Consider the following 115,343-nt stretch of genomic DNA (forward strand, 5'->3'; position numbering starts at 1 on the left):
CTCCGGTTATCTCCCCGTTTTCAGCTACCACTAAATCGGAAGCACCTTCAGGGATCATAATTGCCGGTTGAACCACATTTCCTTGCATATCCGCAAGCTGTCTGTTTGCATCTATCTGAAATGCTCCTACTCGCGTATAGCTCGTTTCCCCATTCGAAGTCTGAACCTGAAAAAAACCAGACCCGTCTATTCCTAAATCCCACACACGATCGGTATTACTTAAATTTCCTTGTTGAAGGTTTATACTGCTAGAGCCATAAAGCACTCCGGCACCTACATCGAAGGTAGCCACTGCATTTCCGTTTTGTTCGGTTACAGTATTTCCTGATCGCACCTCGGTGGATAATGCCTCACCAAAAGCCATTTGACTTGCCTTATACCCCTGAGTATTAGCATTTGCCAAGTTGTTTCCGATGGTATCTATCGCAGTTTGTTGGGCTAGAAGTCCAGACATGGCTGTCCCTACTAGGCGCATTAGGCAAACCTCCGTCTCATCAATATCAGTCTAAATCTTAACGTTTAAGATTTATAAGTTCTTCTAAGAGAGTGTCTGAAACAGTAATTACTCGGGAATTAGCCTGGAAACCACGTTGGGTTACAATCATATCCGTAAATTCCGTAGAAAGGTCGACATTAGACATTTCGACAGTATTAGAGACAATACTTGCTCGGCCATCTTCCCCGGCGGCACCAATGCTAGGTGCCCCAGAGTTGTTTGAAGTGGAGAGAAAATTCCCACCTATATTTGCCAGGCCAGCCTCGTTAGCAAAGGAGGCTACAGCGATTTGAGCAATTTTATGGGTCACTGAGTCTACCCCATTGCTATAGACACCGGTAATTACTCCACTTTGGTCGATGCTATAGTCTGTAAGAGTATGAGCTTTGTTGGTAAAATCATAGCTAATTAAGGCAGCTCCTGTAGCATCAGTCGCAGTAGCACCATCTTCTTGGTTAGCTCCGAGAGTAATTTGATATTTTCCGTTGACAGCTTTTACGACATATTCCCCATCACTTGGTGTATCAGATGTCGATAGGGTATATTTAAGATCATCTAAATAAATATTTGTGCCTGGTTCAGGCGGATAGTCCACTGTTATTTGAGTAGCACTGTCAGCCGTTATACTCGTTATGTTGTTTCCAGTAGCTGCAGGGGCAATATAATGGACATTTGCAGCAGAAGTGGTCACATCATAATTTGAGGCGAAGGTTACATAACCAGTCGCTGGGTCATAGGAGAATTGGCCTGCTGCAGGGGTTGTACCCGTTGGAACCCTCGTTAAACCATCGATCGTCAAGTTTTCAGCATTTGTGACACCCGTATCGTATTCAGGCGCAGTTGTTTCAGTAAGGTCACCAGATACACTAAGAACTGCTTCTTCAGATATCGGAAAAAAAGTATCTGTTGCTAATTTATCTCCAATCTTAAACCTAATATCTGCTGCTGCACCCCATACAACTGGAGTGGTGTCATCCGCACCCCAGCTAAACCCTTGCACTTTTGCTCCAGTTGCAGGATCAATAAGAGTACCTGCGCTATCTTGACCAAATCCGCCGGCCCGAGTATAAACTTGCTGCCCGTTATTATTCAAGACAAAGAATCCGCTTCCCTGCAACATCATATCTGTGGCATTTCCTGTTGATTGCGAACTTCCTTGTGTCATAATTTGGTCGATAGATCCCAGCATTACACCTAAACCAACTTGCACGGTGTTTGTTCCGCCTTGATTTTGAGTAGGGGCTGAAGCACCTTTCAAATTTTGACTTAACATCGTGGAAAAGGATACTCTACTCCGCTTATAGCCAGTTGTATTTACGTTAGAAATGTTATTTCCGATAACATCCATTTTGACCTGGTGATTTTTCAACCCGGAAATGGCTGAATATAATGAACGCATCATAAGACGTTTTTCCTCCTCATTGACTATTTATTTTTACCTAAGTTAGGCTTATAAAGACTTAAATAATTTCAGTATCAGTGCCAGAATCTGTATTGATAACATTATCGTTATTAATGCTAGTATCTGTTTCTGGGGCTGTGTTCTGATCTGTGCTTGTATCTGATACCGTATCCAGCTCTAGGTCTGTTTCATCCTCTGTATTTTCTGTCGGCTCCTCAACGTCCGGAGTAACTACAGGAGTAGGCTCCTTAATAAGTGTCAGCAGACCTAATTCGATATCTTTCAAAGATCCATCTGCCTTGCGAACTTGAAGCTTCGGATCTCCATCAAGCCACTTTACTGCTTCGACAGTACCCTCTATAACGGTGACTCCGTCAATATCTACTCCGCTTACCCATTTACCAATCATCGCCGCACCTTGGGTAAGGGCTGACTGTTGGGAAAAAAAGGTCATACTCTTTGACAAGGTTTCCATGGATGCTGCAATATTGTTCATCTGCTCTAAAGAGCTGAAGGAGGCCAATTGGGCAATAGACTCTTTGTTATCTACAGGATTCAAAGGATCCTGATTTTGTAGCTGAGCAACCAATAACTTGAGAAAATCGTCTTTTCCCAGCGAATCATTTGTTACGATTCCTTGGCTTCCACTTGTATTGCTGGTTGAAGAGGTTTTGTAAGTTGTCCCATTAATGTTACTCATAGCAGCCTCCTATGCCGTGACATTTATCCGATTATCTCCAACGCTATTATTGAAGACAGCATCTTGTTTCTCATCTTCACTAGTGAGTGGTTCATTCTGTTGAAATGTCCTGCGAGCCTCATCGCCCTGCTGTTGTTGTTGACGTTCTCCGTTTTGACCCATTTCCAGAGAGCCACAGTTCACACCTTGGTTTACTAAGTTGTGGCGCAGTTCAGAAAGCTGATTCTGAAGAAGCTGCCCAGTAGCCGCTTCATTAGCGTGTACCTGTAAATGTACTTGCCCGCCTTCCCATCGCAAAAGTATGCGAACCTTTCCTAATTCCTCCGGATGGAGTTGAATATCTAATTCTTTCAGAGTGTGTTGATTACTCATGACTTGCTCACGAACTACACCAGAGATCTGCTCCCATAGTGGTAATCCAGCTGTTTTAACGTCAGAAGAAGTAAAAGAAAGAATATTCGTAGGTGACCCAACTCCTAGACTCGAAGGTTGAGTTTGATCATCTTGTATACCAGATACGTCGGTTTTAGGGCGACTTGCTTTATTAATCTCTTCACTTAGAGAGTTAAAATGCTGTAAAAATCCTCGTTCCAAAAAACTTGTTCCTTCTGATCTTTGTTGAGTGTTCGTTGAAAAAGTCCCATCTTTACGTGTAAGTAGACTGCCTTCATGATTTTCTGCCTGACCCACTAGATTACTTAGTTGTCCTTCCTTGGAATTCTGAGGGGCTTTTTCTCCTCGAACCCTGTCCATTAACAATGGGAAAAGAGTTGCCAGAAGAGTAGCAGTCTTTGCGTTTAGTTCAGGGCCATTGCTATCACCACTGCTGTCAGCAAAGCTTTCAAGCAATTGGTTTATGTTATTTCGGCCTACGCTATTTTGGGAGTTCGAGGTATTGACATTATCCGACTCTTGAGTAATCTCATCAGACATGATCAATCCTTGAAGAAGCTTAGCTATTTCCAGGTTCAGGTTTTCTGCTTTAGCCGATTTAGGCACTGTCGAATTAACTAGATTATTAGTTAATTCTCCATCCTTCTCTAGTGCTGTCGTCCAACCTTGAATCAGCTTCGCCAATTCTTGGATTTCATTGTTTCTAGTGGTTTGTACCGCTGAGGCACTCTCCTGTGGAGTGATGTCAGTTATCGTACCAGATAGTGCTACTAAGAGATCGTTTATTACCTGTCTATATTTATCCAATTCCGCGTTCCCGGGGTTATCCCCCTGAGGGTATAGTGCCGACATCCGTTTCAACACAATACTCTCATCCGAGTTAAGTGATATTAGATTCATCAAATCAGCTTCAGCTAATGATGAATTGACAATTCCCTGACTCGTAATTTCTCCGGAATTGGCTTCCTTGCCTGCCGGAAGATCACTCTGAAGCATGGGCAGTGATTGAAATAACCAGGCAAAGTTGCCATATCCGAGCATCCCCGTCCCATTTGATTCTTCTAAGCTCTGAATAGGATCTCCTTCACTCTGTGCTTTTTCGCTATCCTGTCCTTCTTTAGAGTTCTGCCCTTTCGGATCTGAATTTGGTTGGATTAAATCGCCAAGAAACGATGCAAAGAGTGCTGCAGCATTTGCTGTGCTTTGTGAGCTAACTTTTCCTTCAGAGGAAGTTTCAAGATTTTTTCTGCTCCTGAAGGAATCCGAAAGGACATTTATATTCGACACCAGCCATCACCTCCCAATAAGACTCTAAGTCTTATATCGTCAAAATCTTGTTAAAACATTAGGATGATCCCTTATTTAAAACAAATTCTTCTTTTGTCGACTAAGTCTTCCTCTGAGCCTTAAGATCGCCTGAGAATGAAGCTGAGATATTCTGGATTCAGAAAGTTTCATAATTGCAGCAATTTCTTTTAGAGTTAATTCTTCCTGATAGTATAAGGCGATGACTAATTTCTCCTTTTCAGGTAACTTATCAATAGCAACAGCAAGAATCTGCTTTTGTTCGTCTTTCTCAACCGCTTGATAAGCATCTTGGGCCTCTGTATCTACAAGCAGATTCAGAGGTGTGCCACTGCTATCTCCATCATTATCCACGGTTGTTTCATCAAAGGAGGTCAAGGTTAAAATTTGGGCTTGAGCCAAGATGTTTTCAACTTCGACGACCTCTACTTGAAGTAAATCTGCGACTTCTTCCGCTGTAACCGCCCTGCCCAACCGATATTCTAACTCTGCAAAAGCGTCTTGAACTTTTTTTACCCTCTGCCTTGCCGAATGGGGAACCCAATCCATAGTTCGGAGTCCATCAATCATCGCACCCCGGATACGAATTGTGGCATAAGTTTCAAATTTAAACCCTCGCGCTGCTTCAAATCGTTCCAAGGCATCGAGTAAACCAAAGACACCATAACCGATGATATCATCCTCGTCGACATGAGGGGGCAGGGAAATTGCTAAACGCCCTGCAATTCGTTTAACTAACGGCAAATATCTCTCAATATGCTCTTGTTTCCAAGGTACTCGTGAAGCGGTTTCATAGGCATTCGGTATCAAATCTTACTCACCCCCAAATCGTGGTTCAAGGTTCGTAGTTCGTGGTTCGAACCTCATAATCCCCATTTACGATTTTTTTCAAAAGTTGCCGCGGATATCTAATCGTTGCCCTTCGAACACGAATATCAAATATCGAACTACGATTAATCCCAACCCATCCGTTTTACAATTTCAGCTTGACGCTCGCTATCCGGAAGCCCAGAACTTAGATTACGGTCAACCTGCCCAGGAAATCCCGCCTGTTGTCCCGATGGAGCTTGAAGCTCATCATCTCCAACTGAGAAATCAATATTTGCCCCACGTCCGTTATCAGGATCAATTTCGCCCTCTTCAGGTTTCTGAGGAGCAGTCCTTTCAAACAAAGTAAGTGTTCCTGTCATCAATAAGTACATAACCCCAAAGGAAATTGCTGCCCGAATCATTAAATCAAAGAGCTTAATCTCATTAAGCCAGCTTAGGACTAAGACAATAATCATAATACCTATAGAGAGGCGCATAGACCAAACCTGGTATAGTTCTCTGTTCTGGAGGTTCATTAAACCACCTTTTCTCCATGATTAATCGTTCTGATATGCAAGTCTCCTGTCCCCACATTGAAATGAATCGTGCGACCAAAACTTCCGCCCACATCCGCTACCAAAAGAGGAATACCATGCCTCTTAAGTTCCTGCTCAACTGCCTCAGCATTGCGATCCCCAATCTTAAGAACCGGTGGTTTTCCCGGAAATGAAAACATCTGGGCACCACCAGCCATTTTAGCCCGCAGACGAGACTTACTGGCTCCCATACTCATAATATCTCTAACTAATAACTCCAGTGCTGTATCTGCATATTTTGCAGGGTTGCCCCCCAGGCTTCCATTAGCCGTTGGCAGCATAATATGAGCCATCCCACCAACTTTTAGTAGCGGATCATGAACACAGATTCCGATACAAGACCCTAATCCAGCGGTTAATAATAGAATCGGAGCAACAGCCGTTTTAAAATCAGCCATCCCAACAGTAATTACATCATTCATACTCCCATGGCCCCCAACAATTTCTTCAATGACCCTTCTTCAGGTAAAAAGATAAATTGTCCTTCGATTTTAGGAATTCCCGTAAGCTGTGTATCAATAAATAAGACCGTGTCATCAAGTACCCCTTCTTCGAGGAAAATCGCATCTAAACTTGCTCCAATCATGTCCACTGCCAAAGCAGGTACCGAAGGTTGAAGAGGGATTCCTGAAAATTGGGTTAAGGCCATAATAAAAGAACTCACTAAGATATTTCCCACTTCTTTTAAAGCCGATTGGGCCATTTCTCCCATATAAAGATCCATCGGTTCGTTGGTTCCGAATAATAACTGCACCACGATTTCTGCGCTTTCTACCGGAAAGAAAAATACTGCTTTTCCGGGAGCATCTCCCTCAACTTTAACGTAGATCACTGCCTGAGGATCATCCAACTGTCCAACAATTGCTGAAAGCTCCTCAAAACGAACCGCCCAAACTTCAGGTACGGACATGTCAATACGACGTTGCAAAAGGGTTGATAATGCTGTCGCTGCATGGGCAGATCCTATGTTTCCGATTTCACGTAAAGCGTCCAATTGGAATTGTGTAATCTTCATTTACACCAAACCTTTCTTACGCATTGCCCTTTGAATATCAAAGACGCAGCGAATAATCTTATCTCGTTCACGTTCTGAGATTTCATGAAATTCAACTGAAACACTATATTTTTTAGTATCCTCGATCCTGACAACCCGACAGACACGTACGGGGGTCTGGATCTCCCCATTGGGTAAAGAAAATTGCGCATAGATCAAGGCTCTATTTTCTACGAGTTCTCTTGTAGAAAACCGCATTCCTCCACCGCTTAAATCAAGCATTATTGCTTTGTAAAGATCACTTAACCCCTCTCGTGTCACCATTCTAAAGGAAACAGGGAAAGAGGCTGGGACTCTGACAAAATGTCGTCGCTGAACTTTTTCTACAGTGTCAGGCAATACCAAAACCAATATAGGAACCGGTACTGCAATCCTTTGCATAATATTTCCTTCAAAGGAATAGACAGCTGTTTCATCACAAAAAGTTATCTTTACTTTAGTACCCTCGCGTACAGGAACCAACTCGCCATGTTCAAAGGGAACTCCTACAGAAAGGAGTCTTTCACCTACTTCTTCAATTTTTGTGCGGTAATTCCCTTGATACTCCCCTTCTAATACGGCAAGTTCTACCGCCAGTCCGTGTAAAAGCTTCTTTTTATATGACAAGTTGTCACCCCCTTTTCGTAGTTCGAGGTTCGATGTTCGTAGTTCGAATATAACCTGATTAATGGTTCACACATCTTTGTCTGTAGGGAGGACTAATTCAAAATGATCTTAACAACTTACTCAAAAACCCTCTTACCCCTCCGGCTTGACGAGGTGGATGGACATATATCCCGGCAACTTTACCGGCAATCCACTGAATGCACTTATAGGCTCCGCTGTCTGGATAACTAATTCCCAGAGGATCCTGCTGCATAACTGAACGACCTACAAAGGAATCATCGTAGATATATCCTAAATAGTTTAGAGAGCCATCTAAAAATTTCTGAACAGCAGTTTCCAGACGTTTGTACGTTGCCAAGGCATCTGCTTCTGAGCGCACTTTGTTAACGACTAAGTGAATCGGAACATCGCCGGCTTCCACTCGTAAAGATTTCAGCAAACCATAAGCATCTGTTAAGGCCGTCGGTTCCGGGGTTGTTACCAAAATCACATCATCAGCGGCCTGTAAAAAGTTAATAACGATGTGACCTAACCCCGCTCCTGTATCAATAATCAGCAGATCTGTCATCTTTTCTAAACGCCCTAGATTGGCAATGACATTTCTTAATTTATCCCTTTCTAAATCAGCTAACTTTTGCACCCCGGATCCCCCAGGTATTATGCCAATCCCGCGATGACCAATCAGCAATATCTCTTCTATAGTCTTTTCCCCGGATAACAAATGCTCGATTGTATAACGGGCTGATAGACCAAAGGCTATATCCACATTAGCAAGACCTAAATCTCCATCCAGGATAACAACACGTTGCCCATATTCGGCTAAGGCGAGAGCTAAATTTACAGTAAAACTAGTTTTACCGACCCCACCCTTGCCACTGGTTACTGCAATTACTCTCATTTTACTTTGTCTGGTATTTTCACGAGATGCCAAATCTCGCAATGCACTAGCCTGATCATGCATGAGGCATTTCCTCCCCAATTATATAGCGCGCCAAACGCTGAGGGGTCGCTGCCTCTATGTCATCAGGGACATTCTGTCCATTTGTCAGATAGGCAGTTGGCAGTGTCGTCTGCCCTATCAAATTTAGGATCGATCCCGCACTGCCTGTCTCATCCAATTTGGTAAAAATCAAATGTGTAGTCAAATCTTCAAATCGCTTATAGATCCGATACTGATCTGCCGATTGAGTGCTGGCACTCATAACAAGCATAGTAAAGTCAGGCTGGGCTTCATCTAAGAAAGAACGCAGTTCTGACATATGCAATTCATGGTGTGGGCTCCGCCCAGCAGTATCTATAAATATAAGTTCTTTATCTGAATGAAGTTGTAAGGCCTCACTTAAGCCTGAGGGAGTCATGACAACTTCAACCGGTACCCCAATAATTTCTCCGAAGGTTTTCAGTTGTTCCACAGCTGCAACCCGATAAGTATCAGCAGTAATCAAGGCAACTTTGCGTTTATCCACAATACTGAAACCGGCGGCAAGTTTACCGATGGTCGTTGTTTTCCCTACCCCGGTAGGCCCAATTAGGGCTACTATCCGTGGCCTCTCAATTCCAGGTTGAATAAGTCCAATTTGTCCGCATAGCTGACAGATATTAGTTTCCAGACGGGAGTAAACCTTGGCATCATCAGTCCATTCTTCTGAGGTCAAAGTATGTTGGACGTGACTAACCAAACGCTTCACCAGATTCTCACTTATTCCTCGCCCCAGCAAATAATCTACCCATCTCTGAAGAGCAGACGGCCAATCATTTTTTTCCTCTCTGAAGTCCGGTCGCTCTTTCATTTGTTTGTTCATTTGCTCAAGCAAGAGACGCATAGACTTAATTTCAGCTTGAAGATCGGGAGATTGTTCTTTTGTATCATGTACCTGTCTGGGCAAAGGCGGTTTTACTACTTCGGCATCATGCCCATGCCCAAAGTTAGAGGCTGAGGTTTTCTGAGCTATGACCGGTGCTTCTTCTATAGCAGCAGTAATCTCCACTTTCTTTTTGCCAAACAGGCCAAAGAACCCTCCATCGTTAAATTCACGGGTCTGAAGGATAACTGCATCAGATCCCAATTCCCTTTTTACTTTCCCCATTGTTTCCGACACATTATCTCCTACAAATCGTCTAACTCGCACGATCCATCCCCACCATTCCTACAGCTTGTACTTGTACTCCCTGGACCAATTCATTATATGAAAGCACCATGAGTTGCGGAAGCTGTCGCTCTGTGACCCTCTTTAAATTTATCCTTACCAGCGGAGCGCAGACAATCACCGGAGTTAAGCCTTTAAGAACGACCTTCTCCACCTCGTGAGTAAGATTTTTCATGAGCACATGCAAAATCTTGGGGTCAAGGGCTAAATAAGTCCCATAATCTGAAGGTTGAATGCTATCTAAAATTTGCTGCTCAATCTGTGGATCCAAGGTCATTACAGGTAAGCTTTTATCCTTCCCAAGTAACGGTTGCAAAATTTGCCGAGCCAAGCCCTGCCTGACATGTTCTGTCAAGCGGTCTATGTCCTTTGTACCTTGGGCATAGTCTGAGAGGGTTTCAAGGATAGAAACCATATCTCGGATAGAGACTCGTTCTCGAAGCAAATTGGCAAGAACCTTTTGAACCTGACCCAGACTGAGCAAGTCTGGAATTAATTCATCGACTACCGCCGGGGCTAATTCCTTAGCATGCTCGATAAGAGTTTTAACATCCTGACGGCTCAGGATTTCCCAGGCTTGAGTTTTGATCACTTCCGTAATATGGGTTGCCAAGACAGTAGGTGCATCAACAACCATCCAGCCATTAAGCTCTGCTTGCTCACGGTACATGGAGTTAATCCATTTAGCATCAAGTCCAAAGGCTGGTTCTTTCGTCGGAGTACCCGGGATCCCTTCGTCATCAAAGCCTCCGCTCATAGCCATGTAATGATCTGCCAAAATCTCTCCCGAGGCGATTTCTGCCCCGCGAATCTTAATGACATATTGATTGGGCTGTAAATTCATATTATCTCGAACCCTGATTACGGGAACTATAAAACCCAATTCACTGGCAATCTGACGGCGGATCAGAACAATTCGATCCAGCAGGTCACCACCTTGTTGGACATCAACCAAAGCGATGAGGGCATAACCTAATTCGAGTTCCATATGATCAACCTGTAAAAGGTTTAAGACATTCTCCGGTTTCTTGCTCTCTTCAATTTCCGTCTCCCGGGCTGCTGCCGATTCCTCAACCACAGATACCTTAGAGTTTCTCTGCAGCATCACTCCCACACCAATCAACGCTGCAGACACCATAAACAATGGAGGTTTGGGCAAACCCAGTAAGGCCAGCATACTTAACACTCCGGCTGTAATGAATAAGGCCTTCGGTTTTGTGAACAATTGTTTGAACAAATCGCTTCCCAGGTTACTTTCCGAGGCAGCCCTGGTAACTACTAAACCGGTAGCTGTAGAAATCAGGAGGGCTGGAATCTGAGAAACAAGGCCTTCACCAATCGTCAGCAAAGTGTATTTATGAAGTGCTTCCAACATGGGCATATCTTGCACCAGAACTCCGGTAACGAAACCCCCGATAATATTAATAAACAAAATAATGATTGCAGCAATAGCGTCCCCTTTAACAAACTTGGTGGAACCATCCATTGCACCATAAAAGTCCGCTTCCTGTTGAATCGCTTTACGCCGGTCACGAGCCTGCAGTTCATTGATCATCCCAGCATTCAGGTCTGCATCAATAGACATTTGTTTTCCCGGCATGGCATCTAAGGTAAAGCGGGCCGCCACTTCCGAGACACGTTCGGCTCCTTTGGTAATAACAATAAATTGGACAAGAACCAAAATAATAAAGATGATAAAACCAACGACAGCATCTCCCCGTATGACAAATTCACCAAATTGCTGAATAATCTCACCGGCATGGCCATCCAGGAGAATGAGACGAGTCGCCGAGATATTCAAAGATAGCCGAAACAAAGTCAACGTCAGCAATAGGGAAGGTAGTGAAGAAAACTCTAAGGGATCCTGAGCAAAAATCGCCAGCATTAGGGTCAAAACTGAGGCAGTAATATTTAAGGTAATCAGTATGTCTAACAGCACCGACGGCAAAGGAACAACCATCATGACCACGATACTTACCAGACCCAAGGCCGCAATAACATCTGTATTATCTAAAATCCGCTTCTTAACACTCGTAGCCATGATCCTTCCTCCTTTCTCCCAAATGAACCATCAAGCCAATCCCACATACCCACTTTTAGAAGCTTTAGTGAACGTACAATTTCATTCCATTCATGTCCCCAAATTGATTCATGCCCCGGATGCCCTCTTTTTCTTCTTCAACCGATAAACAAATGCCAAAACCTCAGCAACGGCCTTATAAAGATCCGCCGGTATGCCCTGCCCAATCTCAACCTGTGCATACAGAGCACGGGCCAGCGGCTTGTTTTCCATAATCACAATCCCATATTCCTTGGCCAATTCCCTCATTTTCAGGGCAACCTGGTCTTGACCTTTGGCCACAACGAAGGGGGCGCTCTGTACTTTAGCATCGTAACGAAGGGCAACTGCAAAGTGAGTTGGATTAGTTACCACTACATCTGCTTGTTTCATATCCTGCATCATCCTGCTCATGGATATTGCCCGTTGTCGTTTCTTTAGCTCACTTTTTAATTCTGGGTTTCCCTCAGTCTGTTTATACTCCTGCTTCAAGTCTTCGTGAGACATGCGCAGGTTCTTTTCGTATTCCCAGCGTTGATAGATATAATCAAAGGCTGCAATCCCTAAAAAAGACAGGGATATTTTCCAGGCAAGTTCCATCAAGGCTTCCCCCAGAAAAACTGCCCCTTGTCCCACGCTGAGTTGTTGCAGAGCAGGATAGATATGAAGACGATCACGAACACTGGCATATAGGAAATAACCTATTAGCAACACCTTCATCAACGATTTCGCAAGTTCAACCCAAGCCTTGACACCGAACATCCTTTTAGCACCACTAATCAGACTAAGACGAGAGATTTGTGGCTTCATAGACTCAAAGGTAAAAAGCACTCCAACCTGAATGTAGTTTGAGAACAAAGCAATCACAAGACCTGTGCCAAAAATCGGCCCCATTATCTGAATACCTAACCAAAGAATGTTTAGCATTAGGCTTGCCACAGAACCTTCGGTCCATTCTGACGAAAGACCCAGCACATAGGGAAATAAATGCTCCATACGAATCAGCATGGATGGAATCCAAAACTTAAGAAGAGCTACAAGACCGACAAGCATTAAGGCAGAAATAACTTCCTGGCTCTTAAAAACCTGTCCCTTTTTCCTCGCTTCCTCTTTGCGCCTTGGCGTGGCGGGATGTTTCTTTTCACTCACTGCTTCCACCCCTGGTAAAGTTTTAGAACCCAAGACATATTTATATTAAACAAATTGGCAACGGCTTCCCCAAAAAAGGGAAGAGAAAGGAATAAAATTAAAAGTCCAAAGACAATTTTAACCGGAAAAATAACTGAAAAAATGTTTAATTGGGGTACAGTCCTGGATAAAAGTCCTACGCCAACATCAGAGACCAAGAGTGCTCCAAAAATCGGCATTCCTAGTTGAACAGCTAATGAAAAAACTTCACCGACAATCTGGGCATAAAAAAGGTAATTACTTGGCAAATTTGTAGGGTTAATAGGAATATAGGCATAGCTCTTGACCATGGCGGCAATTAAATAGTGATGGGAATTAGTTGACAGTAAAAGCATGGTCGCCAAAATCATTTGGAAGTTACCCATCATAGGGCTTTGTACTCCATAGACCGGGTCAATCGCTGCCCCCATGGTAAAGCCCATTTGAAAATCAATTAACTGCCCTGCCCCTTGTAAAATTGCAGTTAGTAAATAAATTAAAAACCCAATGACTAATCCAACCAAAACTTCTTTAATCACCACTGCAACATAAGGAAACAACTCATTAGGAATTGATGGATTGGCAGCGTGTATGAGCGGATAAAGAATCAGAGTGATGCTTGCAGCCAACCCCAATCTCACCAACCCAGGGACACCTCTGGCCCCAAAGACGGGAGCTAACATGATCATGCCAGCCCAGCGAGATAAGATCAGTATAAATAAGGACAAATTCCATTGGAGCAACTGGGCCATACTCAAATTTTTCACCCCCCCAACTCGATATTCGTGGTTCGATGTTCGTGGTTCGAAGTCAAGAGGTAAGTTAGAGATTGGAGATTGGAAATCAGCAGTTCAAAGGTTCATAGTATCATTCGTACTAAACTAAGAACTACTAATCATGAACCACGAGTTCACATACCTCCGAAGGTTGCCAGTTGAGTGAGTAAATTCGTAGTGTAGACTGTTAAAACAGAAAGCATCCAGGGGCCCAATAAGAGCATTACGGCAGCTACTGCGATTACTTTAGGTATAAAGGAAAGTGTTTGCTCCTGAATTTGAGTCATAGATTGAAAGATGCTGACCAGAAGACCCACTAATAAGGCAACTCCCAGAATTGGGCCTCCTACAAGAAGTACCGCTCCTACCGCTTCTCTTGCCATATACAGCACCTGGTTTTGGCTCACTGTTTTGCCCCCTTTCTACTATTTAAAGCTGTTTACCAAAGACTCAACCACCAAATGCCAGCCATCTACTAAGACAAAGAGGAGTAGTTTAAACGGCAGAGAAATCATCATCGGAGGAAGCATCATCATACCGATTGACATTAAGGTACTGGACACAATCATATCGATAACAATAAAGGGAATAAATATGGCAAAACCCATTTGAAAAGCTGTTTTCAGTTCGCTGATCACAAAGGCCGGTATGAGAACATAAGTGGGAACTTCCCTATAGGTTTTTGGTCGCTCCATCTTAGATAGCCCTACAAAAAGTTCTAAATCCTTTTCCCGTGTCTGCTTAAACATAAACATCCTCAGAGGCTCTTCCGCCCTATCGATAGCTTCACTCTGAGTGATCTGATTCTGCATATAGGGCTGTATAGCATTGGCATTAATCTGGTTCCAAGTGGGGGCCATGATAAAGAAGGAGAGAAAAAGTGACAGACCCACCAGTACTTGGTTGGGAGGCAATTGCTGAGTTCCTAAGGCGTTTCTTACAAATGACAACACAATAATAATCCGGGTAAAAGAGGTCATCATCATGAGAATGGCCGGAGCTAAGGAAAGGACGGTTAGAAGCATCAGAATCTGTAAAGAGGTACCCGTTTGTTCCGTTGCTGAAGTTCCCAAATCTAAGGATAAGCCTGCAGCCCAGGCGATTTCGGGATTAGACAACACTCCCAGACCTATCAGGCCAAGAGATAGACCTAATGTGAATAGCTTAATTTTCCGGCCTGAAGAAGACACTATTTTTCGACCTCCTCAAGCAAGCGTTCCAATTCATCAGAGAATGGATCTTTTGATCGTGACCTTCTTTTCCAAAGGCTGTGAACCGTTTGAAACCACCCTTCCACTCTTTCAGTAGGACGTGTGGCAATCTCTTCCAAAATCTCAGCGGCAACCTGTGGATCATTGATTTCACTGATTTTCACCAAGTGGTGATCTGAGCCTCCGAGAACTTGCAGCTGACCAGCAATTTCTACGAGATACAAACTTTGTTGTCCACTTAACATCTGTCGATCCAGAACCCTGGCCCATGGCGCACTCATGGTTCGCAGGTTAGCCTTATTAAGACGCCTAAGAATCCAAAGAGATACAAACAAAATAATTAGAAAAACCACTAACGTGCCCAGAAGCCCCCACCATGAGAAAACAGACTGTGTAACCACCGGAGCGGTTTCATTTGAAGGAAACGGCAGGCCTTCGTTAAACATATTATTTCAGGGCCTTCGTAACAGCCTCGACAACGCGTTCCGCTTGAAAAGGCTTAACCACGAAGTCTTTAGCTCCGGATTGAATCGCTTCAATAACCATGGATTGCTGCCCCATTGCACTGCACATTATAATCCGTGCCTTGGCATCAAATTTACGAATTTCTTTAACTGCTTGAAGTCCATCCATTTCCGGCATCGTGATATCCATAATTGTAAGGTTCGGTTGCAGTTCCTTATACTTCTCTACCGCAACAGCTCCATTTTCAGCCTCACCAACTACATTAAACCCATTCTTCAGTAAAATGTCCTTAACCATCATTCTCATAAATGCAGCATCGTCAACGATCATAATTGTGGCACTCATTAGCATTTCCTCCTTTATCTTTTCCAATGCTCACTTTTATAAGTGGCACTATTTTAGAGAATTCATCCGTTCTAACGGATGTACAATGTCCGTAATTCTTATCCCGAAGGTCTCATTAATCACAACAACCTCGCATTTGGCTATTAACTTACCATTAACAATCATATCCACAGGCTCACCTGCTAAGCGATCCAGCTCTATGACTGATCCCGGTCCCATATCAAGGATTTCCTTAATGGTCTTTTTCGCTTTCCCCAATTCAACACTTATCTGCAAGGGCACATCTAAAATTAAACTTAGATTATCAGGGTGGGGCATCGGCGAACCTGGCTGAAGCGGTGCAAATTGAGCGGGTTGAACAGGCGTCTGAACTCTCGGCTGGTTACTATACTGACCATTAGGCTGACCACCCATTCCATAGGCGGGATAATCATTGGGTGACGGATAGGGTGACGTATCATAGGCCGGAGTTTGATAGACTGGCGGTGGAGATGCCTGAAGATTATCATAAGCAGCATAAGCAGGCGGTACAGGAGCTGGTGACGGTTGAGAAGTGGCAGCAGACTCTGCGGTTGAAGCCGTGGAGCTGCCCCCCCCCATTGCCCCCATCAGCTTATCGACCATCCCTTTGGCTACACTGACAGGAATCACTTGAACAAGAGTACTGTCAATAACATCTTCCACAACCATTCGGAAAGAAATCCGAACTAGAGGTTCTTCAAGAGGCAGGAAGTCATGTATGACATCTTTGCCATCCACCATATCGTTAAGGACTAAATTCGGCGGAGTAATATCTACCATGGCATTAAACATAGTTGACATTGAAGTAGCCGCAGAACCCATCATTTGGTTCATTGCCTCGGAAATACCGCTTATCTGAAGTTCGGAAAGCTCGGGGGAAGGACTTTTCCCGTCCCCTCCCATCATTAGGTCAACAATTACTGCCCCATCCCGTTGGGAAAGAATCAAGAGATTCGAGCCCTCAATTCCAACTTTATATTTGACATCACATATTACGGAAGGGATCGGATAATCCTGACGAATCTGTTCTGAGGTCGTCAAATCGACTTTCGGAGTTGTAATATCAACCTTTTTGCCTAAGAGCTGCGATAATGTGGTGGCTGCAGTACCCATGGAAATATTGGCGATTTCCCCCAGAGTATCTTGTTCCATCTCATTAAGAACGTCAAATGCTGCCGAAGCAGCTACTGATGCCGTTATAGGTATTACCGGTTCTGATTCAGCCGGTGTATCCAGGTCTGGTTCTAAGGTTCCCCGTAACAACGCGTCAATCTCTTCTTGGGTGAGAGATCCACTACCCATCTTGTTCCCCTCCTTCCTCAATAATTTCTGTAATCTGAACAGCCAGATGTTCTCCGTGTAACCCCGGAAGAGATTTGAATTTCATGAAATCTCCCACATAGATTGGCAACGGATCCTTTACGGATTGATTCAATGGTATGACATCCCCTTTAGCCAGCTCCAACAGGTCTCTGACTAGAATCTCTGAATGACCCAGGAAAGCGACCATATCCACCTTAGCCCATTCAATTTTTTTGCGAATCGCTTGTACTTGTTCGGGAGATGTGACTTTAGCCTCTGTAGAAAAGAGGAAAAAAGTACTTAATTTATCTAAGATAGGTTCCAGTACGAGATAGGGCATACAGATATTAATCATCCCTATTGCCTCACCAATCTTAACCTCTAGAGTAATCAGCACAACCATTTCATTGGGAGCAACAATTTGAGTGAACTGAGGATTTGACTCCATGGACAAAAACTGTGGTTTTAGCTCGTATACTTCTGCCCATGCCTCTTCAGTGATATTAATCATCTGAACTAAACGATTTTCAATAATAGTCTTTTCTATCTCCGTTAGGTCTCGATTCTTCTCAGTTCCTTCCCCTTGTCCCCCTAAAAGACGGTCCACCACCGCAAAGGTGAGAGATGGGCTAAGCTCTAATAATAGCGTACCTTCTAAAGGACTTAAGGAATACAAAGCTAAACAAGTGGGATTGGGCAAGGATCGAATAAACTCATCATAAGTGATTTGCTCAATTGATATAACTGAACTCTCAACAACCGAATGCAAGTTCCCAGAAAAGAAAGTTGTAAGCCCTCTGCAAAAATTCTCATGAATATTGTGCAGGGAGTGAATCTGATCTTTGGAAAACTTATTCGGACGCTTAAAATCATACACTCGAATCCTTTTTTGGGTCTTAGTTGTCTTCATTTCCTCAACGTCGACTTGTCCATCGGACAGCGCATTGAGCAAAGCATCAATTTCAGCTTGGGACAAGACGTCTCCCATCAAATCCCCCCCTTCAATTCGATTTTCAATATTCGCTAGTCGTGGTTGGAATTATATTCTCAGAAATGTGGTAAAACCACATACTCTTTTGATAATTAGGCACAATGATTCCCGTATTCCCGTTTTTTTCGACGCCGAACATCGAACCGCGTTATTGGTAGACCAAGGATAAAAACAGCACATCCGTTACATGATTTTCAGCGACCTCATTCAGCTTTTCCACTAAATCTTCACGTAACTTTTCTCGACCTGTGGAATTTTGTACATCTGCAAGAGTTTTATTCGCTAAAACAGTATTGACCCGGTCCTTTAAAAACGCGTCTTCCTCTTTCAACGTCTCCGCTACCTTATCATCAGTCACTTGGACGGTTATTGAAGCCTTGAGAAAGCCCCCGCCTTGCAAGTTCACTGTAAACTCCCCAATGGGAAGCAACGGTCCGGTCTTTTTAGTTTCCTTAACATGAGCCTTAGAACTTTCCTCCGAAGTCCCCAAGAAAAACTTTTGAACTCCGAGAGTTCCTCCGGTTCCAAGACCCACTCCTATGAATAAGGCAAGGATCACAAAAATTAAGGATTTTCGGTTCATAATCTTATTGCTCCTCCACTTTATAAGTCTGATAACAACGTCTGCGGAATTCGGCAATACGTTCGATGAGAACTTCGATTGCCTCTGATACCACGTATTTATTTCCTCCCGTTAAGGTAATGACCGTATCCGGGGTTTCTTCCATTAGTTCAATTAGGTCGGGATTCAAAGCAAATTGTTTTCCATTTAAACGAGTAACATAAATCATAACTTCATCCCTTCCGATCATCATAAATCACAAACTACTATAACTAGACAAGTTCACTGATAGCTTTTCTGCCAAGCCAATGAAGGACTTGTCCAGTCTCATCAAGTATCTTTTGTTCCTTCTGCAACTCAGCTTCTCGAAAGGCGGTTGCTTGTTTCTCTTTGAGACGCTCGTACTTTTCCACTTCACGATGTGCTTCCAATAAATAATTTCGGGATTTCTCTAAGATAATTTCTTGTTCTCGCTCTCTTGCTTCACATTGACGAAGCTTCCGTTTTTGTTCCAATGCATATACCTGGCAAATTCCCAGTTCTTCCGGGCGGTGCCGTCCGGCCTCCCGCTGGCCTTCTTGGGCTTCGTGATAACATGTTTGTTGATTCTTTAAGGCTTGAACGTAGTTCTGCCAACGCTGGAGTTCCGAAGCGTACTCTTGTTGGGCTGATTCGAAGACCTGTTGAGCTATCTGAAGGCTTGCATCTAAGCGAAACCGAAATCGCGCCATTGCTTTCACTCCTTTATCCGTTGCCCACCCTAACTAAAAATCCCTTGCAATTGTTTAAGCATCTCCTGATAGATAACATATTCGTCGACCATTTGCCGAGAAAATCCTTGAATACGATCCATATGTGCAATAGCAGCATCAATCTTTGGATTACTTCCCGGAGTATACGCCCCAATATCAATTAAATCCTTTGCATCACGATAAATTGCGATATATTCACGAACCTGACCGGCTAAAGCCTTTTGGTCAGGGCTGACAACATCATTCATAACCCGACTAACGGATTGTAAAATGTCAATTGCCGGAAACATGTTCTGCATAGCTAATTCTCGCGTTAAAACAATATGTCCATCCAGAATACCTCGCACCGAGTCGGCGATAGGCTCATTATGGTCATCTCCATCCACTAACACTGTGTAAATCCCGGTGATACTTCCTACCTCCGCCATGCCCGCTCTTTCCAGCAGCTTTGGCAAAAGTGCAAAGACAGAAGGTGGGTATCCGCGAGTCGCCGGGGGTTCTCCCACAGTCAGGCCTACTTCCCGTTGAGCCATAGCAAATCGTGTCACCGAGTCCATCATAAGGAGAACGTTTTTTCCTTGATCCCTGAAATACTCTGCAACAGCAGTAGCAGTTAGGGCTGCCTTTAAACGCACTAAGGCAGGTTGATCTGATGTAGCTACAATGATTACAGATCGGGCTAAGCCTTCCGGACCTAAATCCTTTTCAATAAAATCCCGTAATTCTCGACCACGCTCACCGATCAGGGCAATAACATTGATATCCGCAACAGTATTTCTAGCCATCATCCCCAGCAGAGTACTTTTCCCTACGCCTGACCCGGCGAAAATACCCATCCTCTGCCCTCGGCCGATTGTCAGGATTCCATCAATCGTTCTAACCCCAACACTTAGTGTATCTCGAATTCGAGGACGCAGGATAGCACTGGGTGGTTTGTTCTGCAGCGGGTATGCTGTTATCGTCTGAAGCGGGCGACCATCCAGAGGATGTCCCAAGCCATCAAGAATCCGACCGAGAAGCCCGGGACCTACAGGCACGGTCAACTTTTGCCGTTGAGAAAGAACACGATCTCCGGGAGCAATTCCTTCAAGCTCTCCCAGAGGCATCAACAGAGTTGTCGAATCTCGAAAACCTACTACTTCAGCCGGAAGTTCCAGGCCGCCTCGGGTAATAATATGGCAATATTCTCCCACACTAGCCCGAGGACCCGCTGATTCTACCATCAAACCGACAATCTTGGAAACCCTGCCTTGAGCAGAGAACGGCTCTAAGCGATCCACAGTCTCAGCTAACAGATTCCACGCCCCCATGTTCGAGCTCCTCTCGTAAGGTATGTTCTAATTTATCTAATTGAGCCTCAAGCCGCCCATCAAAGATTCCCTCTTGACATTCCAGGAAACAATCGCCTGAGTTTAACGACTCATCGACAACCCAAGGGCAAGGAAGGTTTCCCTCCAGCCAACGGGCATCATCTGGGGATACGTGGAGTCGCCAGCCTTCTCGTTCTAAAGGCATCAGAGTTAATGACTGAATAATAGCTACCAATCTTTGAGGTTCAACTGCTAAGGTGGAACGTACAATTCGCTCAGCAATTTTGACGGCCAAATGAAGCAACTCTCTATCAACTTTTGCGTATTCTTCCTGGACCGCCCTCTGGGCTAGCAGGAAAAACTGATTGGCACTTTCGGTGAGCCGCTTTCCCTCAGCTTCTCCCGCTTTTCTGCCCTCTTGATAGCCCTCTTCCTTCGCAATTGGATAGATCTCCGCTCTGGTGCTCTCTCTAACCTCCTGCTGCATGTGCTCCAGACCTGCTTGGGCTTGCTCCAGAAGTTCCTGTACATGGGCCTCAGCTTGGGCGAGCATTTTCTGGGCCTCAGCTTCAGCATCACTTATGATTTGGGCCGCCTTTACTTTAGCGTCTTCCAGAATCTGATTAGTTTGTTCTTTCGTCTCTGATGATTCTCTCCAATTAGGCAGATCAGGCTTTTCAGTAGCGTCAATCTCCTCGCCAACTGTAAGAACCGCTAAACAACTGCCTAACTGTTGGAACCCTTCATGATTTTCCACCATTCTCGGTGTTGATACCTCTACATCCCAGCTTTTGACGACACGACCATTAATAGATAATCTCATCACTGCCTCCTCTAGAGATAACGATAGCACCACTTTCTTCAAGCTTACGAATAACTTTTACGATACGCTGCTGTGCCTCTTCAACATCGCGTAGTCGTACTGGACCCATAAACTCCATATCGTCCTTGAGCATTTGACTGGCCCGAGAAGACATGTTGGCCATAATTTTCTGCGCCACCTCGGGATTTGATCCTTTCAGAGCCAAGCCGAGATCTTTAGTTTCAACATCACGCAGGACAAGTTGAATACCGCGGTCATCCAGCATAACGATGTCTTCGAAGACAAACATCTGCCGCTTAATCTGTTCGGCCAAATCAGGATCTTCAACTTCCAGGGAATCCATGACGACTTTAACCGTTCCCGGATCAGTCCTATTAAGAACATCAACAATACTTTGAATTCCGCCCGAGGCAGTATAATCCGTGGGAGCCAAGCTGGAAATTTTACGTTCTAATACTTTTTCAATTTCTTTGAGTACTTCCGGACTAGTTCGGCCCATTGTGGCTATACGCTTAGCCACATCTGCTTGCCGATCTGCACTCAAGCTGGCCAGTAAGGTGGCAGCTTTTTCCACGGGGAGGTGAGTCATGATCAAGGCAATCGTCTGAGGATGTTCCCCTTGAATAAAGGAAAAAAGCTGTTTGGGATCAGTTCGGCGCACAAGATCGAAAGGCCTCATTTTCAGTGAAGTCGATAAGCGGCTAATGATTTCAAACGCTTTAGATTCGCCGAGAGCCCGTTCCAACACTTCCCGCGCATACTCGATTCCTCCCTGGGAAATGTAATCATTAGCCATACACATTTGGTAAAATTCATCAATGACATGATCTCGTTGTTCGGGAGAAATTTTACCAACATTGGCCATTTCCAAGGTTAATTGTTCTATTTCCTGATCTCCCAAGTGCTTAACCACATTTGCTGAGTTTTCGGAACCCAAAGCAATCATGAGGATCGCTGCTTTTTGGATTCCGTTCAAAGCTTGCGCCATCTACTTCTCCTCCGATAGCCATGTTTTAACAAGACGGGCCGCCTCATCCGGGTTATTGCGGGAATAGAGTTCAACTGCCTCTTTAGTCTTCTGTCTCTGAAGCTCATCCGCCGACTTAGCATGTTTCTGAGATAATTGTAATTCCGCCTCTTCCTCCGCCTTCTGTTGAGCCATTAATAGTTCTGCGGTAGCAAGGGAAACCGGCTCTGAACTATTCAACTCCAACATTTTCTCAGCACGTTTCTTGCGAGCGCGCTTACGCAGAAAGGCGATCAACATAATTAAGCCAAGCAACGCTGCAGCACCAATTTCTGCATAGGTGATAAGCTGCTGGCGCTTTTTAGCCTCTTCCATTGCTGACAGCTCATTTTGCAAATCAGACTTATTGAAGGGTATAGCGGCTACTTGAATATCATCCCCACGGTTGGCGTCCACCCCCGCTGCCGAAGCTAAAATTGTCTTAATTTGCTCCAGTTGCTCCTGAGTGACAGTGTCTTCATCAGCCATTACCGAGACGGAAAGGCGTTTTACACTCCCCGGGCTTACCACTTGTTCTTCTTGGGTAGTGTCTACTTGGTAATTTTTGGTACTGGTAGCTTTGGTCGATGTGGAATTCTGTTCTGGGGTAGCCGGATAGGTTGGAGCACCGTTAGCATCCAAGCCCGGTGTTCCTCCTGCTGCCCCCGCAGCCCCATTTGTCGAACTTTCATTAGAGTTCTGCTCACTTACCACAGCACCCGGACCGTTAATCTGCTTAACGATCTTTTTCTGGTCAAAGTCTAATACCGCATTGATTCGGACAACTGTTTTACCTGAACCCAGGACACGATCCAGCATACTCTGTAATGATTTTCGAGTATCTTCTTCAACGGTTTGTTTAAGCTGATATTGAGTTCCCGTTAATTTCTGGGGATCAGTGCTTTCTTTCAAAACATCGGATAAAACATTTCCGCCAGTGTCCACAATCGTCACATTCTCGGGTTGCAGTCCTTCGATAGAGCCGGCTAACAAGTTAGCGATAGCACGCACCTGATCTTCGCCAAGTTTGGTGCTCGGGACAAGTTTCAAGGTCACTGCCGCAGTGGCTGCTTTTTGACTATCAACAAATAATGAAGGTTCAGGCATTACAATGTGTACACGGGCATCCTCCACACCGTTTAATGTCTTGAGAGTATTCTCCAATTCGTTCTGTAAGCCGAGAACATAACGCAACTTCCTATCAGCATCTGTTTCGCCAAGTCGCATGGTATCTAAACTGTCAAAACTAAATTTACTTTGTTGCGGAAGTCCGGCACTGGCAAGTTGTAATCGTAAATCCGCCGCAGACTGCTGAGGAACCATAATTGTCGATCCATTATCCTCCAGCTGATAATCCGCTTTTAAATCTTTTAACTTAGTAGTAATTGCTCCGGCTTCTGTATCACTCAGCTTAGTGAAAAGAGCTACATATTGTGGTCGTCCGGCCCATGTAATCAGATATATTAATGCTCCGGCAACTATAAGAGGAGCAAGCACAGTGATTATTTTCTGTGGGCTAGAAAGTCTATTCCAAAATGTCAGTACCGATTCTTTTATTCTTGCCCAAGAAAAATTCACCCTTGGCTCCTCCTTTCTTTTGATAAGTTATGTTCGAAAAGCGAGGTTTCAATTAAGACCTTCGCTTTTGAAGGTATGGCAGCTCGAATATGCCTTGATCGATACTCGAAGCTTATTATGAAAGCCTTCATGATGCTCCTCGCTCTTGTTCTATTAATTATTGTTCATTGAAATTATTGAACTTAAATAACCCCGGGAAAATCATTTGTAAAAACGTATCTATATATAAGAACATAACCTGAATTCTTTTCTATAGTGTTTTTAAAAAAATAATATCATGAAAAAATGCACATTGATTAAATTGTATTTTTTTAACACTTAATCAAATTTGCATACGCATTACTTGATTATAAGCATCTAATACCTTATCACGAGCTGCTACGGTCAAAGACAAAGACAAACTGGCTTTTTCTAAAGCTACCATTACTTCAGACAAATCCTGAACCTGACCCGTCGCTAAGGCCACTGAGGCTTTATCTCCTTCAGTTTGCAATGCATCGACTTGATTAAGGGCATCACTTAAGAATTTCGAGAAGTCTGCCCCAGCCTTTTGGGCACCGTCCCCGGAACTAACCTTAGGTGTTGTCTCAAGGCCGGATGGGTTAACGGCAGTTAGTGGCCCCAGCGGCATAATAGGTGCTATGGGAAGAACACTCATCTAAATTAACCCCTTCCAATTTCAAGTGCTTTGGTAGCCATTGACTTACTGACATTAAGAGCCGTAACGTTAGCTTCATAGGCCCTTGCTGCGGTCATCATATCAACCATTTCTGTCACAATGTTCACATTGGGCTGACGTACATACCCTACCGGCAATCCTGCCTCAGCCACTTGAGCCGCATCCGGTGAGTCAGGGTTATATTCTAAACGATAGGGTTCAGTTGCATCGTTTTGAATTCGGGATACTTGAACCCCATTGCCAACGTTTCTAACATCGTTGCCCATTGCTTCGCCAAGAACTTTTGAGAAATCAGTTTGCGGAGGACGAGGAACAAACACAGCAACTTGGCGGGTATAGGGGATCTGATTACCTGCGGCGGTCAGATCTCCGGTACGGGTAGTATTTATATTGGCGATATTATTGGCTGTCAGATCCATCCTTAAGCGCTGGGCAGTCAGCCCGGAAGCACTAATCTCCATCGCTCCAAAGAGCCCCATAGACTTATCCCCTCCTCATAACACATTCCACAATGGCTTTTCCAATCTCGCCAAGGGGCACAACCCGGTCGGCAAGCCCGGCTTCCACTATAGACCTGGGCATCCCATAGACTACACAGGTTTCTTCAGCCTCGGCAATGGCAAACCCCTCGAGTTTCTTAAGCTCTTTCATCCCCTTAGTACCATCACTTCCCATACCGGTCATAACCACTCCCAGAGTCCCTTTCCCCACTTCCTTTCCCAAGGAAAGGAACATCACATCAATGGAAGGATGATAAAGAGTAGGGATTGGAGCATCATCCCCAATATTAAGGGTCAACTGACCGGATCGGCGCTGAACTTGAAGTTGTTTCCCTGCCGGAGCCACATACACTGTTCCCGCTTTTAATACCTCTCCATTGATTGCTTCTCGTACATTTAGCTCACATAACCCATTTAAGCGTTGAGCCAGAGGGCCTGTAAAACCGGGAGGCATATGTTGGGCAACTAATACAGGAACCGGAAAATTTTTCGGAAGCACGGGCAATACCGCTTGCAGAGCAGAGGGGCCACCTGTTGAAGTGCCAATGGCCACAATTTCCACAGGATGTTTAGGCAGCACTCCACTCTTCCCCCCCGAAAATGTCCGAGAAGCATTTCCTGAGCTTACAACCGAAGGCGATGAGGGTGACTTGGTTGATGTAATCTTCGTAATGCCAGGCTGAACAGTTGCTGCAGTGCTTGAAGAGACTGCTGCTGTAGAGGGGTTCTGTTGGGAAGAAGCTATACCCTTATTAGGTCTTAGGCGCGAGAGATTGACCAAAGCCGCAGCCTTAACCTTTTCTACTAAATCACGAGATAGAACCTGCAAATCCGCGCCCGGTTTTCCCGATGGTTTAGCTACAACATCTACTGCACCTAGATCAAAAGCCTTCAAGGTAGACTCTGCCCCTTCCGTTGTCACAGCACTCAAGATGATTACTGAAGTCGGCTGCCAGCGCATAATTTCGTCTAAGGCCTGAAGCCCATTCATGACAGGCATCTCCACATCCATAGTTATTACATCCGGACGAAGAGATTGAAGCTTAAGTATCCCCTCACGCCCATCCTTTGCAGTATCTAAAACTTTAATGGATGGATCTTGACTGAGAATTTTTTGCAGAGTTAATCTCATAAAAGGTGAATCATCGACGATCAGAACCCCGATTTGCCTAGGCGCTGACATCATGGCTTAACTCTCCACCCATGATATGATCAAGATCCAGGAGGATTAATAAACGTTCCCCGATTTTACCAACTCCGCGAATAAACTGAGAATCCATACCTAAGGCAATCGGCGGAGGCGGCTCGATGGCCTCACTATCCAAGCGCAGCACTTCAGTTACGGCATCCACCCGAACCCCAAACACCTTTGATTGCACTTGCAGAACAACAATCCGGCTCAAGTCAGTCTCTTCTACCCGACTCATTCCAAAACGAGTACGCAAACTGATCACCGGAATTACATTTCCTCTTAGATTAATAACACCTTCAATATAGTCCTCTGCTTTTGGTACTCGAGTAATGGGCGGAATCCGAATAATCTCTTGAACACGCATTATGTCCACACCAAACTCTTCTGACCCTAAGCTAAACGTTACTAACTGTTCTTCAGCCATTGCCAAACACTCCCCTTTTCGATGTTCGTAGTTCGATATTCGTGGTTCGAACTGGATTCATCATAATATTTCTTAATCGCACTTATTAAAGTTTTCATTTGTTTAGTTCGATGTAAAAGATGTGATCCTAGCTTCTTCTTGTAACTAAGACATCTTGAATTAAGGAACCAATATCCAGGATCAAGGTTACTTTTCCGTCTCCCAGAATCGTAGCCCCGGCAATTCCGGGGAGATTCGTTAAGAAATCACCTAATGATTTAATAACAACTTCCTGTTGACCACGCAGTTCATCCACGATAAGCCCTAATGCTTTATCTCCAAAGCCTACCACTACAACAAAGACTTCACTGCTTTCATCCTCCGGTGTGGGTAGATCAAACTTTTCTTGTAAAGAAATCAACGGTAAAGTGTTTCCCCGGAGTTGAACCATTGGCAGACCGCCTACAGTCTTTATGTCCTCTCGACTAACTAAAAGAGTCTCTAGAACCGAGGAAAGGGGCACAGCATAGATTTCTTGTCCAACTTCGACAAGGAGAGCTTGAATAATTGCCAGGGTCAAGGGCAAGCGAATAGTAAAGGTACTTCCTTTCCCTTTGCGGGTGGTAATATCCACCATACCCCCCAGATTATTTAAGGCCTTCTTAACGACATCCATTCCAACCCCTCGGCCCGATATGTCTGTTACCACATCTGCAGTGCTAAATCCCGGCAAGAAGATTAGATTAGCGATATCCCGTTCGGATAGTTCTTCCCGCTCTCCAATCAGTCCCTTGGCAACAGCTTTGGTGCGGATTTTTTCCAGATCTAAGCCTGCCCCATCATCCGAAATAAGAATCGCTATGTGATTCCCTTCATGATAAGCATTGAGGGTAATAGTACCAACTTCGGATTTACCGGCGGCCTTACGATCTTCAGGAGACTCAATACCATGATCCACTGAATTTCGAATGAGATGCATCAGTGGATCCCCAATGACTTCAACAACGGTCTTATCCAGTTCCGTATCTTCTCCTTTTAAGACCAGATCAATTTCCTTACCGGTTTTCTTGGCCAAATCACGAACTAAACGTGGAAAACGATTAAAGACCGTGCCAATGGCCACCATTCTCAAGCGCATAACACTTTCTTGCAGGTCATTCATTAAACGACCCAGGTAAACATTTGCCTCGTTCAAATTATTGACCATAACATCTGTACTGTATTGAGCCTTTAAATCCAAGCCAATTTGCACTAACCGAGTCCTGGTAATAACCATTTCACCGACAAGATTAATCAAATTGTCCATACGAACCGTATCAACACGGATCGTATGCACTTGAGTGTTGCCTTCTCCCTGAATTGCTTCATTTGCTCCGGAAGTTTTCGCCACAATTTTTGGCTCTACTTTAGCTTTCTGAACAACAGCAGGTTTGACAACTTTTTCTTCAGCTATGGTGTTGGAGGCAGTTTCAGGAGCTGCTTCTAAATCTATACCAGGCGTTTTTTCAACCTTTTTATCTTCTTCAAGATTAGCTTCTTCAGGTGAATTTAGATTTGGATATAGGTGTACCACCACATCTACCAGTTCGGAAATCTCCAGCAGTTCTCTACGGATCTCCTCACGGGGCTCATCGCAATTCACGAGCATGTAGAACTCTTCCCCATTGCCAACTTCCAAATCCTCAATACTTGGTACAAGCTTAATTACCGAGCCTATCCCTTCAAGGCGCTGAGTCGCCATGACTGCTCGAACTGCCTTCATAAGAGTATTGGGGCCAAGTTTAACATCTATTTGATAAACCCCATGTCCTAGACTTTGAGCATCGCTAACTTTTTCAAGTTCGTCTGGTGTTAACTCAAAGTTCTGCGGAACAAACTTCGCGACCTCTTCAGCTTCAGCTTGAGGGATCTGAGGATCTTTAGCTTCAACTGCGATCTCCCCATCTAATAATTCCCGCATGGTAGAGGCTAAATCTTGAAACTCAATGCTGATTTCCTCGCGCTGCTCAACCTGAGCTAACATCGCTTTCACGCGATCAGTCACCGCTAATAATACATCAATCATTTCCAGCGAAACATCCATTTTTCCCTGCCGCAAATGATCCAATAAATCTTCGGCAGCATGGGTTAGGGCAACAATTGGCGTGAACCCCATTGTTCCTGAAGCTCCCTTTAGGCTGTGAGCTGAGCGGAACAGATCGTTGATGAGTCCAATATTCCCCCCCTCTTTCTCAAGCTGTAAGAGACCAGCTCCGAGCTTTTCAATCTGTTCTTGAGAATCCAACAGATAAAACTCTACAAACTCTCCCAGATCGACCCCTTGATTCTTGTTGTCGTTTTGACTCACGCCTCGCCACCCCTATCTTTTTTGATACAATACTACTAATTACTTCGTAAGTCATCATATAATGATATGAATCCTAATAATCGCCTAGCTTATCTATGTATTAGATCGCATGAAGGGATAAATTTCCTCAATTACTTTTTATTCGCCATTTTTTTTAGAATTCCTCCAAAAAAACATATAAAGATATTTCCCTTAAACTATTCTTATAGTAGCATCAAGTCATAAAAACGTATATACTTTTTTCGACAAATTACTCATGTATTTTTTGTAAAATTCTTGGAAAAAACAAATTTATAGAAAAAAATGTATGCTTGCTAACAATAGCACTCTGGGCACAACCACAATATAGTAAATTTGTCACAACTTTATAGGACTTTTGGGCAAAAAGAACCAGGAAGCGAAAAACGCTTCCTGGTTCTTTTAAGGGAATAGTATAGCTATAAAGAGATTACTTTGTATAATGAAGCTTCAGACGAATTCATCAAACAATAGGCCCGCGTCTTGAGTAAATGATCTTAAGATATCTAACGCCCTTTTAGGTTCGATTTGATTTAACAACTCTCCGCTTGGTTGATCAATTATTTTCACTGTAAAGCTTTCGGATTCTTCATGAACACTAAACTCTAATCCTTTGTCGATTATCCCCATTAGCCGATTAAGCTTTTCCACCGCTTTTTCAACTTCTTCGCGAGGTATCTCTTCACGAGCCGAAGGAATATCCCCTTTTCTGTCAATAACTTTTCTGGCAGTTTCCAAGGATCGATCGAGTTTTTGTCCGGGAAATGCATCCAGCGGAATCATTGTGGAATGAGTATTGGGCTGAATAGGATTAATCATCATAAATCCCTCCTATATCACCAATTATCTTTTCCAATTCATATTATTGACGGCCGTGGTGCTTGCAGCGTTATAGGCTTCAGATACTTGATGTTGTTTCTTAGATCTGCCCATTCGAATCTGTAAATTATCTGTAATAGTCTGACTATCTTTTTGTATGTTCTTTATCAAACTTCGGCCTTCAGGTGAGAGCTTAAAGCCATCATCGGGAGTCTGATCAATCAGCTTTTGCAACAGGTCTCGCTGTTTCAGCAGGTCATAGAAAAGTTCCATATCCTGCTTAGCCAAGAATTTAATCATTTCTTTGGTTAAAAACCAATAATCTTGCCACAAAGCTTGAACTGCTTTTTTCTCCATTACTTGCCAACTGCTCGAGCAACATGAGTCTGTTTCATGGCCTCAACCCAGGTATCCCGAAGTTCAAGCAACATACCTTTTGCCTGCTGCAATTGTGCCACATCTTTTTTCATATTGCCTTGAATCAGGCAGTGTTCAATGTATTCATAAAGCTGAGCCCAAGTTTTCGAAAGTTCGTAGCTCATATCCAAGGTGTGCATAAACTCACGCACGATGTCCTGTACTCGCATATTCGCGTTATGAGATTTTTGAGTATCTCCTTGCTCCATCGCTATGATACTTTCAGCCAGAAACCTCAACGCTCCATTATAAAGCAGTAAAGTCAATTGTTCAGGCGAAGACGTCATGATCTGTTGATTTTTATAAGCACTCGCTATTTGCTGATTCATAAGATAGCCCCCTTATAATACCAATATTCTATTCAAAAAAGCCTTTATTCACTACTTCCCAACATAGATGATAACCAGGTGCTTTGACTATTCAACTGCTGTAAGGCCACTTCCATGGCATTATACTGTTTATAGTAAGCTGTTTGCATTGAGTCGAATCTGTCTTCAGCAATAGTAATCTGTTTTTCATATTCAGCAATCTTCTTAGCATAATTGCTCTCCGTATCGTATTGGGCATTAGCGGTGGTACTGGCAATTTGATCCAGCTGATCCATAGCGGCTTTTATTCCGTCATATAATCGTCCGGCTATTCCCTGAGTTTTAGTATCCGTTGTACCATCTGCATTGGTTGTCCCACTAGCAGCGAATAATTCATATAGCACATTGGGATTGGCATTTAAAGCTTTTTTTAAATCATCCGTATCCAAATAGAGCTTGCCGCCCTCAGTATAGTCTTTTCCTGTAGTAATGCCGATGGAAGCTCCACTATTATAGGTGGTTTTCTTCCCGGTTTCCGGGTCATATGTACTGGTGATGCCAGAAACAAAGCCGGAGAATGAGTTACGCATGGTGTTAACTAGGCTCGTCAAGGTCGAATCGTTATGAAGCATCCCACTCTTCGCTTTAGCTTCCCAAGAAGTAATCTCGGAATCCTTCATGTCCGCTTTCTGGGCATCGGTGAGAGGTAGATAATCACTGTAACGCGTCTCTTCAATCAGACCATTGAGCTCATCAAGAATTTTGTTGTAGGAATCGACTAAGTTTTGAATATTAGTTACTGCTGTATCTGTATCATTACTAACACTAACGCTGATTGCAGTTCCTGAAGCCAACTTAGCTTCAATATCAGCCCCAGACAGATCAGAAGATAAGCCCGTCAAATTATAAGTTACTCCGGAGATGCTAAAAGTGTTTTTCGCCTGGGTCAAGTGAATCCCATCAAGCATGAATTCCGCATCTTGACCTTTAACTCCTGAAGAACTCACTTCCGAGGGAAGTTTCAACTTATCAACAAAAAAATCAGCACCCCAACTGCCATCATTTTCATCATCAGGGGTAATTGTAATTCCCGCTGTGGAGCCAGTTGATGTCGTTGACATGAAAAAGCGATCTAAAGTGCTATCATAACTGGCCTTCACATTAATACCGGCCTTATTAATTTGGCTAACAAGGTCATTAATGCTTCCGGCAGGGTCGATGGCAATCTCAGCACTGGTATCTCCATTGGTTATCTTAAATTTATAAGTTCCCGTAGGCGCAGTGCCGCCATAAAACTGGCTGGTAATCGTATCCTTGCTTGCCCCCGTCGTTATGCTGCTGGAACTGGTCAAATTCACTCCACTAGCTAACTGCGCAACTACCAAAGAATGTGTGACATCAGCTGCATCTGCGATAGCCGTCACAGTAGCTACCGAAGTATTGCTGGACGTAACCTTATTGGGACTCAAAGTCCCCTGAAGTTTATAGTTAAATACAGAATCGCGAAATTTACTGATATCATCATACACCGAATTATAGGTAGATTTCTGCCATTCTGCGATTGTTTTCTTCTGTATTAAAGCATCCTCTTTTGCTTGCTGACCTGACATTAAACTTTTAACCATGGAGTCAATATCCATACCTGAACCGGACAAGCCATAGACTCCCCCTACCGATCCAACTGCCATACGAAGCACCTCCTATCTGTCGACATACCGCTATATTTTCTTATCCAATAAAATCCCGACATAATCTCTGATGGCCGCCATTGTATCAAGAAACTCGCTGGAGGGAAATTCTTTTAATACTTTATTATTAGCTCGGTCAACGACTTGCACCATTAGCTGATTAGTTTTCTCATGAACTTCAAATTGAATATTGGCGTCCATTGCTTGTATAAACTTATTCATCGCCTCAGTCATCTGGGTAACATCATGTAAATCAACTGGCTTTTTCTTGACTTTGTCGTCTGATAAAGCAGTCAGGGATTTATCCGTTCCTTCACCCATCTTGGAAGCTAATTCATTAGCAACAGCCACTGTACGGGAAGTTGTTTGCCCCACCTGAGCAGAACTTATGAGATCTACTGGAATCTTTACTGCGCTGATATCCAAATCAAACACCTCTAAACTCAATCTCTGCTAATTATATCGTAAGAAGTAATCCAAAGCTTTAGGGGAAAGGGGAAATTTTTTGCCATTAATTCATCTTGGGTATTAAAAAACCGTTCAAAAATTCATTTAGTTTTAAATTGTCCGATTTGGCTTCAGTGTTCATTTTCAGTAGTGCAAACTAATCTGGTCTACGATACTCTCCTGAAATATAAATGGCCCACAAGAAAAAAGGAGGTCAATTTTTAGGGTATTACTAGCATTAACGGGGTAACTGAAGTATCCCTTGAGGCTATTGATTGGATTGAGAAGCTTAGGAAGATTATTGTTCTTTTGGAACGTATCATATCTTTAGCATATCAACGTATCGGATGCGGTATAAATTTATAAAAATTTCAGACTTCTCAGGGGTTTTCGGGTAGTGTTTTAATGAATATGTGCATTGAAAACAGCCTTTGGCGTCAAAAACCGTGCACATGGGGTTAAAATCAAATAGTGCACCGGTGCACCATTTGGCCTCTCTTCCCCGACGGGGAGTAACTCACTGATTAAGTTGGCCTTTAAGCCACTCTCCATGGTATATCAGCTCAACGGCGTTGCTAAGCAGCATTTTGCCGTTTTGTTCCTTAATAAAGTTATGCTCGGACTTCGATTTGCTCACGCGTCCTGTTGGAAATTTCCGTCCTCATACCGGCTGCCCATCTTTGGCGGATTGCCCAAAGACCGAGTTGAATATTGAGGTAAAAATTGTAATATTATGGTTGCCTAAGGGAAAAAAGAGGTAGCTAGAAAGCCCTATCTAGGCTTCCCTCAGATTTTACGCACGTTAGCGCTTCTAATTTCACAAGAAATATACGCTCCAATAAGCCTTTAGACGAAAGTCAACGGAGACAAGAGCATGCGAGAAAAGCAGGTTTAACTGGCAAACTAGGCCGTATAAAGGCTTCGATTAATTGGCATTATCTGTCGGTATGGTAGATATGGATCCGGTCTGCCATAAGTAAGCCGACAGACATAACAGGTGAAGCTTGGATTAGTGAACTCCAGTCAATGTCTCAGGAAGGCTGGACATCGTCAGCTAAACGGGATCTACCTGTAGTCCGATTCTGCTAATATCTATCTCGATAAACTTGATCGCTTCAATAACATATATTATCGAACGGGAGCAAAAGTCGTCGTAAACGTAGTGCTTATACCAGTATTCATTGAAAAGCTACGTAATGCTGAATATTCGACGGAAAGCGGTGAAGAAATCAGCAATCTGGTAAGAATTCGCCTATTTATCCACCTCACCGATGGACGCCCTTTCCCTTAGCTAACGGTTGGCACTATCACTCCATGTTGGACTTGCACCGACGAGTAAGCGCCTAAGCTGAGCGCACCGAAAGAAGCCAGGAGCAAACGCCCCTGGCCCTGTGATAAACTTTATTAACTTGCCTTCTAAGCCAATTAACGGAGTAATTGGAGAACGCCTTGAGGCTGTTGGTTGGCCTGAGCCATCATTGCTTGTGCGGCTTGGGTCAGGATGTTGTTCTTTTGGAACTGCATCATTTCTTTGGCCATGTCTACATCCCGGATGCGAGACTCAGCAGCTGTTAAGTTCTCGCTGGAGGTTCCAAGGTTAGAAATGGTGTGTTCCAGACGATTCTGATAAGCACCTAGCTTAGAGCGTTCAGCGGATACGTTTTGAATAGCGTCATCCAAAACACTGATAGCTGCGGTTGCTTTTTCGTGGCTGGAAACATCAAGCGCATACTCAGTAGTAGTATTAGATGTGCCATCAGTTACTTCCTTAGTAGCTTTGAGAACAGCTTTATTACCGTTGCTGGCAGTAATAGTTGCCCCAGCCTCAGTACCAGAAATGTTTAAAGCCTCTGAACGCATATCATTAACTTCAACTGTCATGCTTTGAGCGGTATTTGCACCCACCTGGAAAGTGGCCTGAAATCCGTCTTTCGAAGTGCTGTTGGTTGTAACCGTAGGCTCAGTGAGAGACTCTTGACCTGTTTTTTGAGTCAATGTTAATTTATCACCAGTCACTGTAGCAGTATACTTCTGATTAAGCGCAGAATTACTATTGACAGCATTAGCCAAACGTGTAACTTGCTCTGTTAGCGTGCTACCTGCCAACATTGCGGTTCCATCAGCCAAGCCTGCATCGCTACTGTCAGAGGTTACCGCAATATCTACACCATCTACGGTAATACGTCCACCATCGGCAATTGGGGATACAAAACCGATATTATACTTGCCTGCCGAAGCAGTCGCAAGGCCGTCAACAACATTAGTATCTATTAAGTCTACTCCAGTAGCTTTAGTAGCTCTTTCCGTCAAAGTTATGGTATTGTCTTTGACAGTCGCTTCAAAGCGGCCACCTAAAGCGGCATTTGTATTTGCATTAATTGCAGCAGCGATTTCCTTCGCTTGAGCTTCAGGATCAGCACTTATATTAAACTGACCAGAAGCTGGACTAGCGTTAGCGGCTACTGCTGTTAATGTTTGACCTGCAATTTGCAATGAATCTCCGACGACTGAAAATGCTTTATCAAGATTAAAGGTATATTTGCCTTGAATTTCTTTAACGCTAGCCGTTGTCTGAGCATCGGTTAATGTGCCTGCTCCAACAACACTAGAGGTCAAAGCCACTCCTGTAGCTTCTCCATCTGCCTCAGTTAACGTTATTACGCCTGCAGCAGCTGAAACATTGCCGAAACGCTCATGCAAGTTTTTGTTTTCATTAATAGCAGCGGCTAAGCTAGCAGCCTGACTAGTTGCCGTTCCAGCTGTATCCGGGGTTCCATCAATGCTAAATTGACCAAGAGATGCATCAGCAGCACCAGATACAGCTGTGAAGGTTTCGCCACCAACTACAACTGTTGATCCAGCAGCAAGAGTGTCCGTGTCATCAACAGTCAGAGTATACACACCGTTTACTTCTGCTGTCGAGCCTGTTACTTCTGCAAATGCAGCAGTGTCGCCAGCGATACCACCACGAGTTATAGTTTTGAGGTCAGCAGTGATTTTTTCACCGCCACCATTCAACAGTTTTTGAGTATTAAACTCAGTAGTGTTACCGATACGGTTTATTTCGGAAGTAAGCTGATTCATTTCCTTCTGAATTTCGCTACGGTCGGAAGTGGTGTTAGTATCGTTCGCAGACTGAGTTGCAAGCTCTTTCATTCTTTGCAGAATGCTATGAGTTTCGCTTAATGCACCTTCAGCAGTCTGGATCATGGAAATACCATCTTGAGAGTTACGGGCAGCTTGGTCAAGACCACGAATTTGACCGCGCATTTTTTCGGAGATAGCAAGACCTGCAGCGTCATCGCCAGCTTTGTTAATGCGAAGACCTGATGACAGTTTTTCTAAGGACTTGCTGCTATTAGCAGTGTTGGTACTCATCTGGCGATATGTGTTGAGAGAAGCCATGTTGTGATTAATAATCATTATATATTCCTCCTTGATTTTAATGCCAGGCATCCTTGCCCGTGCATTTTCCGGCTGACTATTGGCTCCTCTTCGCTCTCCGGCCGGTTAAGCTAAAGGCTACCTAATTAGTTCGCTTAATCTCTTTATCGGTTAGCTCTCTTCACGGCTTAAGTCTGGCTAGGGCTAAATTTAGGCATATACTTCTTCCTTAATCGCTTTTTCTTCAAATTCCTCCTGTTTTAACTCAATCAACTAAATCGAGAAAATAGTAGAATCATTAAGAGCAAAATCTAAAAGAAAAGTCACTGAAATACTTGCAAGTTAAGTATTCAGTGACTTAAATAATCAAATAGTATCCTCTACAAAACTCATAAGCTTAATTCTAAGTAAAAATATTTACCACCAAGAAGTGGATATTCCTAAATTACAGAAAGTAACGAACTAATGCAAAGATGCTAATAGAATCAAGAAGTAAGACGCTCAATGCTTCTTACTTCTTAATTTGCAATGATTTCAGCCTATCCAACCCAGAGATAATATTTGGAACGACGGCTTGTTTGTTTTCTGCTGCAATAGCATCATAAATCTCACCCCGAAAAATCTTGATCGCTTTAGGGGCTTCAATGGTTAGCCGGATGTTATCACCTTTGATACTCGCAACCGTCACTACAATGTTGTCGCCGATGACGATTCGTTCACCAACCTTGCGGGTAAGAGCCAACATATTACCTTCCCCCTTCGACCGCTTCTTTAGGAAAGCCGTCAGGAAATAGTTTATGTTTTATAGAGTATTCTGGTTTGTCTAGTATTATTTGTTTACCGGTACAATTCAGTATATTCATCACTACAGGCGCCAACAGGTTCGCCGTCATATCTTCGAGCTTTTCCTTAACACTTGCAATCAAAAATACTTGCGGTGGATTTGATTGGGAAAGATCCAACTCTTTGGCCACCTCATCTTCAAGAATAAATTCATAATCTTGAAAAAAAGCAAAAGGATTAACTAATAAGAAAGTCAAATTGACTTCTGTCGTTGACTGCAGATATGAAAAGGGACTTTCTTCTTCAAGGGGTATGAATGCAAAATTCTTTTCCTCAGGAAAACCCGGTATTCCCTGAGGGAATTTAAATAATTGTTTTTCAGCTACTTCCAGTTCACCGAATCTAGTCGACTTTATTTTCATAGTATTTCCTCCTAGGTGGAGTTATCCAAATCTCAAATCCAACTATAGTGTCAGTTGAGACTATTAATACCCATTATAAAATTATCTCCTCAGACCTTGACATCTACGACGGAAATTTCGACCCTCGGATATTGTGTGACCTGTACATTCACACTACCGGGTTGGTAATTCCCCTCTATGGTACCCCATTTTAAGTTCAAATCCACTCTTCCATACTTTGGGTTAAATTGAACCGGATTAGCTTGATAATGAATTTCCGGAGATTCAATATATGCATAAGTTATCTCCGGGGCTTCGGAAAGAGCAGAATTGGCAGCTATATCGACTATCGCATCGGTATTACTCTCAATCCGAGCCAGTTGGTTTCCTTCTTGAGCAATCCTGGCAATAGCATCCATTGCAGTTTGCCTGCCCAGGGCCGCGTTATCCCTAGCAAAGTCGGCGATATTTTTCAGTCCGATTGAGTAACGACAGGGATATTGATCAATCGTCAGCTCACCGCGGGGTTGGTAAATCTCTACTGTCGGCGGAGTTGTCTCTATTTGCACCTTGGGTTGAGTGGTTTGCAGACTTAGCTTAGCATTATTATTAGTATATTCCAGACGGATGGGTTGGGTAGAAATATTGATTTGGAGCATGGAAGTGCCTCCCTTCCGTTACGTACTATTATCTAAGAAAGTCTGCTAAAGACATGGGCATTATCGATGCCCCAATTTGAAGGGCCATCTTGTAGACATTCTCCGCGTTTTTATAATCAATAATCCCTTTTGCCACATCTATATAGTCATTATTTGCTTGATCCTCTGCAATAATAGTATTGCTGCCATCCAACATATTTTTAGCCATCTCGTACATTGACATTCGTGCTCCTAATTCCGTATGAGACTGCAACATACTGGAATGATCCTCCTCTATCAGAGCCAAGCCAGTTTCGGAAAGCCATTCTTGATCTTCTGTAGAACCTGACTTCAAATGATTTTTGATGTCTATTAGGTCATTTAAGATTTTTAAATTCGGGCCAAACACATCCTCCCCCGTCAGATTCACACTATCCTGACTGGGAGTGGAAATCCCCGGATGAATAGGCATAGATATCTTCTGATTGTCCCCATTATAGGTGATTGTATCTCCATCACGAATAAAGGGAGTAGTCTTATCATTCTGTCCCGCGAAAATATAGCGCCCTCCCAGCTGAGAGTTACCAATATTAATCATCTGATTGATTAGATTATCCACTGAATCCCCAATTGCTTGGATGGCTGATTGAGGGTTTGTACCGTTACTAGCCTGAACGACTTGCTCCTTAATGCTAATCATAATCGAACTCAAATCCTGCATGTCATCATCAGTAGTATTCATCCAGCTAAGTGCATCCTCAGCATTTTGAGTATACTGATTATTCAGCTCCATACTGGTACTGTATCGCAAACTCCGCACTGCTTTAATCGGGTCATCCGAGGGAGCATGGAGAGCTTTGCCATCTGCTAGTTGGGTCTGAATCTTGAGTGACTTTTCCAGAGACCTGTTGAGGCTGCCCAGAAAGTTGGAACTGATCGTATTATTAGTGATTCTCATAGCGGATTACCTCCTTATCGACCTACAACGCCTGTGCCGTTAATCAATTTATCCAGCATTTCATCCATGGCTGTCAAAACCCTTGCAGCCGCATTATAGCCTTTTTGAAATCTAATCATATCGGTCATTTCTTCGTCCATATTTACTCCTGATGTGGAGGCTCTGAGATTAGTTAGGTGATCTATTACCGTCTGTTGATTCGTGTACAGACGTTGGGCATCTTGTGATTGAATTCCTAATGTACCGATCATTGATGTGTAAAAGGCATCTAATGAAATGTTACCCAGAGTAGCAGAAACATCAGTTTTCAAAGAATTGCCCAACAAAATAGCATTATCTCCACTTGCATTATTACTGGTGGACAAGGAAAAATTGTACGTATTATTTATAGCAGGAGCACTTAGTGAGGAAGTGTCGATGCTAATAGTCATTCCTTTTAGAGTGAGCTGATGTGGACTTGACCCAGTTACATCTGAGCTCCAATTAGTGCCACCATCAGTAGAGTAGCTAATTCCGCTAACCTTGCCAAGTCCATCAAGAGAAGCAACCTTAACCATGACTGCAGTCGGGGTTGATCCACCCGTATAAGTACCTGTAAGCGTTACCGAAGGTATTTCACTATCAGTGTTTGTCGAACTAGGCGTGACTACCATTCCATTAGCCGCGGTTTTAGCTGCTAAAATAGCTAATCCAGCTGCTGAATCTGTGATTTCATGATTGACCGTTATCGCGTTGAGCCAAGCACCATCCGCAAGAGCACCTGCCCCTTTGTAGTCTGTATTGCTGTCTGCCCCAAAGAAATTGCGCCCAGAGACATTATCTGTACCGTAACCTGAACGATGCACTGCATTGAAATCCTGCAATAAGAACTTGCTAACTTTATCCAAGCTGGTCATGTATGCAAAAATCCCGGTTGAAGATGAATCCCGAGAATCGAGCAATGCCTTTACTTCCCCATTCGTAAAGTCTACCGGCGAACCATTGGATGCAATGGTCACTTTGGTAACTTCATAACCAAACGTCGGATCGATAGTTGTTGCAGTACTTAGCTCAGTATGACCGGAGTCATTTACTAAGTTCAAACTACCGGACTTTATCGTGTATTTCCCCGAACTATCTTCTTGTACAGAAATATTAACGAGCTTCGATAGTTGATCCACGAGTAAATCCCTTGAGTCGCGTAAATCATTAGCATGGTCGTTGCCCCCTACCTCAGTGAAGGCAATTTGCTGATTAAGTGTATGAATGTTCGAGGTTATTTGATTAATACTCTTTACATCTAATTCAATTGCTGAGTTAATGTTTTCGACTGTATCTTTAAGTTGCTGAGCTGCATGCTGGATGGTATTCACAACCGCAACTCCCTGCTGTGCTACAGTGGTACGAGCCCCGGTATCGGAAGCATTGGTCGAGAGCGTCTGCCAAGCCGTCCAAAATTGATTAAGCACTGTCTGAACCCCTGTATCCGAAGGTTCACTAAAGACATCTTCCATCTTACTTAGGGCTTCACTGTTTGTTTGACTGTAGCCAAGAGTTGAGGATTCTTTCCACAATTGTCGATCGGTAAAAGTATCTCTGGCTCTCATGATAGACCCTACTGCAACTCCGGCACCCGCTTGATTCTGTCCACGACTACCATAGACCTCGCCTGTCGGGAAGACAGTAACCATGTTGACCCTTTGCCTGGAATAGCCATCTGTACTGGCATTGGCAATGTTATGACCCACCGTATCCAGCCCGGCCTGCTGAGCATATAAACTTCTGGATAATATATTTATACCGCCAAAGGTGGAACCCATGTCTTCAAATCCTCCAATCCATAAGATGTCTCTTTTTAGTCACATCATTCGCTTTCTGACCTGGATATGTATAAGTGTTACTCTCTTGATGTGTCATAAGTTCCACTGTATAATCTACAATCTTCATTGCCTGTCGGAGAAGCAGGGAGTTAATCTCATGAATTTCTTGTAGTTGAGCAACTACATGGTCAAGATCATGTCTAATTCTATCTAAAGGTGGATAGTAATCCGCAAGTTCGGCTAAAGTCAGGTCTTCAGGTTTTTTATCTAGTTCCTGCCCTATTTGTTCAGCCCACAAGAGACGTTCTTTTTCCAGCAGATTGACCTTGCTGATGAAAGCCTCTTCTTGAGCTGTTACCGATTCAATTTCAAGCAGATTATTTTCTACTAATGCTTTTCGTTTAAGTCCTTCAAGGGTCATAAGTTCCTTGTAGAGTTCAACTTGTCGCTCTAAATTTTTATTTAAATTTTGAAGTGCTTCAGACACGGAAATCTCCCCCTCTGAATTGATAACTTTAGTCTTTTTGATAGGCCCTTAATAATATTTCAGCTATCCGTTGCCCGTCTGCTTGAAACTCTCCACGATCGATCTGTTCTGATAAAGCGCTTACTTTCTCCTCACGAACAGAGGGTATCTCTTTAGCCTTTTGCAGTAAGGACTGAAAAACTTGTGCTTTGTCTGAAACGGCAATCTTATCCGCCTCAGAAGCAGTCGTTTTATTTTGAACTTGTTTCAATCGATTAGCAGCTTGAATGCCACTTACAGGAGACATAGATGTCCGGTCTATTTTCATTTTGCTCACTCCAAATACATACTCTTATTCTTATATCGTAGATCCCCTTAAAAAACTAAAGAGGAACTTTTGTTTTTCTATGTAATATTTTCGGCGGGAAGAAAGAGTTCTAGCTGCCCTTCAGTATTTCTTGTATAATAAAGTAAGTTCGCGTCGAAAATTTATCATTCCCAAACAAAGGCAATAAGTAAGCTCACTGCATAATTAAAAGCTACTTCCGAATCAAAGACTTGCTACTTTGGCTGAGTAGAGGATACTCCCTACTTACCAAACACACACTTACAATCAAACTAGTAAAATTAGGGACTAAAGTTCCCCCCTCAAATTGACGATATAATTTAGAGTAGGTTTTCTAAATTCTTATTTTAACCTTCCCAAAATCCAATTTTGCCAAACACCTACTTAAATAATCAGCAAGGGAGGTCAGCCACAATTCCTTTCTACCTACCACGCTCTCTATCTTAAGGATTTTGTGGCAACAGCAACATGGATTTATCAACTATTATAGGTATTATCGTAGGTTTCGGGTGTCTGATCATCGGCTATATACTGGAAGGTGGAAGCGTAAGTTCCCTAGGAGGCTTTTCCGCTGCCATGATCGTCTTTGGGGGAACAGCCGGGGCTGTTATCATTAGCTTTCCTCTCGCTAACCTTAAGAACCTCCCTAAATGGATAAAGCTGGCCTTTACTTCTCAAACCTTCGGAACAGAAGAAGCCTATGAGACTTTGTTAAGGTTTTCAGAAAAGGCGCGCAGGGAAGGCTTACTCAGTCTGGAGCATGAACTAGAAATTGTAACAGATCGCTTTACTCATCAAGGCATGCAGCTCGTCATAGACGGGACAGACCCGGAAATAACTCGCGAGATTTTAGAATCTAATATTACTGTCTTAGAGAAAAGGCATAAGGTCGGAATCTCAGTCTTCGAAGCTGCCGGCGGGTATAGCCCTACAATGGGAATTATCGGCACAGTTATGGGTCTTGTAATGGTATTAGGAAATCTTTCAGACCCTGAAGCACTCTCCCACTCGATCGCTGCAGCTTTTATCGCTACTCTTTATGGGGTTGCCTCAGCGAACCTTTTATGGCTTCCCATAGCAACAAAGCTGAAAATGAAGGACAAAGCAGAGATAGCGGCAATGGAGATGGTTCTGGACGGTATCCTCTCGATTCAAGCAGGACAAAATCCTGCTATTTTAAAAGAAAAACTAAGAACCCATATGGGTTCTACTCTAGCCTCTATAGAAATAGTTAAAGAAGGTTCAGCCGAGCGCAGACGTGCGGCTGTAAGCGAAAGCCGATGAGGAGAAACCGTGAACACGAAGCAGAGAAGGAAAATAGTGATCGGTGGCTGCTTACTTATTCTGACCTGATTACACTACTTATGATTTTCTTTGTGGTACTTTATTCAATGAGCAAAGTAGATGCCGATCGATTCCAAGCTATTGCAGAATCACTTAACAAAGCTCTGGGTGGAGGGATTCCGGCAAAAATGGAAATGGCCGACAGTCCCGTCGGCCCATCAATCTTCACTACCGGAAGTCCTTCCTCAAACTCCACAGTTCCCGGAAAGGATACAGATCCGGACAACACCACGAATGCAGATTCTGACAACACTAACGGTGAAAATATCAATAGTGGCCAAGGAAATAACGAAGCTGAAACCATGAGCATAGAAGGCATTAAAGCAAAGCTGGACAAATTTGCTGCAGACAACGGAATTCAGACGAAGCTTGTTTCATCCATGGAAGAACGTGGTCTTGTGGTAAGTATCCAGGAAACCTTACTTTTCGAAAGTGGTTCCGCGGATATTAATGCCAAGGCCCGTGATATTTTGAGGAATATTTCTACGGTTCTGGCCTCAGCTCCTAACCAAATTCGAGTAGAAGGGCATACGGATAATGTTCCGATCCACACCGCTCAATTCCCCAGTAATTGGGAACTTTCTGTAATTCGTGCCACCAACGTAGTCCAAATTTTGCAGAATGAAGGAATCCGCCCCGGCAGACTCTCAGCAGCGGGTTATGGGGAATACCGTCCTATTGCCTTAAATGATAATGCCGAAGGTCATGGCAAAAACCGCCGTATTGACTTGATTATTCTGCGCTCTAAATATGACATTACCGAACCAACGAAAACTGCAGCTTCTACACCATAACTTTATGATGGCTTTAGGCCCGCCGATCCCTTTGGTAGTTTGCTTTTATTAACACTTTATAAAATAAACTTGTTCAGCTAAAGCTGAACATAGGGTCTTCCGTAGGGGATTCTACCGGATTCCACCCTCACCTAAATGGAAATCAGAACACCCACTTACAAGAAGTGGGTGTCTCAAAATTTGATGAAATACATTCAACTCCTTAGGTTCCTAAAAGGCCAGCAAATGAACCGCCCTATACATCAACTCTGAAGCTAAACTAATTTGCTCATGCTTTAACAAAGCTATGGTGTCTTCAGGGGTATGATTTTTATACAGCCAGTCCTTGGCCATTAAAGTTACAGCCGGAATATTCGCTGACGCAAAGCTTATTGAATCACTATTATGGCCGGCCGGCGGAGTTAATATTGCGCTTGCCCCACACTCAGAGGCGGCTTGGCGAATAGCCTTGACAGCTGTATTCTCACCATCCCCCCAGAGGGCAAAATTTCCAACCATTCCATTTCCAACAGAGTCCGCGTTTAAGACAGCTTGGATCTGAGCTAGAGGAAAGGTCGGAGATTGAACAAAGGCCTGAGATCCTATAAACCCCATTTCCTCCGCGCTCCAAAAGGCGATGACAATCGTACGTTTCGGGATAATTTCTTCACGCAGGATACGCCTCATAACATCCAGTACGCACCCAACGCCGGAAGCGTTATCATTGGCTCCGGGATAAAGTTTTCCTTCAAAAACTCCCAGATGATCATAATGAGCCGAAATCAGGATTATCTCCTCAGTTTTTTCGCCCATTAACCCTCCTATCAGGTTAACACTTGGGCTTCTGAGTGTTTTATTATTTCCCGGTCTAAAGGTTAATCTACCATTAACTCGAGTTTCCAACACTGGTGGAATCGTGTAAGTGTGAACAAAGCCTGTATTAGAGTCCCCCATGGGGCGCAGGCCCAGCATACTTAGCTGAGAGGCTAAGTACTCTGCAGCTTTTGCCTCGCCCACGGAGCCTGCCTTACGGCCTTCCATATCCGGTGCTGTTAAAACATGGATATCATCCATGGCCGTTCGATTCAGGCTTTCTAAATCAACCTTGCTTTCCGGTTCACTCGCCGCAGGACGCCATAATTCAACAGGCGGACGCCCAAGTCTCTTCTTAATAGTTCCTCCGATTGACGTCGGTAAAAAGCTCCACGGCAACATTACAGCACCAAGACCCAATAATACTTTTAAAAAAGCTCTACGCGTCTGCATATTAATCCTTTCATTAAAGAGGAGAATGACTATGTCTTTACGCATCAATTCCCCACATCAAACTCAGACTACCAATCTTGACTCTGCAAGCTCCTCAGAGCGCAGTAACGACTTTAGCAACGTTTTATCTCAAACTCAAAAAATTAACCGCCTTGAACTCCAATCCTTTCTTGGTCGACTTGAAACCCAAGGAAAAAAACTAGCTCACTCTCTCTCTATCCGAGATCTCAAAGATTTTCAAGATATGGTTAAGTCCTTTCTTCGCTCGACCTTTGGACAAAGCCGAAAAATGCAGGAAGAGACTTCTTGGGATTATCAGGGGCGGCCTAAGGTTATGGCCAGAATTGGTAAAATTGATCAAGTATTAGATGAACTCGGAAAACAGCTTCTTGATGAACAATCAGAACCCCTGGAGATCCTCACTAAAATTGATGAAATTCGGGGTATGATCATTGACCTTTTCGCCTAACAAGCCTTTATATTAATTCGCTGTAAATCTCAAAAATCATTTTTTATTAAGCTTAAATAATATGGAAAGAGGTGTAACCCCTATGTCGCAACCATCAATAGCCAATACCTACGAAGATTTTATTAAAGGGTTTCACCCCAAGAGTGGCTTAGATCTTAAGTTTTATAAGCAAAATCAGATGCAACGTCGCATTCTAAGCTTTATGAATTCTCATGGCCACCCTACCTATCCCGAGTTTTTAAAAGCTCTCAATGCTGATCCGGTTTTATATGATGCTTTTTTTAAGCACTTAACAATTAACGTCTCTCAATTCTTCAGAGATGCGACTCAATGGAAAACCTTACGAGAAACGATAATCCCTTTGTTAGTCAAAAACAGACCTTCCTTAAAACTCTGGAGCGCAGGATGTTCAAGCGGACAGGAGCCCTACTCTTTAGCCATGACCATGATGGAATACTTCTCGGCAAGTAAGTTTAGCATACTGGGTACGGATATTGATGTCAATGTGCTAAAACAGGCTAAAGATGGAGTCTATAAACAAAACGATTTTGCAAGCACCCCGACGGAATTCTTGCCAAAATATTTTACCCCAGCTGACAAAGGGCAGCAAATTAAAGAATCTGTAAAACGCCTAGTCACTTTCCAACATCAAAACTTACTAACAGATCGTTTCCAAACCGACTTCGACTTCATCGCTTGCCGCAATGTGGTTATCTACTTCACGGAAGAAGCCAAAGAAATGCTTTATAAAAAGTTTACCGACTCCTTGCGCCCCGGAGGAATCCTCTTTACCGGTAGTACAGAACATCTCTTCGGACTAAATCATCTCGGCCTCAAACCTGTCTCCTCGTTCTTCTATCAAAAACAATAGCATACTAGTATCTTCGTCAACCGCATTTTTCTTGGCTCTATAGCCCTCACTCTTTTCTGTGTTTCAGCATATTCTATAGCGGGTATGTGAAAAGACATTCTGTAAAAGGATGGGCAGTCGGTATGAAGATGAAAAATTCTAAAGGACGCCTGAGCAAATCGAGTCCGAGATTATCAGGGCAATGCGGCAAAATGCTGCTTAGGGGAAGAGCGGCCAAATGGTGCATCGATGCACCATTTGATTTTAACTCGCCTTACTTATATCGATTTTAATAACATAGTTATTCACCAAGTGTCCTTATTCTAATTAAAATCAACTATATTATCAGCTTGCTCAAAATCAATTAAGGGCTCTACCTCATAATTATGAGGTAGAGCCCATTTAGTGCTTAGGTTAGTGATGTAGTACACTCTCTTTCATACTGTCGAACAAACTCCTCAAGTGGATAAGTAACCCCTTTACCTTTAAACTCCAATGATACCTGCTGGGCATTCGGATTAAAACCGATAAACTTCATTCCGAGTAATTTGGCCATTTTGGATAATTCAATCCTCGCACCACGCCCGAAATCTTGTAAATGCATCCAACAACACGCCCCTTTTTCTAGTCTTGTCATGACTTCAAAAAGATAATGGTATCCCATTTTGGAACGCAGAAGTTATTAAGGAACTTTAAATGATTTGATTGATTTGATTTAACATTAGCTTAACATATCTTATTCAGGATATCCAGAGAACTAACCTTATCTAATATTCGATTTTTTAATTGATTTACCCATTAAGTTTCATGTTTGCCCCCATAGTCCCAACACGCTCATACCTGCTAAAATCAGTAGACAACCAAGGATCTTAGGCAGGGTCAGATCTTCTTGAAGAAAAAGGGTTCCATACATAATAGCAATTACATAGCCCAATGAGACTAAAGGATAAGCATAACTAAGTTCCCAGCGCGAGATCACCACAAGCCAAAGAATGGAACTCACACCAAAACATGCAAAACCCATAAAGATTGCCGGAGTAAGAATTATTGATCCCAGTTGTCTCCATATTCCTGTAACAGAAACTTTACCATACTCAACCATACCTAAACGAAATAAAAACTGCCCTGTAGCCCCTAAAACAATGGAAAATAAGGCAATGACTAAAGGGCGGACCTCTGAAATTGAAGACATGAAATCGTAACTCCTTGAATTTTTCTACTTTATCTAAAGTTGATATCAATTAAGTTTTCTCAAACTCCCCTTGATTTATACTTATATGTTCCTCTATATTTAACTCAATTATAAATATGCTTGTTTGACTATTTAAATTTTTGTTAATTTGGTTCCGGCCAAAAATCACATAGCGTCATAACTCCAATAGCAATGGGCCGATAACCCTGCAAAGCAGTCATCGACCCATTAAATAAGCTGAGCTATAGGCTAGTTTAGTTTAGCTCTAGGCTAGTAAAGCTGCCCCAAAAGCAGCGGTAAGCTCAGGTTCTGAAGGAATAACAATATTCCCCTTTAACTCTTGCTCAAGGAACTTAACAAGCAGCAAATAATGGGCGCCACCGCCGGTGAAAATCAATGTTTCCGGCTGACCCATGGACTGGACAAAATTCGAAAGGCGTTTGGCGGTGCTTTTAAAAAGCCCGGCAACTACTTCCGGTTTAGGAACCCCTTTGGCAAGCATGGTAATAACCTCAGATTCGGCAAATACCGTACACATAGAATTAATTGCCATTGGCTTAGCCTCTGCTGCCAAATCCATCTCCACGGGGGTTAGATCAAGCCCTTTAAGAATAACATCCAGAAAACGACCTGTGCCCGCGGCACATTTATCATTCATAATGAACTGGACTATTTTCCCCGCTGAATTCTTCTTAATAACCTTGGCATCCTGCCCGCCCAAATCGAGAATAAACGGGTAGTCCGGAAAATCCTCGTGACAGCCTCGACCTTGACAGGTGATCTCAGTAATTACCCGCCCCTCAGGAAAGCTAACTCTGCCATAGCCAGTGACTACAAGCTTAGCGATTTTTTCTTCTTCCCTATGATTATACTCTTTCAGTAAGGCAATACCGGCTTGTACCGAATCAAAGCGAGAAGGTACAACTTGACAGTAAGCTCTTTCCTCTTGGTCCAATACCACCAATTTAGTATTAACTGAACCCAGATCTAAGCCGGCACGTCTCATCCCCGAATCATCTCTATCAGGGCTTCAATCCTAGTCAGTAGTTGGCCTTGATCTTCTTCAGAAAAGTCACTTTCCAAACGCAAGAAAGGTATTTCTTGCTTCTCCATTTCTTTACCAACGAAATAGCCTTCTACTCCATAAGGCTGGCAGAACTGCAGGTTGAAGTCAATCACAGCATCTGCCTTTAAGTTTTTAGCCATAGTTACGATATCCTCCAAGCGACCTTGATTAGGAGTGAAGCAAGCACAATTCACTTTTAACGGGCGCTTAGAAATATTCGCAAGCATATCTGTAAGGGTCTCTGCGGGTTCTGTCATATCTTTAAAGTAACGTTCTCCGGTACAAGTTTCCTCACCAACGACTACTGCCCCAGCTTTTTCGATTAAAGCGTGCAGCTTCCAGGCCGGAAGAGGTTGGGGAGTACCGGTCACTAAAATTCGTGGTGCATCTGCCGGAACTACTCCAACTCCGGCCTTGACCCGCTCATCAAGCTCGTCACATAAAGCATTAACTTGAGCAGCAAAACGTACCGGATCATCAAAGAAGGATAGTTGATTAATTAATAGAACATCTAAGCCATGAATAGGAGCAGGATTATGTTTTCTTAGATCTGCCAACCTTTGCAGAGCTTTTCGCTTATTGTTAATCTTCTCTATTCCTTGAGCAAGATTTTCTTTAGTTAATTTAACTTGGGTCTCACCTTCGATAAACGAGGCAAATTCTCGTACTTCTTCTTCCCAAAGACGCGCATCCTTCTCATTTTTCTTTTGAGGAAGTTCCATTACATAGGTTGGGATATGTTCATTTAAGAGTTCCCAGGCCTTCTTCTTGCCATCACAGGTAGTCTCACCGATGACCCAATCGGAAACCTGAAAATATGGGCAAATTCGATCTAATTTGAAGCCCATTGTTGACTTAATAAGTGGACATAGGTTGCGTGGCAGGACCTTTTCCCCTGAGGGAACCGTAAACTGGGCTCCGGCACATAAGCCGATACTGGCACTGCCGGTTGCTACGACAATTTCTTCAGGGACGTAGACACAAAAGGTAGAGAACACTTTTGCGCCGGCTTGTTTCATGGCATAAAGCTCATGGACACGAATGCCATGGACATCTCCCACGACAGCATCAAAATATCCCATTCCTGTGGGACGATTTTCTCTGTTCAAAAAAAGTTCCGTAAATATCTGGGGCACCGGAGCTAAAAATTCATCATGCTTATCTAGGTCCATGTTCAAACGTTCCCATAACTCTCTGTTCTCCATTAATTGTTTTCCCCCTTAATATAATCTGTAGATACAATTCAATAATTAATTATATCATGTTATTGTTATGGGATTACATAATTAAGTAATAATTTTACATACAAATTAAGGCCATCAATTACGCTTCATTCCGGCAGAGGGACATAAATGAATTTGAAATGTTCAGTGATATATGGTATATTTTTCTGGAATGTGAAAACTTTCATAACATTATGACTATGTGAGAATAAGGGAGGAAAATGAAGAATGAGCGCCAGGGATGAATTACAGGAACTTGTTGAAAAGATGAATGCCAACCCCCAGCATATTGCTTCTGAAAAAGACCGCATCTATCAGATTAATCTTGAGGAAAGTGGCCCGTTGCAAATTGTGTTTAAAGCAGGTCAGGTGCAAGTTGTAGAAGGAGCTGCTCCGGATGCAGAAGTTACTCTGATACTGAACGAAAAAAACTTCTCAAAAATGTTAAAAGATAAGTTAAACACAACAATGGCCTTTATGACAGGGGGATTAAAGGTTGAAGGAAAAATGGGCCTGGCTTTAAAGCTGCAGGAGATTGTGAAATTATATCAGTAAGTATTTTACGTCGATTTTAATGAATGAATATTCAGCCATTAATAAATCTTATTATTAGCCGCCTCTCTATGTACAATCTCCCCTCGATATTTTAGGTTCTATAGATTCAAATGCTTTCTATAAATAATCAAGGAAAGGGTAATCTAAAAAGAGTTTCCTTAGACACAAATAGTTTAAGTACGCAAAAAACCCTGGGAGTTACACTTTTCCCAGGGTCAACTTATATAATTAGAGAAAGGGCATGAACCTTCCTGTTGAGTATGTAAATTCTTTCAGGAAAAACTGAAGGGAAACGGTTAAGCATATTAATGCCGTAACCAGTTTCCCACGGATTGCGAAGCCACCCATAAGCCGAGTTCTGTACCTCTTTAAAGAGGTGATGATCATCTATCTCGAACCGCCGTTACCGACGGCCTCTAGCGACCTTACCCGGGAACAAAAACGGGCCGTTCATCGTTCCCCTATTCGGTCTTGCTCCAGGTGGGGTTTACATGGCCAGCCAGTCACCTGACTGCCGGTGAGCTCTTACCTCGCCTTTCCACCCTTACCTACTCGGAAGTCAGTCGTCGGAACCCAGAAGCCGGACTAGAACCAACCTGTTCTGACTTCTGACCTCTGATAACTGACCTCCGCTATCGGCGGTATATCTCTGTTGCACTTTCCTTGGGGTTTCCCCCACTGGGCGTTACCCAGCACCTTGCCCTATGGAGCTCGGACTTTCCTCAGAGACGATCTTTCGATCCCTGTCTCCGCGATCATCTGGTTGACTTCGCTTTGTTATATTACTAAAAAAAATTGATTTGGTCAAATGGAGAGTTTTGGGTAATCAATTGACTTTTGACTTTTGCTCGTTCATTTCTTCAATTTGATCATCAATATCCATTAGTTCTGTCAGCCATTTTGCTCTATTAGCGTTATCCTGAAGAATATTAGCCAAAACCTTTTCCCGTTGGAGTCTCAAAATTTCAGTGCGGTTCATCATTGTTGCATTTCTCCTTTCAAAATCGATTGTATCGAAGGACCTGTTAATTTCTAAATAGCACCTAGAACGCATATTATTTAGAAAGAACTTTATTATCAGATAATTCCTTACAACAGTATAGTAATATATTTCACAATTACTGTCAAGTGGTAATAATTTCTTTCACAAACTAAATCTCTGTTTCTATCCCTTTATAATTAAAATATCCTATGAAGCCATACCCTGACTCCATAGGATATTTATTATATCCACGGCGAGCGATTTCTTGAACTGACTAAGATCTCAATTCCTTGAAGGGCTTTCTCTGCTAATAGAAAATCCTTCAATAGTTTTAGCATCGGGGCCTCGGTCAAAAAATGTCCTAGATCTCCGATAGCCATTCCTCCTTCAAGGGCATCAAGAGCCGCATGATGGTCTACATCGCCTGTAATTAGTAAGTCCGCCCCTTTAAACAATGCTTTAGGTACGAAACGGCCTCCACTTCCATTAACAATGGCTACCTTTCTAATTTCTTGATCTAAAGAGCCTGCCAAGCGAACCCCCGTCAGATCATAGGCTTGAGCATAGACCTGAGCTTGCTTTAATTTCTCAAGAAATTTCTCCCATAAATCACTTAACTTTTGAGGATGCCTTAAATACCCTGAAACTCCATAGCCATGTTCCTCTGCATCATTACGGTTAGGATTAAAGTCATATCCTCGCTCCAGATACTCCATCTTATCCAGCCCCAGCAATTCTCCTAAGATGGGACTGGAGGATAGTCTGGACTGATCCAAATTCGTGTGGGCAGCATAATAGGCTATATCATTTTTAAATAAGCTTAATGGAACTTGTGCTGCAGCATTATCTGATCTTAGGTTTTTGAGGGGACGGAAAATTAGCGGGTGATGAGCTACAATAAGCTGAGCTCCATATTCTTTGGCTTCTTCGATAACATCTAAAGTACAGTCCAGCGTCAGCATTATTCGTTCAACAGGCTTCGATCCGCTTCCAACCAGCAAGCCAACATTGTCCCACTCCTCAGCCCAAGATTTTGGCGCAATCTTTTCAATCACCTGGGCGACTAAGCCAACTGTTACTGCCATGAACTCAATCCCTCCACTAATGTCAATTTATGTGAAACTTCTCTAATCTTCTCGATAATCTCTGGACTGCTGGATTTTTTCATCTGTTTCATTTGGATCAACAATCTGTCACGATATTCATTGAATTGCTTAGTCAAAAGCTCTTTATGTCCTTCCAAAATCAGTGGTCCAAACTGCCAAACCAATATATGTACTATACTTTGAAATTCCTTCTCCGTCATCAGCTCTTTCTCTGCCAGAGGGAATAGACGCTGTGCCCAAACCCTTTCTCTCTCTTGAAGTTCATCTAAGCCCCATCCCGATTCCTTAGAAAAAGCCATTACAACATAAATTCTCTCGTCTTCTTCTACTAACCTCTCAAACCCTAACTTCCATCCTTGCTCTAATAAAGTTAAGCGAACAGCCCCTTCGGCACCCTGAGGTTGAAGGATAAGGTTGGAAATCCCTTTCATAATATCCGGTCGAACAGAAAAAATCTCCAACATAGTTCTGCCGCCCATTCCGGCAAGGGTCAAGGTATTCACTTCCCCAACCTCCAGGGGCATTAACCCATCGCCAAATCTAACGTCGAGAAAGTCTCCAAGCTTACGACTTTTCACTGCAGTTAATGCAGATTTATAAGGCCCTTCATGTACGTCAATAGCCACTGCTTTAGCAATTTTTTGGGTCTCATAAAGGAAGATCGGCAAATAGGCATGATCTGTCCCTATATCTCCTAGGATTGAACCCTCAGGTACTAAGGAGGCTACTGCCTGAAGACGGGGACCTAAACTAACTGATACTGTCATATTTTCACCTCATCAAGGAAACTAGCTCATAATTTACCTCTTAATCAGAAGATGATATCATAATTTATAGAATTTATCCACGTGCTGCGAGAAGAGTCCCACGTCTAACGATAGTATGGTGGGGGAGGTTCGTCACCATACTAAATCTATTATATCCAAAAAGAAGGCCCCTAGGGACATAGACATCTGACTTTAAAGATAATTAAGCATGTCCAACAAATCGACAGCGCTGTCGAATTGTTGGACATGCTCTGGATTAGGTTTATTTTAGCCAAATTAAACAAGCTTCCATTATTGTAAAATTACTACTGGGTTAAAAACATTAAAGGTGCAGTTCCTAATGAATATCGGAGGACACTCATTAGAACTGCACCTTCTATTTGTTATCTAGTTTATTCTTATGCATTACACCACTTACGAAAATAAGCCACCGACCCTACTGGCTTTTAGGCTTCCATAAACTAATCTCAAGCAACTCCACCACTGGAGGCTAATCCTTGCTCCTCCGAATTAACCATAACCTCAATCAAGTAAGGGCGATAAGCACTAAATCCTCGGGTTAACGCACCAGGGATCTGATTAATTCTTTCAACGGATTCAGCCTCTACTCCTAAGCCTTTGGCCGCTGAAACAAAGTCTAATCCATTTTGACGGCTTTGGTCATGATTAAAGACTACGATAACAATCGGAATTACATTTTTTGCTGCCGTGGCCAGCTCTTGAAGAGAAATACTTAGACTTGCATCCTCCATAATGTTTATGACCTGACGTTGGGGATAGGCCAGCTGAGCCCCCATTGATGCACCAAGTCCCCATCCTTTACTGCCTGCACACCCAGTGATTAAAAAAGTTCTTGACTCATACATTTCATTTAATTGTGAAGCCCAAAGTTGACTTAATTCAGAATCCAGAGCCACAATAGCATCCGGTCGGAGTCCTTTTCTAACCTCGAAAATCGCTTGCAGAGATTTGGATGGATTCTCTGTAAAATTGGTTTGGCGAGCGATTCTTGCTTTTTCTTTTTGCAGGGCTGCGATTCTATCCATCGCCTCAGTCTTAGGCTTATATTTGCAGCCTATGATATAGCTGCTAAAGCTTTGTATAAAGCTTTTAATATCTGAAACTATTGTCAAATCTACAGGAGCAGATTCTGAAAGGTTATCATCTTCCTTATTAACGTTTATAACCTTACGCTCTTTATTAAGTAAAGTTATTTCTCCCATACTCCGATAGTCGAATCTTCCACCTAAATTTATAATAAGGTCTGCCTCTAAAATTGTTTTATTGCCAAGAGGGGTTTGACAGATAGTTCCTACCATTCCTGCATAAAGAGGGTGATAATTTGGGAATCCTTCCTTGCCAAGGATTGAGGAAACTACCGGGATCTGCAAAAGTTGCGCCAGCCTTACCAGATCTTCCGCCGCCCTTCCTACAATTCCCCCGCCAACCATAATAACAGGTCTTCTCGCTTCCTCTAACATTTTATAGACTATATCCAGTTGACTATCTGTTGCTTGAACAAAATTATTAGCCACTTGCTTCTCTTCTTTAAAATATTCCTTCAGGTTTAACTTTAGCTGCCCTAACTGAATATTAACAGGGATATCTATTAAGACAGGTCCTTTCCTGCCCATGTTTGCCAGCTTCCAGGCCTCATTCATTACCCTTGGCAGATCATCTGTCTCTGTGACAAGATAAGCAGCCTTCGTAACCGGTTTGGCCATTTCAACAATTGGAGCTTCCTGAAAAGCTTCTTTTCCTATTAAATCTGTCTCAACTTGACCAGTAAAGGCAATTAAGGGAACAGAATCCCCATAGGCACTATATAGACCTGTCAGGAAGTTAGTTGCACCCGGCCCTGAAGCAGCAGCACAAATCCCTACTTTCCCCGTTGATCTAGCGTATCCATCCGCCATAAAAATTGCAGTTTGTTCATGCCTTACACTAATCGAGCGCATAAGATCCTGCTCCAGCACCGCGTCATAAAAGGGTAAAATTGCCGCTCCAGGAATCCCATAGATCTGAGTCACTCCCTTATGTTCTAAGAACTTTACGATGAATTGTGCCCCAGTCATTTCAGCATCTTTTTCTAGCTCATCAGCAAAATAGTGTTTCACCTGTCCTTCTAATTCCCAGTGCGCCATGGTCGTCTCCCCCTTCTAATCCACTTCAAATTCAGATTGTAATCAATCTGAAAAATTATCTTAATTATTGTCCCGTATAATGAAACGGCGTTTTACTTTTAGTAGATATCATTGTCTGTGATAGATACATCCTCGATATATTAGTTCTCACTCGTGAATAGTCTTCATTATCCACTACTGCCGGGCAAGAGATTATAAAGGTAGCCCATTAGAAGGAGGCCAAAAATTCCAGATGCAGAATTTTGTTTCGCATTATAAAACTACGTTTTGAAGCCTTGTTAAAAATTGTACAAATATGTTTTGCAACACAAACCGTTTCTGTTGATAAAAGTATAATACCACGAGATTAGCAATCTCTGCAATACCTATTTTCTCAATCTTTTAAAAATTTTTGTTAATCTACATAAAACAAAACTTTAACGTCATTTTTCGCTTCTAATGATAAACAAACATCCTCTTCAATCGGATTATAATTCACTCCGATTACATCATCTAAATTAATCCAAAAAACATTACCGTCTTCGCTCCACACCGAAACTTTATCATCTGTAACATCAATATTTACAACTGCTCCAAAATCGATGGTGCATTCTACCACTGCTATAATCTCGATACACTTTAAGTTATTCCCTAAGAACTTCTCTCTAAGGGCTTTTACGAACTCAATTTTTGACGACAAGGTTATCACAATATGTTCCTCCCAAACTCATATACTCTAAATTCTATTTTTTCCTTTTTCCCTCGAAAATATAAAAGAACCCGCAGACAGAAGTCACTGGGTTCCTTAAGAGCTTTGTTTGTGACTGTAGCCCAATTATACCACATTCTACAACATTAACAGCAACAAGTTTCTCCAACATTTTATACAGTCCCATGCCGCCCCAAAATCGGAAACGTTTTGGGGCAGCGCCTTCAAGGAACCGACCCAGAAGCTAGCGGAATCGTTACTAAAAACAAAAAGCACTCTCCCAAGAGGAAAAGCGCTAGATCAACAAGCTTAATTTGCCTTCTAACTGACAAAAGGATTTTGTGGTTCACTCTATCAAATAGGCTACAACCCCTACTTTAACTGGTGGGCGATACTGGTCTCGAACCAGTGGCCTCATCCGTGTGAAGGATGCGCTCTACCGCTGAGCTAATCGCCCGAATTCGATTTATGTATTCATATTTCCGCCCCAAAAATAAAATCCCCACCATTTATCCAGATTGATAAATGGTGGGCCCACTAGGATTCGAACCTAGGACCAACCCGTTATGAGCGGGGGGCTCTACCGCTGAGCTATGGGCCCAAAAAGAACTGATATAAATGGCTCCCCGAGTAGGACTCGAACCTACAACCTACCGGTTAACAGCCGGTTGCTCCACCATTGAGCTATCGAGGAATGCTCTGCACGGGTTATTATACGTAATTAGCGACCTATAGTCAAGTCTTTAGGGAAATTTTTTAAAGTTTTTTAGGGACGCCTCGATTGTAAAACTTATTTCCACCCCTACTACACTTACATGTGGAAGTTAGTCTTACAAAGTGAAAGTTACCTTTTCAATTCACCTTTTGATGGACGCTTCATTTAGCAATTTCAAGAAGGAAATACTCTATCACACTTCGATAAGGCAAAGCGCCGCAGAGGGTAATTCCACCTGCGACGCTGTTCTATCTTCCCTGAAGTTCTTGGGTTGTAAATCTCAAGAAGATTATTACTCCAAATAATCCTTCAATTTCTTACTGCGGCTAGGGTGGCGTAATTTACGCAATGCCTTGGCCTCGATCTGTCGGATACGTTCACGAGTGACACCGAATTCCTGTCCAACTTCCTCTAAAGTCCTGGTGCGTCCGTCATCAAGTCCAAAGCGTAATCTAAGAACTTTTTCTTCGCGAGGGGTCAAGGTCTCTAAGACTTCTTCTAACTGTTCTTTTAACAAGATAAACGAAGCAGCCTCAGCGGGTGCCGGAGCATCATCGTCCGGAATAAAATCACCTAAATGGGAATCTTCCTCTTCCCCAATGGGGGTTTCAAGGGACACAGGTTCTTGGGCGATTTTCATAATCTCCCTGACCCTCTCCACTGGAATATCCATTACTTTAGCGATTTCTTCGGGAGCCGGCTCTCTTCCTAATTCCTGTAAAAGTTGACGTGAAACTCGAATTAGCTTATTGATAGTTTCAACCATATGCACCGGAATTCTAATGGTCCGAGCTTGATCAGCAATGGCACGGGTAATAGCTTGACGAATCCACCAAGTGGCATAGGTACTAAACTTAAAGCCTTTAACATAATCAAATTTTTCTACAGCTTTAATCAGACCAAGATTACCTTCCTGGATTAAGTCCAAAAAAAGCATGCCCCGTCCGACGTAGCGCTTAGCGATACTAACCACAAGCCGCAAGTTTGCCTCCGCTAAGCGGCGTTTTGCTTCTTCGTCACCGTTTTCCATTCGTTTGGCCAATTCGATTTCCTCATCGGCTGAGAGCAGGGGAACTCGTCCGATTTCTTTTAGGTACATGCGAACAGGATCATCAATTCCTACACCCTCCGGTACAGAAAGATCCACTTCCGCTTCTTCCTCAACATCATCGTCCGGATCCTCTACAATGTCATCATCTTCGTCAACTTTAACGCCTTTTAAGATTTCCAGTTCAACTTCCTCAGGCTCCGGCACCACATCTATTCCCATGCGTCCTAGTTGCTGATAGATATCATCAATTTGATCCGCGGAAAGTTCAATTCCTTGAAGAGCATCCATAATCTCTTTGTAAGTTAAAGATCCCTTCTTTTTTCCACTTTGAATGAGGGCTTGGACATTGTCAATCTTTTGCTTTTCGTTCATCTGTCCCCCACCTTCCCTCGGATCATTCTTTTTGGTGCCTATAACCTTACTATTCGCCACGTTTCAACCGCTCTCCTATCTCTTTCAACAGAGCCATAGCCCCTGCCATGTCACCGGATTTTTCTAAAGCTGCCATGCGGGCTTGAAGATCCTCGACTCTTTCATTTGCTTGAGTAGAAAGAATCCCTTGGATACAATCATCTAAAAGCCGCTCGGAATGGGTTATATCTAACTCTTCCAGGAGTAAACTAGCCAAGCGGCTTTGAACCTGTTCTTCAGTGTTAACAGGCAATTTACCCTCCTGATTGAGATAATTAAAGATTTGCTGATGCTCCGGTACCTTCCAAAAGGATTCTCCCAATTCTGCCTTAATTTTTGGCAAGTATGAAATCTCCTCTATAAGTAACCGTAAAAGAATACGTTCAGATCGATACACCTTTAAATGGACTGTTGGTGAAGCTGGTGTATTTTCACCTTGAGAAATAATTTCACCCTTAATATTATCTCTATTTTTCCCAGAACTAACCTGTTTTTGCTGAGAATATTCGATAAATTGTACATTTTTAGTATTTTTGTTTTCTACTCTATAGATTTCTCGTTGTACCGCCTCAAAAGTAAGACCTAGTTCAAAACTTAAGAAACGCTCATAACCTTCACGTTCGATTGGACTGCTAACTTTTATAATATCCGGAGCAAGCTTCACGACTAATTCTGCTTTTTCCTGAATGGTCTGAGGAGGAACTTCCTTAACAAGCGTCCGGTATTTGAACTCAAAATAATTCAAAACCTGACCTAATACTTTTCCAAAGTCCTCGGCTCCATACCGTTTCAAGAACTCATCAGGGTCTTTTGCTCCTCTTAAAGTAGCTACATCCAAGCGGATTCCCGCATCTCGAAGAATTTCTCCTCCTCTTAACGCAGCCTGGATTCCGGCCTCATCAGAATCATAAAGCAGGATGACATGCTGTGTATACCGTCTTAATAGCTTGGCCTGATCCCTTGTTAAGGCTGTCCCCAAAGAGGCGACTGCATTGGGATAGCCGGCATTCTGAAGAGCTATGACATCCATATAGCCTTCAACCAAAAGGGCATAACCTTTCTCCCGAATTCCTTGATGGGCCCGATGTATGCCATATAGCTGATGCCCCTTGTTAAAGAACTCGCTTTCCGGAGAGTTAAGGTATTTAGGAAGAGAATCATCTAGAACTCGACCGCCAAATCCAATTGAATGGTTTCGTCGATCAAGAATGCTAAAGAGAACACGGTTTCGAAAGCGATCATAATATCCACCGCTTTTGCCTTGGGTTCCCCTTTCTATCGCCAGCCCATTCTCTACTAATTCATTTGGCTGCACTCCTCGTTCCTTCATGAAAGTTAGTAACCCATCCCAGCGATCAGGTGCATAACCCAGACGAAAGCTCTTCATGGTATCTGGGTCAACCCCGCGTTTTGAGAAATAGAGTCTTCCAACTTCTCCTTCAGGTGCATTAAGTAAAAGTTCATGAAAATAGCTGGTAGCTAATTCATGGATTTCTTCAAAACGCTGTCGACGTCGATTTGCTTCCCGTTCACGCGGAGATAATTCTTTCTCAGGTAATGCCACACCATATCTAGAGGCCAAATTCTGAACACATTCGATGAAGGACCAGTTCTCCTTTTTCATAAGAAAAGAAAAAACATTCCCCCCAACATTGCAGCCAAAACAGTAAAACATTTGTTTTTCAGGGGTCACAGTAAAACTGGGGGTTTTTTCCGTATGAAAAGGACAAAGCCCCAAATAAGTTTTCCCTTTACGCTGCAAGCTTACATATTCAGATATAATCTCTACAATATCTGTGCGTAATCGCACTTCTTCGATAACTTCTTCCGGCATAAATTCTTGATGAAGTCTAATATCCACGTCTCCTACGCCTTTCAGTTTCCAGCCACACTTTGTTTATTTTGTCAACCCTTACATATACATTTCTTTCGCCGAAACTTCATAAAATCCTCTTTTTTAGTTCTTCATTCGGTGAATCTGTTTTAGTGAGGGTAAAATCATCTTCTTCAATTGTATTAATTCTTCTTTTTCAAGGATAATACCTTCTTACTTCGACAATTATTTTGTGAAAAGTAATTATCTATGATCAGTTGCCTAAAAACTAGAATCAATACCTTAGCCCTTTCGCTCATTTAAAAAGCATGATAGTATATATAAAAGATTGGACTAGTGCCGTTGGACGAACATTAAGCTCATATATCAATGAACTTAAGGAAGGTGAATGTTTTATGACAAAGAGATCAACACGCACAATTATTTTAGCTATGACTTTTTGCCTGTTGCTGGCAGGTGCCTTTCTGACAGGGTGCAATTCCTCCAAAGCTCAGGTTGATAAACCTTCGGATACAGCAACCACCCCGCCGCCTTCCAATACGGATACAATAGAGCAACCTAAAAACTCCCAACAAATAAAGCTTTATTTCCCTAACTCAGATGCTACAGGGTTAGTTTCTTTTGAACGAACCGTTGAAGTAAAGGATCAGGCAGTTATTAAGGCAATGTTTAGCGAATTAGCTAACCCTCCCAGTGGATATGAACCCCCTCTCCCATCAGGAACCACTCTTCTTGACGCTACGGTAAGTGCAGATGGAATAGCTACAATTAATCTCTCTAAGGAGTTTAAAGCTAACTTTGGGGGAGGCTCTACCGAGGAACAAATGACCATATATAGTATCGTAAACACCTTAACGACCCTTCCTAATATCCGGAGTGTCCAGTTTCTTCTGGAGGGTGCAAAACACGCTGGCATTCTCGGTCATTTGGATACCCACGATCCAATCAAACGCGATGAGAGCCTAATTATCAAATCCTAGCTAATCCATAGTAGATTCCTTTACTTTGTCTCTTTATTCAATAGACACACTAACTATCTTATGTCTGATAGCTTTATTTTACTTCTCTAAGACAAAACTTATACTTTAATTATGGAATATATTACAAAAGTGGTTGAGATTTAAATCTCAACCACTTTTTCATTATCTTTTTACTTCCGAGGAATAAATAAGCTTTGAAAAAGATCAATGGCATAATTATCGGTAAGACCTGAAATGTAGTCGACAACCGCAGTAGTTTTATCACCACCGGCCCAAACCAAGAAGTTCTGAGGAAGTTTTGAAAAGTTCTGACGATAATAATTAAAAAGTGCTTGCACTATGTACTGACCTTTCTCCCTTTCTTCCCGCAAATTTAAACTGGTGTAAACCCTTGCAAACATAAATTGTCTAAACTCATTCATTGCAGCACTGATCTCAACAGACTGTTTAATTTGATTTTGTCCATTAGACGCTTCTATCATATCCACTACCATTGTGGTAATCATGTCACTTGGTTTCCCCCCCAGCATTCCCTTGACATTTAGGGGCAAGTCCCTTTCAGTCAGCAAGCCGGCCCTTAAAGCATCATCATAATCATGACAGAGATAAGCAATCCTATCTCCCGTTTTAACGATCTGACCTTCCAAGGTCTTCGGAATACCTTCACCAGTGTGATTTAAGATTCCGTCCAGAACACAATCCGTAAGATTTAAGCCAAGACCATCCTTAGCCAGCACCTTGAGGATACGAATAGACTGCTCATTGTGCTCAAAATGACCAATAATCCGTCTTAGAGCCTCTTCCCCAACATGACCAAAGGGAGTATGCCCTACATCATGCCCTAAAGCAATTGCTTCAATAAGATCTTCGTTCAACTGAAGTCCCCGGCCAATAGTACGACAAATTTGGGATACTTCTAAACTATGCGTCATTCTAGTCCGATAGTGATCCCCTGAAGGAGCAATGTACACCTGGGTTTTATGTTTAAGACGACGAAATGGTTTGCTATGCAAAATCCGATCTCGATCCCGTTGAAATTTCGTGCGAATCGGGCACTCTTCTTCCAGACCCTGGCGTTTAGCATCTTTGCTTTTTGCTGCATAGGGTGAGAGTCGTGTTTCCTCATCTTTTTCTGAGCGTTGACGAATGTTCATGATCCCGCTCATCTAATCCCCCCTTGTCTAGAAACTGTTTACTAAACATATCTCTTTTATTTTAGCATAATGACCGGATAAATACCTGAATACCTAGGGAAGAGCCAGAAATTCCTCGCCAGAGCCTGTTCTGGCTCTTAACATTCAGATTACTTAACAAGCCCCAAGAATTAGACTCTGGCCCTAGATTTTTTGTTTGGTGAAAATAATCCTAGAAGGAATCTCGCAGATAAATGTCGAATATCTAAATAATCTGTTGTATGTATCATAATTTACTCTTTATTTGAAGAAAGAAGGAAAATAATTGAATTTGAGTATAAAAACCAAACTAGTCATAATCATTGTTGCTTTAGTGTTTGTAGCAACAACAGTAATAACCGTATTTTCGATTAGAACACTTCATAGTGGAATGATGACAATGGCCCAAGAAAAACTGCACTCTGATCTTGCTCTCAGTAATTTGATTATCGATAAGTCATTTCCGGGAGACTGGTCGATCAAAGATAACAAACTATATAAAGGCGAAAGTGTCCTAAATGACAGTACTATTGTTGACCGAATCGGTGAACTTTCTAATGATAATGTGACAATTTTCCAGGGAAATACTCGTATCGCTACAAACGTTAAAAAAGAAGATGGTACACGGGCTGTGGGTACAACGGTGTCATCCGAAGTTGAAGAGATCACCCTTAAAGAGGGTAAAACCTACAAGGGAGAAGTAGTTGTCGTTGGGGTGAAAAACCAAACCATATATGAACCAATAATTGATAAACAAGGCAAAGTTATAGGTATGACGTTTATTGGAGTGCCAATTTCACTGATTGATACTTTAGTGTCTGGGCTTAGTAATAAAATTATTATGTTTATAATCATTGAACTATTAATATCAGCCTTGGTCATTTGGGTAATAGTGTCACGTACTCTAAGACGCCTCCACCATATTGTGAATTCAGCCGATAAGATCGCCCAGGGTGATCTATCTATTGAATCATTGAATTCTAACTACAAAGATGAGTTTGGGCACTTAAGCAGTTCGTTCAACATTATGGCTGCTAACCTAAGGGATTTAGTACAACATGTTTCCAGGGCATCTGAGCAGGTTGCTGATTCATCACGCGAAATGTTAACCATCACAGAGCAAAGTGCGGAGGCATCTGCTCAAATAGCTGTATCAATTGAGAAAGTGGCTGTTGGGTCTGCAGACCAGGTTAATTCAATAGCAGATACTGTCCAGGCAATTGAACAATTATCTGCCAGCACTCAGCAGGTTGCCGCCACGAGCAATGAGATAGCTTTATTGACAGCCCAAACGACTCAAACCACTTATCGGGGCCAAGAGGCTATTAATTTAGTGGTTGTCCAGATGGACAGTATCAATCAAAAAACAGGGCAGGTTCAACAGACCGTTCAGAAGTTGTCGGAAAGCTCGGAGCAGATCAACGAAATTATTACAGTTATCACTGGAATAACTGAACAAACAAATCTTCTCGCTCTTAATGCAGCAATTGAAGCAGCACGAGCCGGAGAACACGGACGAGGATTTGCTGTAGTTGCTGATGAAGTTAGAAAACTAGCTGAACAATCCAAGGAAGCTGCTCAAAGGATTGCAATGTTAATTCAAGCGAACGAAAATAATATTAACGAAGCAGTAAGGGCCATGGACGATGAAATCAAAGATGTTAAAGCCGGTATAGACACTGTCGATACCGCTGGAAAATTATTTCAAGATATCACCCAACTAGTTCTTCAAGTCTCTAATCAAGTCCAAGAAATATCCGCTACGACTCAAACAATAGCCGGTGGTACAGAAAAAATCGTCTCTTCCACTCAGAACATTGATCGAATTAGTCAAGATGCCGCGGATCAGACTCAAACTGTATCGGCAGCTGTAGAAGAACAGACTGCTTCCCTGGAGCAGATTAACTTGTCGAGCAAAGAGTTAGTTGCCATGGTTCAGGACTTGCAAAAAATTGTGAGTGCTTTTAAACTTTAGGATTACCAAGGGGCAGCTTGATCTCCACAACTGTACCCATCTCCAACTCGCTCTGCACGGAAACCGAAGCATTCTGAAGTTCTATTAAATGCTTTGCAATAGCAAGGCCGAGCCCGGTGCCTCCGCTGTTTCTTGATTTATCGGTTTTGTAAAAACGATCCCAGATATAAGGCAATTCTTCCGGTGCAATTCCATAACCTTGATCGCGAATTATGATCGAAAGGGTCTTAATATCTAATAGGCTTGTTGCAACGGTCACTGTGGTGTTCGCCGGCGAATATTTGACAGCATTGTCCAGAAATATTACCAACAGTTGGCGCAAGCGATCATAATCTCCTGCAAAGGCGGGAATATCTTGTTTAGCAAGATACTCAACTTTAATTCCTTTTCTTCCGGCAATAGTCTCAAAATTTCTCACCACATCTTCAAGAAGATTTGGTATATACAGCTTTTCTTTATTCATTTTAATCTTGCCGGATTGAAGGCGAGAAAGCTCCAAAAGATCTCCTACCAATCGTTCCAACCCGCGGGTTTCAGAAAGCATCCTTTGGTGGTAACGTTTAATCTCCTCGCTGTTTTCTACCGTTCCATCCACCATGGCTTCGAGGGATCCACGAATGACGGTCAAAGGAGTGCGAAATTCATGAGACACATTGGCCACGAAGTCCCGTCTTAGTTGTTCAAGCCGCTCACTTTTACTAATATCCTGAACCAAGGCAACACTCCCTGTCACCATTCCCGAGTTATCGACAATTGGCGAAAGAGTAAACATAAGCTTTTTACCCAACCAATCTTTGAGTACTTGAGAGGTCTTTTTTTCCTCCATTACTTTAGTAAGCTGGGCCTCAATTTCCAATTCATTGAGGTCCTTTTCTATGTCTTCATTTAAATAGGGATGAGGTCTACTCATAATCTCCGATAGTGCAGAATTGATACTTATGGGTTTAAGAGTCATGTCGAAAGCCACGATTCCATCAGAAATGCTCCCTATGATGTCTTTGAGTTTTCCTTTCTCCTGAAAAAGCTGATTAATCGTATAACCTAATTTACCTGCCAAAAGGTCAAGGGAATTCCCCAGCTGTCCCAATTCATCTTCGCGCTTAACTCCTGTTTTAACAGAATAATTTCCTTGCGTCATTTCTAAGGCAGTTAGATTCATGGCTTTCAAGGGACGGGTAAAGAGCAGGGAGTAGAAAATACCTAAACCCAGGGCTAGCACAAGTGCCCCCAGAAGACTGATTGCCAAAATTCGAACTGCTTTATTGACTGTTGCATTAATTCCCGTAACCGGGGAATGGAGAAGTACGGAGCCAATAACTTGATGGTCGGAATCAATAATCGGTACGCCCACTGTCAGAGTTGCTTCATTGTAGACACTGCTAAAATTTTCACTGACCGATTCTTGGCCACTTAAAACCCCCTCAATAACTTTTTCAGCCTCCTGTGGGAGAGGCTCTGAATTAAAAGGCTGCCCTTGCCTCATACCCATACCCATTCCTGTACCCTGGCCTGTGCCTTGGCCTTGTCCTGCACCTCTGCCTTTTCCAAAACCCATTCCGGACATCAGCGAGAGGTTCCCCTGCTTGTCAGTGATCCACACCTTTGCTTCAGTCATCCTATCCAGGAAGCGCATGGATCCAGCGAAGCCCCCCAACTGACCATTACTTTGGGAGTTCTCGGCAATCACCTCCGCTATACTTCGGGCACGATCCAGCATAGTTTGTTCTCGGCTGCTGAAGGTATACTGCCTGAACATTTGAATAAATAATCCCCCTATGACTAACATAGAAATGAGCACTATTCCAACAAAACCAGCCGTTAATTTTAACGCAATACTCTTCTTAAACATGCCTCACCTCAAATTTATACCCTACTCCCCAAATAGTCTTTATCTCCCAGCCAGAGGTTTGAGAAGGAGCTATTTTTGATCTTAACCTCTTGAGATGGGTGTCCACGGTACGGGCATCGCCAAAATACTCATACCCCCACACACTGTTTAAAAGGTTATCTCTCGAGAAAACTTTTCCCGGATTTGATGCCAAGACCCATAGTATTTCCAGTTCCTTTTTTGTAAGGCTGACGGGTCGCCCTTCGATTTTCACTTCATAATCCGAAATGTTAATTTCCAAGCCAGGATAATGGACAATGTCTTTGCTTTGCTCCTCTGAAATATCAAGGCGCCTTAATACTGCACGAATGCGCGCCATGACTTCTGCGGGACTAAAAGGTTTTACAATGTAGTCGTCTGCTCCAATATCAAGGCCCATAATGCGATCGCCATCTTCGCCTTTGGCGGTAATCATGATAATCGGCACATTAGAACTCTGACGAATTTCCCGACAAACCGCAAACCCATCCTTCTTGGGCATTAAGACATCAAGTAATACGAGTAGGGGTCTATATTCCCCAAGCTTCGCTATAGCCTCTTCCCCATCATGGGCAATAATTGGAAGAAAACCTTCTTTAGTGACATAGGTACTTAGTATTTCTAGAATGCCCTCACTATCATCGGCAATCAATATGTATTTGTTCATAAGCCATCCCCCCTCTTTTAAGTCTATCACTTATAAAAATAGTGTTTGTGTCATAAATGTGACTTTTTAAATGTGGGAAGCGTGTTACAACTTATCGATTAATTCTTGAATCAACATCGACAACCTCGGCACTCGTGTACCACTTTATTGAATTCTGTTACTCTTTAGGTCATACTCCTTCTTGTTTTTCAGTTGTCTTCTCCTCACAACAGTTCCAAACCTAAATCATGGCCACAATCTCGACTATTCCCTGAGAGATTATGGCCATGATTATTCTTTACCTAAGCAAAAATCACACTTTATGAAGTTGTCGTTCTAACCGTTTAAATCCTATGTACATACTTATTCGCCATGGCAGAATCATACTAAAGGCTAAGACGAAGAAAATTCCGGTCATTTGAGCAGGATCGATTTGAATGGCTTCAGCAAGGATAATCTTCCCGATCATTCGCAAAGCGACTAGACTTATCAGTGCTACTAAAAACAACTTTGATCTTCGGAGATAGATTTGGTTGTCCCTTATTTCAAATTTAGATGTTTTTATTAAGATGACAGAAAAAAGCAGGCCCATCATAACGGAACTTATCAGTTCTAGTAGGGTTGGTCTAAACATTGGCAAAATAAACATACTCCCACCGGTAGCCATAAAAAATGGAGGTAAAATAATCATTTTTGCCACTGCTGGTTTTTTTGTGTTTTTCACTCGTACCAAATTGACTACAACAACCATTAACAAGGACACGACAATTGATGCAACCACTAGGAATTGTTTTGTCAACATAATTAACCTTTCTATCTCGCGATTACGCCTATTTCCAGTTTACACACATTATAATATAACTCTTTGCCTTAATAATAAAGCAAAGAGTTAACTATTAGCATACATAAAGAGCTTTCTGACTCTTCTTGTGGCTTCTTATTATTCACTTTTTCTTTAGAGCTTGTTCTAGGAGATGTCTTTCCTGGAAAATTTTCGTATCGCTAAGGTCACAAATCCAAGCATGTAAATGGCAATATATAAGAACATCCAAATACTTGCCGGTTTACCGCTGCCGGATAAACTTGCACCGGCCATAGCACCGGCTGCCAGCTCAGAATTTGGAACCATTATGCGTTCCATCGTACTATAAATCGTTTGGAAAGGTGAGACTAAGCTGATAAAAATTCCGGTACCAATGACCGAGTTATTATTTACATACTGCCCGATCATTTCGACCATTCCGCCAACATTCCCTAAAATGTAAATGAAGATCATTAAGATTCCATTAGGCACTGCTTTTAAAGTCACGGATCCAAAGATCGTTACGCAAAGAACTGCTACAGGCAGCAAAAGGTAAAGCAACCATCCAGAAAGGATTTGCGAGAAGGTGAGACTTGTTATCGTACTCAGGCCAAATAAAGCTCCAATAACCAGAATTGAGGAGAATAGCAGGGTTGCGTAGGTACAGGCTAATAGAACTAATCCTCCAAGTTTGCCAAGAATAAACTGATAGCGGTGAATCGGACGAGTAAGAATCCCTTGAATCAGTCCGGACTCTAGTTCTGAGGCAATGGCACCGGAGCCAAGCATAATCGTGAGCAAAGCTATTAACATGGCAGAAAATTGAAAGCCCATTTTCGTAACCATTTGAATGGCAAAAGGTCTAAACTGATTTCCCATTCCATGGGTCACTGTTGTGTTAGGAAAATAATTAAGCATTACTGTCCAAAATACCAAGTACAAAAAAGTGACAATACCCATTATGATAAAGGTTCTTTTACGAATTGCTTCATTAAGCGTGGTAATTAGGATTGCTGTGATGATAATCCCTCCTCGCCGACCAGCTGCATAAACACTGTTTCCAGGGTCTCTCGGTGGGGCGTCAACTCATAAAGTGTCAAACCATGAGAGATAAGCTTAGCTGCCAGGGCAGGAATCTCTTCGTAATCCTTTAAAGTGGCTGTTAAACTTCCATCTGCTAGTATCTGCAATGACTGGTATTGGTTATGCATGGTTCCCAATAAATCTTCAGTCATACCCTTAACTCTGATGGTTAAGGAGATTTTATTCATCAGTAACTCGTCCATCCGTGCGGATTTAACAACTGTACCTTTGTGAATAAACGTGACACTATCGCAAACAGCTTCCACTTCACTTAAAAGATGACTGTTTAAAAAGACAGTTGCCCCTTCCTTTTTCAAAGCAACAATAATGTCTCGCACATCCTTACGACCAATGGGATCCAAAGCAGATGTCGGCTCATCGAGAAAGATCAGTTGGGGATTAGGCAGCAACGCACAGGCCAACCCTATACGTTGCTGCATGCCTTTACTATACGAGCCCACCTTGTATTTTTCTTGCCCTTCAAGACCTACTAACTTTAAAGCCCTGCCAATTTGATCCTTCTTGTTTTTCAATTTAACTAATTGGGCATGGAAATTCAGCAAATCTAATCCAGTCATCCAATCTTGATAGCGGAAAAGTTCAGGCAGGTAGCCCATTCTTTCTCGCGCAGAAACATCACCCAGGGGTTTCCCCAGGACTGTGCCGCTTCCGGAGGTGGGGAATACAAGCCCGGTTAACATCTTAATACAGGTACTCTTCCCTGCGCCGTTGCGGCCAAGGAAGCCATAGACTTGCCCAGCTTCTACTGCAAGGTTGATTTGGTCACAGGCTGTTTTATTACCATACTTTTTAGTAAGAGCATGGGTTTCGATGATCATTAACGAACACTCCTAGCGATTTCTGCCAGCTCAGCATCCGTCTTATTGCCAATTAAGCCATACAAATTGCCATCCTTGGTCCAAATTAGTACAGAAGCGTTATCCATATTGGACATTTCCTCCATAGCCATGGTATGAGCTTCTTTCAGAGCAGCAAATTTTTCTTCACCATATTTGCTAATCATTGTTTTGCTCATTTCATCCATTAACGCTTCATGTGACCTACCGTTTAAGCCTTCTAGTGAAGTACTATGTGATCCTGTGACTGTCATATCTTGAGGAATAGTTTCCGTAAGTCCTTTTAAATCAGACAAAGTGTAGATGTAACCTTTTTTTCCGCCTAAATCCACTTCTCTGCCGAAGCCTACTAGGACAGGAAGATAGATATCAGAACTACCTTCATCGATTTCAGCAAGCTGTTGGCGAAGATTCGTAGGGATTAAGGGCAAATTCAACATGACATCTCGCAATTCTTCTTTGGCAGCTTGCGGGGCATCTAAATAGGACTTTTGGGTGGCTAAGAATAGGACATCCTCATATTTTGCAAAGGCTGCAGCTGAAGATACCATAGACATTTCTACACCGTTTAAACTGCTGGAAAGTTGTTTCGGACTATGCAGCAATTTCAACAGTTCGTTGCTGGCATCTACATCTAAGGTAAACTTCATTTCCCTGGAATCCAGCGCAGATATTTCAGGGGTTTGAGATGCTAGTTCAGAAGGCAAACGAAGTTTGAAAGCATCAAACTCTCCAGCTGAGTTCAGTTTTGTCACTTCATGTTTCGGTTCTGAAATAAGGTTAAGCAGAGATTTGTGTTCAAATTCTTTTCCCTTGAAGTCTTCTTTCAGATTAGAAATTGTTTGCATTCCTTCCTGCAAGTCCGCCATTGTAATTTCAATGGTTTTCACATCGTTTACGCGGAAAATCGACAGCGCATCCAGAGCTAAAGTTTTTACCGGATTTACAAACGTAATGAGTCCTGCCACTAGCGCCAGCGAGGCAAAGGTAAAGATTTTCCGTTTCATGTTATCAAGTCCCTTCACAAATTTTTGGTACTCCTACTTTAAATCAAAATTGTGTCCTCAGTGTGCCCTCGGGGTATTAATTTCTAAACGGCAGCCTCACCACAAATGACGTCCCTTGATCTAATTCACTCTCAACAATTACCTCTCCGGCATAGATATCCACTATTTTCTTAACAATAGCTAAGCCTAGGCCGCTTCCTTCTTTGGAATGTGACTTGTCCCCCTGAAAAAATTTTTCAAAGATCCGAGCTTGATCGATCTGGGCAATCCCGATCCCTTGATCCTTAATCTCAACCACCACATTGTTGGGAGTCCTCTTCGCTTGGATATAAATAGTTCCAGATTCAACGGAAAATTTGATGGCATTCTCCAATAGATTTAACCAAATCTGTTGAATCAAAGCTTCGTCACCCGTGTAGGCTATTTCAGCGAGATCAATATTGAGTTCTAAGTTTTTCTCAGACCATTTTTCCTCTAAAAGAACAATCGTCTTCCGAATCTGCTCATCTAAGGAAAATGGTTTCCTATTCTCTGGGATGAATTGATGGTCTAATTTAGAAAGCCGCAACATGTTTGAACTCAAATGGCTTAATCTCTTGGCCTCTTCGATAATAATGCTAGTGTAAGATCGAAAATCCTCTTCCGACAAATCTTTATCCTGGAGCATTTCTGCGAAGCCTTGGATAGAGGCAATGGGGGTTTTCAACTCATGAGATACGCTGCTAATAAAATCTTTGCGGAGATATACCATATTCCCGAGTTCCGCCGTCATCAAATTAAAATTTCGGGCCAGAACCCCTATTTCATCATTGCCCTCATAGTCCATCTTTACAGAAAAATCGCCCTTTCCAACCTCTTTGGCTGAATTACTAATACGAATAATTGGCTCGGAAATTTTGCGCATAGCCAAATATAATAGTGAACCTCCCAAGGCTAAACATAAGAGCAGTGTTACTAGCATAAAACTCCCAAAAACCGCATGGGCTTCTCGAATACTCAAGTCACCATGGTAGAGAAAGAAGAACAGAATCGTCATCAAGGTAAACGAAAGGAAACAGGAAAAAAATAAGATTCCAATGGCCATTAACGTACCTTTGGCGCGAATTGAATGTGTCAAATCTTTAATCATAGTTCTTCTCCGCCTTATAACCCAGCCCGCGAATCGTGATGATCTTAAACTCCGGCCTGTCATCAAACTTCTTGCGCAGCTTTTTTATGTGGCTGTCCACCGTTCGTTCATCTATATCTGTATCTAGCCCCCAAATTTCAGATATAAGCTGCTGCCTTGTAAAAATTTGCTTGGGATAGCTTAACAATTTAAAAAGTAACAGAAACTCCTTTTTGGGTAATTCAATCTGAAGGTCTGGCCCAGTAATGCTCAAATTGTCATAATCCAGTAGGATTTCACCGATAACAATTTTATGTTCATTGGTAATTTTAGCCCGTCTTAGCAGAGCAGCTACTCTTAAAATCAGCTCGTTCATATCAATTGGCTTAACCATATAATCGTCCGTACCTAATCTGAAGCCTTTTTCTTTGTCCTCATAATCCTCTCTGGCAGTCACAATTAAAATCGGCAGCGTAAATTTTGCGTCTCTAAGGCTTTCAATGAGTTCAAAGCCATCCATATAGGGCATCATGATGTCACAGATAATTAAATCGATATGTTCGTTTTCAAAAATTTCAAGAGCCTTTTGACCGTTTTCAGCTTGCAAAACTCGATAACCGGCTTGTTCCAGCCGAGTTTTCATTAACATTAATAAGTTCTTATTATCCTCAACTACCAATATTTGAAACATGATAAACCTTCTTTCCAAAGCCTACTAAAAAGAACGGGTATACCCTTTGTTCCCAGAACATTATTCATTGTTTAAACCTTTATTAAATTTATATCTCTTAAAGAGTATAACTTCATATTGTGACTTAAATGTGCCCAAAACATAAGAATCTGCGGTTACATTTTTGTACCACTAGTAAATAAAGCAAGGATATTGCCTCTTAAACTCATAAGACAATACCCTCACTATTTTGCACCTAAACCCTAAAGCTTGGTGTATAAGGCTTTAAAACATTCTATACTATTTTAATATAATTTATAGCCCTTATTCTTACAGCGACCTGACAGCAGCTGCGAAAGAGATTGTATCCGTACAATAAAAACAACATAACTGAGGATGCCAAAATGACGGGACTCGTCCTGTCTTTATTATAAGAGAAGGAGCACCTCTTCAAAGAAATTTATATTATCAACTTTGAGACAGCCCCTTCTCTTGGCAATAAGGAAAAAGACTTAATTTAAAAACATACGGTTAAGCAGCTATATTGAAACGTTTAATCAGGCAAGACTAAATAAAATAGTTTTCGCTCCAACCAGAGTCGAACCGCTATTCACAAAGTAGAAATTGGAAGCTGTATCTAACGTAAGCGGTCCCGTCCAAGTGATCGTGCTAAACTGGCTGCTGAAAACACCAGTTGGCGGCACATCTGCAAGTGCGGAACCAACCGTAACATTCCCGGTAATCGCTGAGTTCGTAATTTCGGAGTACCCTGCAGCTGTGATCGTTCCAGACCGGCAATCAAGCATTCGTTGAATGTTTAGACCATTGTGATTAATAATATTGACTCGGCTGTTGTAAAAGTAAGAGTTTAGAATGCCCTGATGTGGATCGACCAGGGCCTGCATGATGCTGCCTACGACTCTGGCATTCAGAACTTGAAACTCAATAGTTGAAAAGGGATCTACGGGATCAACATTTTGAAAAATAACATTGCCGCTGATAATAGCTCCATCAGTGTAATTAGTATGGGTGCTTACAGATGTCCCGTTATCAAAGGTACCAATTACAGTCACCGGGCGTGCATCAAAGGCCGGTCCCTGTATGATATAAACAGCTTCCGCTGCCGCACTTGTTTGAACTGTGATATTCCTAGGAACTGATGACGCAAAATCAGCCAGGGACGCATCGCCAAGTACCCATGGTCCTAGACCAAGGAGCTGAACATGCCTCGCAGGAGGTATAGTTACGTCCTCATCAAATGCTGAGTTTGCCGCAATCAGAACGATACAGCGGGCCCTCATCCCAAAAGTGTTTGCAAAGGTGCTGGATGTTGCCGCATTGATGGCGCTCTGAAGAGAACTATAAGGATCGGAGGGTGTCCCCGATCCGGGACCCGGAGCACTTGAGTCTGCCCAAATAATCGTCGGTTCTGCGCCCCATAAAAAGACCCCCGGCCCTGTTGAACCTGTTTCACCTGTTGCTCCTGTGACTCCTGTCGCTCCTGTGACTCCTGTCGCTCCTGTTGCTCCTGTGGCTCCTACTGCTCCTGTTGAACCTGTTGCTCCTGCTACTCCTGTTGAACCTGTTGCTCCTGTTGCTCCTGCTGAACCTGTTGCTCCTGCTGAACCTGTTGCTCCTGCTGAACCTGTTGCTCCTGTTGAACCTGTTGCTCCTGTTGCTCCTGCTGAACCTGTTGCTCCTGTTGCTCCTGCTGAACCTGTTGCTCCTGCTGCTCCTGTTGCTCCTGTGGCTCCTGTGGCTCCTGTGGCTCCTGTGACTCCTGTGACTCCTGTGACTCCTGTCGCTCCTGTGGCTCCTGTGGCTCCTGTGGCTCCTGTGACTCCTGTGACTCCTGTGACTCCTGTCGCTCCTGTGGCTCCTGCTTCTCCTGTCGCTCCTACTCCTGTTGCTCCTGTTGCTCCTGTTGCTCCTGTTACTCCTGCTGCCCCTGTGGCTCCTGTTGCTCCTGTTGCTCCCGTGACCCCTGCGATTCCATTGGATCCTATTGGCTCTAGTTCTGCCGCTACTAAGCGATGAGCAACCGTCAAATTTCCAGCGGCATTTTTCCCCCAGGCTGAAATAATTACGGCATCAGAACTTGTTGTGAATTGAAATTCAAAGGCGTCAAACTGAGCAAAATAAATTCTGGTTGCAACTTCACCTGCTGCTAAAGCTATTATTTCTAAAACATACGGCGTCTTCGTTGCTCCCGTCACGAAAAAACCGTCAATCTGAACGGACGCAGCTATCGTGTCATCGTTTGTTATTTTGACAGTAAACGAGGATGTTGGTCTTACGCCGGCGACCGGTGTATTTTCTATTAATCCAGTTGTTAATAAAGCCATTTTCTCGTCTTCTTTCATTAATTTTTCTGTTTTGAATTTTCCTGCTAAGCGGGGCAAAAATGAAATACCTGCAGGTTAGCTTTATTTATTTTATTAATCTTGTCCCCATTTTGTTACACTAAATATGGGAGCGTGTCTTACTTTAACAACGGACACTTAGGATTAAAATGCCTAATCTGAAATGCAAAAAATCATTCGTGACAAATGCCCAATGGATCAACTGTATCGAGGTAATCACCTAACTAATAAAAAGCCACACTCAATTCTGGCATCTTTTTAAAAAATCATAACAGATTTCTACTTTTCTTAAATTGGGATGTGCACAATTTAAAAATAGGGTACTGTCTCTTAAATCACTAAAAGACAATACCCATACTTTATTTTTTACATATATTCTGATCTTGAAGTATAACGCTTAGAGCTAATCCACATCATTCTCCGCCATAAAGGACTCCCATTCCTTCTCGGGGATTCCCAGGAAAATAATGGCCTGATTGTAGTTCAAATTCGGAATCGATTCCGAATCTGAGAAGAAGCCTGACGGTGATCAATTAAGTCAACTGTTTTACGCGAAAGATTACTCGCATACTTTACTTAGAGTCATGCCCAGACTATCTGTTAAACTGTCTTTGGAAGATTGCAGCAGACTCTCCTTCAAGCAAGTCATTGACCTCCTTAATATCGAGGCGGTCAAGGAGTTCTTGAATATACGGGTTATTCAAAGGGGTACGGGCATCTGCCAACAGTCCATAGGTGTTGACATGGAGGGTTCCTGATTCAGATTTGAGGAGGGCTTTCGGACCGCCGACACAGCCACCAACACAGCCCATTCCCTCGTAAAAATTCGCCTTAATGTCTCCCTGGCTAATGGAACGAAGGATCTCTTTACACTCCTGAATTCCCTCAGCTTGAACTGCCTTAATCCGGATAAGTTTATCTGGTCTAAGCTGGTCAAGGGTGTCCGAAATAGCTTTCGATACCCCTCCTGTGCGGGCATAAATACGTCCGGCAGAGGAAGAATGTCCACTTGTGATATCCTCCATATCTTCAGGATTAACTCCTGTCGCTTCAAATATCTGTTTAACTTCCTCAAAGGTTAATACTGCATCAATGGCATCTTGAATATCTGCTTCTTTGGCCTCAGCTTTTTTTGCTATACAAGGACCAATGAAAACCACTTTGGCTTCGGGATGAAGTCGTTTAATTCCTCGGCCGCAAGCAACCATTGGGGATACAGAAGGTTGGATATGGGGAATTAGTTGATTATAAACCCGCTTAACCATACCCACCCAGATAGGACAGCAACAACTGGTCAAGACAAAATCCTCTTCCGAATTAACTGCTCGATCGAATTCAAGAGCTTCTTTCAAGCTTAGGATATCTGCAAAAAGCGCAACTTCTACCATACCGTAAAAACCAAGCTGTTTGAAAGCAGCTCTGAGTTGACCCATTGTGACCCGATCTCCAAACTGCCCAATAATGGCAGGGGCCACAATTGCATAGACTGCAGCCTCTTTTTTCCTCAGAAGATCTATTAAAGGAATGAATTCCTTTTTATCAATTAAGTTATTGAGGGAACACGTATCGATGCAATGCCCGCAGTGAACACAGCTACGATCTTGGATCACGACTTTTCCTTCCATATCCCGGACGATGGCATTAAAGATACAGGACGTTTCACAGTTATGTTTTTCGCTCGTACATTCCCCTTTACAATCGTTAATCTGAAATACTACTTTGTCCTGCTCACCATTCCCCAAGGCATAATAAACATATTTCTTTGTAGCTTCATTTCCGCTTGCTTCAATTTCTCGGATCTCTTGCTCTAGCTTATCATTGTAGGAAGCTTTAACTAAGCGTTTGAAAATTTCGTCATAGGTAGTCACCATAATTCCTCCATGTCAAAAACATTGTTCGCCAGAGTGCCTGGCCAACTTATTTATACTAGCGTACACACCTCCCGGATGTTTATACTTAGTAACTTACCTTCTTAAGTTGAAGAATCACTCAAATTTTATACTGTAACGAAAAAAGGGTACCATCCCTTAAAATTATTTGTGAGAGTATCTTGTTTTAGTTTTTAATTTGACTGAAAAACCCTTGGTATATATAGCTTTATAAGCTTCACCAAATACTATTAGCCTTGCTTTGAAGATAGGTTTAAGAGGTAGTACCGGACACTGTTTTTATAATAGCCTGAGGTTATCAGTTATCATTAGCCCCGGAGATTCCAAGAACATCTGAATAGTTTATTAAACAGCAAAAGAGCGAGATTACTCTTCTGTAACCCCGGCTCTTTCTTCTTTTCCTGGCAATGACCACCCTAGACTATTGAGGTTCATTGGAGTTCTAAGCCCAGAGTCCATCCATGCTAAAGATCCCACAAACTTACGTCATTCACCTCTCAGACCCTTTGCCATCTGAAGGGCACATCATCTGCAGACGGTTTAACCTATCTTTTCAATTAATATAGAAGCATTGGAATTGATTTGGGTTCCGCCTGCCAGGGTTTGCAAAGTAACCGCCGCACTACTTGAATGATTTCGCAAAGTTAAGACATCACCAGCTGCCGCAGTAACAATTACCATACCCGGATTTGACTGGGCCCCGGAGCCGGATCCGTAAATGGCCCCGGCAACGGGAGCCCCATTTAGAAAAACAGTAAACTGGTTTGGTTCTACAACAGCGAGATTAAACGAAACAGAATAATCTCCGGCAGTACCAATAGTAATTGCGGCCGTTCCAGGTGTATGGGTAATTGAGCCCACAATGACACCATTAGTATCGAAGAGCACATCTGCTTCTAATGCAACAACTTGAGCTGCAAGATTATAAATATAGGCATATTCTGATAATCCCTGAGCGCCGGTGGCGCCGGTGGCTCCTGTGGCTCCTGTTTCTCCTGTCGCTCCTGTTGCTCCTGTTGCTCCTGTGGCTCCCGTTTCTCCTGTCGCTCCTGTTGCTCCTGTGGCTCCTGTGGCTCCTGTTGCTCCCGTTTCTCCTGTCGCTCCTGTTGCTCCCGCTTCTCCTGTCGCTCCTGTTGCTCCCGTTTCTCCTGTTGCTCCTGTTGCTCCCGTTTCTCCTGTTGCTCCTGTTGCTCCCGTTTCTCCTGTGGCTCCTGTGGCTCCTGTTTCTCCTGTCGCTCCTGTTGCTCCTGTTGCTCCTGTTGCTCCCGTTGCTCCCGTGGCTCCTGTTGCTCCTGTTACTCCTGTCGCTCCTGTCGCTCCTGCTTCTCCTGTTGCTCCCGTGGCTCCTGTTGCACCTGCTTCCCCTGTGGCTCCCGTGGCTCCTACTTCTCCTGTTGCTCCCGTGGCTCCTGTTGCTCCCGTGGCTCCTGTTGCTCCTGTTGCTCCCGTGGCTCCTGTTGCTCCTGTTACTCCTGTCGCTCCTGCTTCCCCTGTGGCTCCCGTCGCTCCTGCTTCCCCTGTGGCTCCCGTCGCTCCTGCTTCCCCTGTGGCTCCCGTCGCTCCTGCTTCCCCTGTGGCTCCCGTCGCCCCTACTTCTCCTGTTGCTCCCGTGGCTCCTGTTGCTCCTGTTGCTCCTGTTGCTCCTGTTGCTCCCGTGGCTCCTGTTACTCCTGTTACTCCTGTTGCTCCTGCTGCTCCTGTGGCTCCCGTGGCTCCTGCTTCTCCAGTTGCTCCCGTGACTCCTGTTGCTCCCGCGGCTCCTGTTGCCCCTGTTGCCCCTGTTGCCCCTGTTGCCCCTGTTGCCCCTGTTGCTCCTGTTGCTCCTGTTGCTCCTGTTACTCCCGCGGCTCCTGTCGCCCCTGTTGCTCCTGTTGCTCCCGCGGCTCCTGTCGCCCCTGTTGCTCCTGTTGCTCCCGCGGCTCCTGTCGCCCCTGTTGCTCCTGTTACTCCCGCGGCTCCTGTCGCCCCTGTTGCTCCTGTTACTCCCGCGGCTCCTGTCGCCCCTGTTGCTCCTGTTACTCCCGCGGCTCCTGTCGCCCCTGTTGCTCCTGTTACTCCCGCGGCTCCTGTCGCCCCTGTTGCTCCTGTTGCTCCCGCAGCTCCTGTCGCCCCTGTTGCTCCTGTTACTCCCGCGGCTCCTGTCGCCCCTGTTGCTCCTGTTGCTCCTGTTGCTCCTGTTGCTCCTGTTACTCCTTCCTCATCAAAAGGATCAAGTTCCGCTGGCAGAACCCGATGAGCCGCTACTAAATTGCCTTCAGCATCTTTTCCCCAAACAGAAATTTCTATAGCTCCTGAACTGGTTATAAATTGAAATTCAAATGCATCAAAATCAGCAAAATAGTTTCTTGTTATAACTTCTCCGGGATCAACAACCACTAGTTCCAGAACATACAGAGTTTTTATGCCTCCAGTTACCTCGAACCCATTAATTTGCACTGTTCCTTCAGCTATCCCGTCATTTGTTATTCTTACTACTACACTGACGCTAGGTCTAATCTCATTGACTGGCGCATTTTCTATTAGTCCAGTCGTCAATTCTGCCATCATCCCATCTCCTCATTCTATAGACTTTACAAACGAATTCTTAGCAAACCTTCCTTCATAAGGACTCCTGTTCCTCCTCGGGAATTCCCAGGAGTATAATCGCCTGGGTGTAGTTCAAATTCGGAATCGATTCCGAATTTGAACCATATGACAAAAAGGTTTTGAACTACCTTACTCATAAACTATGTGTTCAAGCCCTCACTGGTGACAGAATAATGGCAAGACCGTAAAGAGTATAGACGCTTTGCCGTCCTGCTATTATTGTCATAAATACCCTAGACAAGGGTAACCCCTGCCGGACAAGGTGCATAAAATAAAAAGACCGACCAATCGTGGCCAGTCAAAATCCATAATAAAGGTTGTCAGTTATCAGATCGATATGGTTAACGGTTCCCCGGTGTATGACCCGCCCCTGTATTAAAGCCTGCCAAACGGGTAAATGAACTGCCTGCCTATGGCAGTGATTTTGCGGCCCAAAGGGTCGCACTTACCGATTAAAACCCGATCATAGGAATTCAAATTCGGATTTGAATCCGAATTTGAGAAAATACAGACGGATGTGTGAGGCTTCAAAAATCACTAAGTTATGGAATCATTCTTTTAGCTTTTAAATATTATTTTCGCAAAATCTTATCCATCGCTTTTCCCTTTGCTAACTCATCGATCAGCTTATCCAAATAGCGAATTTCCTGCATAGTTGGTTCTTCGATGTCTTCCACTCGGACACCGCAGACCACACCTTTGATCAAAGCCCTCGAAGGATTTAGTTGGGGAGCTTCCTCAAAGAAGGTCTCAAAGTCTGTCTTTTTTTCAAGTTGCGCTTCTAACTCCTCCTGGCTATATCCTGTCAACCAACGCATGATTTCATCGACTTCTGTTTTCGTCCGTCCTTTTTTCTCCGCCTTCGTAACATAATGGGGATAGACACTTGCGACACTCATTGTATAGATATTATGTTTGGGCATGATACATCCTCGCTTCTATGGTTTTCTTTATTATGGGCTGCCGCTATCATAATAGACCAATCATCGTTTTTCATTATTATGAAACACTTAAAGCCCTTTTAGTCTGAATTTCCGAGGTCACTTCTAAAAAATAAAAACCCTTAATCATTCTTTGTTTTTAGTCTCTAAATCTTGAATTCTCTTTTCTAAGGTTTTTATTAGATGTCAATTGGTAGTCAAGAAGATTGATTTTCCACTGTTGCCTGACATTAACGGATAACACCCTGTTCATAATGCCTAAAATGAATAAAAATTGGGTACTGTCTCTTAGAATCACTCAGAAACAGTACCCTCATTTTATTTTATATCGAGTTTCATCACCTGTATAATCAGGCTTTTAAGCTTTCCATCATATATTTCAAGCCTTACTTCGATTGCACCTTGTTGTTAACAGCGGCCTGGGCTGCTGCCAAGCGAGCAATCGGCACCCGGAAGGGTGAACAAGAGACATAATCCAGACCAACAATGTGGCAGAATTCAATAGAATTTGGTTCTCCGCCATGCTCTCCGCAGATACCTAAGCCGAGACTAGGGTTAGCACCCCGGCCCAGATTTACGCCTATGCCGACGAGTTTGCCTACCCCGTCTCGATCGAGTACGACAAAGGGGTCGGTTTTCATCAGCTTCTTGTCCAGATAGACCGGCAAGAACTTTCCTTGTGCGTCATCCCGGGACAGGCCCATGGTCATCTGGGTGAGATCATTCGTTCCAAAGGAGAAGAAGTCCGCCACTTTTCCGATTTCATCAGCCAAAAGAGCCGCTCGGGGTACTTCAATCATAGTTCCAACATGATAGCTGATTTGGACATTTTGTTCTTGCATAACTTCAGTGGCGGTGTCATCCACTAACTTCCGCATCATAATAAACTCTTCTTTGCCCATAACCAGGGGGATCATGACCTCAGGATGAATCTCATATCCTTCTTTGATCAGCCGGGCACTGGCTTGGAAAATCGCTCGGGCTTGCATAACCGTGATTTCTGGGAAGGAAACCCCAAGGCGACAACCGCGATGACCAAGCATAGGATTTAATTCAGACAAAGCTCGAACATTGCGCAGCAAGGACTCTTTTTCCTGTAAGGCGCCCGAGTCATCCTTGCTCATTCTCAGCTTAGTAATCTCGACGACTAACTCTTCCGAATGGGGCAGGAACTCGTGAAGGGGGGGATCAAGCAAACGAATAGTGACCGGGAATCCCTGCATAGCCTTTAAAATTCCGTAGAAATCCTCTTCCTGCATGGGCAAAAGCTTGGCCAGAGCCTCTTCCCGCTCTTCCAAGGATTGGGCCAAAATCATATCTTGCACAATGGGAATCCGCTCAGGATCCATAAACATATGTTCAGTCCTAGTTAACCCAATTCCTACCGCTCCATAATCCCGAGCATTGGTTGCTTCCGTCGGACTATCGGCATTGGCCATAACTCGCAGTCTGGAAATCTCATCAGCCCAGCCTAAGAATTCTTTAAATCCTTCACTCAACTCAGGATCAACCATGGATACTTCGCCCTTGATCACCCGTCCGGTAGCTCCATCAATAGACATAATAGTTCCTTGTGGGTACTCAACCCCATCAATAGCCACTACACCTTGAGTATAATCTATTTTCAAGGCATCACAGCCGCAAACTGCTGGTTTACCCATATGACGAGACACAACCGCAGCATGACTTGTCATACCTCCGCGACTGGTCAAAATACCCTGGGCAGCTAAAATACCGCGAATATCATCGGGAGTAGTTTCAGTCCGAACCAAGATTACCTTCTCCCCAAGATTCCCTAAGCGCTCTGCTTCCTCAGCACTCAAAACGATTCTTCCTGAAGCAGCTCCTGGAGAAGCCGGAAGTCCTTTGGCCAGTACATGCAGCTTAACCCCGGTATCCATGCGACGATGCAATAAATGCTCCAATTGATCCGGCTCAATTCTCATGACAGCTTCTTCTTTAGTGATCACACCTTCATGGAACAGTTCTACTGCCACACGAATGGCTGCTGACGCAGTTCGTTTACCATTACGGGTTTGTAGCATGTACAGTTTGCCCCGCTCGATTGTGAACTCAATATCCTGCATATCCCGATAGTGAGCTTCCAGCTTTTTCGAAAAGCTCAAGAACTGCTGATAGATCTCCGGGTTTTCCTGAGCCAAGGTGGCAATGGGGTTTGGGGTACGTATACCGGCTACCACGTCTTCCCCTTGGGCATTCATTAAATATTCTCCATAGAGAGCACTTTCCCCAGTCGATGGGTTGCGGGTAAAGGCCACTCCAGTTCCTGAATCGGAGCCCATGTTTCCAAAGACCATTGATTGAACATTGACAGCCGTGCCAATCTCATGGGGGATATTATTAATTTTCCGATAGACATTGGCCCGATCATTATTCCACGAACGGAAAACGGCTAAAACAGCCTGTTGCAGCTGATTTCTTGGCTCCATAGGAAAGGGGCTGCCGGTTTTACGTTCGATCTTTTTCTTATATTCACTGACCATCCATTTAAGACTTTCTGTGGACAGTTCAGAGTCATAACGAACTCCTTGCTTCTCTTTAGCAGTCTCTAAGATTTGTTCAAAATTATAATGCTCTACTTCTAAAACAACGTCTCCAAACATTTGAATAAAGCGACGATAGCAATCCCAAGCGAAACGCTCATTTTGCGTGTTAGCAGCTAATGCTTCCACTGTATCATCATTCAGCCCTAAATTAAGGACCGTATCCATCATTCCCGGCATCGAAAACTTTGCCCCAGACCTCACAGAAACCAGCAGAGGATTGTTCTTGTCCCCAAAAAGCTTACCGGAAGCTGCTTCAACTTCTGCTAAGGCCGGCCAAACTTGCTCCCAAATCCCCTCGGGAAACTTCTCACCGTTGCTGTAATACTCGTTGCAGGCCTCTGTTGTAATCGTAAATCCAGGAGGTACCGGCAAGCCAATTTGAGTCATCTCCGCTAAATTAGCCCCTTTTCCACCCAACAAATCGCGCATGGAAGCTTTACCTTCTTGAAATAAATAAACATACTTCTTATTCATTTCGATCCCCCTTAAATAATATCTCTAATATAATGCTGGCTGTCTCCTCTACCGCTTTTCCGGTAGCGTCGATAATCGGACAGCCGATACGTCTCATAATACCTCGGGCATACTCTAACTCTTGCATAATCCGGTCCAGGTTAGCATAATCTGCGGAAGCGCCTAAGCCCAGTGTTTTTAAACGCTCTGTTCGGATTTGGTTAAGTAGTTCCGGTCTCAACGTAAGACCAACTATTTTTCGGGATGGAATACTAAAAAGTTCCTCCGGAGGATCAACCTCCGGAACTAAAGGAATATTCGCAGCTTTAAGCCCTTTATGGGCTAAGTACATGCTGAGTGGGGTCTTGGAAGTACGGGAAACACCGATTAGAACTACATCCGCAAAAAGAACCCCGCGCGGATCTTTGCCATCATCGTATTTAACAGCGAATTCGATGGCTTCTACTTTTCTAAAATATTGTTCATCCAGTCGATGGATTATGTTCGGCGTATGGGTGGGATCCATACCGGTTTGACTGGCCAAAGCCCCAATCAGCGGTCCAAGAATATCAACAGTTTTAAGTCCCTTTTCTAAAGCCTTATTCTCCAAGTATTCACGCAGGTCTTTAAGAACAAGAGTATAAACTAAGATAGCTTGCTCAGCCGCGGCCTCTTCCATAATATCTTCTAGATGGGTTTGATCCCTTACATAAGGAACCCTGCGAATACGAGTCTTAACCCCTATAAATTGTGCCGCAGCAGCCCGACTTACAAACTCAGCCGTCTCACCAAGGGCATCTGAAATAACATAAATAACAGCCGATTGGGTCGTCAAAAATAACACCTCCGAATTGTACGTAGTCCCTTTAACCTTCATATCAAGGATATATTTATCTCGTTTCCGAAATCTCTACAAACAGTTTCGTGACATTTGTCTTAGTAAACCGACCTACAACCTCATAACACTCATTTCCATTCTCATCCACATACCCTTCAACCACCGGCAAACTATCCACCTGGTGCTGTACCAGTTTCTTAGCAGCACTTAAGACGGGCTCATCAAGGGTTGTCATGTAGATGTTCGGCATTCGGGTCATAATAACGCCGACCGGAACTTGTTGAAGATCCATTTTTCCCAGAGATGCTTTCATGATATCTTTTCGAGAGACCATTCCCAGCAGAACTCTATCGGGGCTAACAACTGTTACACTCCCAACGTTCTGGGTAAACATCACAACTGTTGCATCATAGATACTCGCATTTTCCAATACTGTGACCGGCATAGACTTAAATGAGCAGACTCGTAGCTGAAGCATACGCTCCATGATAGGAGAGGGGCCGAGATCTTCACGATAGGAATATCCGACACGTGGCCGTGCCACTAAGACTCCGGACATTGTCAAGACGGTTAAATCCGGGCGGAGCGTAGCTCGCGTCAAATTAAGCATTGAAGCAATCTTTTCACCCGTGATGGAACCTGAAGCTTTCACGATCTCCACTATTCGTTGTTGCCGTTCCGTCCATTCCAACCAATTTCACCTCTTATGTATTGCTCTGTCTCAATGTGACATACTATTGGGTTCAATTCGATCAATTATACCATATAATATTATTCGTTGGGTAGATATTGTTTCATATATGATGAACTTTTTCTAAATAATTTTCGATCTTTCTAAGAATATGATGTTTTTACTCTTGAGGTAAAATTGTTGGGACAGTTTATAAAATAGGATCACCTTGATTTATCAAAAAGCCGTTAGCAATTCCAAAGTATTCATTGAGTTGCCTCGGTGATAGCAAGCATCTTAACAACTAAATTAATTATTGCTAGAGGGTCTGTAACAACTATTGTTACAGACCCTCTAGAGACCCTACCGTTCAATTGTATCTTCTAAAAATTAAGCTAAAAGACTTAACTCACCCAAGCAGCCCAGCATTTCTACACATTGTCCAAGCAACGCTAAGCGGGCCTTTTTCAAATCTTCATCTTCTACCATAATCATGACCGCTTGGAAAAGGACTTCGATCTGAGGGACAAGTTCCCAGGCCAGATCATAGGCTTCCTCATAGTTGCCTAACTTGATCATCTCATCAAAACCCTGTCTACGGGAAGATATCCCTTTAGCCAAGGCTATTTCAGTTGCATCTACCAAAGAAGCTTCCTTTAACTCTGCCAGAGCTTCTTTCTTGCTTAAGTTATAGCAGCGGGTATAGGTTTGAGCGTAAAGAACAAACGCTTCTTCCCCTCGTTTTTTCGAAAGCACTCGAGCTCTTTTTACCGAACGATTAATGTTCTCACTACCCAGCGCCAAAACAGCATCCACAGTATCATAGCGAAGTCCTTGCTCCTGAAGCACGAACCGCACCCTCTGCTGGAAGAAATCAAGCAATAAAGGTAAGATGTCGCCCAGGGGCAATGCTGCCGTCCCCTGCTCCTCAAATAAACTGTAGGATTTTTGGATGAGCTCAGGCAAAGAGAGATCCCAACCGGAATCTAACAGAACTGCCACAATACCTTGAGCTTGTCTTCTGAGAGCGTAAGGATCTTGAGAGCCTGTAGGTTGAATTCCGATACTAAATGCTCCGACAATCGCATCAAGTTTATCCGCTATGCTCACCACCCGTCCACAGTCTGAAGCAGGTGTCGCATCTCCGGCAAAGCGAGGTTGATAGTGCTCCAGTATTCCTCGGCAAACCTCAGGCTTCTCTCCGCTGGCTTGAGCATAATCCGCCCCCATAATCCCTTGCAGCTCGGGAAAATCGCTAACCATCAGGGTTACCAGATCTGCCTTTGCTAAATAGGCAGTTCGATCAACCTCTGCTTGCTTGCCTTCTCCAAAACTTAGACCTTTCGCCATAAATCCGGATAATCCCCTTAAACGCTCAACTCTTTGTTCAACTGTCCCCAGCTTCTCGTGATAGACAATTTTCCCAAGCTTCGGAACTAAGTCAGCTAAGGCAACTTTTTGATCTTCTCGATAATAAAAAGCTGCATCTTCTAAGCGAGCCTTCAGAACTTTTTCATTACCCGCTTTAACTGTGTCTAGAGCGAAATCGCTTCCGTTGCGCACAGTGATAAAATAAGGCAACAGTTTTCCTTCTTCAGTCCGTACGGGAAAATAACGTTGATGCTCCCGCATAGGAGTTGTAATAACAGCCTCCGGCAAGTGCATATATTGAGAAGCCACTTCACCCAATAACGCCGTCGGATATTCAACCAGATGAATAACCTCACTCAAGAGTTCTTCATCTTCAGGAACCTTACCTCCGACGTTTTCAGCCAGTTCTTTCAATTGTGCTAAAATCAAAGCCTTACGTTCCTCGGGATCAATAACCACATAGGCTTGACGCAAAGCCTCACGATAAACTGAAGGTTGACTAATCTGTACCTCTGCCGTTGCTAAAGTACGATGTCCTCGGGAAACACGCCCTGAGTTGAGGCCCACAAATTCGAAGGGAATGATATCTGAGCTGTAAAGTGCGACAATCCACCGAATCGGTCGAGCAAAGCGAAATTCCAGATCCCCCCAACGCATCGGCTTAGGAAAATGTAATGCGTTAATCAGGTCAAGGGCCAACTGAGCAAGCAGAGATTTCGTTTCCAGCCCAACTTCAGATTTTCGAGCATATACATAGGGTACCCCATTAACTTCCTGAACAAAAAGGTCTTCTATGGACACACCCTGCCCTCTGGCAAACCCTTGAGCCGCTTTAGTGGGAGCTCCGCTGGCATCATAAGCAGCTTTGACCGCCGGGCCTTTAACTTCCATGGATAAATCCTCTTGGGTCTCCGCAAGTTCTAAGACAATTAGCGTCAGACGCCGGGGAGTCGCAAATACCTGGATTTCTTTATAGTTTAAACGGAGTTCAGCAAGACGCTTGCCGGCTTGCTCTTCCAACTGACTCATTGCCCCAGGTGAGAATTTTGCCGGGATTTCTTCCGTTCCGATCTCAAGCAGAAAATCCTTTGCCATCTTATTTCACCTCTTTCACAGAGTTATTTTTCTTTAGTAAAGGGAAACCTAACTTCTCTCTCTGCTCTACATAGGCCTGAGCACAAAGACGAGCTAAAGCTCTAACCCTGGCAATGTAGCTGGTACGTTCTGTGACACTAATTGCCCCCCGGGCGTCCAAGAGGTTAAAGGTATGAGAGCATTTTAAAACATAATCATAGGCCGGAAGTACTAGCCCCTTCTCCACAACCCGCTTTGCCTCCCGTTCATACATATCAAACCAGGTTTGTAAGGCTTCAATATCCGCTACCTCAAAATTATAGTGGGAGTAATCAATTTCATTTTGCAGATAGATATCACCGTAAGTGACATCCCCCACCCATTCAATGTCATAAACATTATCCTTATTTTGGATATAGGTTGTTAAGCGCTCCAGTCCATAGGTAATCTCAGCACAAACCGGTTTACAGTCAATCCCTCCGCACTGTTGGAAATAGGTAAACTGAGTCACTTCCATTCCATCAAGCCAGACTTCCCAGCCTAATCCCCAGGCACCCAAGGTTGGTGATTCCCAATTATCTTCAACAAAACGAATATCATGCTCGCGAGGATTGATCCCTAATTTTTCCAGACTCTGCAAGTAGAGCTCCTGGACATTGTCCGGAGAAGGCTTAAGAATAACTTGATATTGAAAATAATGCTGTAAGCGGTTGGGATTTTCTCCATATCGTCCGTCGGTAGGTCTCCGAGACGGCTCAACATAGGCAACATTCCAGGGCTCCGGTCCCAAAGCTCTTAAAAAAGTTGCCGGGTTCATAGTCCCGGCCCCTTTTTCCACATCATAGGGCTGCGCAATAATACACCCTTGCTCACCCCAAAACTGATTAAGGGTCAGAATAACGTCTTGGAATTTCATGATAAACCTCCTATTATAATTCTATTTAGATAAAGATCGATTTCAACTCATATGGGTGAACGTGCAGTGGCCCCTTACTTCCAAAGACCCCATCTCTCCCGTTCCCAGCCCCAACTGACCAGAAACTAAGGGGCAAATTGCTTAGTGAACACTTTAGTGGGAGTTCACGATAAAGCGAGTGCCGATACTGAGGCATCATTCCGCCCATGTTCACATTCTGCACTACCCAGAGGTTGGCGGAATAGGCTCAGTATCCAACGAGCCAGGGAACGGGAACGTGTGTGAACGTGCAACGCCCTTACTTTCAAAAACCCCAAATTAAAAAACCCTCACCCCCGTAGCAATTTTACAAGCTACAGGGACGAGAGCTATTCCCGCGGTTCCACCCTGTTTGACCCCTAAGAGTCCCCTTCGTTTTATATGCTCAGAGCCGCCCCATTCACTTCTCCCATTCGGCTTCCACCCGCCCGAACTCGCTATAAGAGAGGATTCGTGAACTTCTTTCCCATCATCGCAGAATTAAAGACATTAATTTTAATTATTATATGCTGAGGAAGAAATTGTGTCAAATCTACCCTCAACCATTTAGTTCTTTAATTTTAGAAATAAACTTCCCATAAACTTTATGCATATGAGGCTCATTGCTATAATCAATCAATTCTTCTAAAAGGATCCATTTAACTCCACTATTTTCATCTTCCTTAACAATCAAGGGGTCATTCTCATCAGCTTCAATCAAAAACGCTGCTGATAAATGCAAATGAGGAGACACGTACTCCCCTCGTCTTATATGCCCTAAAACAGGAAGAATATCTAAGGAGAATATTCCGGTTGTCATTAAGTTAATATTAACAACCCCCGTTTCCTCCTTCAATTCCTTAATGGCAACAGCTAATAAGTCCTTCTCACCATCAGCATGCCCACCCGTCCATGACCAAGAATTATATATATTATGATGGACAACCAGAACTTTGTTCCTCGCCTTATTCAATACAAAGGCCGAGCTGGTGAAATGAGCAATTTTATTATTTCTGGTCAGAACATCCTCAAAGACTTCTAAACAATTTAATATTATAGATTTATCCTTTTCCTCTTGCTCATTGTAGGGAACGTATTTTTGAATTAATTCGATAGAATCCATGTTCTCTCTCTTCCTTAAGAATAATTTCATTATCATCACTTATATGAATTCAATAGAAGTCCTTTGCCTAATGTTGTAATCGTTGTAATCTTAGTTGGAACTCTATCAAACGTAGTTTTAAGTTATCATGTGTTACCCCCAATTTGTCGATTTCGAAGCCTCAAGTTATAACAAACTGACTTCCTTTAATCAGAGGGTAGTTAATAAAGGGTAACTGAAGTATACATGGTTTTGACAAGAAAACATGATTCTTGGATTCGCACCTTACCAGTAGACCTGTAAAGACGAATCCAAGAACTGAAAACTAAAACTCTCCCGCTTCTCCATCATAAGGATACTCCGCTTTTGAGGCTACTTCCAACTCAAAATGATTTAAAGCCGCTCCTACAGCGCCTACAAGAGCCAGCAACCTCAAGCTGGGCTTCCTCCATATGGTATAGGCCAGAGCTAATCCCAAAGGAGCCGAAAGGCTAATAATCGTATTGTCGTGGCGTTTGAGACTAATCGTGGAGTGATTAATATTGGAAACCGTAGATTTAAGACTGTCAAGAATACCCTTGCCACATTCTTCAAAATGCTTTTCTTGGCCCAAGCCATTGCGAACCCTCTCCAAATCATCTAAAGCCTTCAGTAAATCCCCTTGAGCTAAGTTCAAGGCCGTTCGAGCCTCTTCATAGCCAATCCCCATACGTTCCCGTATTACATCTATCTTGTCAAGTTCTGTCCAGGATTCACTCATATTATTGCCCTTCCTTTCCATCAAAACTTTGCGCTAAGTTATCCTGCATCAAGCTTCCCATTCTCCAAGATTTAAGAGGACGTTCAAATTTATGTTCAATATAAAGCCGTAATGTCTCTAAAATCTCTTCCTGCATCCAAGCTCCCCAGCGCATCCGGTCAAGCTTAGTAATATCAGCCCGAATCAATTGCCGCATAAACGCTACACTTCCCGCGCGAATCCAGCGCCCAGAATATCTTTCCCAACAGTTCCCACATAAGAGCCCAGCCTCTAAACTAAAAAACAAGCGATCCCCCTTCACACTGACCCCACACTCAGCACATCCCTCTAAAAAAGGACGATAGCCCAAGACATCCATTAAACGTAAAGCATAGGCACCAAGCACAAGTGAGGGTTCAAAATGTTCCAGCAGAAAAAAACAAGTTAGGGTAAGTCTAAAAAGCTCAAGGTTAGGCTGCTCTTTAATCGTCGAAATGTCTAAAAGCTCAGCAATTCCCGTCGCAGCAAATGATCGATCCAGATCGTTCCAAAGATGAGGAAAACTCTCCTTAGGGCTGCACTGGGAAACAGTGTCTAGGTTCTTCCCTCGATGGATCAGAAAATCTCCATAGGTGAAGAGCTGAGCTCCTGCTCGTTGACGACTCTTAGGTTTCCGCACTCCTTTGGCAACCGCTTGAAGTTTCCCCAACTCACGGGAAAAAAGAGTGAGTACCCGATCCGACTCACCAAATTGTTTGCTGCGGATCACCAACGCGTCCGCATGATAAACGGCCACGCCCACTCACCCTTTCTATTCTTTGTTATCTTTAAACTTAGTATACATCGTTCAACTGCTCAGACATGAAATGTGCCTTCTCCCGAGCATTCGTCACCTCGTCTCTAGTCGTAAGACCGAGTCGATGTACACACAAGATCATGCAAGCACTGCACTGGTGCCTAATCGATCCGCTCCTGCCTCAACAAGCTCTAAGGCGAACTCCTTAGTCCTAATACCACCTGAAGCTTTTACCTTTACACCTTCTCCGACCCAAGCCTTTAAATTACGGACATCTTCAATCGTGGCTCCTCCTCCGGCAAAACCAGTGGAAGTCTTAATAAAATCTGCTCCAGCGCGTTTAACAATCTCTGCCACGGACTTTTTCTCGTCTTCAGTCAGCAAAGACGTTTCAATAATGATTTTTATGATTAAACCACAGCTATGAGCTGCTTCGACGACTCTAGAAACATCTTTCTCAACAGCTGCCCAATTCCCCGACTTTACCCAACCGATATTAATGACAGCATCAACTTCCTTGCCGCCGTGGGCTTTAACCATTAATATTTCTTGAACTTTAACTTCAGTAAAGGTTGCACCTAAAGGAAAACCCACAACCGCAGCAACACATATTCCTGTGCCATGCAAAAGTTTAGCTGCCATTTGGACATATGAGGGATTAACACAAACAGTAGCAAATTTATGATGCTGAGCCTCATGACAAAGTGTCACAATATCCTTCTCAGATGCTGCCGGTCTTAACAATGTATGATCTGTTATAGCTGCAAGATTCATTATTATCCCTTTTCCTTTCCATAACCATAATTGCGCAAGCTATCTGCTCGATTGCGCCAATCCTTTTTAACTTTAACCCAAAGCTCTAAGAAAACAGGACTTCCTAGTAAAGCTTCGATATCCAAACGAGCTAAGCGACCAATTTCCTTGAGCTGTTTGCCACCGGCCCCAATGATAATCCCCTTTTGAGAGTCTCTCTCTACGATTACCTGGGCACGCACTTTAACTAGAGTTTTCTTTTCTTCAACTGATTCTATAACTACCGCAATCGAATGAGGAACCTCATCCCTCGTTAATTGAAGAACCTTTTCTCGGACTAATTCCGCCATAATAAAACGCTCCGGCTGATCAGTCACTTCATCTTCCGGATAATACATGGGCCCATTAGGCATTTTATCGAAAATCACCTTTAAAAGCTCATCGGTATTTTCCCCTGTTTTTGCAGAAATAGGTACGATAGCCTTGAAATCTGCCAAACTAGAAAATTCCTGAATCCTACGCATCAATTGTTCTTTAGTCAATAAGTCAACTTTATTGAGTGCAAGTACGCAAGGAGTTTTCGTCTGCTTGAGCATCTCAATGATAAACTCTTCTCCAGGGCCAAACTCTGCTGAAAGATCTACCATATAAAGAATCACATCAACCTCTCGCATTGATTCTTTGGCAGCCCCTACCATAAATTCACCGAGCTTATGTTTCGGTTTATGTATTCCGGGAGTATCTAAAAAGACAATTTGTCCACGTTCTTCCGTCAGGATGCATTGGATTCTATTACGAGTAGTCTGAGGCTTGTCGGACATGATTAAGACCTTCTGGCCTAACAAATGATTAAGTAAAGTAGATTTACCGGCATTAGGTCTACCTATAACAGAAACAAAGCCTGAACGAAATTGATGCGATTTTGTTGAAACCAAAGGTGAAGCACTTCCCTATCTTTTTTATCATTAATTTTATTATTACCATAACCGTAAATAAAAGCGTCTATTCAGCACATTTTCCAGACAATATTCTTAAAGGGTGTACATTATATCATCTAACATGAAGGCAGGCCGAGAATCGCACCCCAACTTCATTGAAGGCGCACATGAAATGTGCCTTCTCCCAAGCATTTGCACTCCCGTCCCCAGACTAGGACGCAGTGTGATACATCAGCGACGTCTTTTACGTAAGCAGCTAAGCAAACTTCCGTTCAAGCGACCCCAGACACGGGGCAGTGTACAAGGATGTACACTGCCGCCAGTGAGCCACGGACGGCTCATCTGGCGGGAACCCCGCTACCCAAAGAAAAGAGCTTGAATGGTTAGTTTGCTCTGCGTCGTAAGACCGAGTCGATGTACACACAAGTCCCCTATAAAAACTCCGGCCCAAAGGCCTCCGGCAGCAATGCCTTCAAACTTGTCCATCGAATTTGCCCTTTGCCATTTATCAAAATGACTGGACAATCCACAGCAAACTCACGGATTACTTGCCTGCATGCACCACATGGAGATGGAAAAACATCTGTGGGTACCGCAATGGCAATTCCCTTTACTTCTCGTTCTCCTTGGGCAATAGCCTGGAAAATTGCATTTCGTTCAGCACAGATTGTCAAGCCATAGCTGGCATTCTCAACGTTACATCCGGAATAGATCTTACCGGAGGAAAATAAAACTGCTGACCCAACGGGATAATGAGAGTAAGGTACATAGGCATTTTCATAGGCGGCTTTAGCCTTAGAAGCCAACTCATTGAGAATATCAGAATCAAGCAGCCCCTTAAATTCAGTCGCTATTTTTTTAAACAGTTGAGATTGGCTCTGATTCAAATAAATTACCCCCTATTCTAGAACATCTTACTCGCCAAACGTAGTAGTGGAGGAAGAAAAACGACAAAACCAATAACAACTGCCTGAATGGCAGTCACCAACACAGCGCCTGCGGCGATATCTTTTGCCATCCCCGCTAAGGGGTGAAAATTTGGCTGAACCATGTCTACTACAGTTTCAATGGCGGTATTCATTACTTCCGCGCCAATCACGCTGCCGATGGCCAAAATAAGGATCAGCCATTCAAGCCGTGTAACCTCACTCCACCAAGCAAGGAGCAAAACAGCACTACCTGCAAAGAGATGAAATTGGACGTGTTTTTGAGTCCTTACAGTATATATCATTCCTCGCCAAGCCTGATTTAGACTACGCAAAAACCCTGGTTTCCTATAAATCCCCATTTACTCCCTCCCTTAGATTATTGCACAAAAGTATTCTACACTCTCTCTAACTTCAATTCAGCCATTATCTCTTCTTCTTTACTGCGCATTTCTTGTTTATCATTCTCTTCTTCATGATCATAGCCTAATAAATGGAGTAAACCATGAACCGCAAGGTAGACAATTTCCCGTTCAAAGGAATGTCCATATTCCTGGGCTTGAGCCCTTGCTCGCTCAACGGAGATTACTATATCTCCAAGCATTTGATCCTCTTCCTCAATTTCAGGTTCGTCTTCCACCTCTTCCTGCAAAGCAAAAGAAAGAACATCTGTCGGTCTGTCTACTCCTCGATATTCTAGATTTAAAGCATGTATTCGTTGATTATCAACTAGCAAGAGGCTTACTTCCGCTTCTTCAGGGCCATTTGATAGTTGCAGAGCCTCATTTATTGCTTGATTTAATAAATTTGCCAGAGGGTCACGTTCTGCCGGTAAAACCGATTCTTCTTCCCAAGAGATGTCAATGATCACATATTTCGAGTAAACCTTATCTTAAATCTAACCAGAGTAGATTGATTGGTTTACCCTCCCCCCCTTCAAATTGTAACAATTAATCAATAGGATCATTCCAATTTCTAAACTTATATATCTTAACTAGTAGGGTGGCAGTAGTAATACTCCACTCGCCAAAAGATTAGATCACAGAAAATCTTTTTTGCGTAGATCATCTGTCTTGTGAAACCTTTATTTCAGCAGACTCCTCAAGATTATCCCCCTGCTTTTCCTTGGGAGGATTTTTGTCACTCTCTTGAACCCCTTGATCTTCAAGTTTTTTATGCATTGAGTTACTGTTGTTATCCTTTATGTTCGGCATCTCCGGATATTCTACCCGAGAATGAAAAATACCACTCAAGACACGAACAAAGGCCATAGCAATCCGGTCTAAATCTTGAAACGTTAAATCACACTGATCTAATTGCCCGTCGTTTAGCTTGTCTTTAATAATTTTCCGAACAAAGCCTTCGACTCGCCCCGGGGTTGGTTGTTTCATAGACCTTACAGCAGCCTCTACATTATCCGCTAAAGCAACCAGTGCCGCCTCTTTAGTCTGAGGTTTTGGCCCCTCATAATGGAAAGACTCCTCCGGTACATTTTCATATTCCTCAAGTGCTTTATGATAAAAGAAACTCACCAGACTATCTCCATGATGCTGAGCTATAATATCCTGGATCTGCTGCGGAAGTTTATTATCCTTAGCCAGTTCTAATCCGTCTTTAACGTGGGAGGTAATAATCAAGGAGCTTAGAGTCGGAGCAATCTTATCATGGGGATTATCCTGGGTAAATTGGTTTTCGATAAAGAAATACGGACGCTTTAACTTTCCAATATCATGGTACAAAGCTGCAACCCTAACCAAGGTGGCATCCGCTTGAACTGCTTCCGCCGCAGCTTCAGCGAGATTGCCAACTAAAATACTATGATGATAGGTGCCGGGGGCCTCCATCAACAGGCGTTTTAATAATGGTCGATTAGGATCAGATAATTCCAGCAGTCTTACAGAAGAGGTAATGTGAAATCCTGATTCAAACCAATGCAATGCCCCAACTGTTAGAAATGACGATGCTAATCCGTTGACAATACCTAATATCACACCTACTCCCCAAACTGCTAAGCGCATATCCGAAGTCAAGGCGATCCCACTGATAACAAAAACATTTACAGCCGATACAAATATTCCGGCACGAGCTAAATCAGACCGTTGACTTAAACGAGACACACTATAAACTCCTACAATCCCGCCAAAAAGAGCCACCACTCCTGAATGAAGCCCGAAGGAAGTCGATAGAACAGGATCGACTAAAACCGCCACAAAAACTGCTAAAACCAAGGAAACCATAATAGCTATATCCACACCAACCAAAATTGCAACTGTCATAGTTGCCCAGGCTATGGGAATCAGCATACCTGATAAGGAATTAAAGTCGGCCCCCAAATTTAAAGCAATCACTGCACGTCCAATAGCTACAACTAAGCACATAATAAGACCAATCAGAACCAGGCGATTTGTCATAACAAAAATATCTCTTTTATACTGAAACAAATAGGTTAAAATGGAACCCATGCCAATTAGTACGATCAGAGCAATTCCAACCACAGATTTCCAGGCATTCTGGTTATTTATCAACCCATAATCAACCAAAACTTGATAAGTCGTCTCATCAACAATTTCACCGGTACCCACGATTTTTTGAAGAGCCTTATAATGCAAGACCTCCTGCTTTATTAAGGCACGTGCAGCTGCTCGCAAGGCTTCCGTAGTAGGCTCATCTACGATCAAGGTAGGTTGAGTCACTTCTTGATCGATAAACACCTTAAATAATTCTTTGGCATTCTCATCTAACTGGGACTGCTCAAAATCTTTTTTGAGGTTCTCACGAAACACCACCATTTGCTCACTGGTTCTTGCCCCGGAATCTAAATTGCGAGCTCTGCTCATGATAATATCTCTACCGGCCTTTTCAATCTCGTTAAGATCACTCGAATCATTTTCTACCAAAAAAGTCAACGCACTCTCCGAGACACTTGTAAAAAGTTCCCTTTTTCTGAGTTCGTTAATTCTATCCGACTTTGTTGAGGCATCTCGCAAAGCAGTGAAGGCACTCCCAATCTCCTTAGTTAATAGACTCAGATACTCCTCATCCGACTTATACACCGGCTGGACTGCTTTCGAAGCAGCCTCTTTATCTCGATTATACTTTGCCTGATCTACAATATCTTTAGTCCACGGTGCCGTAATAAGCTGTGGACTTGGTTCTCCTACCTCTAAGTGTAATGTGGATACAAAAATATTCGAAGATAATAAAACCGTAAGTAACAGAAAATACATCACCCCAACAATGGCCCTAAGCCAAGTGGTGTGATGTTTAAGCCAATCAAGACGGCCAGATAGCTCATCCCAGATCGTTTTGAACATTTTGATCTTCAATATCATCATCCTTACTTCCCAGTGCCCTTCCTAGGTTTCTTTTAGATCCTAGGACTGAAACATATTGGTACCCTCTTATGGATTCGCGTATACAGCCAAATCCTCGTAGGTTTCCACCTCTACTCTTACTCGTTCTGAACCGGAGTTATCAGAAAGAACCTTAACCGTTTCTGCAACAATCGGTACGCCCTGTGTTAGTTTCTTCTGAACTTCAGCCCGAGCTATTTGTTCAGCTAATTGGCGCGCTTTGGAAACAGTACGTTCTATATGCACATTATGAAGTTCTATATGATTCACTCTTATACCTTCGACAGGAAAGCGCCAATTCCTCCAGAGTTTTAGAGATTGGCTGATCACTTCTTCTCGAGATTGCTCAAAGGGAGATTTTTCTGCTGTTAGCATTATAACGCGAGAGCCGATTTTTATACCCCTTCCTTTGGCCACTCTCCCACTTTCCTCCACCTTATCCTCGACTAAAGGGATTTGTCCTTCAGCACTATACCACACTCGCGCTCGAACGAATCCTCTGGCTACAGAAACAGGGGCATTTTTAGCACTGCTCATATTATTCACTTCCGGACTCTTAATTAATACTTGCCCAGCCCGAACAGTTTCACCTTCATGAATCAGGGGAGTTCCGTCAATTACCATAATTTCCTTTACAATTCCGGCCCGACTTGCGACAAGGTTACCGACTTCATCCGGAATAGACGGACGGGTTTTTTCCGAAACTCTGATTTGAATGCTTGTTCCCTGACGTTCTATGCCAATCCAAGCTGCATCCGGAAGTTGCTCCTGAAGTGATTTAGCTATTCCGTTTAAATCTAAGTCTTTAGAGTACACCCATGTTCTAAGCCCGAGTTTCTCTGCACGTTCTATAACGTCAGTGGCAATGAGATTCTTATTTCCTGTCACAGAAATAGAGAGGACAAGTTGAGACAATATCGTAAGAACCGAAGCAATGATAACGATTCCGATTAACAATCCTTTTCTTCGCCACCAACGCGCAGCAACAAAAGGCCAGCCATATTTAGCAACAATGTGAACTCTAGTATGGGTACGACGGGCAGGTCTGCGCAATCGCCTGAAATCGGCAAGCTTAATTTGAGCACGCATACCCCGCTCAGATTTTTGTGTATGATAGAGAACGATGCCTTCTTTTGATACCTGATTAACGAAGTGTGCTAAATGCTCTCCCCTTGCCAGGAAAAGAATTCGCCCGTACCAAAACCTTCGCAGCCATTCAAACATTACTTCGTCTCCCCTCCATCAAACCAAAAGGAAGACAGTTCCCCTTCAATTTGCAGTTCTGTCGCTAAAATGACCTTGAGCATTAACCCCTTCCCTCTAAAAAAGATATCCCCTTCCGCAGTTTCCAAGCGTATCTCTTCTTCCGAGAAATTTTGGATACTAATATAGTTCTCAACCATTATTTGTCTTTTTCCGGTTATTGTAATTTTAGGACCTTCGCCCACTACATCCGGTGGAAAATCCAAAACTTCTCCAACACTGGTTTGTATTTTCTTAAACAAAAAAAACCCTCCCCTCACGAATATTTATGAAGGGAAAAGCAATAATAGTCCAAGCCTTAGAATTTTCTCTTAAATATGCTAATCTTATAAAATTGTAAAGGCTCAGTTACTTGTGTAACTGAGCCTTCTCCTAAAACTAAACTTACTATGCCCCAAGAATTTCCCGTACAATTTGATTGACAAGTTTGCCATCTGCACGGCCTTTTGTCTTAGGGGTTACTGCCCCCATGACTTTCCCGAGGTCTTTAAGGCTTTGTGCCCCTAGTGTGGTAACGGTCTCATTAACGAGTTGGCGAATATCCCCTTCAGAAAGCTGTTGAGGAAGGTAATCCATAAGAACAGCTATTTCCTCTCCCAAAGCTTTAACCTGATCAGGGCGATTCGCTTGCCCGAAAACCTCAAGCGCATCCCGACGCAGCTTCATTTCGCGAGCTAATACTTCGATGACTTGCTCATCGTTAAATTCAATCCTCTTGTCGATCTCAGCATTTTTTATGGCAGCCCTAGCCATTCGAATGACGGAAAGTCTTACCTTCCCCTCCTCTTTGGCCCTCATGGCAACCTTCATATCCTCAATCAAGCGATCTTTCAGGGTCAATTGAGACACTCCTTACTTGAACTTGCGTTTACGCGCAGCTTCAGACTTTTTCTTTCTCTTCACACTCGGTTTTTCATACGCCTCGTGCTTACGAGCTTCTGCGCTAACACCTGCCTTTTGACAAGAACGCTTGAACCGGCGGAGTGCGGCATCAAGGGATTCATTTTTACCAACTTTGACTTCACTCATTGTCTATCCCTCCCTCCACTGGATCATCACAAATATACCTTTTTATTATACTGGATGAAGTAGGTTGCGTCAAGCGCACTTCAAATGTCAGATTGGTCAGCCGATATTGGCATTTAAAGCCTTACCTCCGAGCAAATGAAAATGCAGATGCCCAATGACTTGGCCTCCATCTGTTCCGGTATTTGTGACTACCCTGTAACCTGATTCTGCCACGCCAAATTCCTCGGCAAGCCGACGAATAATACCGAAAAGATGACCAATTAATCCTTCATTATCAGATGTTACATCATTAAGACTTCGCAAATGAACTTTTGGAATAACAACCAAATGTACCGGAGCTAACGGCTGAATATCTTTGAAAGCAATTATTTCATCATCTTCGTAAGCAATTTCGCTGGGAATTTTTCTAAGGGCTATTTGACAAAAGATACAATCTGACATTAGTGTTCTTAACCTCCTATATCTTATTCACAAAGAGTATTTATTGACAACTTCAAAGGGATTATTCTGAAAGGATGAGCCTACAAAATTATAGCACTTATTTTTAAGCAAGGGAGATATGGTGTTCTTCCAAAACAACCGTAACAAACTCTCCGGCTGCCCACTGACGCCCATCTTTATCTGCTGGAATTTCTACCTGAATATAGTGAGGAGTATGTCCTATAGCACTGCCTTTTAGATCAACTTTTTCAACTAACACTTCTACCGATTTTCCAATAAACTGACGGCAAAACCTCACCTGACTTGCACGAGCAACATCTAATAACTCCTTAACTCGTTGATCCTTCAGCTTTTTCAAAACTTGATCAGGATAATCCGCTGCCGGAGTTCCTTTCCGCTTAGAATAGGGAAATACATGAATTCCAGCAAAATTACAGGACTTGGCAAATTCAATAGTAGCAGCATGGTCTTCATCAGTTTCCCCAGGAAAGCCGACAATAATGTCCGTTGTCACAGCCAGATTTGGAATCCGTAGCCGGAGTTTTTCCAGCAAACCTTTGTAGTCCTTTAAATCATAAGGACGATTCATTCTCATTAAAATCCTATCGCTCCCGCTTTGTAAAGGTATATGTACGTGGGGGCAGACCTTATCAAACAAAGCAATTTTCTCAATCAACTCATCAGTATATTCCATGGGCTCAATCGAACTCAAACGCAAGCGACGAAGTCCCGAGATTTTTTCTAACTCACCAACCAGGCGGGCCAAGTTCCAATCTTCGCTCAAGTCCTGACCATAATACCCGGTATGAATACCCGTCAATACCACCTCCGGATACCCTTCCTCTACCAAACGCCGAGCCTCTGCAATAGCGTTCTCAGGAAGCCGACTGCGCAAAGGGCCCCGGGCATAAGGAATAATACAATAGGTACAAAACTGATTGCACCCTTCCTGAATCTTCAGCATAGCCCTAGTCCGATGTTCTTCACTTAGTTGAGGCAGTTCCTCAAATTCTTCAGCGTCCCAAATCCCACGCACAGCATTCTGAGGAGCCTTCTCGACTTTAACTCGATCTATCCACTCCAGGATCTTCGCCCGATCCTGGGTACCAATCACCAGATCCACACCCTCAATACCCAGCACTTCCCCAGGAGCAGTTTGAGCGTAACAGCCCATTACCACCACAACACTCTCCGGGTGAGCCTTAATCATTCTACGAATAACCTGACGAGATTTGCTATCACCAGTATTCGTCACTGTACAGGTATTAACCACCACGACATCCGCTTCTTCAGAAGAACTAACTACCTGATACTTTGCCTCGCGAAAAAGCTGAGCCATGGCTTCGCTCTCAGTTTGGTTCACTTTACAGCCTAAAGTTACAAAACAGACAGCCCCACCTGGCAGTGGGGACGTTTTGTTTGCCAGCATACCTTTAGTTTTATCTAAGGCTTCTGTTGTAATTGCAATTGTTCCTGATACCTTTTCAGTTAATCCCAGCGACTTCTTTTCCATGGACCCTATTTGACCTCCTTCCTTATCGTTGTCGTCATCTTTCCTCCATGCCCCTTAACTGCCCTATTTCCTTACATTTGAAAAGCCTCTCCTAAGAAAACTCCCTTGGCGCTAATATATAAAATCTAAAATATGGTAAACATTAATGTGCCTTGTCTCAAAGCAACGTCAGAATGATTTTTCAATTTCAATCTATCAAAACATGTCGCCATTTAACAACCCAATGTACAGAAGCAGCACGCAAAGCCAAAGTAAGCGAGCAAAGGGACAAATTGTTCATATGCTATCTGTGGTGCCTTCCAGTACCTTCGACATGGCAAACAAAACGTCCCCCTGCCATTGCCTTGCCAACTTCTTGCTTGCCACTTGCATTGAAGGCGCACATGAAATGTGCCTTCTCCCGAGCATCCGTACCCCTCGTCCCCAGACCAGGACGCAGTGTGATACATCAGCGACGTCTTTTACGTAAGCAGAATAGCAAACTTCCGTTCAAGCGACCCCAGACCGGGGCAGTGTACAAGGATGTACACTGCCGCCAGTGAGCCACGGACGGCTCATCTGGCGGGAACCCCGCGCCCCAAAGAAAAGAGCTTGAACGGTTAGTTTGCTCTGCGTCGTAAGACCGAGATGATGTACACACAAGGCCTTCTACCCTAAATCCCCGAAATGCCCCAAGACCAGGGTAATCGCCGCCATTGCCGCCGTCTCTGTCCTAAGAATCCTCGGCCCTAAGGAAACACTCTGAGCGCCAAGATTTTCTTGCACCCAAGCAACCTCGCTTTCCTCAAAGCCTCCCTCGGGACCGATGATGATGGCAATAGGATGTTCGGAAGTCATGGTTTTCAGAACAGAAGCCATCCGTTGAGTCTTCTCTTCTTCATAGGGAATGATCCATTGGGTATCCTCCGGTAGTTGCCCCTTGAGCTCTTTCCAATCACAGACCTCAAATACTTCAGGCTCTTGTACCCTGTGGGACTGCTTAGAGGCCTCAGAGGCAATCTTTTGCCAACGGGCGACTCTATCTTGAGCCTTCTTCCCTTCAATATGTACAATAGAGCGTTTGGCACGCAAAGGAATGAGTCCGGTCATTCCTAATTCGGTTCCTTTCTGGATCACCCACTCCATCTTTTCCCCTTTGGATAGCCCCGCCACGATATAGACGGAAGTATGAGCCTCTACATCAGGTTGATCCGTACTCAGAATCCGGCAAGTAACACTTTTATCCTCAATATTTACAATAACACCAGTATACTCTCTCCCGGTGTTATCATAACCTACGACTAAATCTCCCGGCGACAGACGGAGTACCCGAACGAGATGCTCTCGTTCTGCATCACGCAGCCAAAAAACATCTCTTCCTAATTCCGTAACCTTAAACCGATTCAATTAAGCCCACCTCGCTCGAAATAAGATCCAGCCAGAGTCTTCGACACGGTCAACAATCTTCAGTCCAGCTTCCTTCAGCCCAACTTCCACCTCTTCAGCACGTTTATCAATAATTCCCGAGGCCAAAAATTCCCCAGTCGGCTTCAAAATCCGCTTCAAATCCGGAAGTAACCCTAAAATTACATCCGCAATAATGTTAGCAATGACGACATCTGCCTGTCCTACTAGTACTGTCCCCAAATCCCCACGTAATACGCGTACTCGGTCGCCCACATTATTCAGATCAACATTTTCTTGAGCAACTTTAACCGCAACAGAGTCTAAATCAACTGCCTCAACCTTGGCCCCCAACTTTGCTGCAGCAATAGCCAGAATACCCGAACCTGTTCCCAAGTCGAAAACCACATGTTCCGGTTTTATCATGTCCTCTAAGGTCCTTAAACATAAGGTTGTTGTAGGGTGGGTTCCCGTCCCAAAGGCCATGCCCGGATCCAGCTCAAGAACAACATCCTCCGGCTTAACTTCAACCTCTTCCCAAGTCGGTTTTACCAAAAAGTTCTTGCCAATATATATGGGCTTAAAATAGGCCTTCCAAGCCGTTGCCCAGTCTTCTTCCTTCAATGAGATCCCTTTAGTATGAATAATCCAGTCCGGATACCGCTCCAGCAACCCTGAAATCCCCTGTTCAAGGACACAAAGCTTATCTGCAAGCTCTTCATCCTCAGGAAAATACCCCTTAACCACAGAGGTGCCTGTGAGCTTAACCTCTCCAAAACTATGATAATCCCACTCTCCGGATTCAATGTATTGCACAAAAAGTTCCGGATCCTCTATACTGACTCCCTGACAACCTAACTCATAAAAAAGATCGGCAACAGCTTCCTCTCCTTCAGATGAAACTGTTACCGCAACTTCACGCCAATCCATGTTTATACTCCTTTTCACCCCATTGCATCGCGGAGGTTTTCTTTAAACTTTTCAAACAGTGACTTTTTACCCATTTGTTGTTGTTCAGAAGTAACGTCCCCGAAATCACGGAGGAGTTTCTTTTGCTTCTCATTAAGTTTAGTAGGAGTTGTCAAAACAACTCTAACATGCTGATCTCCTCGGCCGGTTCCTCGGCGACGAGGTATACCATGTCCTTTTAGCCGGAAAATCGTAGCGGTTTGAGTCCCTTCGGGAACTTTCATCTTAACAACCCCATCCAGAGTTGGAACATCAACTTCCGCACCTAAAGCCGCTTGAACAAAAGTGATGGGAATCTCGCAATAGACATCATTGCCATCACGTTCAAAAAACTTATGAGGTTTCACTTGCAAAATGATATACAAATCTCCTGGAGGCCCGCCCTTAGATCCTGCTTCGCCATCACCGCTAAGCCTTAAGTTCAAACCATCTTCCGAACCTTCAGGGACATTGATTTTAAGAGTCTTGACCTTGCGAAGCTTCCCTTGTCCATGACATGTGGAGCAAGGACTGCTAACAGTACGACCTTCCCCATTACAAGTTTGACAAGTTCTGGCCGTTTGAATGTGACCAAAAGGAGTCCGTTGCGTAACCTTAACTTGACCGCTGCCATGACATTGAGAACAAGTTGTGGGATGCGTACCCGGCGCTGCACCTGAACCCTGACAATCCGTACAGGTCTCGTCCTTGGGAATCTGGATTTCTTTTTCAACGCCAAAGGCTGCTTCTTCAAAGGTCAAGGTCATTGCATAGCGCAAATCAGAGCCCCGTTGGGGACCATTACGACGTTGACCACCACCGCCTCCACCGAAAAACATATCGAAAATATCGCCGAAGCCTCCGGCGTCCCCAAATCCGCCCATACCTGGGTCTGCGTCACCGAACTGGTCATAACGCGCTCTCTTCTGAGGATCACTTAAAACATCATAGGCTTCAGTAACTTCCTTAAACTTTTCTTCTGCTTCCTTATTCCCAGGATTAACATCGGGATGATATTGGCGAGCTAGCTTTCTATATGCTTTCTTAATATCCTGCTCGCTAGCATTCCGTTCGACCCCGAGCACTTCATAATTATCGCGTTTCATTACTTCCCTCCACACTCCTGCTAAACCCATCCACTCGGACAGCAAAGTCCTATAGTATTATATGATCCTTCGCCCTGAAGCACAAGGAAATATCCACTTTAAAGGAAATCCTTAAATTTCCACAAACAAACGCGGGCACAAAGGCTTTCAACCTTTGCACCCCCAAAAATATCCTAAATAACTCTTACCCTGAGATTTGCTAACACTAACCTAGTAATCAAGCTAGATAGCGACGGCACTGTGGTAAGCGGAGCAACCCCCAGCCTATTCCCTGCCCCGTCCGACCCAGCCAGCCGGCCGGAGCGAACTTGCGCAGCGAACCTTTAGGCAGAGTCGCGTCAATCGAGCTTAAATTACGAGGCGCCAGTGTGGCAGAGGTTTACTTGCAGAAAGCCCAGAGGTTTGCCACGCTCGCCTCGTAATCAAGCTCGATAGCGACGGCGCCGTGGTGAGCGGAGCAATTTCGCTCCGGCCCTCGCTATTATAGATCCTTCTTCACTTCAGTAAACTCAGCATCCACTACATCATCATCCTTTTTGGCTTGTTCAGCACCGGGTTGTTCACCGGCACCGGCACCACCTGTGGGGTCTTGGGCAGCTTGCTGTTGATACATTTTCTCAATATAAGGATGAAGAACTTTATTAAGAGCCTCAACTTTTGCATTGATCTCCTCGACGTTATCACCGGCAGCTGCAGTTTTCAAATCTTCTACTGCCTTTTTGATGGATTCAACTTCACCAGCGTCGCCTTTACCTTCAAATTCCTTTAAGGTTTTCTCAGTTTGATAGGCCATTGAATCTGCTTGGTTTTTAGCATCAATTAGCTCTTTGTGTTTCTTGTCTTCCTCAGCATGAGCCTCAGCATCTTGCTTCATTTTTTCAATATCTTCTTTAGAAAGCCCGGTAGAAGAAGTGATCGTTACTTTTTGCTCATTTCCGGTAGCCACATCTTTTGCCGAGACGTGAACAATACCATTAGCATCAATATCGAATTTAACTTCGATTTGGGGGATACCCCGGGGTGCAGGAGGAATTCCGGTAAGTTGGAAACGACCTAAAGTCTTGTTGTAACTGGCCATTTCACGCTCCCCTTGGAGAACATGAATGTCAACAGAGGTTTGGTTGTCTGCAGCCGTTGAGAAAGTTTGTGATTTAGTGGTTGGAATTGTAGTGTTACGCTCAATAATCCGGGTGAAAACTCCACCTAAGGTTTCAATCCCTAAGGAAAGGGGAGTAACATCCAACAGGATCATATCCTTAACTTCACCACTAAGCACGCCCCCTTGAATTGCAGCGCCCATAGCTACTACTTCATCCGGATTAACCCCTTTATGAGGCTCTTTGCCACTGACTTTCTTAATAGCTTCTACAACAGCGGGGATACGAGTCGATCCACCAACCAGAATAATTTGGTCAATTTGATTCCAAGATAATTTGGCATCTTCAATGGCTTGACGTGTAGGTCCAATGGTGGATTCTACCAGGTCAGATGTAATTTCATCGAACTTAGCTCGAGTAATATTCATATCTAAATGTTGAGGTCCATCCTCAGTCATTGTGATAAATGGCAAGTTAACATTGGAGCTGGTAACCCCGGAAAGCTCAATCTTAGCTTTTTCTGCCGCTTCTTTTAAACGTTGAAGAGCAACTCGGTCTTTGCCAAGATCCGCTCCATGGCTCTTCTTATATTCTGCAACCATATAATCGATTAAGCGTTGGTCAAAATCGTCGCCGCCCAAATTGTTGTTTCCACTGGTTGCCTTAACTTCAACCATACCTTGACTTAACTCAAGAATGGATACGTCAAAGGTACCGCCCCCTAGATCAAAGACTAAAACTGTGGAATCGTCTTTTTTGTCAAGACCATAAGCAAGTGCCGCAGCAGTTGGCTCGTTAATGATCCGCAAGACATCAAGTCCGGCAATGGAACCTGCATCCTTGGTTGCTTGACGTTGAGCATCCGTAAAATATGCCGGTACTGTAATAACCGCTTGAGTGACCGGTTGACCGATATAGGCTTCTGCATCAGTCTTGAGCTTCTGAAGAACCATGGCGGAAATCTCTTGAGGACTGTAAGTCTTATCTTCAATTTTCACTTTAAAATCTGTTCCCATATGACGCTTAATGGAAATAACAGTTTTATCCGGATTTGAAACAGATTGGCGTTTAGCAACCTGGCCGACTAGTCTTTCACCGGTTTTAGAAAATCCTACGACAGATGGAGTTGTACGATTTCCTTCTGCGTTTGGGATAACGACAGCCTCTCCACCTTCCATAACTGAAACGCAAGAGTTAGTTGTACCTAAGTCAATACCAATAATTTTACCCATTATAATCTTCCTCCTTTAACTAGTTCGAAACCTTAACCATGCTGGGACGTAAAACTTTTTCTTTAAGGTAATACCCTTTTTGTAGTTCTTCGACAACCGTGTTTTCCGGATGTTCATCAGACTCTACTCTGAGCACTGCATCATGGAGATTGGGATCAAAAGGCTGGCCGGTAGCCTCAATCGCCTTAAGCCCTTCTTTATTAAGCGCAGTTTGCAATTGACGGTAAATCATGTCTATCCCCTGGGAGAAGGCATTGAAGTCCGGGTTTACTTGGGCCGAACTGGCCGCCCGTTCAAAATTATCTAAAACCGGTAGTAACTCTGATATAAGGCGTTCAGATGCATATTTAATGATCTCTGTTTTTTCCTTCTGAGTGCGTTTTCGGTAGTTATCAAATTCTGCCTGTAATCGTAACAAATGATCTTTATGCTCATCAGCTTTAGCTTTTGCTTGAATAAGCTCAGCTTCCAGAGTCATTATCTTTTCTAAAGGACTCATATCGTTACTATCCAGACTATCTTCTTCCGGAGGATTCTCAAGGTCACGCTCTAGCGTATCCTCCACTTGACCCTCATCCGTACTTTTTGGGCCTCTGAGAGTTTCTTCTCTCATTCGCGCCATGCAAAATCACCTCTCGCAACATAATCACTATAAAGTGTTAACTAATTTATATAGAATGAACCAGAAGGCTCAGTCACCGCTTAATTTATAAAAATTCAGCTTCAATTCCCCGGTTCCTAGCTCCCGCCCACCCCAGCCAGGCTGGAGTGAACTTGCGCAGCGAACCTTTAGGCAGAGTCGCGTCAATCGAGCTTACATTACGAGGTGCCAGCGTGGCACGGGACTAGTCCATGGACGGACTGATGTCGCGATGCCAAGGACGGCAAGGAGCGACACACATTCAGAACAGCCCAGAGGTTTGCCAACGCTCACCTCGTAATCAAGCTCGATAGCGACGGCGCCGTGGTGAGTGGAGCAATTTCACTCCAGCCCCCCTCGCAACGCCCGTCACCGCCTGTGTCGCGTAAGAATTTCTGTCATACTCCGGGTCATAAAATCGACAATAGCTATAACTTTGGCGTAATCCATACGGGTCGGTCCCAGTACGCCCACCGCCCCGATGGTTAACCCATTGACTTTATAGGTCGCCGAAATCAGGCTGCAGTCACGAAATTCCTTCAATGTATTTTCTCCACCAATAGTTACATTTAGTCCTTCCTGGCGGGGGGTTAGCAGTTTTTTCAGAGGTTCATTATCTTCAAACACTTTGAAGAGTGTTTTGACCTTAGCTAAATCTTTGAATTCAGGTTGATTGAGCATATTTAGGGTGCCACCGAGATGGATACGTTCATCTTCCTCTTTACCATCTAAGATAGCCCTTAACATATCCATAGCGTTATCTATTAAAAGCCTTTGCCTCGACAATTCACTATATATTTCATGCAGCATGCTGCGTTTGACTTGACTTATGGAATATCCCCGCATCTTCTGGTTAAAGACCTCTGCCACATGCTGAAGTTCTTCTGCAGAGAGATTTTCGCCCACATCCAAAATATGATTCTCCACCGCCCCGTTTTCTTTGACGATGACCATAATAACCTGCCCGGGTTGATAGGGGAGAAAATGCATTTTCCCAAAGGTACTTTTGCCTTTATGGGGACCCAGCACCAGACTTGTCAGGTTTGTAAGCTCGGATAAGAGTTTGCCCGTATGAGCAATCACTTCCTGCAGCTCATTAATTCTTTTCGAGCTTTCACGCTCGATGATCTCCATTTCCTCGGCATTAAGCTCTTGAGGATCCATCAGACAGTCTACAAAGTATCGATATCCTGCGTCCGAAGGAATTCGTCCCGCAGAGGTATAAGGTTGTTCAATAAATCCCAACTCTTCTAAATCAGCCATTTCGTTTCGTATAGTTGCTGAAGATACGCCCAGATCAAACTTCCGAGCAATCGTTCGAGATCCAATGGGTTCGGCGGTAGCAATATAATCCTGAACTATCGCTCTTAATATTTTGCGTTTGCGCTCATCCATTTGCATATATGCTTCCCCGCTTTCTTGAGTGATCTTGTTTTATACAAAATGTACTGACAAGTACATACTCATTATCTTCTTCGTTGTTAGCACTCTACCTCGATGAGTGCTAACAGTTTATGTCTTCACATTACCACTTCATTTTGGCTTTGTCAAGAATCATTTCAAGATAAATATTTGGGATCTAAACCACTATACAAATTCTTGCAGGATGGAGTTTGCCACAAAGGAATACCGAGGATTCAAGCGGAAATACTCGTCCTCGACGATAAAAATATCAGTATCTTTATAGCGTTCCAAAACAGATCTATAAATATCCCTAAGATCAGTTCCGAAGTCAATTTCAAATTCTTTAAGATGAACCCCTGACTCTAGACGCAATCCCAGAATCATCCGCTCAGCCATACATTCTTGTAAAGACAATACCTCTTGACCGGTCTCATCAATGGGGCTTTTCCCCTCAGACAAGAGGTTTTTATAAGCACATACATCCTCAATATTTTTCCAGCGCACCCTGTTTACACATGATACACCGCCAGGTCCCATACCCAGATAATCCGCTCCCCGCCAGTATCCTAAATTATGGCGACACTCATATCCGGGAAGGGCAAAATTTGAAGTCTCGTAGTTCCGATAACCCTCCAGACCTAAACGTCTTACCGCCCATTCATGCATCTCCGCTTGCTGATCCTCATTCGGAAGGGTTTTTAAACAACCCCTAGTATTGTTAGTGTCATTACCTACCTCATATTGTTCAAAAAGCGGTGTTCCTTCTTCCAGCATTAATCCATAGAGGGAAAGATGCTCCGGTGAATAGGAGAGGGCCTCCTCCAAGGATGCCTGCCAGGCCCGCAGATCTTGTCCGGGTAATCCAAACATAAGATCGAGATTGAGGTTTTCAAATCCTGCCGATCTCAAGCGGGCAATGGCCTCACGGGCCTGTGCGGCAGTGTGCACACGCCCTACACCACACAACAAATCATCATCAAAACTCTGAATCCCTAGTGAAAACCTGTTGATCCCTAAATCTCGGATAAGCCTGGCCTTTTCCACTGTAATAGTCCCCGGGTTCCCTTCCATTGTCTGTTCGACTTCTGGGTTCATGGGGAAATACCGTTGAATCATTCCCAGTAACCCTTCTAACTGCAGCTCACTCAAAACCGTTGGAGTTCCACCTCCAATAAAAAGAGAAGACACCCCTGGAGGGGTATCTTTTTGCCTCTTTGCCATCTCTATTTCTAAGCCCTCTAAATACACAGAGATAAGATCCGAGGAGGAATTTTTTAGGGAGTGAGAATAAAACCCACAGTAGTCGCATTTTTGGAGACAAAATGGGACGTGAACGTATAAAGATGGCATACTCGTGCACACTCTTTCTTCTAGTCTTCGATCTGTAATACGGCCATAAAAGCATCTTGGGGAATTTCTACGTTACCCACTTGCTTCATACGCTTTTTCCCAGCCTTTTGCTTTTCCAGGAGTTTTCGTTTACGGGAAATGTCTCCCCCATAGCATTTAGACAAGACATCTTTTCTCATGGCATTAACGGTTTCACGAGCAATAACTCTACTGCCAATTACAGACTGGATAGGAATTTCAAACATGTGCCTAGGAATAATGCCGCGAAGCTTTTCGACAAGCTTCCTGCCACGATTGTATGACTTGGCGCGGTGCACGATAAACGAAAGGGCATCTACCATTTCCCCATTTAAAAGGATATCTATTTTAACAAGATCTGTTTCCTTATAGCCCGATAGTTCATAATCCAAAGAAGCATACCCTTTAGTTCTCGACTTCAATTGATCAAAATAATCAAAAACTATCTCACTTAGAGGAAGCTCATAAATCAGTCTTACCCGGCTCGTTGACACATAATCCATATTACAATAGGCTCCGCGCTTTTCTTGATTGAGTTCCATAATCGCACCAACATACTCAGACGGAACCAAAATAGTAGCCTTAACAATGGGCTCTTCGATACTGACAATCTGATCAACTTTAGGGAGATTGGAGGGGTTATCGATACTCAAAACTTCCCCATGAACAGTATTAACCTTGTAAATTACACTGGGTGCCGTAGTGATCAAATTTAGATCATATTCCCGTTCTAATCGTTCCTGAATAATCTCCATGTGCAGCAGCCCCAGGAAACCGCAGCGAAATCCAAATCCCAAAGCAATGGAAGTCTCCGGCTCAAAAATCAAACTGGCATCGTTTAGATGGAGCTTTTCCAAAGAATCACGCAATTTATTATAATCGCTCGCCTCGACAGTATAGAGTCCACAAAAGACCATGGGAGTTGCCTTCCGATATCCGGGAAGTGCTTCAGACGCAGGCTTATCTGCATCCGTAATTGTATCCCCCACCTGGGTATCTTTAACATTCTTGATGCTGGCGGCAATAAATCCTACTTGACCAGCCTTGAGTTCGTCGACAATACGCATTGAAGGAGCAAAAACTCCAACTTCAGTTACCTCAAAGGATTTCCCGGTGGACATCATCTGCATTCTTGTCCCTTTAGCAACTCTTCCCTCAACAATTCTGACATAGGAAATAGCACCTTTATAGGCATCAAACTTGGAGTCAAAAATTAAGGCTTTGAGAGGCGCTTCATCATCTCCTTGAGGAGGTGGCACCATGGTCACAATTCTCTCCAGGATCTCCTCAATCCCGATTCCCGTTTTTGCCGAAGCTAGAATAGCCTCACTGGCATCCAAGCCAATAACATCCTCTATCTCCTGTTTTACACGTTCAGGCTCTGCACTAGGCAGGTCAATCTTATTAATAACCGAGATCAGTTCCAGGTTGTTTTCTAAAGCTAAATAAACATTCGCTAAAGTCTGAGCCTCAATTCCTTGAACGGAATCGACAACTAACAGGGCCCCTTCGCAAGCAGCTAAACTGCGGGATACCTCATAGGTAAAATCTACATGGCCCGGCGTGTCAATCAAATTAAGCTCGTAAACCTCGCCATCCTGAGCCTGATAACTTAAGCGAACTGCCTGCAGTTTAATTGTAATTCCACGTTCGCGTTCTAAATCCATGGAATCTAGGACTTGTGCTTCCATTTCCCGCTTAGTCAAAGCCCCAGTATATTCAATCAGTCGATCAGCTAAAGTAGATTTACCATGATCGATATGTGCAATAATCGAAAAATTACGGATACGTTGTGAAGCTTGCGCCAAGATCCTGCCCTCATTTCTATAATCAAGTTTAAAATTGAAACCTAGATATTCTAAACACTAATTATAACAGCTAAGAGGGGGATTTCGCAAGATTTCCTGAATAAACAAGGCATAATCAGTCTTCACAACATAATAGGACCGACTAATCGGCCCTATTATGTGAAATATGATAGTTTGTACTTATATAATAGCTCTTGGACTTCCTGACTGAATCCGTACGTTACTCCTCCGTCGGGAAAAGAGGTCAAATTGTGCAGCGCTGCATAATTTGACCTCAACTCCAAGGGCAGGGTTTGTGATGCCAAAGGCTGTTTTTTCCTGGCTAAACAAGAAACTTCTAATCACCGGAATTATTTCTTTTTAATACAGGTATCCATATCTCACTTCGAAATGTTGGTGAACTAACATCCTTATGCTCGTTCCATAAGATCTCCGGCCCTTGAATTTGTTCATAGTTTGAGGATGGAAACCACTCGGAGTAAATCCGCCCCCAAATGTTTTGCAAAGTTTCCGGGAAGGGCCCTACTGCTTCAAATACCGCCCAAGTTGAGGCAGCAACATCAAGTTGGGTCAAGTTCTCCGGGCACTCCTGAGATGTTGCCACCCCAATATAATGATCCAGCTCTCCTTTTTCCTCCATTCGTCCAGAAGAGAAGTTCACGGATGCACTAATCAGGCCTAAGGGCTCGATATCAGAAAGAGCCTTCATCTGATTGATCTTCTCAAGATTTAAGCTTTGCCACATGGCGGCAATTTCCGGATTAACCCCGTGGAATATTATCGGAACCCTCTTCTTAATACCTACTATGTGAAAATCCCCTTTTTCTTCGATGCGATAGTTCATTTCATTGCCCCCTTTAATTGATAATTGGAAGGTCATCCTTGGAAAGGCTTTTAATGATTGGCCATTGTTTTTAGCTTCTGACGGTGTTACCCCATGCAAGTTTTGAAATGCTCTTGTAAAAGAGTCCGGAGAGCTGTAGCCATATTTCAAGGCAACATCAATAATTTTTGTATTCCCATGCCTCAGTTCAAAAGCAGCCAGGGTTAAGCGTCGGCGGCGGATGTACTCTGATAAAGTAACACCTGCCAGATAGGAAAACATTCGTGTGAAATGATATTCAGAGCAAAAAGCCAGCCTGGCTACTTCTTTAAAGTCAATATCCTCGGTGAGGTTTTCTTCAATATATTCAAGGGCTCCATTCATATTTTTTAGCAAATCCATGGTGCTGACCTCCTTTCAAGAATAGAATAGCAGAAATGAATTGAGACTATCCGACACTTCATGCCCCAATATGTAGGTCTAAATCCATTTTGACCGATAACACCTATATTATGTTCAAGTTAAGTTTAAAGTGTAAAAGTTTAAATTCCAAATTCTATAATTTATAAATCGATGGATAATATAAGCCCTGCGAAAACTTTGTCCCTAAAAATCAAAGTAATATTTCGATTAAAAAACGGTCTTTTCCACTGTCGAGTGGAAGAGACCGTTTTTGCTTTGATAGTTAGATATGTGAAATGTGGGATGTGAAACCAAGACTTAAAGTTTTCGGACGACCTCTTGCTATAGCCTGCCTTACCCAATGACTTCTTTAGCTTTGTCTAATATCAAATGATAAGTCTTATCCGCCTCTGCTTGCAGCTCTGTAAACTTAGCTCTAATACTTTGGAGAAACTCCTCATCTTTGATTGAACCCAGATTAATCTTAACGTTGAAAATCGCCCCCTGAAAGCCTGCATAAGCTGTAACTCCAGAAACTGAAGCATCGCAGGCAGTGTTGGGATTTCCGATTGTCAGGACTCTGATCGAAAGTTGCAAAACCTCAAGGCAACACTCCGCAACCTTAAGGGGCAGAAGAGTTGCTTGAATAGTAGCCTCCTGGATCTTTTCTGACCTATGAGCTTTCTCAGCTTCAGTCTCCTTAGGCAATTTATAGGCCTTCATGACTTCATTAAAAGCATCCGTATCCAGATCAACATATTCTAACAAACGATTCTTTAAAACAATCCCTTTTTCTTTTATTTGGACAATCTCCTCTTGAACACTGCTAAATTTGGGCTTTCCTTCTGTGAAATTACAAACCATTAAACTTAAAGCTGCACCTAAAGATCCAACCAAGGCCGCCGCACTTCCGCCTCCGGGAGCCGGCGAATTGCTCCCTAACTCTTCCACAAATTCACTGACCCTCTTGTCAATTAACAATATTCTCCCCCCATTTCAGTCTTCAACTAAGTTTTCTTCAAAAACCTGCTTCCGATCAAAGTTTTCTAAGCGTAAATAAAACTCAGCAACATCCAAAAGGGCCTGCATAGGAGTCACACCGATTAACTCACTGCCAATAACATTGACACCGTACCGTGCTGCCTCGGATTTAACAGTCTCAAAAACTCGGTACAAAGGTGTGCCGGTGTAATTAACCATGTTAATCGATACCTGCGCCACATCCCGATCCTCTAACATGACCCCCATGGCTCGAACATATTTAAATCCGCCTTTAACCTCTCGGATAGAATCAGCAATCTTTTTAGCAATGCTGAGATCATTGGTACCCAGATTAATATTATAGGCCACCAAAAACTGCCGTGCCCCAACGACAGTAGCTCCGGCGGTAGGATGCATCTTCGGCTGCCCATAATCAGGATGGCGCTCCGGTTGGCTGATCGCTTCTTTTAACCCTTCGTACTCTCCTTTTCTCACATCAGGGAGCCTTCTTCTGCCGGGAACTCGGGCAGCCTCTTCGTATAAGTAGACAGGAATATCCAACTTACTCGCAATTTCCGAACCCAGCTCATTAGCTAATTGTATGCATTCCTCCATGCTAATTTCTTTGACCGGTATGAAGGGAATTACGTCCGTCGCCCCAACCCGGGGATGTCCTCCTTGCTGTTGCTCCATATCAATCAATTCGCAAGCCTTAGCACAAGCATTGAAGGCTGCTAGCTTAACACTTTGGGGCTCTCCCACAAAGGTCACAACTGTCCGATTATGACTGGCATCAGGCTTAACATCCAGAAGCTTTACCCCCTTGACCTGCTTGACCTCGGATACAATAGCCTCAATCACCTCCGGACGACGACCCTCACTAAAATTTGGCACGCATTCAACGAGTTTTCCCATTCATTTTACCCCTCTCTAATTCAGTGACTTCCTGATTATGTAATAGAAAGCTTCAGTAAAGCAACTCCAGTTAAGACAAGTATAACTCCAATAATTTTACGTATCAAATTCTATGGTTCTTTGAGAACAACAATTTCATGATTATTGTAATAACCGGTCTGGGCACTTTCGAAAAAATAGGGTTCAATTGTCCAATTCAACGGTAAATGACAAAAACCTTCTTTACAAGCTTGGTGCTTAAAAGAAGGTTTTTGTCGCATCTTTTGTTCTATCATGAGCTCAACACAATTCCTAGGATTTCCTCTTCCTCCAGAGGTCTATCTAACTGGTCTATTTTATCAAGGGTCTTATTTAGAAGTTGATTCACAGTCTCTTGATCATGGGCCATTCCCCTGGATTTCAGGAGCCATACCACATTCTTAAACTTTGTCTGTTTACCAAAGGAGGTGGAATGCTTTCTGCCTACACTTTCCGGTGGAAAGGTTTGATAATTAGCAAAGTCCTTCTGGATTCCGTCAATGTGTATCGACGATGTATGAGTGAAGACGTCCGCCCCAATAATGGGTTTGGCCCGTGGGACTACACGGCCGGCGGCGGAACTAACCATTAAAGCAATTGAATTTA

Annotated in this window: 111 protein-coding genes, 3 tRNA genes, 1 other RNA gene and 1 pseudogene (2 of these 116 cut by a window edge); 8 read left to right on the forward strand and 108 right to left on the reverse strand. The window is 43.4% G+C overall.

Going from position 1 to position 115,343, the window contains the following annotated elements; genetic code table 11:
* The 37 genes from BLS16_RS01115 to BLS16_RS01295 form a co-directional block, all read right to left on the reverse strand.
* Nucleotides 1-475, reverse strand: the 5' portion of a protein-coding gene (locus tag BLS16_RS01115) for a flagellar hook-basal body protein (RefSeq protein WP_092328807.1). It extends 320 nt beyond the left edge of the window; 475 of the gene's 795 nt are visible here — the first part of the coding sequence; it begins with the start codon at nt 473-475; its stop codon lies beyond the left edge, outside the window.
* Between the two features lie 37 nt (nt 476-512).
* The gene (locus tag BLS16_RS01120) at nt 513-1,898 is read right to left on the reverse strand and encodes a flagellar hook protein FlgE (protein ID WP_092328810.1); all 1,386 of its coding nucleotides are present in this window, start codon (nt 1,896-1,898) and stop codon (nt 513-515) included.
* Nucleotides 1,899-1,956: 58 nt separating this feature from the next.
* Nucleotides 1,957-2,598, reverse strand: a complete 642-nt coding sequence (locus BLS16_RS01125; RefSeq protein ID WP_092328812.1) for a flagellar hook capping FlgD N-terminal domain-containing protein — start codon at nt 2,596-2,598, stop codon at nt 1,957-1,959.
* A gap of 9 nt (nt 2,599-2,607) precedes the next feature.
* Nucleotides 2,608-4,278 (reverse strand): flagellar hook-length control protein FliK, encoded by a 1,671-nt coding sequence (locus BLS16_RS01130; protein ID WP_092328815.1) that lies wholly within the window; start codon nt 4,276-4,278, stop codon nt 2,608-2,610.
* A 75-nt stretch (nt 4,279-4,353) separates the two neighbouring features.
* Entirely contained in the window at nt 4,354-5,106 is a 753-nt protein-coding gene (locus BLS16_RS01135) for a FliA/WhiG family RNA polymerase sigma factor (protein ID WP_092328818.1), read from the reverse strand.
* A 143-nt stretch (nt 5,107-5,249) separates the two neighbouring features.
* Nucleotides 5,250-5,642: a hypothetical protein gene (locus BLS16_RS01140; protein ID WP_092328820.1), complete on the reverse strand. Its 393-nt coding sequence runs from the start codon at nt 5,640-5,642 to the stop codon at nt 5,250-5,252.
* Nucleotides 5,642-6,124: a chemotaxis protein CheD gene (locus BLS16_RS01145; RefSeq protein WP_092328823.1), complete on the reverse strand. Its 483-nt coding sequence runs from the start codon at nt 6,122-6,124 to the stop codon at nt 5,642-5,644. Before BLS16_RS01145 ends, BLS16_RS01140 begins: the two co-directional genes overlap by 1 nt.
* Nucleotides 6,121-6,717: a chemotaxis protein CheC gene (locus BLS16_RS01150; RefSeq protein WP_014904642.1), complete on the reverse strand. Its 597-nt coding sequence runs from the start codon at nt 6,715-6,717 to the stop codon at nt 6,121-6,123. Before BLS16_RS01150 ends, BLS16_RS01145 begins: the two co-directional genes overlap by 4 nt.
* Nucleotides 6,718-7,362 (reverse strand): flagellar brake protein, encoded by a 645-nt coding sequence (locus BLS16_RS01155; RefSeq protein ID WP_092328825.1) that lies wholly within the window; start codon nt 7,360-7,362, stop codon nt 6,718-6,720.
* A 97-nt stretch (nt 7,363-7,459) separates the two neighbouring features.
* Nucleotides 7,460-8,323: a MinD/ParA family protein gene (locus BLS16_RS01160; protein ID WP_092328828.1), complete on the reverse strand. Its 864-nt coding sequence runs from the start codon at nt 8,321-8,323 to the stop codon at nt 7,460-7,462.
* The gene (gene flhF, locus BLS16_RS01165; protein WP_092328830.1) at nt 8,316-9,491 is read right to left on the reverse strand and encodes a flagellar biosynthesis GTPase FlhF; all 1,176 of its coding nucleotides are present in this window, start codon (nt 9,489-9,491) and stop codon (nt 8,316-8,318) included. The genes BLS16_RS01160 and flhF overlap by 8 nt, the downstream gene beginning before the upstream one ends.
* Nucleotides 9,481-11,550: a flagellar biosynthesis protein FlhA gene (flhA, locus tag BLS16_RS01170; RefSeq protein WP_092328833.1), complete on the reverse strand. Its 2,070-nt coding sequence runs from the start codon at nt 11,548-11,550 to the stop codon at nt 9,481-9,483. The genes flhF and flhA overlap by 11 nt, the downstream gene beginning before the upstream one ends.
* 108 nt (nt 11,551-11,658) lie before the next feature.
* Entirely contained in the window at nt 11,659-12,717 is a 1,059-nt protein-coding gene (gene flhB, locus BLS16_RS01175) for a flagellar biosynthesis protein FlhB (protein WP_092328835.1), read from the reverse strand.
* Nucleotides 12,714-13,493 carry a flagellar biosynthetic protein FliR gene (fliR, locus tag BLS16_RS01180; RefSeq protein ID WP_092328838.1) on the reverse strand — a complete coding sequence of 260 codons (780 nt, stop codon included), beginning with the start codon at nt 13,491-13,493 and terminating at the stop codon, nt 12,714-12,716. The genes flhB and fliR overlap by 4 nt, the downstream gene beginning before the upstream one ends.
* Before the next feature lie 152 nt (nt 13,494-13,645).
* On the reverse strand, nt 13,646-13,918 hold the full coding sequence (gene fliQ, locus BLS16_RS01185) for a flagellar biosynthesis protein FliQ (RefSeq protein ID WP_092328840.1): 273 nt from the start codon (nt 13,916-13,918) through the stop codon (nt 13,646-13,648).
* Between the two features lie 18 nt (nt 13,919-13,936).
* Nucleotides 13,937-14,701: a flagellar type III secretion system pore protein FliP gene (fliP, locus tag BLS16_RS01190; protein ID WP_092328843.1), complete on the reverse strand. Its 765-nt coding sequence runs from the start codon at nt 14,699-14,701 to the stop codon at nt 13,937-13,939.
* Nucleotides 14,701-15,168: a FliO/MopB family protein gene (locus tag BLS16_RS01195; RefSeq protein WP_092328845.1), complete on the reverse strand. Its 468-nt coding sequence runs from the start codon at nt 15,166-15,168 to the stop codon at nt 14,701-14,703. Before BLS16_RS01195 ends, fliP begins: the two co-directional genes overlap by 1 nt.
* Before the next feature lies 1 nt (nt 15,169).
* Nucleotides 15,170-15,532 (reverse strand): response regulator, encoded by a 363-nt coding sequence (locus BLS16_RS01200; RefSeq protein ID WP_092328847.1) that lies wholly within the window; start codon nt 15,530-15,532, stop codon nt 15,170-15,172.
* 48 nt (nt 15,533-15,580) lie between these two features.
* Nucleotides 15,581-16,855: a flagellar motor switch phosphatase FliY gene (fliY, locus tag BLS16_RS01205; RefSeq protein WP_092328850.1), complete on the reverse strand. Its 1,275-nt coding sequence runs from the start codon at nt 16,853-16,855 to the stop codon at nt 15,581-15,583.
* Complete coding sequence (gene fliM / locus BLS16_RS01210) at nt 16,848-17,843, reverse strand: flagellar motor switch protein FliM (protein ID WP_092328852.1); 996 nt, start codon at nt 17,841-17,843, stop codon at nt 16,848-16,850. Before fliM ends, fliY begins: the two co-directional genes overlap by 8 nt.
* A gap of 151 nt (nt 17,844-17,994) precedes the next feature.
* A complete protein-coding gene (locus BLS16_RS01215) occupies nt 17,995-18,429 on the reverse strand; it encodes a flagellar basal body-associated FliL family protein (RefSeq protein WP_034598438.1) in 435 nt (144 codons plus the stop codon).
* A 4-nt stretch (nt 18,430-18,433) separates the two neighbouring features.
* Nucleotides 18,434-18,637, reverse strand: a complete 204-nt coding sequence (locus BLS16_RS01220; protein ID WP_034598437.1) for a flagellar FlbD family protein — start codon at nt 18,635-18,637, stop codon at nt 18,434-18,436.
* A gap of 43 nt (nt 18,638-18,680) precedes the next feature.
* Nucleotides 18,681-19,139: a flagellar export protein FliJ gene (locus tag BLS16_RS01225; protein ID WP_092328855.1), complete on the reverse strand. Its 459-nt coding sequence runs from the start codon at nt 19,137-19,139 to the stop codon at nt 18,681-18,683.
* A gap of 29 nt (nt 19,140-19,168) precedes the next feature.
* On the reverse strand, nt 19,169-20,470 hold the full coding sequence (gene fliI / locus BLS16_RS01230) for a flagellar protein export ATPase FliI (protein WP_092328858.1): 1,302 nt from the start codon (nt 20,468-20,470) through the stop codon (nt 19,169-19,171).
* Nucleotides 20,445-21,293 carry a FliH/SctL family protein gene (locus BLS16_RS01235; protein WP_092328860.1) on the reverse strand — a complete coding sequence of 283 codons (849 nt, stop codon included), beginning with the start codon at nt 21,291-21,293 and terminating at the stop codon, nt 20,445-20,447. The genes fliI and BLS16_RS01235 overlap by 26 nt, the downstream gene beginning before the upstream one ends.
* On the reverse strand, nt 21,277-22,281 hold the full coding sequence (gene fliG, locus BLS16_RS01240) for a flagellar motor switch protein FliG (protein ID WP_092328863.1): 1,005 nt from the start codon (nt 22,279-22,281) through the stop codon (nt 21,277-21,279). The genes BLS16_RS01235 and fliG overlap by 17 nt, the downstream gene beginning before the upstream one ends.
* Nucleotides 22,282-23,877, reverse strand: coding sequence for a flagellar basal-body MS-ring/collar protein FliF (gene fliF / locus BLS16_RS01245; RefSeq protein WP_092328866.1), 1,596 nt, complete (start codon nt 23,875-23,877; stop codon nt 22,282-22,284). It lies immediately after the preceding gene.
* Between the two features lie 322 nt (nt 23,878-24,199).
* The gene (gene fliE, locus BLS16_RS01250; protein WP_092328869.1) at nt 24,200-24,535 is read right to left on the reverse strand and encodes a flagellar hook-basal body complex protein FliE; all 336 of its coding nucleotides are present in this window, start codon (nt 24,533-24,535) and stop codon (nt 24,200-24,202) included.
* Between the two features lie 5 nt (nt 24,536-24,540).
* Nucleotides 24,541-25,035 carry a flagellar basal body rod protein FlgC gene (gene flgC, locus BLS16_RS01255; protein WP_092328872.1) on the reverse strand — a complete coding sequence of 165 codons (495 nt, stop codon included), beginning with the start codon at nt 25,033-25,035 and terminating at the stop codon, nt 24,541-24,543.
* 4 nt (nt 25,036-25,039) lie between these two features.
* Nucleotides 25,040-26,239, reverse strand: coding sequence for a protein-glutamate methylesterase/protein-glutamine glutaminase (locus BLS16_RS01260; RefSeq protein ID WP_092329144.1), 1,200 nt, complete (start codon nt 26,237-26,239; stop codon nt 25,040-25,042).
* Nucleotides 26,226-26,672 carry a chemotaxis protein CheW gene (locus BLS16_RS01265; protein ID WP_014904666.1) on the reverse strand — a complete coding sequence of 149 codons (447 nt, stop codon included), beginning with the start codon at nt 26,670-26,672 and terminating at the stop codon, nt 26,226-26,228. The genes BLS16_RS01260 and BLS16_RS01265 overlap by 14 nt, the downstream gene beginning before the upstream one ends.
* Nucleotides 26,673-26,799: 127 nt before the next feature.
* Nucleotides 26,800-28,998: a chemotaxis protein CheA gene (locus tag BLS16_RS01270; RefSeq protein WP_092328874.1), complete on the reverse strand. Its 2,199-nt coding sequence runs from the start codon at nt 28,996-28,998 to the stop codon at nt 26,800-26,802.
* 468 nt (nt 28,999-29,466) lie between these two features.
* Nucleotides 29,467-29,838 (reverse strand): flagellar protein FlaG, encoded by a 372-nt coding sequence (locus tag BLS16_RS01275; RefSeq protein WP_092328877.1) that lies wholly within the window; start codon nt 29,836-29,838, stop codon nt 29,467-29,469.
* Nucleotides 29,839-29,859: 21 nt separating this feature from the next.
* Nucleotides 29,860-30,192: a hypothetical protein gene (locus BLS16_RS01280; RefSeq protein ID WP_092328879.1), complete on the reverse strand. Its 333-nt coding sequence runs from the start codon at nt 30,190-30,192 to the stop codon at nt 29,860-29,862.
* Complete coding sequence (gene fliS, locus BLS16_RS01285) at nt 30,192-30,581, reverse strand: flagellar export chaperone FliS (protein ID WP_092328882.1); 390 nt, start codon at nt 30,579-30,581, stop codon at nt 30,192-30,194. The genes BLS16_RS01280 and fliS overlap by 1 nt, the downstream gene beginning before the upstream one ends.
* 44 nt (nt 30,582-30,625) lie before the next feature.
* Nucleotides 30,626-32,248: a flagellar filament capping protein FliD gene (gene fliD, locus BLS16_RS01290; protein ID WP_092328884.1), complete on the reverse strand. Its 1,623-nt coding sequence runs from the start codon at nt 32,246-32,248 to the stop codon at nt 30,626-30,628.
* 30 nt (nt 32,249-32,278) lie between these two features.
* Nucleotides 32,279-32,683: a flagellar protein FlaG gene (locus BLS16_RS01295; RefSeq protein WP_242876135.1), complete on the reverse strand. Its 405-nt coding sequence runs from the start codon at nt 32,681-32,683 to the stop codon at nt 32,279-32,281.
* A 541-nt stretch (nt 32,684-33,224) separates the two neighbouring features.
* Here BLS16_RS01295 and BLS16_RS23960 point away from each other — a divergent pair.
* The gene (locus BLS16_RS23960; RefSeq protein ID WP_207649711.1) at nt 33,225-33,410 is read left to right on the forward strand and encodes a hypothetical protein; all 186 of its coding nucleotides are present in this window, start codon (nt 33,225-33,227) and stop codon (nt 33,408-33,410) included.
* A gap of 710 nt (nt 33,411-34,120) precedes the next feature.
* Here BLS16_RS23960 and BLS16_RS24500 read toward each other — a convergent pair.
* From BLS16_RS24500 to flgM, 8 genes are all read right to left on the reverse strand, one after another.
* The gene (locus BLS16_RS24500; RefSeq protein ID WP_176786029.1) at nt 34,121-36,118 is read right to left on the reverse strand and encodes a flagellin N-terminal helical domain-containing protein; all 1,998 of its coding nucleotides are present in this window, start codon (nt 36,116-36,118) and stop codon (nt 34,121-34,123) included.
* Nucleotides 36,119-36,590: 472 nt separating this feature from the next.
* The gene (gene csrA / locus BLS16_RS01305; protein WP_092328892.1) at nt 36,591-36,824 is read right to left on the reverse strand and encodes a carbon storage regulator CsrA; all 234 of its coding nucleotides are present in this window, start codon (nt 36,822-36,824) and stop codon (nt 36,591-36,593) included.
* 1 nt (nt 36,825) lies between these two features.
* Nucleotides 36,826-37,284, reverse strand: a complete 459-nt coding sequence (gene fliW, locus BLS16_RS01310; protein ID WP_092328895.1) for a flagellar assembly protein FliW — start codon at nt 37,282-37,284, stop codon at nt 36,826-36,828.
* 89 nt (nt 37,285-37,373) lie between these two features.
* Nucleotides 37,374-37,922, reverse strand: coding sequence for a DUF6470 family protein (locus BLS16_RS01315; RefSeq protein ID WP_092328897.1), 549 nt, complete (start codon nt 37,920-37,922; stop codon nt 37,374-37,376).
* A 28-nt stretch (nt 37,923-37,950) separates the two neighbouring features.
* Nucleotides 37,951-38,859 (reverse strand): flagellar hook-associated protein FlgL, encoded by a 909-nt coding sequence (gene flgL / locus BLS16_RS01320; protein ID WP_092328900.1) that lies wholly within the window; start codon nt 38,857-38,859, stop codon nt 37,951-37,953.
* A gap of 14 nt (nt 38,860-38,873) precedes the next feature.
* Nucleotides 38,874-40,658, reverse strand: coding sequence for a flagellar hook-associated protein FlgK (flgK, locus tag BLS16_RS01325; RefSeq protein ID WP_092328903.1), 1,785 nt, complete (start codon nt 40,656-40,658; stop codon nt 38,874-38,876).
* A gap of 4 nt (nt 40,659-40,662) precedes the next feature.
* On the reverse strand, nt 40,663-41,145 hold the full coding sequence (locus BLS16_RS01330) for a flagellar protein FlgN (RefSeq protein ID WP_092328905.1): 483 nt from the start codon (nt 41,143-41,145) through the stop codon (nt 40,663-40,665).
* Nucleotides 41,146-41,173: 28 nt separating this feature from the next.
* Nucleotides 41,174-41,452 (reverse strand): flagellar biosynthesis anti-sigma factor FlgM, encoded by a 279-nt coding sequence (flgM, locus tag BLS16_RS01335; RefSeq protein ID WP_092328908.1) that lies wholly within the window; start codon nt 41,450-41,452, stop codon nt 41,174-41,176.
* A gap of 486 nt (nt 41,453-41,938) precedes the next feature.
* Here flgM and BLS16_RS01340 point away from each other — a divergent pair, with 486 nt between their 5' ends.
* Nucleotides 41,939-42,754, forward strand: coding sequence for a flagellar motor protein (locus BLS16_RS01340; RefSeq protein WP_092328910.1), 816 nt, complete (start codon nt 41,939-41,941; stop codon nt 42,752-42,754).
* Entirely contained in the window at nt 42,751-43,608 is an 858-nt protein-coding gene (locus BLS16_RS01345) for a flagellar motor protein MotB (RefSeq protein ID WP_092328913.1), read from the forward strand. The genes BLS16_RS01340 and BLS16_RS01345 overlap by 4 nt, the downstream gene beginning before the upstream one ends.
* Before the next feature lie 210 nt (nt 43,609-43,818).
* On the opposite strand, the gene BLS16_RS01350 is transcribed toward BLS16_RS01345, so the two are convergent.
* The gene (locus tag BLS16_RS01350; RefSeq protein WP_092329147.1) at nt 43,819-44,853 is read right to left on the reverse strand and encodes a M28 family metallopeptidase; all 1,035 of its coding nucleotides are present in this window, start codon (nt 44,851-44,853) and stop codon (nt 43,819-43,821) included.
* 31 nt (nt 44,854-44,884) lie between these two features.
* Here BLS16_RS01350 and BLS16_RS01355 point away from each other — a divergent pair, with 31 nt between their 5' ends.
* Nucleotides 44,885-45,322: a YaaR family protein gene (locus BLS16_RS01355; protein ID WP_014904684.1), complete on the forward strand. Its 438-nt coding sequence runs from the start codon at nt 44,885-44,887 to the stop codon at nt 45,320-45,322.
* Between the two features lie 82 nt (nt 45,323-45,404).
* Complete coding sequence (locus BLS16_RS01360; protein ID WP_092328915.1) at nt 45,405-46,193, forward strand: CheR family methyltransferase; 789 nt, start codon at nt 45,405-45,407, stop codon at nt 46,191-46,193.
* A 388-nt stretch (nt 46,194-46,581) separates the two neighbouring features.
* On the opposite strand, the gene BLS16_RS01365 is transcribed toward BLS16_RS01360, so the two are convergent.
* From BLS16_RS01365 to BLS16_RS01380, 4 genes are all read right to left on the reverse strand, one after another.
* Nucleotides 46,582-46,776 (reverse strand): hypothetical protein, encoded by a 195-nt coding sequence (locus tag BLS16_RS01365; RefSeq protein WP_092328918.1) that lies wholly within the window; start codon nt 46,774-46,776, stop codon nt 46,582-46,584.
* 201 nt (nt 46,777-46,977) lie between these two features.
* Complete coding sequence (locus BLS16_RS01370) at nt 46,978-47,364, reverse strand: EamA family transporter (RefSeq protein WP_092328920.1); 387 nt, start codon at nt 47,362-47,364, stop codon at nt 46,978-46,980.
* 265 nt (nt 47,365-47,629) lie between these two features.
* Nucleotides 47,630-48,370, reverse strand: a complete 741-nt coding sequence (locus BLS16_RS01375) for an acyl-CoA dehydratase activase (RefSeq protein ID WP_092328923.1) — start codon at nt 48,368-48,370, stop codon at nt 47,630-47,632.
* A complete protein-coding gene (locus BLS16_RS01380; RefSeq protein WP_092328925.1) occupies nt 48,367-49,635 on the reverse strand; it encodes a double-cubane-cluster-containing anaerobic reductase in 1,269 nt (422 codons plus the stop codon). The genes BLS16_RS01375 and BLS16_RS01380 overlap by 4 nt, the downstream gene beginning before the upstream one ends.
* 246 nt (nt 49,636-49,881) lie before the next feature.
* Here BLS16_RS01380 and BLS16_RS01385 point away from each other — a divergent pair, with 246 nt between their 5' ends.
* Entirely contained in the window at nt 49,882-50,208 is a 327-nt protein-coding gene (locus BLS16_RS01385) for an SCP2 sterol-binding domain-containing protein (protein WP_092328928.1), read from the forward strand.
* Between the two features lie 332 nt (nt 50,209-50,540).
* Here BLS16_RS01385 and rnpB read toward each other — a convergent pair.
* The 11 genes from rnpB to dnaG form a co-directional block, all read right to left on the reverse strand.
* An RNA gene (gene rnpB / locus BLS16_RS01390) (RNase P RNA component class A) lies at nt 50,541-50,979 on the reverse strand.
* A gap of 55 nt (nt 50,980-51,034) precedes the next feature.
* Nucleotides 51,035-51,190 (reverse strand): hypothetical protein, encoded by a 156-nt coding sequence (locus BLS16_RS23365; RefSeq protein ID WP_014904693.1) that lies wholly within the window; start codon nt 51,188-51,190, stop codon nt 51,035-51,037.
* A gap of 242 nt (nt 51,191-51,432) precedes the next feature.
* On the reverse strand, nt 51,433-52,275 hold the full coding sequence (locus BLS16_RS01395) for a Nif3-like dinuclear metal center hexameric protein (RefSeq protein ID WP_092328930.1): 843 nt from the start codon (nt 52,273-52,275) through the stop codon (nt 51,433-51,435).
* Complete coding sequence (locus tag BLS16_RS01400) at nt 52,266-53,063, reverse strand: tRNA (adenine(22)-N(1))-methyltransferase (RefSeq protein ID WP_092328933.1); 798 nt, start codon at nt 53,061-53,063, stop codon at nt 52,266-52,268. Before BLS16_RS01400 ends, BLS16_RS01395 begins: the two co-directional genes overlap by 10 nt.
* Nucleotides 53,064-53,530: 467 nt before the next feature.
* On the reverse strand, nt 53,531-55,207 hold the full coding sequence (locus BLS16_RS01405; RefSeq protein ID WP_092328936.1) for a thiamine pyrophosphate-binding protein: 1,677 nt from the start codon (nt 55,205-55,207) through the stop codon (nt 53,531-53,533).
* A 394-nt stretch (nt 55,208-55,601) separates the two neighbouring features.
* Complete coding sequence (locus BLS16_RS01410) at nt 55,602-55,895, reverse strand: hypothetical protein (RefSeq protein ID WP_092328939.1); 294 nt, start codon at nt 55,893-55,895, stop codon at nt 55,602-55,604.
* A 382-nt stretch (nt 55,896-56,277) separates the two neighbouring features.
* Nucleotides 56,278-56,352: transfer RNA gene (locus BLS16_RS01415), tRNA-Val, on the reverse strand.
* Between the two features lie 69 nt (nt 56,353-56,421).
* Nucleotides 56,422-56,496 (reverse strand) — tRNA-Ile (locus BLS16_RS01420).
* A gap of 18 nt (nt 56,497-56,514) precedes the next feature.
* Nucleotides 56,515-56,589, reverse strand: a tRNA-Asn gene (locus tag BLS16_RS01425).
* A 313-nt stretch (nt 56,590-56,902) separates the two neighbouring features.
* Nucleotides 56,903-58,093, reverse strand: a complete 1,191-nt coding sequence (gene rpoD, locus BLS16_RS01430) for an RNA polymerase sigma factor RpoD (protein WP_014904698.1) — start codon at nt 58,091-58,093, stop codon at nt 56,903-56,905.
* Nucleotides 58,083-59,933 carry a DNA primase gene (dnaG, locus tag BLS16_RS01435; RefSeq protein WP_092328941.1) on the reverse strand — a complete coding sequence of 617 codons (1,851 nt, stop codon included), beginning with the start codon at nt 59,931-59,933 and terminating at the stop codon, nt 58,083-58,085. The genes rpoD and dnaG overlap by 11 nt, the downstream gene beginning before the upstream one ends.
* Before the next feature lie 368 nt (nt 59,934-60,301).
* Between dnaG and BLS16_RS01440 the strand changes: the two genes are divergently transcribed.
* Entirely contained in the window at nt 60,302-60,886 is a 585-nt protein-coding gene (locus tag BLS16_RS01440) for a GerMN domain-containing protein (RefSeq protein WP_092328944.1), read from the forward strand.
* A gap of 170 nt (nt 60,887-61,056) precedes the next feature.
* Here the strand turns inward: BLS16_RS01440 and BLS16_RS01445 are convergent, their stop codons facing one another.
* On the reverse strand, nt 61,057-62,052 hold the full coding sequence (locus BLS16_RS01445) for a deoxyguanosinetriphosphate triphosphohydrolase (protein ID WP_092328946.1): 996 nt from the start codon (nt 62,050-62,052) through the stop codon (nt 61,057-61,059).
* A 292-nt stretch (nt 62,053-62,344) separates the two neighbouring features.
* Here BLS16_RS01445 and BLS16_RS01450 point away from each other — a divergent pair, with 292 nt between their 5' ends.
* Complete coding sequence (locus BLS16_RS01450) at nt 62,345-64,033, forward strand: methyl-accepting chemotaxis protein (protein WP_092328949.1); 1,689 nt, start codon at nt 62,345-62,347, stop codon at nt 64,031-64,033.
* Here BLS16_RS01450 and BLS16_RS01455 read toward each other — a convergent pair.
* From BLS16_RS01455 to BLS16_RS01680, 46 genes and pseudogenes are all read right to left on the reverse strand, one after another.
* Nucleotides 64,023-65,882 carry an ATP-binding protein gene (locus BLS16_RS01455; protein WP_092328952.1) on the reverse strand — a complete coding sequence of 620 codons (1,860 nt, stop codon included), beginning with the start codon at nt 65,880-65,882 and terminating at the stop codon, nt 64,023-64,025. The genes BLS16_RS01450 and BLS16_RS01455 overlap by 11 nt on opposite strands.
* Nucleotides 65,875-66,567, reverse strand: coding sequence for a response regulator transcription factor (locus BLS16_RS01460; RefSeq protein WP_092328954.1), 693 nt, complete (start codon nt 66,565-66,567; stop codon nt 65,875-65,877). Before BLS16_RS01460 ends, BLS16_RS01455 begins: the two co-directional genes overlap by 8 nt.
* A 292-nt stretch (nt 66,568-66,859) precedes the next feature.
* A complete protein-coding gene (locus BLS16_RS01465) occupies nt 66,860-67,348 on the reverse strand; it encodes a CcdC family protein (RefSeq protein WP_092328957.1) in 489 nt (162 codons plus the stop codon).
* A 165-nt stretch (nt 67,349-67,513) separates the two neighbouring features.
* The gene (locus BLS16_RS01470) at nt 67,514-68,374 is read right to left on the reverse strand and encodes an ABC transporter permease subunit (RefSeq protein ID WP_345788505.1); all 861 of its coding nucleotides are present in this window, start codon (nt 68,372-68,374) and stop codon (nt 67,514-67,516) included.
* On the reverse strand, nt 68,353-69,270 hold the full coding sequence (locus BLS16_RS01475; protein ID WP_092328962.1) for an ABC transporter ATP-binding protein: 918 nt from the start codon (nt 69,268-69,270) through the stop codon (nt 68,353-68,355). The genes BLS16_RS01470 and BLS16_RS01475 overlap by 22 nt, the downstream gene beginning before the upstream one ends.
* Nucleotides 69,270-70,313 (reverse strand): hypothetical protein, encoded by a 1,044-nt coding sequence (locus BLS16_RS01480; RefSeq protein ID WP_092328964.1) that lies wholly within the window; start codon nt 70,311-70,313, stop codon nt 69,270-69,272. The genes BLS16_RS01475 and BLS16_RS01480 overlap by 1 nt, the downstream gene beginning before the upstream one ends.
* A gap of 58 nt (nt 70,314-70,371) precedes the next feature.
* Nucleotides 70,372-71,424: a HAMP domain-containing sensor histidine kinase gene (locus tag BLS16_RS01485; protein ID WP_092328967.1), complete on the reverse strand. Its 1,053-nt coding sequence runs from the start codon at nt 71,422-71,424 to the stop codon at nt 70,372-70,374.
* Nucleotides 71,417-72,094 carry a response regulator transcription factor gene (locus BLS16_RS01490; RefSeq protein WP_092328969.1) on the reverse strand — a complete coding sequence of 226 codons (678 nt, stop codon included), beginning with the start codon at nt 72,092-72,094 and terminating at the stop codon, nt 71,417-71,419. Before BLS16_RS01490 ends, BLS16_RS01485 begins: the two co-directional genes overlap by 8 nt.
* A 536-nt stretch (nt 72,095-72,630) precedes the next feature.
* A complete protein-coding gene (locus BLS16_RS01495; RefSeq protein ID WP_092329149.1) occupies nt 72,631-74,418 on the reverse strand; it encodes a hypothetical protein in 1,788 nt (595 codons plus the stop codon).
* A 421-nt stretch (nt 74,419-74,839) separates the two neighbouring features.
* A pseudogene (locus tag BLS16_RS01500) lies at nt 74,840-74,935 on the reverse strand (DUF3102 domain-containing protein); the annotation flags it as partial.
* Nucleotides 74,936-75,029: 94 nt separating this feature from the next.
* Nucleotides 75,030-76,307 (reverse strand): [Fe-Fe] hydrogenase large subunit C-terminal domain-containing protein, encoded by a 1,278-nt coding sequence (locus BLS16_RS01505; RefSeq protein WP_092328974.1) that lies wholly within the window; start codon nt 76,305-76,307, stop codon nt 75,030-75,032.
* Nucleotides 76,308-76,865: 558 nt separating this feature from the next.
* Nucleotides 76,866-78,872, reverse strand: coding sequence for a collagen-like protein (locus tag BLS16_RS01510; RefSeq protein ID WP_427846358.1), 2,007 nt, complete (start codon nt 78,870-78,872; stop codon nt 76,866-76,868).
* A gap of 52 nt (nt 78,873-78,924) precedes the next feature.
* Complete coding sequence (locus BLS16_RS24505) at nt 78,925-79,023, reverse strand: DUF3102 domain-containing protein (protein WP_092328979.1); 99 nt, start codon at nt 79,021-79,023, stop codon at nt 78,925-78,927.
* 460 nt (nt 79,024-79,483) lie between these two features.
* On the reverse strand, nt 79,484-79,834 hold the full coding sequence (locus tag BLS16_RS01520) for a DUF2200 domain-containing protein (protein WP_092328982.1): 351 nt from the start codon (nt 79,832-79,834) through the stop codon (nt 79,484-79,486).
* A 404-nt stretch (nt 79,835-80,238) separates the two neighbouring features.
* A complete protein-coding gene (gene ppdK / locus BLS16_RS01525; protein ID WP_092328984.1) occupies nt 80,239-82,893 on the reverse strand; it encodes a pyruvate, phosphate dikinase in 2,655 nt (884 codons plus the stop codon).
* Nucleotides 82,886-83,707: a pyruvate, water dikinase regulatory protein gene (locus BLS16_RS01530; protein WP_092328987.1), complete on the reverse strand. Its 822-nt coding sequence runs from the start codon at nt 83,705-83,707 to the stop codon at nt 82,886-82,888. The genes ppdK and BLS16_RS01530 overlap by 8 nt, the downstream gene beginning before the upstream one ends.
* Before the next feature lie 55 nt (nt 83,708-83,762).
* Nucleotides 83,763-84,401 (reverse strand): transcriptional regulator CcpN, encoded by a 639-nt coding sequence (gene ccpN / locus BLS16_RS01535; protein ID WP_092328989.1) that lies wholly within the window; start codon nt 84,399-84,401, stop codon nt 83,763-83,765.
* A 369-nt stretch (nt 84,402-84,770) separates the two neighbouring features.
* Entirely contained in the window at nt 84,771-86,846 is a 2,076-nt protein-coding gene (gene glyS, locus BLS16_RS01540) for a glycine--tRNA ligase subunit beta (RefSeq protein ID WP_092328992.1), read from the reverse strand.
* 1 nt (nt 86,847) lies between these two features.
* Complete coding sequence (gene glyQ / locus BLS16_RS01545) at nt 86,848-87,741, reverse strand: glycine--tRNA ligase subunit alpha (protein ID WP_092328994.1); 894 nt, start codon at nt 87,739-87,741, stop codon at nt 86,848-86,850.
* Between the two features lie 577 nt (nt 87,742-88,318).
* Nucleotides 88,319-88,882, reverse strand: coding sequence for an NUDIX hydrolase (locus BLS16_RS01550; RefSeq protein ID WP_092328997.1), 564 nt, complete (start codon nt 88,880-88,882; stop codon nt 88,319-88,321).
* A 304-nt stretch (nt 88,883-89,186) separates the two neighbouring features.
* Nucleotides 89,187-89,621 (reverse strand): DUF4342 domain-containing protein, encoded by a 435-nt coding sequence (locus BLS16_RS01555; RefSeq protein ID WP_242876139.1) that lies wholly within the window; start codon nt 89,619-89,621, stop codon nt 89,187-89,189.
* Nucleotide 89,622: 1 nt separating this feature from the next.
* Nucleotides 89,623-90,396 (reverse strand): DNA repair protein RecO, encoded by a 774-nt coding sequence (gene recO / locus BLS16_RS01560; RefSeq protein WP_092329001.1) that lies wholly within the window; start codon nt 90,394-90,396, stop codon nt 89,623-89,625.
* A gap of 138 nt (nt 90,397-90,534) precedes the next feature.
* Entirely contained in the window at nt 90,535-91,170 is a 636-nt protein-coding gene (deoC, locus tag BLS16_RS01565) for a deoxyribose-phosphate aldolase (RefSeq protein WP_092329002.1), read from the reverse strand.
* Between the two features lie 2 nt (nt 91,171-91,172).
* Nucleotides 91,173-92,084, reverse strand: a complete 912-nt coding sequence (era, locus tag BLS16_RS01570; protein ID WP_092329004.1) for a GTPase Era — start codon at nt 92,082-92,084, stop codon at nt 91,173-91,175.
* Between the two features lie 434 nt (nt 92,085-92,518).
* Nucleotides 92,519-92,974, reverse strand: coding sequence for a cytidine deaminase (gene cdd, locus BLS16_RS01575; RefSeq protein WP_427846359.1), 456 nt, complete (start codon nt 92,972-92,974; stop codon nt 92,519-92,521).
* A 17-nt stretch (nt 92,975-92,991) separates the two neighbouring features.
* Entirely contained in the window at nt 92,992-93,375 is a 384-nt protein-coding gene (locus BLS16_RS01580) for a diacylglycerol kinase family protein (protein WP_092329006.1), read from the reverse strand.
* 35 nt (nt 93,376-93,410) lie between these two features.
* The gene (ybeY, locus tag BLS16_RS01585; RefSeq protein ID WP_092329008.1) at nt 93,411-93,884 is read right to left on the reverse strand and encodes an rRNA maturation RNase YbeY; all 474 of its coding nucleotides are present in this window, start codon (nt 93,882-93,884) and stop codon (nt 93,411-93,413) included.
* A 193-nt stretch (nt 93,885-94,077) separates the two neighbouring features.
* Complete coding sequence (locus BLS16_RS01590; protein ID WP_427846360.1) at nt 94,078-96,327, reverse strand: HD family phosphohydrolase; 2,250 nt, start codon at nt 96,325-96,327, stop codon at nt 94,078-94,080.
* A gap of 87 nt (nt 96,328-96,414) precedes the next feature.
* Nucleotides 96,415-97,590, reverse strand: a complete 1,176-nt coding sequence (gene yqfD, locus BLS16_RS01595) for a sporulation protein YqfD (protein ID WP_092329012.1) — start codon at nt 97,588-97,590, stop codon at nt 96,415-96,417.
* A complete protein-coding gene (locus BLS16_RS01600) occupies nt 97,590-97,871 on the reverse strand; it encodes a YabP/YqfC family sporulation protein (RefSeq protein WP_092329014.1) in 282 nt (93 codons plus the stop codon). The genes yqfD and BLS16_RS01600 overlap by 1 nt, the downstream gene beginning before the upstream one ends.
* 145 nt (nt 97,872-98,016) lie before the next feature.
* Entirely contained in the window at nt 98,017-98,469 is a 453-nt protein-coding gene (locus tag BLS16_RS01605; protein WP_092329016.1) for a GatB/YqeY domain-containing protein, read from the reverse strand.
* A 12-nt stretch (nt 98,470-98,481) separates the two neighbouring features.
* On the reverse strand, nt 98,482-98,658 hold the full coding sequence (rpsU, locus tag BLS16_RS01610; protein WP_014904736.1) for a 30S ribosomal protein S21: 177 nt from the start codon (nt 98,656-98,658) through the stop codon (nt 98,482-98,484).
* Nucleotides 98,659-98,754: 96 nt separating this feature from the next.
* The gene (locus BLS16_RS01615) at nt 98,755-99,099 is read right to left on the reverse strand and encodes a histidine triad nucleotide-binding protein (protein WP_092329018.1); all 345 of its coding nucleotides are present in this window, start codon (nt 99,097-99,099) and stop codon (nt 98,755-98,757) included.
* A 103-nt stretch (nt 99,100-99,202) separates the two neighbouring features.
* Complete coding sequence (mtaB, locus tag BLS16_RS01620) at nt 99,203-100,528, reverse strand: tRNA (N(6)-L-threonylcarbamoyladenosine(37)-C(2))-methylthiotransferase MtaB (protein ID WP_092329154.1); 1,326 nt, start codon at nt 100,526-100,528, stop codon at nt 99,203-99,205.
* A gap of 732 nt (nt 100,529-101,260) precedes the next feature.
* Entirely contained in the window at nt 101,261-101,998 is a 738-nt protein-coding gene (locus BLS16_RS01625; RefSeq protein ID WP_092329020.1) for a 16S rRNA (uracil(1498)-N(3))-methyltransferase, read from the reverse strand.
* Entirely contained in the window at nt 101,999-102,925 is a 927-nt protein-coding gene (gene prmA / locus BLS16_RS01630) for a 50S ribosomal protein L11 methyltransferase (protein ID WP_092329022.1), read from the reverse strand.
* Nucleotides 102,926-102,939: 14 nt separating this feature from the next.
* Nucleotides 102,940-104,049: a molecular chaperone DnaJ gene (dnaJ, locus tag BLS16_RS01635; protein WP_092329024.1), complete on the reverse strand. Its 1,110-nt coding sequence runs from the start codon at nt 104,047-104,049 to the stop codon at nt 102,940-102,942.
* Nucleotides 104,050-104,530: 481 nt separating this feature from the next.
* Nucleotides 104,531-106,378: a molecular chaperone DnaK gene (gene dnaK, locus BLS16_RS01640; RefSeq protein WP_092329026.1), complete on the reverse strand. Its 1,848-nt coding sequence runs from the start codon at nt 106,376-106,378 to the stop codon at nt 104,531-104,533.
* A 19-nt stretch (nt 106,379-106,397) separates the two neighbouring features.
* Entirely contained in the window at nt 106,398-107,000 is a 603-nt protein-coding gene (gene grpE / locus BLS16_RS01645; protein WP_092329028.1) for a nucleotide exchange factor GrpE, read from the reverse strand.
* A 387-nt stretch (nt 107,001-107,387) separates the two neighbouring features.
* The gene (gene hrcA, locus BLS16_RS01650; RefSeq protein ID WP_092329030.1) at nt 107,388-108,419 is read right to left on the reverse strand and encodes a heat-inducible transcriptional repressor HrcA; all 1,032 of its coding nucleotides are present in this window, start codon (nt 108,417-108,419) and stop codon (nt 107,388-107,390) included.
* 186 nt (nt 108,420-108,605) lie between these two features.
* Nucleotides 108,606-109,772, reverse strand: coding sequence for a radical SAM family heme chaperone HemW (gene hemW, locus BLS16_RS01655; protein ID WP_092329032.1), 1,167 nt, complete (start codon nt 109,770-109,772; stop codon nt 108,606-108,608).
* Between the two features lie 20 nt (nt 109,773-109,792).
* Complete coding sequence (gene lepA / locus BLS16_RS01660) at nt 109,793-111,598, reverse strand: translation elongation factor 4 (RefSeq protein ID WP_092329034.1); 1,806 nt, start codon at nt 111,596-111,598, stop codon at nt 109,793-109,795.
* 337 nt (nt 111,599-111,935) lie between these two features.
* Complete coding sequence (locus BLS16_RS01665; protein ID WP_092329036.1) at nt 111,936-112,823, reverse strand: AraC family transcriptional regulator; 888 nt, start codon at nt 112,821-112,823, stop codon at nt 111,936-111,938.
* A 354-nt stretch (nt 112,824-113,177) separates the two neighbouring features.
* On the reverse strand, nt 113,178-113,804 hold the full coding sequence (locus BLS16_RS01670; RefSeq protein WP_092329038.1) for a cyclodeaminase/cyclohydrolase family protein: 627 nt from the start codon (nt 113,802-113,804) through the stop codon (nt 113,178-113,180).
* Nucleotides 113,805-113,819: 15 nt separating this feature from the next.
* Nucleotides 113,820-114,719, reverse strand: a complete 900-nt coding sequence (ftcD, locus tag BLS16_RS01675; RefSeq protein WP_092329040.1) for a glutamate formimidoyltransferase — start codon at nt 114,717-114,719, stop codon at nt 113,820-113,822.
* Nucleotides 114,720-114,990: 271 nt separating this feature from the next.
* A protein-coding gene (locus BLS16_RS01680) for a homocitrate synthase/isopropylmalate synthase family protein (RefSeq protein ID WP_092329042.1) crosses the window boundary here: on the reverse strand, nt 114,991-115,343 show its 3' end. Its footprint extends 763 nt past the window's final position; the window shows 353 of its 1,116 coding nt (coding positions 764-1,116); its start codon lies off the right edge, out of view — the gene reads right to left on this strand; its stop codon occupies nt 114,991-114,993.

This window comes from Desulfosporosinus hippei DSM 8344, assembly GCF_900100785.1.
Taxonomy (GTDB): domain Bacteria; phylum Bacillota; class Desulfitobacteriia; order Desulfitobacteriales; family Desulfitobacteriaceae; genus Desulfosporosinus; species Desulfosporosinus hippei.

What these genes read in the sequence shown, in the direction of transcription:
- BLS16_RS01510 (WP_427846358.1), bottom strand. Translation starts at nt 78,872, where the DNA reads ATGATGGCAGAATTGACGACTGGACTAATAGAAAATGCGCCAGTCAAT.
- BLS16_RS01505 (WP_092328974.1), bottom strand. Translation starts at nt 76,307, where the DNA reads ATGGTGACTACCTATGACGAAATTTTCAAACGCTTAGTTAAAGCTTCC.
- BLS16_RS01340 (WP_092328910.1), top strand. Translation starts at nt 41,939, where the DNA reads ATGGATTTATCAACTATTATAGGTATTATCGTAGGTTTCGGGTGTCTG.
- BLS16_RS01440 (WP_092328944.1), top strand. Translation starts at nt 60,302, where the DNA reads ATGACAAAGAGATCAACACGCACAATTATTTTAGCTATGACTTTTTGC.
- BLS16_RS01215 (WP_034598438.1), bottom strand. Translation starts at nt 18,429, where the DNA reads ATGAACCGAAAATCCTTAATTTTTGTGATCCTTGCCTTATTCATAGGA.
- csrA (WP_092328892.1), bottom strand. Translation starts at nt 36,824, where the DNA reads ATGTTGGCTCTTACCCGCAAGGTTGGTGAACGAATCGTCATCGGCGAC.
- BLS16_RS01445 (WP_092328946.1), bottom strand. Translation starts at nt 62,052, where the DNA reads ATGAGCGGGATCATGAACATTCGTCAACGCTCAGAAAAAGATGAGGAA.
- BLS16_RS01220 (WP_034598437.1), bottom strand. Translation starts at nt 18,637, where the DNA reads ATGATTTATGTTACTCGTTTAAATGGAAAACAATTTGCTTTGAATCCC.
- BLS16_RS01315 (WP_092328897.1), bottom strand. Translation starts at nt 37,922, where the DNA reads ATGCTCCAAATCAATATTTCTACCCAACCCATCCGTCTGGAATATACT.
- flhA (WP_092328833.1), bottom strand. Translation starts at nt 11,550, where the DNA reads ATGGCTACGAGTGTTAAGAAGCGGATTTTAGATAATACAGATGTTATT.
- fliG (WP_092328863.1), bottom strand. Translation starts at nt 22,281, where the DNA reads ATGGCGCAAGCTTTGAACGGAATCCAAAAAGCAGCGATCCTCATGATT.
- BLS16_RS01400 (WP_092328933.1), bottom strand. Translation starts at nt 53,063, where the DNA reads ATGACAGTATCAGTTAGTTTAGGTCCCCGTCTTCAGGCAGTAGCCTCC.
- BLS16_RS01485 (WP_092328967.1), bottom strand. Translation starts at nt 71,424, where the DNA reads ATGATTAAAGATTTGACACATTCAATTCGCGCCAAAGGTACGTTAATG.
- prmA (WP_092329022.1), bottom strand. Translation starts at nt 102,925, where the DNA reads ATGGATTGGCGTGAAGTTGCGGTAACAGTTTCATCTGAAGGAGAGGAA.
- BLS16_RS01405 (WP_092328936.1), bottom strand. Translation starts at nt 55,207, where the DNA reads ATGGCGCACTGGGAATTAGAAGGACAGGTGAAACACTATTTTGCTGAT.
- fliS (WP_092328882.1), bottom strand. Translation starts at nt 30,581, where the DNA reads ATGAATCAGCAAATAGCGAGTGCTTATAAAAATCAACAGATCATGACG.
- grpE (WP_092329028.1), bottom strand. Translation starts at nt 107,000, where the DNA reads ATGGCGCGAATGAGAGAAGAAACTCTCAGAGGCCCAAAAAGTACGGAT.
- BLS16_RS01350 (WP_092329147.1), bottom strand. Translation starts at nt 44,853, where the DNA reads ATGCAGACGCGTAGAGCTTTTTTAAAAGTATTATTGGGTCTTGGTGCT.
- fliI (WP_092328858.1), bottom strand. Translation starts at nt 20,470, where the DNA reads ATGGGGGCGTGGAATCTGTTAGCTGAGACTGTGGATCGCTTAGAGCCG.
- hrcA (WP_092329030.1), bottom strand. Translation starts at nt 108,419, where the DNA reads ATGCAAATGGATGAGCGCAAACGCAAAATATTAAGAGCGATAGTTCAG.
- BLS16_RS01260 (WP_092329144.1), bottom strand. Translation starts at nt 26,239, where the DNA reads ATGTCAGCGCCTAGGCAAATCGGGGTTCTGATCGTCGATGATTCACCT.
- BLS16_RS01120 (WP_092328810.1), bottom strand. Translation starts at nt 1,898, where the DNA reads ATGATGCGTTCATTATATTCAGCCATTTCCGGGTTGAAAAATCACCAG.
- BLS16_RS01275 (WP_092328877.1), bottom strand. Translation starts at nt 29,838, where the DNA reads ATGATGATTAATCCTATTCAGCCCAATACTCATTCCACAATGATTCCG.
- BLS16_RS01460 (WP_092328954.1), bottom strand. Translation starts at nt 66,567, where the DNA reads ATGAACAAATACATATTGATTGCCGATGATAGTGAGGGCATTCTAGAA.
- yqfD (WP_092329012.1), bottom strand. Translation starts at nt 97,590, where the DNA reads ATGTTTGAATGGCTGCGAAGGTTTTGGTACGGGCGAATTCTTTTCCTG.
- BLS16_RS01160 (WP_092328828.1), bottom strand. Translation starts at nt 8,323, where the DNA reads ATGCATGATCAGGCTAGTGCATTGCGAGATTTGGCATCTCGTGAAAAT.
- BLS16_RS01195 (WP_092328845.1), bottom strand. Translation starts at nt 15,168, where the DNA reads ATGTTTAACGAAGGCCTGCCGTTTCCTTCAAATGAAACCGCTCCGGTG.
- dnaJ (WP_092329024.1), bottom strand. Translation starts at nt 104,049, where the DNA reads ATGAAACGCGATAATTATGAAGTGCTCGGGGTCGAACGGAATGCTAGC.
- BLS16_RS01465 (WP_092328957.1), bottom strand. Translation starts at nt 67,348, where the DNA reads ATGTTGACAAAACAATTCCTAGTGGTTGCATCAATTGTCGTGTCCTTG.
- BLS16_RS01235 (WP_092328860.1), bottom strand. Translation starts at nt 21,293, where the DNA reads ATGAGATTATCTATTAATGGTCGTGTCGTCAAAAGCTGGGATGTAGAG.
- ppdK (WP_092328984.1), bottom strand. Translation starts at nt 82,893, where the DNA reads ATGAATAAGAAGTATGTTTATTTATTTCAAGAAGGTAAAGCTTCCATG.
- BLS16_RS01265 (WP_014904666.1), bottom strand. Translation starts at nt 26,672, where the DNA reads ATGGCTGAAGAACAGTTAGTAACGTTTAGCTTAGGGTCAGAAGAGTTT.
- BLS16_RS01145 (WP_092328823.1), bottom strand. Translation starts at nt 6,124, where the DNA reads ATGAATGATGTAATTACTGTTGGGATGGCTGATTTTAAAACGGCTGTT.
- rpsU (WP_014904736.1), bottom strand. Translation starts at nt 98,658, where the DNA reads ATGAGTGAAGTCAAAGTTGGTAAAAATGAATCCCTTGATGCCGCACTC.
- fliM (WP_092328852.1), bottom strand. Translation starts at nt 17,843, where the DNA reads ATGGGAGACGTCTTGTCCCAAGCTGAAATTGATGCTTTGCTCAATGCG.
- BLS16_RS01665 (WP_092329036.1), bottom strand. Translation starts at nt 112,823, where the DNA reads ATGGATTTGCTAAAAAATATGAATGGAGCCCTTGAATATATTGAAGAA.
- deoC (WP_092329002.1), bottom strand. Translation starts at nt 91,170, where the DNA reads ATGAATCTTGCAGCTATAACAGATCATACATTGTTAAGACCGGCAGCA.
- BLS16_RS01365 (WP_092328918.1), bottom strand. Translation starts at nt 46,776, where the DNA reads ATGCATTTACAAGATTTCGGGCGTGGTGCGAGGATTGAATTATCCAAA.
- BLS16_RS01580 (WP_092329006.1), bottom strand. Translation starts at nt 93,375, where the DNA reads ATGGGGATTTATAGGAAACCAGGGTTTTTGCGTAGTCTAAATCAGGCT.
- BLS16_RS01475 (WP_092328962.1), bottom strand. Translation starts at nt 69,270, where the DNA reads ATGATCATCGAAACCCATGCTCTTACTAAAAAGTATGGTAATAAAACA.
- fliD (WP_092328884.1), bottom strand. Translation starts at nt 32,248, where the DNA reads ATGGCAGTTGGATCGGTAGGGGGAGTCTATGGCTTGTCCGGTTCAGGT.
- BLS16_RS01380 (WP_092328925.1), bottom strand. Translation starts at nt 49,635, where the DNA reads ATGGAGAACAGAGAGTTATGGGAACGTTTGAACATGGACCTAGATAAG.
- BLS16_RS01590 (WP_427846360.1), bottom strand. Translation starts at nt 96,327, where the DNA reads ATGTTCAAAACGATCTGGGATGAGCTATCTGGCCGTCTTGATTGGCTT.
- BLS16_RS01225 (WP_092328855.1), bottom strand. Translation starts at nt 19,139, where the DNA reads ATGGCGCGATTTCGGTTTCGCTTAGATGCAAGCCTTCAGATAGCTCAA.
- flgK (WP_092328903.1), bottom strand. Translation starts at nt 40,658, where the DNA reads ATGGGTTCCACCTTTGGCGGTATAAATATATTATCCAGAAGTTTATAT.
- BLS16_RS01395 (WP_092328930.1), bottom strand. Translation starts at nt 52,275, where the DNA reads ATGGCAGTAACAGTTGGCTTAGTCGCCCAGGTGATTGAAAAGATTGCG.
- flgL (WP_092328900.1), bottom strand. Translation starts at nt 38,859, where the DNA reads ATGAGAATCACTAATAATACGATCAGTTCCAACTTTCTGGGCAGCCTC.
- BLS16_RS01490 (WP_092328969.1), bottom strand. Translation starts at nt 72,094, where the DNA reads ATGTTTCAAATATTGGTAGTTGAGGATAATAAGAACTTATTAATGTTA.
- BLS16_RS01375 (WP_092328923.1), bottom strand. Translation starts at nt 48,370, where the DNA reads ATGAGACGTGCCGGCTTAGATCTGGGTTCAGTTAATACTAAATTGGTG.
- flgM (WP_092328908.1), bottom strand. Translation starts at nt 41,452, where the DNA reads ATGAAAATAGACCGGACATCTATGTCTCCTGTAAGTGGCATTCAAGCT.
- glyQ (WP_092328994.1), bottom strand. Translation starts at nt 87,741, where the DNA reads ATGAAATTCCAAGACGTTATTCTGACCCTTAATCAGTTTTGGGGTGAG.
- BLS16_RS01360 (WP_092328915.1), top strand. Translation starts at nt 45,405, where the DNA reads ATGTCGCAACCATCAATAGCCAATACCTACGAAGATTTTATTAAAGGG.
- BLS16_RS01355 (WP_014904684.1), top strand. Translation starts at nt 44,885, where the DNA reads ATGTCTTTACGCATCAATTCCCCACATCAAACTCAGACTACCAATCTT.
- hemW (WP_092329032.1), bottom strand. Translation starts at nt 109,772, where the DNA reads ATGCCATCTTTATACGTTCACGTCCCATTTTGTCTCCAAAAATGCGAC.
- mtaB (WP_092329154.1), bottom strand. Translation starts at nt 100,528, where the DNA reads ATGCTGGCAAACAAAACGTCCCCACTGCCAGGTGGGGCTGTCTGTTTT.
- fliW (WP_092328895.1), bottom strand. Translation starts at nt 37,284, where the DNA reads ATGAAAATAAAGTCGACTAGATTCGGTGAACTGGAAGTAGCTGAAAAA.
- flgC (WP_092328872.1), bottom strand. Translation starts at nt 25,035, where the DNA reads ATGGGGCTCTTTGGAGCGATGGAGATTAGTGCTTCCGGGCTGACTGCC.
- BLS16_RS01385 (WP_092328928.1), top strand. Translation starts at nt 49,882, where the DNA reads ATGAGCGCCAGGGATGAATTACAGGAACTTGTTGAAAAGATGAATGCC.
- BLS16_RS01345 (WP_092328913.1), top strand. Translation starts at nt 42,751, where the DNA reads ATGAGGAGAAACCGTGAACACGAAGCAGAGAAGGAAAATAGTGATCGG.
- fliE (WP_092328869.1), bottom strand. Translation starts at nt 24,535, where the DNA reads ATGAGTGTTCTTCCCATAGCACCTATTATGCCGCTGGGGCCACTAACT.
- BLS16_RS01520 (WP_092328982.1), bottom strand. Translation starts at nt 79,834, where the DNA reads ATGCCCAAACATAATATCTATACAATGAGTGTCGCAAGTGTCTATCCC.
- dnaK (WP_092329026.1), bottom strand. Translation starts at nt 106,378, where the DNA reads ATGGGTAAAATTATTGGTATTGACTTAGGTACAACTAACTCTTGCGTT.
- BLS16_RS01495 (WP_092329149.1), bottom strand. Translation starts at nt 74,418, where the DNA reads ATGGCTTTATTAACAACTGGATTAATAGAAAATACACCGGTCGCCGGC.
- BLS16_RS01200 (WP_092328847.1), bottom strand. Translation starts at nt 15,532, where the DNA reads ATGAGTGCCACAATTATGATCGTTGACGATGCTGCATTTATGAGAATG.
- BLS16_RS01150 (WP_014904642.1), bottom strand. Translation starts at nt 6,717, where the DNA reads ATGAAGATTACACAATTCCAATTGGACGCTTTACGTGAAATCGGAAAC.
- BLS16_RS01615 (WP_092329018.1), bottom strand. Translation starts at nt 99,099, where the DNA reads ATGTCAGATTGTATCTTTTGTCAAATAGCCCTTAGAAAAATTCCCAGC.
- BLS16_RS01550 (WP_092328997.1), bottom strand. Translation starts at nt 88,882, where the DNA reads ATGGATTCTATCGAATTAATTCAAAAATACGTTCCCTACAATGAGCAA.
- BLS16_RS01455 (WP_092328952.1), bottom strand. Translation starts at nt 65,882, where the DNA reads ATGTTTAAGAAGAGTATTGCGTTAAAATTAACGGCTGGTTTTGTTGGA.
- BLS16_RS01555 (WP_242876139.1), bottom strand. Translation starts at nt 89,621, where the DNA reads ATGAGTGAATCCTGGACAGAACTTGACAAGATAGATGTAATACGGGAA.
- BLS16_RS24500 (WP_176786029.1), bottom strand. Translation starts at nt 36,118, where the DNA reads ATGATTATTAATCACAACATGGCTTCTCTCAACACATATCGCCAGATG.
- glyS (WP_092328992.1), bottom strand. Translation starts at nt 86,846, where the DNA reads ATGGCAAAGGATTTTCTGCTTGAGATCGGAACGGAAGAAATCCCGGCA.
- BLS16_RS01125 (WP_092328812.1), bottom strand. Translation starts at nt 2,598, where the DNA reads ATGAGTAACATTAATGGGACAACTTACAAAACCTCTTCAACCAGCAAT.
- BLS16_RS01140 (WP_092328820.1), bottom strand. Translation starts at nt 5,642, where the DNA reads ATGAACCTCCAGAACAGAGAACTATACCAGGTTTGGTCTATGCGCCTC.
- BLS16_RS23365 (WP_014904693.1), bottom strand. Translation starts at nt 51,190, where the DNA reads ATGATGAACCGCACTGAAATTTTGAGACTCCAACGGGAAAAGGTTTTG.
- BLS16_RS01370 (WP_092328920.1), bottom strand. Translation starts at nt 47,364, where the DNA reads ATGTCTTCAATTTCAGAGGTCCGCCCTTTAGTCATTGCCTTATTTTCC.
- fliY (WP_092328850.1), bottom strand. Translation starts at nt 16,855, where the DNA reads ATGGGTAGTGGATCTCTCACCCAAGAAGAGATTGACGCGTTGTTACGG.
- ftcD (WP_092329040.1), bottom strand. Translation starts at nt 114,719, where the DNA reads ATGGGAAAACTCGTTGAATGCGTGCCAAATTTTAGTGAGGGTCGTCGT.
- BLS16_RS01280 (WP_092328879.1), bottom strand. Translation starts at nt 30,192, where the DNA reads ATGGAGAAAAAAGCAGTTCAAGCTTTGTGGCAAGATTATTGGTTTTTA.